This is a genomic window from Streptomyces fildesensis (assembly GCF_016107395.1).
Taxonomy (GTDB): domain Bacteria; phylum Actinomycetota; class Actinomycetes; order Streptomycetales; family Streptomycetaceae; genus Actinacidiphila; species Actinacidiphila fildesensis.
Genome location: NZ_JAAIKO010000005.1, coordinates 1 through 111140 on the forward strand (window position 1 = coordinate 1; position 111140 = coordinate 111140).

Annotated in this window: 106 protein-coding genes (1 of these 106 running past the window's edge); 48 read left to right on the forward strand and 58 right to left on the reverse strand. The window is 71.9% G+C overall.

Going from position 1 to position 111140, the window contains the following annotated elements:
- Positions 1-120 precede the first annotated feature (120 nt).
- Positions 121-1032: a M56 family metallopeptidase gene (locus C6N31_RS09945; protein WP_198357411.1), complete on the reverse strand. Its 912-nt coding sequence runs from the start codon at positions 1030-1032 to the stop codon at positions 121-123.
- Positions 1029-1397 (reverse strand): BlaI/MecI/CopY family transcriptional regulator, encoded by a 369-nt coding sequence (locus C6N31_RS09950; protein WP_198357412.1) that lies wholly within the window; start codon positions 1395-1397, stop codon positions 1029-1031. Before C6N31_RS09950 ends, C6N31_RS09945 begins: the two co-directional genes overlap by 4 nt.
- Before the next feature lie 327 nt (positions 1398-1724).
- Between C6N31_RS09950 and C6N31_RS45890 the strand changes: the two genes are divergently transcribed.
- The 6 genes from C6N31_RS45890 (at position 1725) to C6N31_RS09975 (ending at position 8980) form a co-directional block, all read left to right on the forward strand.
- A complete protein-coding gene (locus C6N31_RS45890; RefSeq protein ID WP_269289139.1) occupies positions 1725-2057 on the forward strand; it encodes a DUF6153 family protein in 333 nt (110 codons plus the stop codon).
- A gap of 85 nt (positions 2058-2142) precedes the next feature.
- Positions 2143-2775, forward strand: a complete 633-nt coding sequence (locus C6N31_RS09955; RefSeq protein ID WP_198357413.1) for a DUF305 domain-containing protein — start codon at positions 2143-2145, stop codon at positions 2773-2775.
- Positions 2776-3739: 964 nt separating this feature from the next.
- Positions 3740-4879, forward strand: a complete 1140-nt coding sequence (locus tag C6N31_RS09960) for a PLP-dependent cysteine synthase family protein (protein WP_198357414.1) — start codon at positions 3740-3742, stop codon at positions 4877-4879.
- Positions 4876-6141, forward strand: a complete 1266-nt coding sequence (locus tag C6N31_RS09965) for an MFS transporter (RefSeq protein WP_198357415.1) — start codon at positions 4876-4878, stop codon at positions 6139-6141. The genes C6N31_RS09960 and C6N31_RS09965 overlap by 4 nt, the downstream gene beginning before the upstream one ends.
- 263 nt (positions 6142-6404) lie before the next feature.
- The gene (locus tag C6N31_RS09970; RefSeq protein ID WP_232485039.1) at positions 6405-8408 is read left to right on the forward strand and encodes a copper resistance CopC/CopD family protein; all 2004 of its coding nucleotides are present in this window, start codon (positions 6405-6407) and stop codon (positions 8406-8408) included.
- Positions 8405-8980, forward strand: a complete 576-nt coding sequence (locus tag C6N31_RS09975; RefSeq protein ID WP_198357416.1) for a TlpA family protein disulfide reductase — start codon at positions 8405-8407, stop codon at positions 8978-8980. The genes C6N31_RS09970 and C6N31_RS09975 overlap by 4 nt, the downstream gene beginning before the upstream one ends.
- Positions 8981-9013: 33 nt before the next feature.
- On the opposite strand, the gene C6N31_RS09980 is transcribed toward C6N31_RS09975, so the two are convergent.
- On the reverse strand, positions 9014-9814 hold the full coding sequence (locus C6N31_RS09980) for a cytochrome c biogenesis CcdA family protein (protein WP_198357417.1): 801 nt from the start codon (positions 9812-9814) through the stop codon (positions 9014-9016).
- Positions 9815-10072: 258 nt separating this feature from the next.
- On the opposite strand from C6N31_RS09980, the gene C6N31_RS09985 reads away from it, so the two are divergent.
- Positions 10073-10723 (forward strand): class I SAM-dependent methyltransferase, encoded by a 651-nt coding sequence (locus C6N31_RS09985; RefSeq protein WP_307811318.1) that lies wholly within the window; start codon positions 10073-10075, stop codon positions 10721-10723.
- The gene (locus tag C6N31_RS09990) at positions 10720-11157 is read left to right on the forward strand and encodes a DUF2752 domain-containing protein (protein WP_307811319.1); all 438 of its coding nucleotides are present in this window, start codon (positions 10720-10722) and stop codon (positions 11155-11157) included. The genes C6N31_RS09985 and C6N31_RS09990 overlap by 4 nt, the downstream gene beginning before the upstream one ends.
- A 62-nt stretch (positions 11158-11219) precedes the next feature.
- Here C6N31_RS09990 and C6N31_RS09995 read toward each other — a convergent pair whose 3' ends face one another.
- Entirely contained in the window at positions 11220-11963 is a 744-nt protein-coding gene (locus C6N31_RS09995; RefSeq protein WP_198357419.1) for a hypothetical protein, read from the reverse strand.
- A 344-nt stretch (positions 11964-12307) separates the two neighbouring features.
- On the opposite strand from C6N31_RS09995, the gene yajC reads away from it, so the two are divergent.
- The 7 genes from yajC (at position 12308) to C6N31_RS10030 (ending at position 17061) form a co-directional block, all read left to right on the forward strand.
- On the forward strand, positions 12308-12529 hold the full coding sequence (yajC, locus tag C6N31_RS10000) for a preprotein translocase subunit YajC (protein ID WP_198357420.1): 222 nt from the start codon (positions 12308-12310) through the stop codon (positions 12527-12529).
- A 789-nt stretch (positions 12530-13318) separates the two neighbouring features.
- Positions 13319-13690 (forward strand): BlaI/MecI/CopY family transcriptional regulator, encoded by a 372-nt coding sequence (locus C6N31_RS10005; protein WP_198357421.1) that lies wholly within the window; start codon positions 13319-13321, stop codon positions 13688-13690.
- Positions 13687-14661, forward strand: a complete 975-nt coding sequence (locus tag C6N31_RS10010; RefSeq protein WP_198357422.1) for a M56 family metallopeptidase — start codon at positions 13687-13689, stop codon at positions 14659-14661. Before C6N31_RS10005 ends, C6N31_RS10010 begins: the two co-directional genes overlap by 4 nt.
- 206 nt (positions 14662-14867) lie before the next feature.
- Entirely contained in the window at positions 14868-15848 is a 981-nt protein-coding gene (locus C6N31_RS10015) for a cytochrome c biogenesis CcdA family protein (RefSeq protein WP_198357423.1), read from the forward strand.
- Positions 15841-16527: a peroxiredoxin family protein gene (locus tag C6N31_RS10020; protein ID WP_198357424.1), complete on the forward strand. Its 687-nt coding sequence runs from the start codon at positions 15841-15843 to the stop codon at positions 16525-16527. Before C6N31_RS10015 ends, C6N31_RS10020 begins: the two co-directional genes overlap by 8 nt.
- 2 nt (positions 16528-16529) lie before the next feature.
- A complete protein-coding gene (locus tag C6N31_RS10025) occupies positions 16530-16802 on the forward strand; it encodes a glutaredoxin family protein (protein ID WP_198357425.1) in 273 nt (90 codons plus the stop codon).
- A 13-nt stretch (positions 16803-16815) separates the two neighbouring features.
- Complete coding sequence (locus C6N31_RS10030) at positions 16816-17061, forward strand: hypothetical protein (protein WP_198357426.1); 246 nt, start codon at positions 16816-16818, stop codon at positions 17059-17061.
- A gap of 330 nt (positions 17062-17391) precedes the next feature.
- Here the strand turns inward: C6N31_RS10030 and C6N31_RS10035 are convergent, their stop codons facing one another.
- Together C6N31_RS10035 and C6N31_RS10040 are read right to left on the reverse strand one after the other, a co-directional pair.
- The gene (locus C6N31_RS10035) at positions 17392-17790 is read right to left on the reverse strand and encodes a nuclear transport factor 2 family protein (RefSeq protein WP_198357427.1); all 399 of its coding nucleotides are present in this window, start codon (positions 17788-17790) and stop codon (positions 17392-17394) included.
- 668 nt (positions 17791-18458) lie between these two features.
- Positions 18459-19562, reverse strand: coding sequence for a hypothetical protein (locus C6N31_RS10040; RefSeq protein WP_269289135.1), 1104 nt, complete (start codon positions 19560-19562; stop codon positions 18459-18461).
- 1402 nt (positions 19563-20964) lie between these two features.
- Between C6N31_RS10040 and C6N31_RS10045 the strand changes: the two genes are divergently transcribed.
- The gene (locus C6N31_RS10045; RefSeq protein ID WP_138356009.1) at positions 20965-22344 is read left to right on the forward strand and encodes an MFS transporter; all 1380 of its coding nucleotides are present in this window, start codon (positions 20965-20967) and stop codon (positions 22342-22344) included.
- 56 nt (positions 22345-22400) lie between these two features.
- Here C6N31_RS10045 and C6N31_RS10050 read toward each other — a convergent pair whose 3' ends face one another.
- The 3 genes from C6N31_RS10050 to C6N31_RS10060 all read right to left on the reverse strand — a co-directional run bounded on the left by C6N31_RS10050 (position 22401) and on the right by C6N31_RS10060 (position 25727).
- Positions 22401-24311, reverse strand: a complete 1911-nt coding sequence (locus C6N31_RS10050; protein WP_232485040.1) for a helix-turn-helix domain-containing protein — start codon at positions 24309-24311, stop codon at positions 22401-22403.
- A 44-nt stretch (positions 24312-24355) separates the two neighbouring features.
- Positions 24356-25138 (reverse strand): 3-hydroxybutyrate dehydrogenase, encoded by a 783-nt coding sequence (locus tag C6N31_RS10055; protein ID WP_138356007.1) that lies wholly within the window; start codon positions 25136-25138, stop codon positions 24356-24358.
- Positions 25139-25229: 91 nt separating this feature from the next.
- Complete coding sequence (locus C6N31_RS10060; RefSeq protein WP_138356006.1) at positions 25230-25727, reverse strand: NUDIX hydrolase; 498 nt, start codon at positions 25725-25727, stop codon at positions 25230-25232.
- Between the two features lie 221 nt (positions 25728-25948).
- On the opposite strand from C6N31_RS10060, the gene C6N31_RS10065 reads away from it, so the two are divergent.
- Entirely contained in the window at positions 25949-26965 is a 1017-nt protein-coding gene (locus tag C6N31_RS10065) for an O-antigen ligase family protein (protein ID WP_232485041.1), read from the forward strand.
- A gap of 201 nt (positions 26966-27166) precedes the next feature.
- On the opposite strand, the gene C6N31_RS10070 is transcribed toward C6N31_RS10065, so the two are convergent.
- Together C6N31_RS10070 and C6N31_RS10075 are read right to left on the reverse strand one after the other, a co-directional pair.
- Positions 27167-27730, reverse strand: coding sequence for a hypothetical protein (locus tag C6N31_RS10070; protein ID WP_138356004.1), 564 nt, complete (start codon positions 27728-27730; stop codon positions 27167-27169).
- Positions 27731-27819: 89 nt separating this feature from the next.
- Positions 27820-28617: a glutamate racemase gene (locus C6N31_RS10075; RefSeq protein WP_138356003.1), complete on the reverse strand. Its 798-nt coding sequence runs from the start codon at positions 28615-28617 to the stop codon at positions 27820-27822.
- A 98-nt stretch (positions 28618-28715) separates the two neighbouring features.
- Between C6N31_RS10075 and C6N31_RS10080 the strand changes: the two genes are divergently transcribed.
- Entirely contained in the window at positions 28716-29900 is a 1185-nt protein-coding gene (locus C6N31_RS10080) for a glycosyltransferase (protein WP_244809078.1), read from the forward strand.
- Here C6N31_RS10080 and C6N31_RS10085 read toward each other — a convergent pair.
- The gene (locus tag C6N31_RS10085; RefSeq protein WP_138356001.1) at positions 29873-31021 is read right to left on the reverse strand and encodes a glycosyltransferase; all 1149 of its coding nucleotides are present in this window, start codon (positions 31019-31021) and stop codon (positions 29873-29875) included. The genes C6N31_RS10080 and C6N31_RS10085 overlap by 28 nt on opposite strands.
- 118 nt (positions 31022-31139) lie before the next feature.
- The gene (locus C6N31_RS10090) at positions 31140-32501 is read right to left on the reverse strand and encodes a TerD family protein (RefSeq protein WP_198357484.1); all 1362 of its coding nucleotides are present in this window, start codon (positions 32499-32501) and stop codon (positions 31140-31142) included.
- Positions 32502-32759: 258 nt separating this feature from the next.
- Between C6N31_RS10090 and C6N31_RS10095 the strand changes: the two genes are divergently transcribed.
- The 4 genes from C6N31_RS10095 to C6N31_RS10110 all read left to right on the forward strand — a co-directional run bounded on the left by C6N31_RS10095 (position 32760) and on the right by C6N31_RS10110 (position 37432).
- Entirely contained in the window at positions 32760-33359 is a 600-nt protein-coding gene (locus C6N31_RS10095; protein ID WP_138353820.1) for a DUF6643 family protein, read from the forward strand.
- A gap of 55 nt (positions 33360-33414) precedes the next feature.
- The gene (locus C6N31_RS10100; protein ID WP_138353821.1) at positions 33415-34242 is read left to right on the forward strand and encodes an MOSC domain-containing protein; all 828 of its coding nucleotides are present in this window, start codon (positions 33415-33417) and stop codon (positions 34240-34242) included.
- Between the two features lie 106 nt (positions 34243-34348).
- Positions 34349-34951 carry an Rv1733c family protein gene (locus tag C6N31_RS10105; RefSeq protein WP_138353822.1) on the forward strand — a complete coding sequence of 201 codons (603 nt, stop codon included), beginning with the start codon at positions 34349-34351 and terminating at the stop codon, positions 34949-34951.
- A gap of 87 nt (positions 34952-35038) precedes the next feature.
- Entirely contained in the window at positions 35039-37432 is a 2394-nt protein-coding gene (locus C6N31_RS10110; RefSeq protein ID WP_138353823.1) for a right-handed parallel beta-helix repeat-containing protein, read from the forward strand.
- Here the strand turns inward: C6N31_RS10110 and C6N31_RS10115 are convergent.
- A complete protein-coding gene (locus C6N31_RS10115; protein ID WP_138353824.1) occupies positions 37402-39795 on the reverse strand; it encodes a hypothetical protein in 2394 nt (797 codons plus the stop codon). The genes C6N31_RS10110 and C6N31_RS10115 overlap by 31 nt on opposite strands.
- Before the next feature lie 207 nt (positions 39796-40002).
- Between C6N31_RS10115 and C6N31_RS10120 the strand changes: the two genes are divergently transcribed.
- On the forward strand, positions 40003-40839 hold the full coding sequence (locus C6N31_RS10120) for a DeoR/GlpR family DNA-binding transcription regulator (protein ID WP_138353825.1): 837 nt from the start codon (positions 40003-40005) through the stop codon (positions 40837-40839).
- Between the two features lie 24 nt (positions 40840-40863).
- Positions 40864-41352 (forward strand): SRPBCC family protein, encoded by a 489-nt coding sequence (locus C6N31_RS10125; RefSeq protein WP_138353826.1) that lies wholly within the window; start codon positions 40864-40866, stop codon positions 41350-41352.
- Positions 41353-41375: 23 nt separating this feature from the next.
- Here C6N31_RS10125 and C6N31_RS10130 read toward each other — a convergent pair whose 3' ends face one another.
- Positions 41376-41843: a MarR family winged helix-turn-helix transcriptional regulator gene (locus C6N31_RS10130; RefSeq protein ID WP_138353827.1), complete on the reverse strand. Its 468-nt coding sequence runs from the start codon at positions 41841-41843 to the stop codon at positions 41376-41378.
- Between the two features lie 105 nt (positions 41844-41948).
- Between C6N31_RS10130 and C6N31_RS10135 the strand changes: the two genes are divergently transcribed.
- Positions 41949-42506, forward strand: a complete 558-nt coding sequence (locus C6N31_RS10135; RefSeq protein ID WP_138353828.1) for a DoxX family protein — start codon at positions 41949-41951, stop codon at positions 42504-42506.
- Between the two features lie 157 nt (positions 42507-42663).
- On the opposite strand, the gene C6N31_RS10140 is transcribed toward C6N31_RS10135, so the two are convergent.
- From C6N31_RS10140 to C6N31_RS10165, 6 genes are read right to left on the reverse strand one after another with little or no spacing between them, the layout of a single operon-like run.
- Positions 42664-45738, reverse strand: a complete 3075-nt coding sequence (locus C6N31_RS10140) for an alpha-mannosidase (protein WP_198357429.1) — start codon at positions 45736-45738, stop codon at positions 42664-42666.
- Between the two features lie 14 nt (positions 45739-45752).
- Positions 45753-47867, reverse strand: coding sequence for an endo-beta-N-acetylglucosaminidase (locus C6N31_RS10145; protein ID WP_138353830.1), 2115 nt, complete (start codon positions 47865-47867; stop codon positions 45753-45755).
- Between the two features lie 11 nt (positions 47868-47878).
- Positions 47879-49132: a glycoside hydrolase 5 family protein gene (locus C6N31_RS10150; RefSeq protein ID WP_138353831.1), complete on the reverse strand. Its 1254-nt coding sequence runs from the start codon at positions 49130-49132 to the stop codon at positions 47879-47881.
- A 42-nt stretch (positions 49133-49174) separates the two neighbouring features.
- On the reverse strand, positions 49175-50008 hold the full coding sequence (locus tag C6N31_RS10155; protein WP_138353832.1) for a carbohydrate ABC transporter permease: 834 nt from the start codon (positions 50006-50008) through the stop codon (positions 49175-49177).
- A 1-nt stretch (position 50009) separates the two neighbouring features.
- The gene (locus C6N31_RS10160; protein ID WP_138353833.1) at positions 50010-50885 is read right to left on the reverse strand and encodes a carbohydrate ABC transporter permease; all 876 of its coding nucleotides are present in this window, start codon (positions 50883-50885) and stop codon (positions 50010-50012) included.
- A 15-nt stretch (positions 50886-50900) separates the two neighbouring features.
- A complete protein-coding gene (locus C6N31_RS10165) occupies positions 50901-52241 on the reverse strand; it encodes an ABC transporter substrate-binding protein (RefSeq protein WP_138353834.1) in 1341 nt (446 codons plus the stop codon).
- Positions 52242-52462: 221 nt separating this feature from the next.
- Between C6N31_RS10165 and C6N31_RS10170 the strand changes: the two genes are divergently transcribed.
- Positions 52463-53518 (forward strand): LacI family DNA-binding transcriptional regulator, encoded by a 1056-nt coding sequence (locus C6N31_RS10170; protein ID WP_138353835.1) that lies wholly within the window; start codon positions 52463-52465, stop codon positions 53516-53518.
- A 187-nt stretch (positions 53519-53705) separates the two neighbouring features.
- Here C6N31_RS10170 and C6N31_RS10175 read toward each other — a convergent pair whose 3' ends face one another.
- The 4 genes from C6N31_RS10175 to C6N31_RS10190 form a co-directional block, all read right to left on the reverse strand.
- Positions 53706-55136: a hypothetical protein gene (locus tag C6N31_RS10175; protein WP_138353836.1), complete on the reverse strand. Its 1431-nt coding sequence runs from the start codon at positions 55134-55136 to the stop codon at positions 53706-53708.
- Between the two features lie 177 nt (positions 55137-55313).
- Entirely contained in the window at positions 55314-55967 is a 654-nt protein-coding gene (locus C6N31_RS10180; RefSeq protein WP_138353837.1) for a cytochrome b/b6 domain-containing protein, read from the reverse strand.
- Positions 55951-56709, reverse strand: coding sequence for a molybdopterin-dependent oxidoreductase (locus C6N31_RS10185; RefSeq protein ID WP_138353838.1), 759 nt, complete (start codon positions 56707-56709; stop codon positions 55951-55953). Before C6N31_RS10185 ends, C6N31_RS10180 begins: the two co-directional genes overlap by 17 nt.
- A gap of 52 nt (positions 56710-56761) precedes the next feature.
- Positions 56762-57571, reverse strand: coding sequence for an alpha/beta fold hydrolase (locus C6N31_RS10190; protein WP_138353839.1), 810 nt, complete (start codon positions 57569-57571; stop codon positions 56762-56764).
- A 166-nt stretch (positions 57572-57737) separates the two neighbouring features.
- On the opposite strand from C6N31_RS10190, the gene C6N31_RS10195 reads away from it, so the two are divergent.
- The gene (locus C6N31_RS10195; RefSeq protein WP_138353840.1) at positions 57738-59075 is read left to right on the forward strand and encodes an aminotransferase-like domain-containing protein; all 1338 of its coding nucleotides are present in this window, start codon (positions 57738-57740) and stop codon (positions 59073-59075) included.
- 52 nt (positions 59076-59127) lie between these two features.
- On the opposite strand, the gene C6N31_RS10200 is transcribed toward C6N31_RS10195, so the two are convergent.
- Positions 59128-60261, reverse strand: a complete 1134-nt coding sequence (locus tag C6N31_RS10200; RefSeq protein ID WP_307811321.1) for a PLP-dependent cysteine synthase family protein — start codon at positions 60259-60261, stop codon at positions 59128-59130.
- Positions 60262-60672: 411 nt separating this feature from the next.
- Here C6N31_RS10200 and C6N31_RS10205 point away from each other — a divergent pair, with 411 nt between their 5' ends.
- Complete coding sequence (locus C6N31_RS10205) at positions 60673-61128, forward strand: ATP-binding protein (protein WP_203673227.1); 456 nt, start codon at positions 60673-60675, stop codon at positions 61126-61128.
- A 162-nt stretch (positions 61129-61290) separates the two neighbouring features.
- Here the strand turns inward: C6N31_RS10205 and C6N31_RS10210 are convergent, their stop codons facing one another.
- The 4 genes from C6N31_RS10210 to C6N31_RS10225 form a co-directional block, all read right to left on the reverse strand.
- A complete protein-coding gene (locus tag C6N31_RS10210) occupies positions 61291-63855 on the reverse strand; it encodes an ABC transporter permease (protein WP_138353843.1) in 2565 nt (854 codons plus the stop codon).
- Positions 63852-64634, reverse strand: a complete 783-nt coding sequence (locus C6N31_RS10215; protein ID WP_138353844.1) for an ABC transporter ATP-binding protein — start codon at positions 64632-64634, stop codon at positions 63852-63854. The genes C6N31_RS10210 and C6N31_RS10215 overlap by 4 nt, the downstream gene beginning before the upstream one ends.
- Positions 64631-64963 (reverse strand): SHOCT domain-containing protein, encoded by a 333-nt coding sequence (locus tag C6N31_RS10220; protein WP_138353845.1) that lies wholly within the window; start codon positions 64961-64963, stop codon positions 64631-64633. Before C6N31_RS10220 ends, C6N31_RS10215 begins: the two co-directional genes overlap by 4 nt.
- A gap of 152 nt (positions 64964-65115) precedes the next feature.
- Positions 65116-65496 carry a PPOX class F420-dependent oxidoreductase gene (locus C6N31_RS10225; RefSeq protein ID WP_138353846.1) on the reverse strand — a complete coding sequence of 127 codons (381 nt, stop codon included), beginning with the start codon at positions 65494-65496 and terminating at the stop codon, positions 65116-65118.
- Between the two features lie 59 nt (positions 65497-65555).
- On the opposite strand from C6N31_RS10225, the gene C6N31_RS10230 reads away from it, so the two are divergent.
- Entirely contained in the window at positions 65556-66455 is a 900-nt protein-coding gene (locus tag C6N31_RS10230; RefSeq protein WP_269288347.1) for a DUF2797 domain-containing protein, read from the forward strand.
- Positions 66456-66504: 49 nt separating this feature from the next.
- Here C6N31_RS10230 and C6N31_RS10235 read toward each other — a convergent pair whose 3' ends face one another.
- Complete coding sequence (locus tag C6N31_RS10235; protein WP_198357431.1) at positions 66505-68142, reverse strand: DUF2142 domain-containing protein; 1638 nt, start codon at positions 68140-68142, stop codon at positions 66505-66507.
- A gap of 434 nt (positions 68143-68576) precedes the next feature.
- Complete coding sequence (locus C6N31_RS10240; protein ID WP_138353848.1) at positions 68577-69800, reverse strand: ROK family protein; 1224 nt, start codon at positions 69798-69800, stop codon at positions 68577-68579.
- Positions 69801-69817: 17 nt separating this feature from the next.
- On the opposite strand from C6N31_RS10240, the gene C6N31_RS10245 reads away from it, so the two are divergent.
- Entirely contained in the window at positions 69818-71071 is a 1254-nt protein-coding gene (locus tag C6N31_RS10245; RefSeq protein ID WP_381588079.1) for an MFS transporter, read from the forward strand.
- Between the two features lie 161 nt (positions 71072-71232).
- Positions 71233-71976, forward strand: coding sequence for a maleylpyruvate isomerase family mycothiol-dependent enzyme (locus C6N31_RS10250; RefSeq protein WP_198357433.1), 744 nt, complete (start codon positions 71233-71235; stop codon positions 71974-71976).
- A gap of 28 nt (positions 71977-72004) precedes the next feature.
- Here C6N31_RS10250 and C6N31_RS10255 read toward each other — a convergent pair whose 3' ends face one another.
- Together C6N31_RS10255 and C6N31_RS10260 are read right to left on the reverse strand one after the other, a co-directional pair.
- A complete protein-coding gene (locus tag C6N31_RS10255; protein WP_138353850.1) occupies positions 72005-73375 on the reverse strand; it encodes a cryptochrome/photolyase family protein in 1371 nt (456 codons plus the stop codon).
- A gap of 100 nt (positions 73376-73475) precedes the next feature.
- Positions 73476-73871: a MarR family winged helix-turn-helix transcriptional regulator gene (locus C6N31_RS10260; RefSeq protein ID WP_138353851.1), complete on the reverse strand. Its 396-nt coding sequence runs from the start codon at positions 73869-73871 to the stop codon at positions 73476-73478.
- Positions 73872-73957: 86 nt separating this feature from the next.
- Between C6N31_RS10260 and C6N31_RS10265 the strand changes: the two genes are divergently transcribed.
- Positions 73958-75475 (forward strand): MFS transporter, encoded by a 1518-nt coding sequence (locus C6N31_RS10265; RefSeq protein WP_138353852.1) that lies wholly within the window; start codon positions 73958-73960, stop codon positions 75473-75475.
- Between the two features lie 147 nt (positions 75476-75622).
- Positions 75623-75901 carry a DUF6332 family protein gene (locus tag C6N31_RS10270; RefSeq protein ID WP_138353853.1) on the forward strand — a complete coding sequence of 93 codons (279 nt, stop codon included), beginning with the start codon at positions 75623-75625 and terminating at the stop codon, positions 75899-75901.
- A gap of 41 nt (positions 75902-75942) precedes the next feature.
- On the opposite strand, the gene C6N31_RS10275 is transcribed toward C6N31_RS10270, so the two are convergent.
- Genes C6N31_RS10275 through C6N31_RS10285 form a run of 3 tightly spaced genes read right to left on the reverse strand, consistent with a single transcriptional unit; the run spans position 75943 to position 78600 of the window.
- Positions 75943-76608 (reverse strand): response regulator transcription factor, encoded by a 666-nt coding sequence (locus tag C6N31_RS10275; RefSeq protein ID WP_198357434.1) that lies wholly within the window; start codon positions 76606-76608, stop codon positions 75943-75945.
- Positions 76605-77822: a sensor histidine kinase gene (locus C6N31_RS10280; protein ID WP_138353855.1), complete on the reverse strand. Its 1218-nt coding sequence runs from the start codon at positions 77820-77822 to the stop codon at positions 76605-76607. Before C6N31_RS10280 ends, C6N31_RS10275 begins: the two co-directional genes overlap by 4 nt.
- 58 nt (positions 77823-77880) lie before the next feature.
- Positions 77881-78600 carry a TetR/AcrR family transcriptional regulator gene (locus C6N31_RS10285; protein ID WP_138353856.1) on the reverse strand — a complete coding sequence of 240 codons (720 nt, stop codon included), beginning with the start codon at positions 78598-78600 and terminating at the stop codon, positions 77881-77883.
- Between the two features lie 132 nt (positions 78601-78732).
- On the opposite strand from C6N31_RS10285, the gene C6N31_RS10290 reads away from it, so the two are divergent.
- Complete coding sequence (locus tag C6N31_RS10290) at positions 78733-79188, forward strand: nitroreductase family deazaflavin-dependent oxidoreductase (protein WP_138353857.1); 456 nt, start codon at positions 78733-78735, stop codon at positions 79186-79188.
- Between the two features lie 81 nt (positions 79189-79269).
- Here C6N31_RS10290 and C6N31_RS10295 read toward each other — a convergent pair whose 3' ends face one another.
- Together C6N31_RS10295 and C6N31_RS10300 are read right to left on the reverse strand one after the other, a co-directional pair.
- The gene (locus tag C6N31_RS10295) at positions 79270-79926 is read right to left on the reverse strand and encodes a DUF4230 domain-containing protein (protein WP_138353858.1); all 657 of its coding nucleotides are present in this window, start codon (positions 79924-79926) and stop codon (positions 79270-79272) included.
- Between the two features lie 58 nt (positions 79927-79984).
- Positions 79985-81214, reverse strand: coding sequence for a geranylgeranyl reductase family protein (locus C6N31_RS10300; RefSeq protein ID WP_138353859.1), 1230 nt, complete (start codon positions 81212-81214; stop codon positions 79985-79987).
- Between the two features lie 149 nt (positions 81215-81363).
- On the opposite strand from C6N31_RS10300, the gene C6N31_RS10305 reads away from it, so the two are divergent.
- On the forward strand, positions 81364-82725 hold the full coding sequence (locus C6N31_RS10305; protein WP_198357435.1) for a dipeptidase: 1362 nt from the start codon (positions 81364-81366) through the stop codon (positions 82723-82725).
- A gap of 46 nt (positions 82726-82771) precedes the next feature.
- On the opposite strand, the gene C6N31_RS10310 is transcribed toward C6N31_RS10305, so the two are convergent.
- On the reverse strand, positions 82772-83866 hold the full coding sequence (locus C6N31_RS10310) for an NUDIX hydrolase (RefSeq protein ID WP_138353861.1): 1095 nt from the start codon (positions 83864-83866) through the stop codon (positions 82772-82774).
- A gap of 308 nt (positions 83867-84174) precedes the next feature.
- Between C6N31_RS10310 and C6N31_RS10315 the strand changes: the two genes are divergently transcribed.
- On the forward strand, positions 84175-84627 hold the full coding sequence (locus tag C6N31_RS10315; RefSeq protein ID WP_138353862.1) for a DUF6069 family protein: 453 nt from the start codon (positions 84175-84177) through the stop codon (positions 84625-84627).
- Between the two features lie 20 nt (positions 84628-84647).
- Here C6N31_RS10315 and C6N31_RS10320 read toward each other — a convergent pair whose 3' ends face one another.
- The 4 genes from C6N31_RS10320 to C6N31_RS10335 all read right to left on the reverse strand — a co-directional run bounded on the left by C6N31_RS10320 (position 84648) and on the right by C6N31_RS10335 (position 89074).
- Complete coding sequence (locus C6N31_RS10320; protein WP_138353863.1) at positions 84648-85577, reverse strand: carbohydrate ABC transporter permease; 930 nt, start codon at positions 85575-85577, stop codon at positions 84648-84650.
- Complete coding sequence (locus C6N31_RS10325; RefSeq protein ID WP_198357436.1) at positions 85574-86488, reverse strand: carbohydrate ABC transporter permease; 915 nt, start codon at positions 86486-86488, stop codon at positions 85574-85576. Before C6N31_RS10325 ends, C6N31_RS10320 begins: the two co-directional genes overlap by 4 nt.
- An 11-nt stretch (positions 86489-86499) precedes the next feature.
- On the reverse strand, positions 86500-87828 hold the full coding sequence (locus C6N31_RS10330) for an ABC transporter substrate-binding protein (RefSeq protein ID WP_232485042.1): 1329 nt from the start codon (positions 87826-87828) through the stop codon (positions 86500-86502).
- A gap of 262 nt (positions 87829-88090) precedes the next feature.
- The gene (locus C6N31_RS10335; protein ID WP_198357437.1) at positions 88091-89074 is read right to left on the reverse strand and encodes an ROK family protein; all 984 of its coding nucleotides are present in this window, start codon (positions 89072-89074) and stop codon (positions 88091-88093) included.
- Positions 89075-89225: 151 nt separating this feature from the next.
- Here C6N31_RS10335 and C6N31_RS10340 point away from each other — a divergent pair, with 151 nt between their 5' ends.
- The gene (locus tag C6N31_RS10340) at positions 89226-90212 is read left to right on the forward strand and encodes a LacI family DNA-binding transcriptional regulator (RefSeq protein ID WP_138353866.1); all 987 of its coding nucleotides are present in this window, start codon (positions 89226-89228) and stop codon (positions 90210-90212) included.
- Positions 90213-90289: 77 nt separating this feature from the next.
- On the opposite strand, the gene C6N31_RS10345 is transcribed toward C6N31_RS10340, so the two are convergent.
- The 5 genes from C6N31_RS10345 to C6N31_RS10365 form a co-directional block, all read right to left on the reverse strand.
- Positions 90290-91558, reverse strand: a complete 1269-nt coding sequence (locus tag C6N31_RS10345; protein WP_138353867.1) for a DUF6986 family protein — start codon at positions 91556-91558, stop codon at positions 90290-90292.
- A 197-nt stretch (positions 91559-91755) separates the two neighbouring features.
- Positions 91756-92718: an electron transfer flavoprotein subunit alpha/FixB family protein gene (locus C6N31_RS10350; protein WP_138353868.1), complete on the reverse strand. Its 963-nt coding sequence runs from the start codon at positions 92716-92718 to the stop codon at positions 91756-91758.
- A gap of 81 nt (positions 92719-92799) precedes the next feature.
- Positions 92800-93585: an electron transfer flavoprotein subunit beta/FixA family protein gene (locus C6N31_RS10355; RefSeq protein ID WP_138353869.1), complete on the reverse strand. Its 786-nt coding sequence runs from the start codon at positions 93583-93585 to the stop codon at positions 92800-92802.
- Positions 93586-93771: 186 nt separating this feature from the next.
- Positions 93772-94290, reverse strand: a complete 519-nt coding sequence (locus C6N31_RS10360) for a flavin reductase family protein (protein ID WP_138353870.1) — start codon at positions 94288-94290, stop codon at positions 93772-93774.
- Between the two features lie 240 nt (positions 94291-94530).
- A complete protein-coding gene (locus C6N31_RS10365; protein ID WP_138353871.1) occupies positions 94531-94944 on the reverse strand; it encodes a thioredoxin family protein in 414 nt (137 codons plus the stop codon).
- Between the two features lie 87 nt (positions 94945-95031).
- Here C6N31_RS10365 and C6N31_RS10370 point away from each other — a divergent pair, with 87 nt between their 5' ends.
- Together C6N31_RS10370 and C6N31_RS10375 are read left to right on the forward strand one after the other, a co-directional pair.
- Entirely contained in the window at positions 95032-95475 is a 444-nt protein-coding gene (locus C6N31_RS10370; protein WP_232485043.1) for a DUF4395 domain-containing protein, read from the forward strand.
- Between the two features lie 141 nt (positions 95476-95616).
- Positions 95617-96372 carry a lysophospholipid acyltransferase family protein gene (locus C6N31_RS10375; RefSeq protein ID WP_138353872.1) on the forward strand — a complete coding sequence of 252 codons (756 nt, stop codon included), beginning with the start codon at positions 95617-95619 and terminating at the stop codon, positions 96370-96372.
- Between the two features lie 28 nt (positions 96373-96400).
- On the opposite strand, the gene C6N31_RS10380 is transcribed toward C6N31_RS10375, so the two are convergent.
- From C6N31_RS10380 to C6N31_RS10405, 6 genes are all read right to left on the reverse strand, one after another.
- On the reverse strand, positions 96401-97114 hold the full coding sequence (locus C6N31_RS10380; RefSeq protein ID WP_198357438.1) for a B3/B4 domain-containing protein: 714 nt from the start codon (positions 97112-97114) through the stop codon (positions 96401-96403).
- Positions 97115-97146: 32 nt separating this feature from the next.
- Positions 97147-97746 carry a transglutaminase-like domain-containing protein gene (locus C6N31_RS10385; RefSeq protein WP_198357439.1) on the reverse strand — a complete coding sequence of 200 codons (600 nt, stop codon included), beginning with the start codon at positions 97744-97746 and terminating at the stop codon, positions 97147-97149.
- A gap of 74 nt (positions 97747-97820) precedes the next feature.
- Positions 97821-98216 (reverse strand): STAS domain-containing protein, encoded by a 396-nt coding sequence (locus C6N31_RS10390; RefSeq protein ID WP_138353875.1) that lies wholly within the window; start codon positions 98214-98216, stop codon positions 97821-97823.
- A gap of 151 nt (positions 98217-98367) precedes the next feature.
- Positions 98368-99462: a threonine aldolase family protein gene (locus C6N31_RS10395; protein WP_138353876.1), complete on the reverse strand. Its 1095-nt coding sequence runs from the start codon at positions 99460-99462 to the stop codon at positions 98368-98370.
- On the reverse strand, positions 99441-100202 hold the full coding sequence (locus tag C6N31_RS10400; protein ID WP_138353928.1) for an SDR family NAD(P)-dependent oxidoreductase: 762 nt from the start codon (positions 100200-100202) through the stop codon (positions 99441-99443). Before C6N31_RS10400 ends, C6N31_RS10395 begins: the two co-directional genes overlap by 22 nt.
- Before the next feature lie 23 nt (positions 100203-100225).
- Positions 100226-101623 (reverse strand): DUF6421 family protein, encoded by a 1398-nt coding sequence (locus C6N31_RS10405; protein WP_138353877.1) that lies wholly within the window; start codon positions 101621-101623, stop codon positions 100226-100228.
- A 364-nt stretch (positions 101624-101987) separates the two neighbouring features.
- Here C6N31_RS10405 and C6N31_RS45105 point away from each other — a divergent pair, with 364 nt between their 5' ends.
- From C6N31_RS45105 to C6N31_RS10425, 5 genes are all read left to right on the forward strand, one after another.
- Positions 101988-102113, forward strand: coding sequence for a hypothetical protein (locus C6N31_RS45105; protein ID WP_269287308.1), 126 nt, complete (start codon positions 101988-101990; stop codon positions 102111-102113).
- Positions 102114-102123: 10 nt separating this feature from the next.
- Positions 102124-102819, forward strand: a complete 696-nt coding sequence (locus C6N31_RS10410; protein WP_138353878.1) for a glycerophosphodiester phosphodiesterase — start codon at positions 102124-102126, stop codon at positions 102817-102819.
- A gap of 114 nt (positions 102820-102933) precedes the next feature.
- Positions 102934-103827, forward strand: coding sequence for an ABC transporter substrate-binding protein (locus C6N31_RS10415; protein ID WP_138353879.1), 894 nt, complete (start codon positions 102934-102936; stop codon positions 103825-103827).
- Positions 103824-104696, forward strand: a complete 873-nt coding sequence (locus C6N31_RS10420; RefSeq protein WP_244809080.1) for an amino acid ABC transporter permease — start codon at positions 103824-103826, stop codon at positions 104694-104696. Before C6N31_RS10415 ends, C6N31_RS10420 begins: the two co-directional genes overlap by 4 nt.
- Positions 104693-105457, forward strand: a complete 765-nt coding sequence (locus C6N31_RS10425) for an amino acid ABC transporter ATP-binding protein (RefSeq protein ID WP_138353881.1) — start codon at positions 104693-104695, stop codon at positions 105455-105457. The genes C6N31_RS10420 and C6N31_RS10425 overlap by 4 nt, the downstream gene beginning before the upstream one ends.
- A 4-nt stretch (positions 105458-105461) precedes the next feature.
- On the opposite strand, the gene C6N31_RS10430 is transcribed toward C6N31_RS10425, so the two are convergent.
- Positions 105462-106031 (reverse strand): GNAT family N-acetyltransferase, encoded by a 570-nt coding sequence (locus C6N31_RS10430; protein WP_138353882.1) that lies wholly within the window; start codon positions 106029-106031, stop codon positions 105462-105464.
- A gap of 57 nt (positions 106032-106088) precedes the next feature.
- Between C6N31_RS10430 and C6N31_RS10435 the strand changes: the two genes are divergently transcribed.
- Entirely contained in the window at positions 106089-106475 is a 387-nt protein-coding gene (locus tag C6N31_RS10435; protein WP_138353883.1) for a VOC family protein, read from the forward strand.
- Here the strand turns inward: C6N31_RS10435 and C6N31_RS10440 are convergent.
- Positions 106459-107892, reverse strand: coding sequence for an aminotransferase-like domain-containing protein (locus tag C6N31_RS10440; protein WP_138353884.1), 1434 nt, complete (start codon positions 107890-107892; stop codon positions 106459-106461). The two genes, C6N31_RS10435 and C6N31_RS10440, sit on opposite strands and share 17 nt — an antisense overlap.
- On the opposite strand from C6N31_RS10440, the gene C6N31_RS10445 reads away from it, so the two are divergent.
- Both C6N31_RS10445 and C6N31_RS10450 read left to right on the forward strand, forming a co-directional pair.
- Complete coding sequence (locus tag C6N31_RS10445) at positions 107891-108784, forward strand: DMT family transporter (protein WP_138353885.1); 894 nt, start codon at positions 107891-107893, stop codon at positions 108782-108784. The two genes, C6N31_RS10440 and C6N31_RS10445, sit on opposite strands and share 2 nt — an antisense overlap.
- A 153-nt stretch (positions 108785-108937) precedes the next feature.
- On the forward strand, positions 108938-109465 hold the full coding sequence (locus C6N31_RS10450) for a DUF5134 domain-containing protein (RefSeq protein WP_138353886.1): 528 nt from the start codon (positions 108938-108940) through the stop codon (positions 109463-109465).
- Positions 109466-109493: 28 nt separating this feature from the next.
- On the opposite strand, the gene C6N31_RS10455 is transcribed toward C6N31_RS10450, so the two are convergent.
- Positions 109494-110615 (reverse strand): glycoside hydrolase family protein, encoded by a 1122-nt coding sequence (locus tag C6N31_RS10455; RefSeq protein ID WP_138353887.1) that lies wholly within the window; start codon positions 110613-110615, stop codon positions 109494-109496.
- Between the two features lie 293 nt (positions 110616-110908).
- Here C6N31_RS10455 and C6N31_RS10460 point away from each other — a divergent pair, with 293 nt between their 5' ends.
- Positions 110909-111140, forward strand: partial view of a M56 family metallopeptidase gene (locus C6N31_RS10460; RefSeq protein ID WP_138353888.1) — the 5' portion only. It continues 707 nt past the right edge of the window; 232 of the gene's 939 nt are visible here — the first part of the coding sequence; the start codon lies at positions 110909-110911; the stop codon falls past the right edge of the window.

The following is a 111140-nucleotide window of genomic DNA, read 5'->3' on the forward strand; positions in this document are numbered from 1 at the left end:
TCGCCGCGGGCACTCCTTCGAGGGACCGGCGGGCAGAATCCGTCCGTGACGCAACCCTGCCCGCTACACTCCCACCGCTCGACGTTTCCCCAGGTCAAGCCACAAAGTACTGCTGGAGTACTAGCCGATGACGGGCGAGCAGGCGACCAGGAAGGGAATCAGCGGCACAGTCACGGCCACGGCGGCCAGCGACCCCCACAGGGCAGGGTGAGGTGTGGCCTGTGGCGTCAGGACACGCCGAAGTCGCAGAAGGGCGCTGGCGCCGCCGGCCGCGAAGGCGCCCTCAGGTGCTTTTCCAGCTGCCATCTCATACATGGCCGTGGCGAGCACCTCCGGTGCGTGGCGGCGCAGAGCACGGTCGTCCGCGATCATCTCCAGAAGGAGAGTCGTCTGCTCCTTGGCGTGCCGGGCCAAAGGAAGCCGACGGAAGACCTTGAAGAATGCCTCTGCGGCGGCCATTGCCACGTGGTGGCGCCCCGCGATGTGGGCGCGCTCATGCTCCAGCACCGCGTCGAGCTGTTGCGCGGACAGCAGGTCCAGCGCCCCTTGACTGACTACCACGCGAGGACAGCGCCCCGGAAGACAATAGGCGGCAGGCAGAGAGTGTTCCACCACCGTGGCGCGCAATCGCTCCGAGCGCCGGCCCACGATGTCCAACACTCGCCGGTGCTTCGAGCGAGCCCCGCGCGCGCGGCCCAACTCGAACGTGAATGCTCCGAGGAGCAATACCAGGAGTCCAAGGGGCGCGGCCAGGCTAAGTCCATCGGTGGAGTCCAGGCTGCTGGAGTCCGTCGTCGAGGCGAGGCCGCAGGAGTGCAGGAGGCCGACGAGTCCCGCGTGAAAATGCTCGTCAGGCGCGACAAGGTGGTAGATGGCCAGTGCGACAGAAAGTGCAAACGACACGGTCAACGCATGCCATGCGGCAACGGCAAGAGCAGGGGCCCGGTGCGGCCACGAACTGCGCACCAGGACCTGGGGGACGAGAAATCCCGTGAGGGCCCCGTAGCCGATGAGCACGACGGCAGGGTTCACGCGTTGGTCCGCCGCCCGGCGGCCCGCAGCGCCTTGCGCAACGCACTGACCTCATCGGTGGACATGTGCTCGACGAAGTGCGCCAGGGCGGCAGGCCGATCCTCGCTGGTCCCCAATGCGTCCTCCATCAGGGCGGCGGAGTACGCCTCGCGGCTGCGGACCGGCGCGTAGGTCCACGCCCGACCCTGCTTCTCGCGAAGCAGCCAACCCTTGCTGTAGAGGATGTTCGCCACCGTCATCACCGTGGTGTATGCGACGTCCCGCTGGAGGTTGATGTCATCGACGATCTCGCGGACCGTCGCGGAACGCTTCCATGTCCACAAGCGGTCCATGATCTCCGCCTCGAGGTCCCCCAGCCGCCGCATACCCGCGCTCCTTCCAACGTAGTACTTAGGAACATAGTAGACGGCGGCGCCATCAGCAGGGCCACATCCGCCGAAGCGGGAACTATCGCCCGCTCAGCCGCTCTCGTGGCACGGGTGTATGTCCCGCAGGGCTCGGGCCCATCCGGGCCATTCACCGCAGTGGCTGGCGTCCGCAGGCCCGCCGGTCGGCCATCGTGCGCCCGTCCCATCCGCAGGGCTTCCCGTCCGCGGCGGACGGCGTATGCCTACTATGGGCCGGTGATCGGTCAGGCGAGGAGCGTACGACCCCAGCTGAGGCTGCGGCTGCCCGTGCTGCTCTTTTTTGCAGTGATCACTGGCTTGCTGGGGATGCATGCCCTGGGGGCGTCAGGCGCGCAGATGCCCGGACATCGGATGGCCGCCGTTACGGCACACACCGTCGCTGCGCCCCCCATGGGCGACTGCCCTGACGGCAGTCACGGGTGTGACGGTCCAGTGCACCACGCTGATGTGACCTGCGCGTCCGGTGCCGTGGGCGACGCCTTGGCACTAGCCGATCCCGGCCTGGCCCTGGCATGCCTGACCTTTGCGTCGCAGGCCGCTGTTCCCTGGTTGTACGGGACAGCCGAGGGCGGGCGCGCGCCACCGACATTGGCCGAATTGCAGCTCCTGAGGATTTAGAGCAAGCCCCACGACGCCGGCTGCGCCCGCAGACCCCGCGTCCAAGACGGCATGCCCTGCTACCTCACTCCCAGGAGTACACCTCATGACCGCACGTCGTTCCCTGATCCGTCGTACCGTCCTTGTCGCAGGTACGGCAGCAGCCGCATTGGCGTTGGCCGCCTGCGGCGGCAGCGGCCACGACATGGGATCCATGGATTCCAGCTCGTCGCCGTCCACGACAGCTCCTACCTCGGCCCCCGCTTCCGCCGATGAGCACAACGCCGCTGACGTCGACTTCGCGAAGCAAATGATCCCGCACCACCGACAGGCGGTGGAAATGGCCGACCTGGCCGCCACCCGCGCCGCCTCCGCCGACGTCAAGGCCCTGGCCACGAAGATCAAGGGCGCGCAGGACCCCGAGATCATGACCATGTCCACATGGCTCACCTCATGGGGTGAGCAGGTCCCCGCGACGATGCAGGGGATGGACATGTCCGCCGGGATGCCCGGAATGATGAGCATGGACGACATGGACAAGCTCAAGAAGGCGTCCGGGCCGGAGTTCGACACCATGTTCCTGCAGATGATGGTCAACCATCACGAGGGCGCGATCACCATGGCCAACGCCGAGAAGGCAAAGGGCCAATACGCTCCGACCAAGGAACTCGCCAGCGCGGTCGTCTCCGCGCAGACGTCCGAGATCACGCAGATGAACAAGCTGATCGGCAAGAGCTGACCGCACGAATCACAGAGCGGGAGCCGGCTCACACAGTCGGCCCCCGCCCCGGTCGAAGACAGCGGTGCGCGGGCAGTACTCACACCCGCTGCGGATATCCGGCACAGGCGCTGCTGGAGCCCAACTCTCGGCGTCGGGGGCGTGTCATCTGCGCTTGGGCAGAGGTGGACTGGGCGCGGTGGATTGCAGCGCCGTCAGGGCCTGCTGGTACTGCTGCTCGCCGATGTCGCCGCGGGCGAACCGCTCGGCAAGCAGTTGTTTCGGTGACAGCGCTGAGGCGGTGTGGTGGCCGGGTCGAAGAGGATGCTGCTCACCGCCGTCACCGCGGCGTCTGCATACGCCACACGCCGCCTAGACCTTATGAGAACTTTAAGTGACTGATCGCTTACACTCAGCGATATGCAGGCTCTTCGGGCACGCGGCTGCCCGTCATGGATCGCGGCGGTACTCGTCGTGGTGCTGACGGGGATGCTGCACGTGCTCGGCTGCGCACACGGGCCGGAGGCCACAGCGCAGGGACGCATGGATTCGCGGCCGGTTGTTTCCGCAGTGTCGGCAGCCGTACCCGTCGTCGGATTCACGTCGGGCCGCGATTCGTCCCCGCGTGAGTCTGGGCATTGCCAGGGAGCGGATGCCCCCGTCGTGACGCAGCAGGGACCGATTGCCCCTGCACAGCCGGGAACACAGGGCTCCGTCCAAAGTGTCGCGGCAGTGCAGCTGGTCCCTGGCGGAACCGGACCGCCGGCGGCTGCCGCATCCAGGCCAGGGGCGGGCGGTCTCGCTCACGGGCAGGTGCGGGCGGCGTTGGGGGTATGGCGGACCTGATCTGGACGGACCGTCCGGCTCAGCGGGTGCGGCAGTATCGCGCCCGTGCGGCCGAGGCGGGCTTCCCCGCGTCCTGATCGACCGTCACGAACACAGCGGCCCAGTCCATCCGAGGGGCCGGCCGCGGGAGAGGTGCGCGATGCGCCCCCTTGGATCGACTTCCCTTGCCTTCTCGCCGGCGCAGCCCTTGATCAGGGCCGCCCTTCCCGTGCTGTCCCCGGCCGGCTTGGTTGGCGACACTCCGCTGCTGTGGGTCGGTGAGCCGTTCACGGCCGCCGACCGCGGGTTCTGGGCCAAGCTGGAGGGCCACAATCCCGGCGGGATCAAAGACCGTACGGCGCTCTACATGGTCCGGGCCGCCCGCGAACGCGGCGAGCTCCTTCCTGGGGCGCGGATCGTGGAGTCCACCTCCGGAACCCTGGGTCTGGGGCTGGCGCTGGCCGGAGTCACCTTCGGCCATCCGGTCACGGTGGTCACCGATCCGGGCATGGAGCCCCTCATGACCGGATTGCTCACCGCCTACGGCGCCGACGTGCAGGTGGTGCAGCGCCCGCATCCGGAGGGTGGTTGGCAGCAGGCCCGCCGGCAGAGGGTGGAGGAACTCCTCACGGTCCATCCGGATTCCTGGTGCCCGGACCAGTACCACAACCCGGACAACGCGGCGGCCTACCAGCCGCTGGCGCACGAGCTGGTCGCCCAACTCGGCCGGATCGACGCCCTGGTGGTGAGCGTGGGCACCGGCGGACACTCGGCCGGTATCGGCTCCGTGCTGCGCGGCCTCTTCCCCGCCCTCCGCGTGGTGGGGGTGGACACCACCGGATCGACGATCTTCGGGCAGCCCGCGGCGCCACGCCTGATGCGCGGGCTTGGCAGCAGCATCTACCCCCGCAACGTCGACTACGGCCTGTTCGACGAGATCCACTGGGTCGCGGCACCCGAAGCGGTCTGGGCTGCTCGCTCGCTGGCCCGCAGCCGGTACGCCACCGGCGGATGGAGCGTGGGCGCAGTCGCCCTGGTCGCCCGCCACCTCGCCAGCACGCTCCCGGCTGAGGCCCGGATCGTCGCGGTCTTCCCCGACGGCCCGCAACGCTACGTCGGTACCGTCTTCGACGACGCCTACTGCCGTGAACACCGTCTGCTGGGACACATCCCCGCAGACGCTCCCGACGAGATCACCCATCCGTCGCAGCACACCGTTACCCGATGGACCCGGTGCACCACGGTCCTCGACCCGCTGGCCGGCATCGGCGTGCTTGGACTGGCGGGGGCCGCCCGATGACATCACTCTGGCGCCAGAGCCGCTCCTTCCCGCCCGTCGTACAACTGCTGATGGCCAACCAGTTCGCCATCAACCTCGCCTTCTACATGCTCATGCCCTACCTGGCCGCGCACCTGGCCGGCGACCTCGGCCTGGCCGCCTGGGCGGTCGGCCTCGTGCTGGGGGTGCGCAACCTGTCCCAGCAGGGCATGTTCCTCATCGGCGGCACCATCGCCGACCGCTACGGGTACAAAGCCCCGATCCTGGCCGGCTGTCTTCTGCGTACCGCAGGGTTCGCACTGTTGGGGTGGGTCGACGCGCTCCCCGCATTGATCCTCGCGTCGGCGGCCACCGGCTTCGCCGGAGCGCTGTTCAATCCGGCCGTACGCGCTTACCTGGCCGCCGAAGCAGGGGACCGGCGGGTGGACGCCTTCGCCACGTTCAACGTGTACTACCAGGCCGGGATGCTGATGGGCCCGCTGGTCGGGCTGGGACTTCTTGTCGCGGACTTCCGTCTGGTGTGCACTGTCGCAGCAGGAATCTTCGCGGCCCTGACCGTGCTGCAGTGGCGGGCACTGCCCGACCGCGGCGGCCGGTACCCGGCCGGTGAACAGCGCACCGGGGTGCTGACCCAGTGGCGGCAGGTAGCTACCAACCGGCCGTTCCTGCTCTTCTCGGTCGCGATGATCGGCTCCTACGTACTCGCCTTCCAGGTCTACCTCGCGCTCCCCCTGGCCGCAGGTCAAGCCCTTGGGCCAGTTGGAACCGAGGCGACCAGCGGCTTGTTCGTACTTTCGGCGTTGGTCGCCGTCGCCGGCCAACTGCGACTGACCAGATGGGCCAAGGCCCGCTGGACTTCCTCCCAAGCACTGGTCCGTGGCCTGTCCACCATGGGAACAGCCTTTCTGCCCCTGGCCTTGGCCTCCGCTTCCGGCGGATCCGGCCGGGTTACAACGCTGGGAATGCTGGCCGCCCTGGCCTCGGCCGTCATCCTGTTGGCCGCAGGAAGCGCCGTGGTCTACCCGTTCGAGATGGACACGATCGTCTCCCTGTCAGGCGACCGACTGGTCGCCACGCACTACGGCCTGTACAACACCATCTCCGGCCTCGGCATTACCCTCGGCAACCTCGCCACCGGCTCGCTGTGGGACCTCGCCCAACAGCACCACGCCCTATGGCTGGTCTGGCTCGCCCTGACCGCCACCGGCCTGGCCTGCGCCGGAGCCGTCCTCACGCTCTCCCACACCGGACGACTCGCCGCACTTACGCCCCAACCCGTGTAGCGCTGCGAATGGGTGGCGCAGCCTCGCAGCTGATCGAGAAACCCGCTTCTGAATATGCTCGATACGTGGACCTTGGGCTCCGGCGCGCAAGACGACTGACGCTTTGCGCCGACTGACGAAAACTTCGACGCATTTCGAACTTCCGGACAGTCCCGCACCCTGGCCCGCGGCCGACCGTCACCCCGCGGCATCGCCCTGACCTGATGCGCCTATGCTGCTTAGGAGCTTTGGGACGGGGTTGGTGCCGCCCGCGTGGCACGGTGATGCTGGAGGGCGTTCTGAACGGCGAGGTGCGTGGTCGGTGGCAGGTCGCTGGGCGTCTGCGGCAGCGGGTGGGCCTGGTGTTGTCGGGGGTGGCGGCGCTGCTGGCGCTGGGGGTGGGGTGGGCGCCTGCCGCTTCGGCGCATGCGTCGCTGCTTTTCACAACGCCCACGGTGGGCAGCAGTGTCGCGGAGTCTCCGACGTCCCTGATGTTGATCTTTGATCAGCGGGTTACGCCGTCGGGCCGTGCGGTACGGGTGGCCGGGTCGGACGGGGCGGAACAGCAGGTCGATTCCGCGGTCCTCGGTAGCGGTGGGAGCGTGATGACCGCTGCGGTGCGGGGTGCGCTTCGGTCCGGGGTGTACACGGTGACCTGGCAGGTCATTGCCCAGGATGGCGACGCGGTGACTGGGAGCTATCAGTTCGCGGTCGGGCCCTCTGCCCAAGGCGCGCTTTCCCAGGGTGGTCTGGGATCTGCGGCCACGTCCGGCCAGGTCGTGACGACGGCGTTGCGGTGGATCCTGTTCGCCGCGCTGGCGATGGTCATCGGAGAGGCGGTCGCGGTCCGGTGGGGGCGTCGCCATCGGCCCGACGCGGGTCGGCTGCCCCGCCAGTGGACACTGCCTGCGGTTTTGGCCGGGCTTGTGGCTGCCCTGGGCTTGGTGGCGGTCATCGTCGGGGACGGCAGCGTGCTCTCGGCAGTGACGGATCCGGCGTTGGGCCAGCTGGACAGTCGGCCCGGGGTCCTGGCGCTGGTCGAGGCGGGGGTGTTCGCCGCAGCCGGGGTGGTCGGGTGGCGTTTGCCGCGCTGGGATTGGGTGCCGGTTTCGGGCGTGGTGGTCGCCGAGGGGTTGCGGGCGCATCCGCAGGCGTTTCTCGCGGGTTGGGGCGCGCTGACGACCGTGGCGCATCTGGGTGCGGCGATGGTGTGGGTGGGCGGTTTGGTGTACGTCGTGCGGTGTGCGGTGCGGTGGCGATCGGCACCGGCTGCGAGCTGGGCGGTGCTGGGTTCGTACGCGCGGCTGGCGGCCTGGCTGTTCGCCGTAGTGGTGGCCACCGGGGTGGTGTCGGCGCTGGTGGTCGTTCCGCTGTCGGCGGTGACGTCGACCGGGTACGGGCGTTGGCTGCTGGTGAAACTCGGCTTGGTGGTGGCGGTATCAGGGTGCGCGCTGGCAGCGCGGTGGCGTCTGCGGAGGCGGCAGAACTCGGTGCCGGTGCGCCTGCTGCGAGCCGAGGCCGGGGTGCTGGTGGCGGTGTTGGGCGTGACCGCGGTCCTGGGCGCGTCGGCGCCGCCCCGGCAGGGCGGGGGCGCGTTGCGGTTAGCGCCGCCAGCGACCGGGCCGGTGGTTCAAGTCGGTGCGCGTACGGGGGAGATCGGCGTGAGCGTGACGGCGAGCGACGGCCAGGTGGTGCTGCAGCTGACCGCTCCGGGTTCCGACGCACCGGGGGCCGACGCCGGGTACCGGCTCTCGGCGGCCCTGGCCGATCCGGCCGGTGCCACACGCACCCTGCGGGTGCGCGGGTGTGGAGTGGGGTGTTTCGTGGCGCCGATTGCCTGGGAGAAGGGCGCAAGCCACCTGACGGTGCGGGTGGCGGCGGACGGCTGGCAGGGGGGTACGGCGTCGGTGGCGGTGCCCTGGCCGGCCCATCCCGATCCCGGCGCGCTGGAACGCGTCGCGAGCGTCCTGCGCGGCACCGGGGCGTTCACCGTCTACGAGCGGGTCACCAGCGACACCACTCGCGGCCTGGGCACTCCTCACTCCCTCACGCCGACAGGACAGCGGTTCCTGACCAGCGAGCCCTACAGCGGCGGCCGCGCGGCCAACGTGAACACCGTGCCCGGCCCGGACGGGACCACCACTCTGCTCCTCGGTTACCCGGCCGAGAAGACCCAGATCGAACTCATTGTGGACGCCGACGGTCGCCCTCAGCGCGAGACGCTGACCGCTCCCAACCATCTGGTGACCCGTACTTTCATCTATCCGGAGAGCGACGAGAAGTCATGACGCGCCCGCGTATCCGCACGCTGGTAGTCCTGCTGGTGGCCGCCGCGGCGGCGGTGCTCGGGGTGTTCGCGCTCCAGGGCCTGCGGACCGCCGAGGCAGGCAGCACGACAGTGAGCCAGACCCGCACGGTCCTTCCGGCGGCCGAGCGCCCTGCGGCGCCCGTCCTGGACGGCACCACTTTGACCGGGGAGCACCTGTCCACGGCGGACTGGCGCGGCAGTGTCATCGTGGTCAACTTCTGGGGCTCATGGTGCACTCCGTGCCGCAAGGAGGCCCCGGGGCTGCGCCGCGTGGCCGACGAGACCTCCCGGCAGGGGGTGCGGTTCGTCGGTGTGGACGTCCGTGACACCCCCGTCGCGGGACTGGGTTTCGAGCACGATTTCGGGATCACCTATCCCAGCTTCAACGACCCCGCCACGAAGCTGTCGCTGCGGTTCGGTTCGCTCGCCCCGCAGGCCACGCCGTCCACCTACGTTTTTGACCGGAAGGGCCGGATCGCGGCGGTGTTCTTCGGCGCCACCACCTATGACGAGCTGTACTCCGCCGTGGAGTTGGTCGTCGAGAAGGGCTGACCGGGCGGTACGGCGGGCGCGCCCGGTCCGGTGCTACAGCGGCAGTTGGAAGCCGGTGATCCAGCCCCGCATGTCACTGATGAGCCACGCCCACACGCCGGTGATCTGGGCCAGGCCGACCAGGATGAGCAGCGCCCCGCCGACGCGCATCACCGCGCGGGCGTTGCGGCAGGCGAACCCGAAGGCCCGCAGCGCGCGGCGGAAGGCCAGGGAAGCCAGCAGGAACGGGATGCCGAGTCCGAGGCTGTAGACGAAGGCGAGCAGCGCGCCGCGTCCGGCGCTGCCGGTGGTGACCGACAGACTGAGCACGGCGGCGAGCGTGGGGCCGATGCACGGTGTCCAGCCGAGCCCGAACATCACACCCAGCAACGGCGCCCCGGCCAGGCCCAGACGCGGACGGTACGTCAGTTTGAAGGTCTTCCCCGCGAGGGGCAGGTGCTCGAACGCGCCGAGGAACATCAATCCTAGGAGCACTGTCAGGGCGCCGAGGATCTGGGCCAGGCCACGCTGATGGGCCAGCAGCAACGTGCCGACGGCGCCCAGTGCGGCGCCGTAGCTGGCGAACAACGCGGAGAAGCCCAGCACGAACAGCAGCGTCCCGGTCACCATCCGGCCCCGGCCGGTCCGCTCCGCCCCCGCTCCCGGGTACGTGCCCTCGGCCGTGGACGCGGCGTGCACGTCGTCGGCGGACATGCCGGTCGCGTACGACAGATAGCCGGGCACCAGAGGCAGGCAGCAGGGCGAGAAGAACGACACCGCACCGGCGGCGAGCGCCAGTGGCGCCGCCAGGAGGAGCGGCCCGCTCGCGACGAGTTCGGAAATGCCCTGACTCATGCACAGCCTCCAGGTCGGATCGATGGGTGAATGGTGAATGCCGCGCGGACGGCCGGTCGCCTTGCCGCACCCCGAGCCACCTCCTAATCTACTTAGGTGGATGTACGTGTTGGGCGGCGGGGTCCACTGCCACCGCGCAGCGCCCATTGCGCGCCTGCGGCGGGAGATGGGTCCGGGCCGTGCCAGTTGGCCGAGTGGTGCAGGAGATCGATGACGGTGGCGGGTGGGCCTACCTTCCCGACGCCGCAAGGAGGAAGCGTGCCGACCGAGGTGTCCCATCCGCTGTTCGCGCGGATCTATCCGAGAATCAACGCCTTCACCGAGGCCCATGGCGCGGTCGAGCACCGCCAGGAGCTGCTCGTCGGCATCCGGGGCCGGGTGCTGGAGATCGGCGCCGGGACCGGTGCGAACTTCCGGCACTACCCGCCTGAGGTGGAGCACGTCGTCGCGGTCGAGCCCGAACCCCGGCTGCGCGCGCAGGCCGAACGGGCCGCCGCCGAGGCTTCCGTGCCCATCGAGGTCCGCGCCGGCCTGGCCGAGGACCTGCCGGCCCCCGACAGCTCGGTGGACGTGGTCGTGGCCTCGCTGGTGCTGTGCACGGTCGGCGACGTCCCCCGGGTGCTCGCCGAGGCCGCGCGGGTGCTGCGCCCGGCCGGGGAACTGCGGTTCTACGAGCACGTCAAGGCCGACCGGACCCGCCGGGCACGGCTGCAGAGGATGCTGGACCCGCTGTGGACCCGGGTGGGAGGCGGCTGCCATCTCACCCGCGACACCGAACGCGCCATCACCGACGCCGGATTCGCCGTAGCGCATGTGCGGCGCTTCGACTTCCTCGTCAACGGCCGCACCGCGCCGTCCTCACCCACCATCATCGGCGTCGCACACAAGCGGCTGCCAGACACCCGGTGAGCCGCATCGCGGAGCGCCCCCTGCTCTCGACGCGGTGGGAGTCGCGCGACCGTCACCGCTACCTCACGATCCCGGCCGTGAGCGGAATGGCGATCGCGGCGGCGCTGGCCGTCTTCGGGCTGCCGCCCCTGGACCTGCACGGCCCCCTCCACTTCCTGGGGGTGATGGATCCCGCCTGCGGGATGACCCGCGGTGTACGTCTGGTCCTGCGCGGGGATCTCGTCGCCGCGTTCCGCTACAACCCGGCCAGCCCGCTGGTGGTGGCCGTCATGTCCCTCGCCGTGCTGCGGGCCGCCTACGGCCGGCTCACCGGGCGGTGGCTGACAGTGCGGCTGCGCTGGAGCCCGGGACTGCTGACGGCGCTCGCGATCGCGGTGATCGCCCTGGAGGTGAATCAGCAGCTGCACGCGAGTCTGCTGCTGGCCCGGCATTGACTGCCGCGATGACCGCACGGGCAGTCATCGCGGCAGGGCGGTCATCGGCCGCCGCAGACCGGCTACTCGCCGTTCGGGAAGTCGTATGAGGACGGCACCTTCACCGAAGCGTTGGCGGCCCCGTAGACGAGGGTGATCTCCCGGTGCGCGGTCAGCTCGATCGACGCGGGGTCACCGGCCACCTTCTTGCCGTCCACATACGCCGTCAGCTCCTTGCCCGCACCGGCCTTCAGACCGCCGACCTGCTGCGCGTCCAAGTGCACCGCCCACTCATTGAACAGCTGGCCGAGAATGTAGCGGCGGTGTGCTGGCGCCTCGATGTGCAGCACCCCGGACGCGTCGTGGGTGTGCAGCTCCGACATCGCCTGCGCGGCCTGGTCGATCCCCAGATTCGCCGGGACCGGAACCGGCTTGCCGTCGACGATCACGTCCAGGTGGGCGTGGAAGTGGTTCACAGTGCCTTCCATGGCCGACACCTTCATCCCCGCCGCCTTCGCGCCCGCCGAAGCATCCGCCGGAGCCGCCCATGGCGGCAGCGCCGTCGCACTCCCGAACGCCACCGGAGCCGGCAGCGGCCCGCTCGCCTTTCCGCCGCTCCCGCCGGAGCCGCCGTTCGCCACCACGGCCCAAGCCACGCCTCCGATCAGGGCGGCACCGATCACGCCCACGGTGGATATGAACGCCACCCGGCGCCGCCGCTCCTTGCGAGCCTCGACGGCACGCGCGGCAGCCACCCGCTCCCGGGCACTCTGCTTCGCGGACTTCCCGCCGCTGCCGGCTTTGGGCCTCGGGTTCTTGCCGGCCATGGCACCTCTCCTCGTCCGTGGTGTTCCGGATCTTCGCTACGCCGATCTTACTAAGGATATTAGGCGAGTGGCGAGGGGTGGCTACCTTTCGCTCATTGGGCGGTCCCACATCGGGCCGGTCCGCCCCGCAGCATGTCAACGCGCCTCGATGGGGCGCGGCGGCCAGGGGCTGAAGTGCGGCGGCCACGCCGTCCTTCCGCCTTCCCCCCTTCCGTCATCCGCAGGCGAAGCGCCGAGCGGATAGACCTCGCGCAACACTCCCCAGTGGCCTAAGTTACTTAGTACATATGGAAACCTTATTTGCACGGCCGGGCCTTCGCGCCGGCCGCGAGGGAGGAGTCCAGATGTCTCAGCTGCTCTACGCCTTGCCGCTGCTGGCCTGCCCCGTCGGCATGGGCGCAATGATGTGGTTCATGATGCGCGGCGGGAAGAAGCCCGCGTCAGAACAGCCCAGTGACCAGGCTGCCACTTTGACCCGGCTCCAGGCAGAGATCGACCAACTGCGTGCCACCCAGCGCGATGCCGACGCCCAGGAGGCGCGGCCATCAGAGCCCAAGCACCTCTGACCGGGGCGCGACCCGCGCGGGAACGAGCCCGCGGACATGACCTTCCCGCGGCGGCTTGTCGCCGTGCGGCCCGGCGTGCGCTCGCGCTCGTCATCACCTCGGGCTCGCCCTGGCGGCGTGTACCAGCGCCAGCCGGTCCAGGCGGAATCCGGCGGGCGGCCGCCCGCTACGGCCGCCGCCCACCGTTCCCCTATGCCGTCGCTTGGGCGCCCCTGGGGCAGCAGTCGTCGTGCCCCGGAGCGGAGGGCGAATCGTTCGGCGTCCGGGCGCCGGAGTCCTGCGTGCAGCAGTCGCAGCACTCCCCGCCATCGCAGCAGTCCGCGCCCGGAAGGCAGCACGGGCAGGGGGCCGCGTCGCAGCAGGTACACGCCTGGTCCCGGACACTGACGGCCATGCCCGCCATCGGCATGCCCGGCATGCTAACTGTGGGTGCGGAAGCGGTGGGCGACGACGAGGTTGTTGTCGTTGCGGCCGCCCCGGGCATGGTGGCGGCATGCGCCTGGCCCAGACCGAGGAAGCCTGCGGCAGCAGCCACAGCCGTCGCGGCGACCACGCCACCGCGGGCGATCAATGCAGAGTTCATGCGGGAGATCCTTCCCTGTCCGCACGTCGCGACAGACGTCACGGAGTGCTCTTTCGCGATCACCCTAAGTGTCTCCTTAGGAGATTAGGGAATGCCGCGCGATGATCGCCCAGACGTGTGAACGCCGTCCGGGGAGCGCCTTCGGGCCCGCCGGCTCCTAGACGGCTTAGGATGGGTGCGGGCGTTCACGCGATACGGGAGGTGCCATGCCGCATTTCGGCGATCTGGAGGCCGCGATCATGGACGCGGTCTGGAGCACCGGCGAACCGGTCTGCGTGCGCGACGTCCTCGAACGGCTCGACCGCGAGCCCGAACCCGCCTACACCACGGTCCAGACGGTGATGGACATCCTCTACCGCAAGGGCTGGATGACCCGCGTCAAGCGCGGCAGGGTCAACGTCTACGAGGCCGCCGCCAGTCGCGAGGATTACGTGGCCGGGCTGATGAACGAAGCACTGGCGGTCGCCGACGACCGCGCGGCGATGCTGGTGAAGTTCGTCGAAGGCATGGAACCCGGCGAGAGTGCGGCGCTGCGCGAGCTGCTCAACGCCGCCAAGACCCAGGGGTCCGCACGGTGAGCGCGGCGCTCATCCTTCTCGCATACGCCGCGTTGCTCGCCTTCGCGGCCCCCAGGCTGCTCGCCCGCGGCGGCTGGACCGCACGCGCTCCCCGGCTGGGCATCATCGCCTGGCAGGCGGCAGCCGTCTCCCTGCTGGTGTCCGCCGTCTTGGCCGGGCTCGCCCTGGTCGTACCCACGGTGCAAGTCAGCGCGGACCTCGCGAATCTGTTCCGCGCCTGCGTGATGGCGCTGCGCGATCAGTACGCCACCCCCGGCGGGGCTGCCGCAGCCGCGGTTGGAGCCGTGCTGGCGCTGGCCGTCCTTGCCCGCGCGGCCTGGTGCGTGGCCGCCTCCCTGGCCGGGGCGCTACGTAGCCGCGCCCGCCACCACGGTGTGCTGACCATGGTCGGCACCCCCTCCGTCCACCTGGGCGCGGTGGTTGTCGACTCCGACGAACCCGCCGTGTACTGCCTGCCCGGCCGGCGCCGCCGGATCGTGGTCACCACCGCCGCCCTGCGACTGCTCGACGACCAGCAGCTCGCGGCGGCCCTCGCCCATGAGCGCGCCCACCTTGACCAGCGGCACGACCTGGTGCTCGCCTGGTCCGGTGGCCTGGCCCGTGCCTTCCCGCGCATTCGGCTCTTCACCCGCGCCCACGCCGAGACCCTCCGGCTCGTAGAGCTGCTCGCCGACGACGTCGCGGCCCGCAGCGCCGACCGCATCACGCTGGCCGAAGCACTGCTCAACCTGGCCGGGGCCCGCACACCCGCCGCCGCGCTCGGCGCGGGAGGCAGCACTGCCGCCGAACGCGTACGACGTCTGATCGTCCCGCACCACCCGCTCGGACGCCTGCGCACCGCGCTCACCTTCACTGGCGTCGCCGCCCTGCTGGCCCTCCCCATCATCGGCCTGGCCACACCGATCGCCACCGCCGCTCACCTGCACTACTGCCCCCCGAGCGCCGTGAGCGCGGCAGCCGCCACGCGCTGACCGGGCATACCCCCGAACGCGCCTGACCTGTCCCCTCGTTGCCTTTTCCGCAGGCGAGTTGCACAAGCCTCCCCCCGAGCCACATCGGTAGATGACCGTCGCGGACTCGCATGTGCGGTCCCGCCAGCATTCTTCTCCTATACTCCTTAGGTGATTGGTATTAGAGTGACGTTCTGACGTCGCCGATTCCGGAGCCTGGAGAGCACATGCAAGGACTGCTGTTCGGCACGACGCTGCTCGCGTCGTTCCTCGGCGGCATCGTGGCGTTGCTGGCACCGTGCTGCGTGTCGGTGATGCTGCCCGCCTATCTGGCCACCGGGTTCCACCGCAGACGCGGCATCCTCGCCGCCACACTGATCTTCGCCGCCGGAGTGGCCACCGTCATCATCCCGATCGGGCTCGGCGCCACCGCCATCACCGCGCTGGTCTCCGGGCACCACTTCGCGGTCTTCTCCATCGGCGGCCTGGCCATGGCCGCCGGCGGCATCGCCGTACTGGCCGGCTGGAAGCCGCGCCTGCCCATGCCGACGGGTGGCACGCCGGGCACCGGAACGGGCATCGGATCCGTCTACGGGCTCGGGCTCTTCTCCGGCGCGGCCAGCTCCTGCTGCGCCCCAGTGCTCGCCGGCGTCGCCGTCCTGTCCGGGGCAACCGCCTCCTTCCCTGCCGCCCTCGTGGTCTCCGCGACCTACGTGGCCGGGATGGTCGCCCCTCTGGCGGCGCTCGCTCTGGTGTGGGACCGCCGCGACTGGGGCTCCTCCCGCCTGCTGCAGGGCCGCGAAATCACCCTCACCCTCGGGCCGCTCAAGCGCCGCATATCTCCGGGCACGCTGGCCTCCGGGCTGCTGCTGATCGGCATGGGCGCGCTCACCGTCGTCATCGCCTTCACCGGGCCCGGCATGGGAGACGGCGGGTGGCGCCTGCGCCTGGCCGCCGACCTCCAGCACTGGGCAGCGCAGGCGACCGGGTGGCTGTCATGGCTCCCGGGCTGGGCCTTCGCGCTCCTGCTCGCCTCGGCCGCCGTCCTCCTCGTCCGACAGGCCCGCCGGCACCGCAGCGAAGCCCCGCCGCCCCATGACAAGACCGCGCCCGCAGGTTCCGCCACGCCGTCCGACGCGGAGCACCCCGCCTGCTGCGCGACCCCCGTCCCCACACTTGAGACCACCGGGATCACCGCCGATGACTAACACCCGCCACCCGTCCAAAGCCGCCGCCCGCACGGCCAAAGCGGCCGCCACCCAAGCCGAAGCGCAGCGCGCGGAAAACCGCCGCCGCCTCACCTTCTGGACCGTCGGCATCGTGCTCGCCGCCGTGCTCACCGGCGCGCTGTACGCGGTCTTCACCCGCTCCACGTCCGCCTCCGGAGGGCCGGGCGGGTACGAGATCGGCAAGCCCGGCCCGGGCACGGCCGCCCCCGCCTTCACCCTCGACGCCAGCACCGGCAAGAAGATCAGCCTCGCCGACTACCAGGGCAAGACCGTCCTGCTGTACTTCCAGGAGGGCCTGACCTGCCAGCCGTGCTGGGACCAGATGAAAGACCTGGAGAAGCAGGCAGCCAAGGTCAAGGCCGCCGGCATCGACCAGGTGCTGTCCATCACCACCGACCCCGCCGACCTGATCACCCGCAAGACCCGCGACATGAAGCTGTCCACGCCGGTGCTCGCCGACCCGGACCTGGCCGTGTCCAAGACCTTCGACGCCAACTCCTACGGGATGATGGGCAGTTCCCGCGACGGCCACACCTTCGTCCTGGTTGGACCTGACGGAACCATCAAGTGGCGCGGCGACTACGGCGGTGCCCCGAAGTACACGATGTACGTCGCCCCCGACAAACTACTGGCCGACCTTCAGGGGAAGGCGAAATAGTCATGCCCGACGCCACCGCCCGCACCGCCGTACAGGTGACCCTGCTCACCCAGGCCGACTGCGCCCTGTGCGACCACGCCAAACAGGTCCTCGCCCGCATCGGCGCCGACCACCTTCTGCACATCACCGAGATCGGCCTCGCCACCGACGAGGGCCGCCGACTCGCCCTCGACATGGGCGTGCTGTTCGCCCCCGGCATCCTCCTCGACGGCAAACCCTTCGCCCACGGACGCCTGTCCGAACGCAAACTCCGCCGCACCCTCACCACCCGCTAAGGAGACGAAAACCATGCAGCAAATCCTCTACATCCTCCCCGCCCTGATGTGCCCGCTCGGCATGGGCGTCATGATGTGGTTCCTGATGCGCCCCAGCAACAAACAACAGGCCGGCCACGGCACCAGCGCCGTACAGGAACGCGAACTCGCCGCACTGCGCGCCGAGATAGACGCGCTGCGCGCCGCGCAGCAGGCTCCCATCGGCGACCCGACGGACACTCCGGTCTCGTTCGGCAAGCCTGCAGGCGCGTCCCGATGACCAGCTGGCTGCTCCCCATCGGAGCGACCGCATTGGCGGCCGTGGTCACCTACTGGTGCTGCGTGCGCCCCATGCGCAAAGACCATCACGGCACCGCACCGCTGGCCGCCCGCGGCTGCTGCCCGCCCTCGCAAGCGGCAGAAGACCTCGGCGAACAGATCAAGCAGACCACGGCAGAGCGCGACCGGCTCCGCGCCGAGTCCCCGTCCCAGGGGGAGCCGGGTCAACGCTCAACCACAGAAGGGACTGGCGCGGTTGGGCGCTGAGATCCTGGCCAACGACCCGCAGCGGCGCGGGTTGCACGGACGCCTTGCGGTGACTTCCCGCGCGTTATCCCCTCGTAGGTGCCGGGACGTCAGCGACGGCCAGCGCCAGGGCGCGCTGCGGGTAGCCGCGGATGTCGGTGACCGGTCCACCCGAGAGACGGAAGACCTGGAAGATCTGGTTCGGGCGCTCGCCGTCGGGGCCGCGTTCGGGTCCCGCCAGGTCAAAGCCCAGCACCACCGCCTCGTCACGCACGATGGTCTCGGTGATCCGGGAGCGCACCCCTTCGGCGCTCAGTCGGCCATACCAAACCAGCACATCGGAGCACGAGTGGCAGGTCTGAGGGGTGTCCTCCTTGCCGCCCCACCGAACGCCCGGATCCAACAGCGTTCCCAGCTGCGCCAGGTCCCCGGCTTCGAACGCCTCCTGCAGCCGGGCGGCGATGGTTTGTGCGGTCTCGCCCATCTGTCGGTCTTCTCTCTTCGCTGAATAGAGGGATGCGCCCAGGCCAGGTGGTCGCGAGCGGCGATGTACGCCGCTTCCCGCGCTATCCGCGATGGGGCGAATCCGCCGGCATGGCGAGGATTTCACCGCACAGGGTGACGCAGTCGGGGCATACACAAAGAAAAAAGACACTCCCACGGGTGGCTGTACCGAGGACGACAGTGGCCGTCGGAACAAGGACTCCTGCAATACCGGCGCCAGCTTCACCAACCCGGGCATCGTCTATCTACCCAGGCACACCCAAGCCGGCGAATGTGTTCCCCGAGACCTTCGACGCCGGCGTGGTGTTCCGCTTCCTCGACCGCCTCGCGGGCCACTTAACCCACAAGCTCCATGTCGTCCCATACGGCCACTCCGCGCACGACCGGATCCAACTGCGCTACCTGCCGTCGTATCTCACCGGAATTGAACCCCGACGAACTGGTCAACGCCGACCTCAAACGCAGCCTGCCCATACCCAGCCAGGCCCGCGACCAGGCCCAATGCCCGGCCGAAACCCGCAGGTTCTTCCACCGCTGCCAACACCAGCCACACATAATCCGCGGATACTTCGGCGGTCCCTACATCCGCTACACCCTCGAATAGAACCAATTGAGTTTCGGATCCATATTGGTGGACCGGCCTGTGCTTCACCGCCCGCCCCGACGTTCTGGTCCGTAGGGACTCCACCCCTTCAGGTATGACTTGAGCTCCTCTGGCGTTGGCTCCCCAGGAGCCGGCATCTCTGGAAGCCGGGTCAAGGGGTCGATCGACCTGGCGAATTCACGTGCCCACTTCAACCAGCGTCTGGCCGATTCCGGAGCTAGCTCGTCCACGCCGCTGCCCGGTTCGGCAAGACGGCGTTCCAGAGCATCGCAGTACGCACCGAGGACGGCGGCCTCCTGCCAGCGTCTTGCCTCTTCGCGCAGTACCTCAGCGAGTTGATCGCGAACGGCCCGACTCCTCGCCTCTTCCATGGCCGCCCGCCAGCGGATCTCGCGCTCCGCCCCAGCCCGCTCTTCGCACTCTCTGCGCTGAGCGGCCTCCAGCGCTCGCGCCTCGATCTCCCCAAGGATCACCCCCAAGGCGTCCTCAAGCACCCTGCTCTTGCGATCTCGCCAGCGCCCCGGCCGACCGGACCGGCCATGGTCAAGCTCGACGACAAGCCGCGCGGAGCGCTCTGGATTCGTCGACTGCGGAAACTCCTGCCTCACGGCGACGGCGCACGCGAAGCCGTCGACCACCACGTCCATTCCGCCCTCGCGCTGTGAACGGTACGACTGGCTCTGCCTGACCTCGTACCCTCGCCGCACCGCCTCGGCAGCCAGCGACTGCAGCATCAGGAGTGACCGGCGACGAAGCACATCGCGAATGACCAGTTGTCCGTCATCGTCCTTGAGTGCGGCCACAGCCGGATGGAGAGAACTCAGTCGTGTGGGGACCGGCACCACCGAAGCATCGGCCTTCGGCCGCTGACTCCGCGAGTTGGGGTGAGGGCCCTCGGCGAGCCGCATCACCAGCCCGTGTGCGCCGAAGCGCGCCTTCTCGATGCGTCTGCCCTGCGGTTCCAGGCCATGCCGCTTGGCGTAATCGACTACTCGCCGCCACTCCGCAACCTCGTCGTCATCGGGATCGGCGAGACAGACACGCCCCTCTGCGACTAGACGCTCGATCAACTCCAGTGCCTTCGCGCGTCGAGCGCGCGCGATGGGCCGCTCACCATACGGCGCCGGAATACGCTTTCGACTGGTCACTTCGCGCCATGCTCCGTCGTTCGTCGACGCCAAGGGTCCGACGGACCCTACCTGAACACCGTCGTCCGTAGACGCCGGATCGCCGTGATGACGACCATGCCGCCGTTAGAACGGCTGGCCTCATTGACCTCCGCGCGGGCATGGCCACACTCTTGCTGACCGGCAGCCTCGATCTCTGCGCAGAGCCGTAAGAATGGCCACCACCCCTGGGATCCCCCTGGGACTTTTCTGGGACTTCCGGCCGCATCAACGGGCATGACCGCGAAACAGCCGAAAGACCATCTTCGCTGTTCAGCGCCCCGCCGCCGACTATCCCGGCAGGTCACGGACCCGCCCGGTCCCTTCCGCGACATCTGATCAGCCGGAACCAGCGGCTCTGCGCTCAGCGTGACCCGCCTTCGGGCCCCTAAACACTCGCCACCTCAACAGGGCTCGATCTGCCCAACAGGAAGCCTGCCGCCCCATCAGAACGAGCGTCGGGCGAGCACTACGAGCGTCATTTCAGCGTCAAGCTATCGTCCGTAACGCCCACACCACACATAATGCGCACGTGCAAAGACGCAGTTCAGGAGCCCCTTGTGACCGGCTCAAGGATGGCCACGCGCTCCACAAGGTGCGTCATCGGTAAGTGGTCGAGATGCCCCATGGCACCCCGATGAGGCGATGTGGCGGCGAGCCAGCACGCGCCCAAGAGCTGCACCCGCAAGCCATACAGATAGAGCGTCGACTTCCCAACGATGCGGCTGGGCATGCCGAGCGCCGGAAGGGCCCCGCAGCCCCCAAGAGAACAAAAGCCGTCAGCGGACCAAAATCCGGACCATACGCGGACCAACATCCCTCAGCTCAAACCCACTGCGGCCGCTATAGCGGTCAGGAAGGGCGCGATCCGAGTACCACCAGTAGACGAAGAACTTGCATTTGCGCATCCCCCAACGCGCCAGGGCCAGGGCAAACCGAATGCAGCTGACAGACAGGCGAGGAGTCTGCCTTGGGCAGTCGCGCTCGGTACACGGAGGGCCGGACCAAAACCGGAGGCGCAGCGAAAATCAACTGTGCCCGACTGCAGCACCCACTCGGACCGGACTCACGGCTTCAACGCTCCGTAGTCAGCACCAAACCAGCACGGGAGAGGTGATCAGGGGTGCTGACAGGGGATTTTAGTCAGCACCGAACCAGCACGGGAGCCAGCACCGCACGTCGAAGTGTGCCAAAAGCCGCATCCCCGCAGCGGGGCGTATGGCGCCACCGGAGGGCGCCGGCCTGGCTTCCGATGCCGCGCATAGCTGCCGCGCGGACACCCGACCCCGAAAGTGTGGTGTCCCACCACATGTGCGCCTGACCAGTGGCTTCCTACGGTGTGGCGACATCGAATCGTCCCCGTCCCCGCTCGGAAGTGGTGACCATGGCTGCCTCGGCATCCGCTCCACCCGCACCTTCGTCCCTCAAGCGCATCGTCGCCGCGAGCCTGATCGGCACCACCATCGAGTGGTACGACTTCTTCCTCTACGGCTCCGCCGCCGCCCTGGTGTTCAACAAGCTGTTCTTCCCGGGCTCCGATCCGCTGGTCGGCACGTTGCTGTCGTTCCTGACCTACGCGATCGGCTTCGCCGCCCGGCCGGTCGGCGCCCTGGTGTTCGGGCACTTCGGTGACCGGCTCGGGCGTAAGAAGCTGCTGGTCATCAGCCTGTTGATGATGGGCGGCGCGACGTTCTGCATCGGTCTGCTGCCGACCCACGCCACGGTCGGCTCGGCCGCGCCGGTGCTGCTGACCGTGCTGCGGCTGGTGCAGGGCTTCGCGCTCGGGGGTGAGTGGGGCGGGGCCGTGCTGCTGGTGTCGGAGCACGGGGACGCCAAGCGCCGCGGGTTCTGGGCGTCGTGGCCGCAGACCGGGGCGCCCGCCGGGCAGTTGCTGGCGACGGGGGTGCTCTCCGCGCTGACCGCGCTCATGTCGGACTCGGCGTTCCTCGCCTGGGGCTGGCGGATACCGTTCCTGCTCTCCGGTCTGCTGGTGATGGTGGGCCTGTGGGTGCGGCTGTCGGTCGACGAGTCGCCGGTCTTCAAGGCGGCGCTGGCCAAGGCCGCGGCGCGGACGTCCGAGGATCCCGTCGAACGCATGCCGCTGGTGGCCGTGTTCCGGGACCACTGGCGCGATGTGCTGGTCGCGATGGGCGCCCGGATGGCCGAGAACATCAGCTACTACGTCATCACCGCGTTCGTCCTGGTCTACGCGACCACCCACGCGGGGCTCGGCAAACAGACCGCGCTCAACGCCGTACTCATCGGCTCCGCCGTGCACTTCGCGGTGATCCCGGCCTGGGGCGCGCTGTCCGACCGGATCGGCCGCAAACCCGTGTACCTGCTGGGCGCGGCCGGGGTGGGGCTGTGGGCGTTCCCGTTCTTCATGCTCATCGACCGCGAGAACTTCGGCTCGCTGGTGCTCGCGATCACCGTCGGACTGATCTTCCACGGCGCGATGTACGCGCCGCAGGCGGCCTTCTTCTCGGAGATGTTCTCGACCCGCATGCGGTACTCCGGAGCCTCGATCGGCGCCCAGTTCGCCTCGGTCGCGGCCGGCGCGCCCGCACCGCTCATCGCGACCGCGCTGCTGAAGGACTACGGGACGTCCACCCCGATCTCCCTGTACGTGGTCCTCGCCGCCGTCATCACCCTGGTCGCCGTCGCGGTCGCCAAGGAGACCCGTGGCCGGGACCTCACCGCGGTGGAACCGGAACGGGCCGCGGACCCGGCGCCCGCGGCTACCGCCGCGACCGCGCCGCGCTGACCGCGGAAGGATCAGCCGGTCCGCGACCAGGAGGGTGGTCGCGGACCGGCGGCGGTTCAGCCCGTGCCGCCCAGCCGGTGCAGGCGCAGGGCCAGTTGGAGTTCGAGGGCGCGTTCCGGTTGCTGCCAGTCGGGGCCGAGCAGCTGGGCGACGCGCTCCAGGCGCTGGGCGACGGTGTTGACGTGGACGTGCAGCGCGTCCTTGGTGCGGGCCGGGCTCATCCCGCTCGCGAAGTACGCGTCGAGGGTACGGACGAGGTCGGTGCCGCGCCGGGTGTCGTAGTCGGTGACCGCGCCGATGGTCCGCCGGACGAAGCCCCCGACATCGCGGGAGTCGGCCAGCAGCAGGCCCAGGAAGCCGAAGTCCTCGGCCGCGGCACCCTCTCCGCCCCGGCCGAGCACCCGCAGCGCGTCGACGCAGCGCTGCGCCTCGGCGTATCCCGCGGCGACCGCCTCGGGGTGCGCGGCCGGGGCGGGGACGCGGGTGGACGCGCCCACGGTGACTTCGGCGTGGACGGCCGCGCCCAGTTGCGCGGCCAGCCGGCGGGCGGTCGTCGACGCGTTGACGCCGTCCTCCAGGGGCAGCAGCAGTACGGTGCCGCCGTCCCGGGCGGCGGCCAGGCCGTGCCGGGTGGCGGCGACGTGCGAGGCGGCGGACCACAGGCGCTGGCGGTCGGCGGTGGCGCCGTCGGCCGGCCGGGCTGCGAGCACGACATGCGGTACGTCGAGGTCGGCGCGGAGCCGGCCGGCCCGTTCGCGCAGCAGCCGGGGATCGCGGTGCGGCGCGTCGAGCAGGTCGTCGAGCAGCTCGCCCCGGAAGCGCTGCTCGGCCTCGCCCGCGGTGCGCCGGGCGAGCAGCAGCAGCGCGGTGACCATGGCGGCGCGTTCCAGGGTGCGCTGGTCGACGGGGTCGAGTCCGGGGTGGCCGCGCAGCACGAGGGCGCCGAGGAGCTCGCCGCCCGCGGTGACGGCGGCGGTCCAGGTGTCGCCCTCGCGCACCGCGTGGCCGTCGGCCCGGGAGCGGGCGACGGCGGCCGCGAGGGCGGCGGGCACCGGCTCGCCGCCGGTACCGGTTCCGGTGACCTGGACCGTGCCGGAGAGCACTTCGGCGACGGCGGCGGCCACGTCGTCGACCCCGCCGCCGCGCAGCACCAGCTCGGTGAGCCGGTCGTGGACCTCGGAGGCCCGTTCCAGGACGGCGCTGTGCGTGCGGATGGTGTCGTTGGCGGCGCCGAGGCCGTCGAGCGCCGAGCGGGTCTCCTCCAGCAGGTTGGCGGTGTCGATGGCGACGGCCGCGAGGGAGGCGAGCGAGGCGAGCAGGGCGATCTGCTCGCGTTCGAAGACCCTGATCCGCCGGTCGGCGGCGAAGAGCACGCCGATGACCCCGCTGCCCAGGGCGAGCGGCACGCCGAGGATGGCGACCAGGCCCTCGTCGCGGACCCCGGAGTCGATGGTGTGGGTGTGCCGGAACCGCTCGTCGTCGAAGTAGCTCTCGGTGACGTACGGCATGGCGGTCTGCGCGACGAGCCCGCCGAGCCCGGCGCCCATCGCGAGCCGCAGGCTCTGGAAGCGGGCGGACACCGAGCCCTCGGTGACCCGCATGTAGGTGTCCCCGGCGCGGGGGTCGTTGAGGGTGAGGTAGGCGACGTCGGTGCCCAGCAGCGAGCGGGCCCGCTGCACGATGGCCTGCAGTACGGCGTCCAGATCACGCAGCCCCGCCAGATCGCCCGCGGTCGCGAAGAGCGCCGACAGCTCCGCCTCGCGCCGCCGCCGCCCCTCCAGCTCGTCCCGGACCCTTAGGGCCAGCCGCTTGGCGCGTTCGAGCTCCGCGAGCCGGGTGACGGGCGCGCCGTCGGCGCGGGCCCGCAGCACCGGGCGCTCGTACTCCTCGGCCGGTGCGCCCCGAGCGAGGAGCCGCAGGTAGGGGGCCTCGGCCGGTTCGTCGGCTGCCGGGTGATCGTCATTCATGGGCACAGGCATACCGGCCCGCCCGGCCCCGGCGCCAGCGGCGTTCAGTGGGCGGTCCATCCACCGTCCATCGTGAGGGAGGCGCCGGTGATGAAGGAGGCCTGTTCCGTGCAGAGATACGCGGCCAGTTCCGCGACCTCGGCCGGCTCCACCAGCCGTTTGACGGCCGAGTCCGCCAGCAGGATCTCGGTCACGACGCGCTCGGGCGCGATGCCGTGCGCGGCGGCCTGGTCGGCGATCTGCCGCTCCACGAGCGGGGTGCGGACATAGCCGGGGCACAGGCAGTTGGAGGTCACCCCGTGCCGGGCGCCTTCCAGGGCGGCGGTCTTGGAGAGCCCTTCGAGACCGTGCTTGGCGGAGACGTACGCGGACTTGTACGGGGAGGCCCGCAGCCCGTGCACGGAGGAGATGTTGACGATGCGGCCCCAGCCCTGCCCGTACATGTGCGGCAGCGCCCCGCGGATCAGCCGGAAGGGCGCCTCCAGCATGACGCGCAGAACGGTGGAGAAGACATCGGGCGGGAAGTCCTCAATGGGGCGGACGAGTTGCAGCCCGGCGTTGTTGACCAGGATGTCGGTACCGGCCGCGGCCTGCTCGGCGGCGTCGAGATCGGTGAGGTCCAGCAGCAGGGTCTCCACGGAGCCGGGCCGGCCCGCGGCCTCCTCGTGCAGCGCGGCGAGCCCGTCGGCGTCACGGTCGACGGCCCGCACCTTGGCCCCGGCGGCGGCCAGCCGCAGGGCGCAGGCGCGGCCGATGCCCCCGGCGGCCCCGGTGACGAGTGCGGTGCGGCCGCCGAGGTCCACGGCGGAAGGCGAGATCAGCGTCATGCTGGGCAGGTTAGGCAGCGATCGCCCGCCGACCGATGGCGGCCGCACCCACACTTCGGCGCCACCGGGTGTGGCGTGCCGCCATGGGTGCTCAGCGCTCGTGGAGCCCGGGGTCCGGGGCCGGGACGAACCAGGCCGCCGGTTCGTTCTTGAGGGCGAGCGCGATGCGCTCGCGGTGCAGTGGCGCGAGTTCCGGCAGCGCGTCGGGGGCGAACCAGCCGACGTCGAGCGACTCGTCGTCGTTGACCTTCGCCGTGCCACCGACGGCGCGGCACAGCAGCACCACGTCCATGTACTGCGCGAGGTGCCCGTTGGGGTACTCGATCACCTGGTTGGTGAAGACACCGAGGATCCGCTCGACGACGGCGACCACCGCGGTCTCCTCCTGGATCTCCCGCACCGCGGCCGCGGCGGGCTGCTCCCCCGGCTCGGGGATACCGGCGATCAGCGCCCAGTTCCCGGTGTCGGAGCGGCGGTTCAGCAGCACTCTGCCGCGGTCGTCGAAGACCACCATGACGACGCCGGGCATGAACAGCAGCGTGTTGCCCGCCTTGGCACGGATAGCGCGGATGAACTCGGGAATCGGCATCCTCCGAGCCTAGCGAGAGCCCCTGATCGTCACACCAGCACCAGGGCCACCAAGTGGTGGATCGTTCCTGCACTACATATCCACAACTCACCACCTGAGCCGTTACGGTGACCGGGACAGCGCCTACGCGGGGACCGGACGGCGACGGCACCCCGTCGCGTCCAGGTGGCGTCAGGGGGTACCGGGGGATGAGAACGGCGACCGGCGGGGCGTCAGGAGCGATGCGTGCGGACGGCCGGGACGGCCCGGAGGAACGAGTTCAGGGCAGCAGGACCGACGCGCTCGGCGTCGCCGTGCTCGTCTGCTGGGCCACCTGGTCGCTGATCGCCGCGGCGGGCCGTCCGGCCCGCCCCGAGGGTCTGCTGCTGGCACTTCTCGCGGTGACCGCCGGATACGCGACGGGCCGGATCGCGGGCGCCCTGCTGCCCGTCGCGGCCCCGGCGGGCATGGCGCTCGCGATCGTCGTCGCGACCCTGGTGATGCCCGGCCGGCTCTCCGGCGCCGCCGATACGCCGCCGCTGGGCTACCCGAACGCCGACGCCGCGCTGCTGGTCCTGGCCACCGGCGCCGCCTGCTGCGCCGCCTGGAGCGCGCCCTCCCCGCCCCTGCGGCTGGTGCTGCGCACACTCGGAGCCGGCGCCGGGGCGCTGGCGCTGGCCCTCGGCTCCACGGCCGGGTTCGCCGCGTCCGTCGGAGTGCTGCTGTGCTCCCTGGCCGCCTCGCACATGCGCCGTCGGCTGCTGGCCCTGGTGGGGTTCGCGCTGGCGACCGCGATAGCGGTCGGCGGAACGTACGCGGTGGCCACCGACACCCTGCCGTCCGGCCTCTCCGCCTCCCTCGCCGGACAGCTGACCGCGCCCCGGGTCGAGCTGTGGCGCGACGCGGTGGGAATGGCCGAGGACCACCCGGTGCGCGGCGTCGGCCCCGACCGCTTCCGCGTGGAGAGCGCCGGCGCACTGGCGGCCACCGAAGGACCGCCCACTCCCCAGTCCGCCGTCTTCCAGGTCGCCGCGGAACAGGGCTTTCCCGGCCTCGCCCTCCTCGGGGCGGCGTTCGCCTGGGTCCTGTGCACGCTGTGGCGCTCCCCGCGCTCCACCCCGGTCGTCCTGACCGCCGGAGCCGCCCTGACGGGGCTCTCCATGCTCGCCACCGTCGACCACGTGCTCAGCTACGCCGTGGTGACCGCCGCGGCAGGCATCCTGGCGGGCCTGGCGGCGGCGCGTCCGTTGCCGGACTAGGGCGTGTTGCGAAAGTCCCGCCTGGCCCACGACGCCTGGCACGCGCCCTAGCCGAGGGCCGGGCCGGATCAGGGACGAACGTGAGGGGGACGGGGCCGGAGGGGGAGGGGTCCGAAATGCTGCCGTGGATTTGTGGGCCGCCAGGCCCGTAAATATGCGATTTCGGACCCCTCCCCCGGAGGGCCCGGCCCACGACCCGTGTCAGGAAACCGGCGGCAGGCCGTTGCGCGGCCGCAGGCCGACCCACTGCCGGATCGCCGCCACGGCACCCTCGGCGTCGTCCACCGTCACTGTGAAGACATGCCCGCTGCCCAGCACCAGCACCACACCCGGCCCGCGGCGTACGACGACCGCGGTCCCCATCTCGGGCCGCCAGCGATAGCCCCAGCCGCCCCACGTGCGCGGGCTGACGAGGGGGGCGAGGTCCGCGGAGCTGACCTGGTCCAGGGGGATGCGGCGGCGCGGTACGCCGATGTGGCCGCAGCGCACGTAGAGGCCTTCGCGGTCCACCGTCACCCGCACATGGGTGAACGCGACCGTGCCGAAGAGCACCAGCAGCCCGACGGCCACACAGCCCACCACCGACATGACCAGCGGCGCCAGACCCGAGGTGTAGGGGCCTTCCACGGCCAGCTCGATCCCGAGCGCCATACAGGCGGCGCCGGCGGCCGCGGGCAGCCACTGCATGCGGTTGTGGGCGCGTCCTGTCCAGACCGGGGGCCAGATCTGGGGCGCGGGCGCGTCTCCCTGAGGAGCTTCCGTCATGGTCCGCAGCCTACTCAGCTACCGGCGAGTCGGCAGCCTCATGAAGCGGGCGGATGAACGCCGGCCGGACGGACCCGGGCGGGACGGGTTCAAGCCGACGGGCTGAGGCGGATGCGGCCCGCTCCGAGCGCCGCGCCCTCCGGGTAGGCCAGCGCGGACGCGGGAAGCTCGGACCGGCGGCCGCTGAGGATCACCGTCAGGCTGCCGGACGGCTCCGCCGCCGGCTCGGGAAGCGCGCCGAGCCTGCGCAGCGCCTGGGCGGCGACCGCCTCCGCCGACCCGAGCGGGGTGACGGCAGGACCGCCGGCCCGCTGGACGGCGGCGCGGATCCGCTCGGTCACCAGCTCGTAGTGCGTACAGCCCAGGACCACGGCGCGCACATCGTGCGGCGTACGGGCCGCCGCGACGGCGATGGCCGCGTCGATCGCCGCGTCGTCGGCGTGCTGGACGGCGTCCGCAAGCCCCGGGCACGCCACTTCCGTCACGGCCGCCCCGTTGCCGAACTCGTCGATCAGCCGGCGCTGGTAGGCGCTGCCGGTCGTCGCGGGCGTGGCCCAGATGGCCACCGCCCCGCCGCCCGCGGCGGCGGGCTTGATCGCGGGCACCGTACCGATCACCGGCACGGCCGGTTCCAGCTCCGCCCGCAGCGCGGCCAGCGCGTGCACGGAGGCGGTGTTGCACGCGACGATCAGCGCGTCGGGGCGGGTTTCCGCGGCCGCCCGCGCGCAGTCCAGCGCATGCGCCGTGACGTCCTCGGCGGTGCGCGGGCCCCACGGCATCCCGTCGGGATCCGAGGACAGTACGAGGTCGGCGTCGGGCCGCAGCCGGTGCAGTGCGGCGGCCGCCGCCAGGAGGCCGATTCCGGAGTCCAGCAGCGCGATCTTCACCCGGTCACCTTATGCGACGACCGCCCGCGGCCCTCAGGGCACGGGGGGTCCGGGCGCGTCCGGACCCGCCGTGGCGCGGTTGCGGCAGACTGCGGCAGGTGACGGTGCTGACGTGGGTCGCTGGGGTGTCGCTGCTGGCGTGGGTGTGGCTGCTGCTGGCACAGGGGTTCTTCTGGCGGACGGATGTCCGGCTGCCGGGACCGGAGGAGGGACCGGGCGGTGGGGCCGACGCGTGGCCGACGGTGGCCGTCGTCGTGCCCGCCCGGGACGAGGCGGCCGTGCTGCCGCTGAGCCTGCCCTCGCTGCTGGCGCAGGACTATCCGGGCCGGGCCGAGGTCTTCCTCATCGACGACGGAAGCACGGACGGGACCGGCGAGACCGCCCGGTCGCTCGGCGCGCTGCACGGCGGGCTGCCGCTGACGGTGGACTCGCCCGGTGAGCTCCCGGCGGGCTGGACCGGGAAACTGTGGGGCGTACGGCACGGCATCGCGCTGGCCACCGAGCGCACCGGCGCGGAGTACCTGCTGCTCACGGACGCGGACATCGCGCACGAACCGGATTCGCTGCGTGCGCTGGTGGCGGCGGCGCGGGCGGCGGACCTCGACATGGTGTCGCTGATGGCCCGGCTGCGCGTGGAGACGGTCTGGGAACGGCTGATCGTCCCGGCGTTCGTCTACTTCTTCGCCCAGCTGTACCCGTTCCGCTGGATCAACCGTCCGGGCGGCAGGACGGCCGCCGCGGCCGGCGGCTGTGTGCTGATCCGCCGCTCGGCCGTCGAGGCGGCCCGGGTGCCGGAGTCGATCCGGCACGCGGTGATCGACGATGTCGCGCTGGCCCGCGCGGTCAAGGGCGGCGGCGGCCGGATCTGGCTGGGGCTCGCGGACCGGGTGGACAGCGTGCGCCCGTACCCGGACCTGGGCGAGCTGTGGCGGATGGTCTCGCGCAGCGCCTACGCGCAGCTGCGGCACAATCCGGCGGTCCTGGCGGCGACCGTCGCCGGGCTCGTCCTCGTCTATCTGGTGCCACCGCTGGCGGCGCTGGGCGGTGCGGCGGCGGGGGCCTGGCCGCTGTGCGCTCTGGGCGCGGCCGCGTGGGCGGTGATGGCGGGGACCTATCTGCCGATGCTGCGCTACTACCGGCAGCCGCTGTGGCCGGCGCCGCTGCTCCCCTTCACCGCGGCGCTGTATCTGCTGATGACCGTCGATTCCGCGGTGCAGCACTACCGCGGCCGGGGCGCGGCGTGGAAGGGCAGGACCTACGCGCGTCCCGACGCCTCGGTGTAGACGGCGGCCAGCCGCGCGCCGACGGCGTCCGGCCCGAAGTGCCGCCGGGTCCGGTCCGCGAGCGCCGCGGGCTGTCGCCGCGTCAGTTCCGCGGCGGCCTCGACCAGCGCGAGGGCCAGGGCGTGCGGATCGGCGGGCGGTACGAGGATGCCGCCGTCGCCACCGACGAGTTCGGGCAACGCGCCGGTGCGGCTGCCGACGACCGGGGTGCCGCAGCACAGCGCGTCGAGTGCCGTGGTGCCGAAGCCGCTGACGTGCCGCGGGTCCACGAAGAGGTCGGCGTGCGCGAGGGCGTGCAGGGTCTCCTTCCGGCCGAGGTCACCGGTGAGGACGGCGGCGCCGCCGGTCCCGGCGCGCCGGAGGTGTTCCCGGACGGCGCCGAGCCCGGGCCCGTCACCGATGATCCGCAGCCGTAACCGCGCATCCTTGCCGAGCGCTTCGGCGAAGGCGTCGGCCAGTACGTCCCAGCCCTCGTTCCCGACGAGCGGGCCGGCGGCCACGATGCGCACCGGGTCCTGGCGGATCCGCGCCCGGGCGGGAACGTCCAGCAGCGCCTCGGTGTCCACGGGGTGCGGCACCAGCAGATGGCGGCCGGGGAGCCCGAGTTCACCGAGCCGGGCGAGCAGTAGGTCGCTGACGGGCAGGATCGCGGCCGCCTCCCGGTACAGCCGGGCCGCGCGCCGCCGGTCGAGCAGTCCGGGGAGCGGCCGCGTCGGGTGGCCGAGCCAGCGGCGGTCGTGCTCGGACAGGACGTACGGGATACCGGTGACCTTGGACAGCCACGGCAGCTGGCCTGCCGCACCCGGGGCATGGCCGTGCAGGACGTCGATCGCGCCGCACTCCGAGGTCTCGACCCGGAGGACCGCCTCCATGCGGCCCGCGGTGACCCGCTGCCCGACGGCAGCGGTGGCCGGACGGTTCCGTCCCCCGTGCGCGGCCTCGATCTCGTAGCGGTGCGGGCTCCGCTCGTCGCGCCCGGCGAACGGCAGTCCCGGCAGCGGCGGAGTGCTCAACGAGCCGACGGTGACCAGCTCGACGACATCGGCGACCGTGGCCGCGGCCCGGTGCCAGGCGTCCGGCCGTCGTGGCCCGTCCGGTCCGGACAGCATGGCGACCCGCACGGCCTCACCCCTTGTGACTCCTCACGGAGCGCGGCGGAAACCTCCCGGAATCCACCGCTCCGGGGCGCCACTGTGGCACAGCGGCGCCTCCGTCAGGGCCGGTTCCGCGCGCTCCGGGTCACTTACGGCCGGGCGTCCAGTTCATGCCCCATCCGTAGGCGTAGTCGACCGTGCGCTGCGGGCTCACCCCGCGCTGCGGCACCAGGTAGCGCGCCTCGCGCTGCACCACCAGGTCACCGCCCTGGTTGGTGATGAGCGCGAGGGCGCAGACGTTCGACGGCACGGTGCACTCGTCGAGCGAGAAGTCGATCGGGGCGCCGTTCAGCGGCTGGAGGGTGACGGTCGCGTGCAGTCCGGCGAAACTGCGCGCGCCTTCGTAGATCGTCACGAAGATGAGGATCCTGCGGAACGCCTGCTTGTGGTCCAGGTTGATGGTGAGGTTCTCACCGGACTCGGAGCCGCCGGTCCTGTCGTCACCGTCCAGGTGCAGGTACGGGGGCTGGTGGAGGGATCCGAACGCGTTGCCGAGCGCCTGGATCACGCCCTTGCTGCCGTCGGCGAGTTCGAACAGCGCGCACAGGTCGAGGTCGAGGTCGGAGTGGAACGCCGACGGCTTCCCGCTCTTGCGCCCCCAGCCCTTGAACTGCTTGTGCATCTGCCAGCTCAGGTTCACCCGCATCGCGCCGGAGACGCCGCCTTGCTTGGTGAGGGAGACCGACGGCGCCTCCTTGGTCAGCGTCACCTTCGTGAGCCGCACGGGCTGCGGCGCGGCCGGCGGAGCGGGCGGTGGCTGCACCGGCGGGGGCGGTGCCTGGTACTGCTGCGGCGGGGGCGGCGGCGCCTGGTACTGCTGCGGCGGCGGGGGCGGCGGCTGGTACGCCGGGTGCGGCTGCGGCGGGGCCTGGTAGGTCTGCGGCGCCGGCGCCACCGGAGCGGGAGCGGTCACCGGCGCGGGCGCGGCGGGCTCGTCGACCGAGATCCCGAAGTCCGTGGCGAGCCCGCCGAGTCCGCTGTCATAGCCCTGGCCCACCGCGCGGAACTTCCAGGCGCCCTGGCGGCGGTAGAGCTCGCCGAGCACGAACGCCGTCTCCACGGACGCGTCGGTGCTGTCGAAGCGGGCCAGTTCCGCGCCGTTGGCCGGGTCGCTGAGGCGGATGTGCAGACCGGGGACCCGCCCGAAGGTCCCGCCGTCGCTGGAGGCGGCGAGCACGATGGTCTCGATGGCCGGTTCCACACCGCTGAGATCGACCGACAGGGTGTCCGTCACCGCGTCCCCCGCGGTGCGCTTGCCCTCGTGCCGTACGGCACCGGACGCGTGCGCGGGCTGGTTGTAGAAGACGAAGTCGGCGTCGGACCTGACCTTGCCGCCCACCAGCAGCAGAGCGGAGGCGTCCACGTCCGGGACACCGGGACCGGTACGCCATCCCAGCTCCACGCGGACCGCCGGCACGGACACCGGCACATTCGTGCCCTTGCGCATCGTCATGCTCTCCCCTTTTGCACGGTGCCGTCCACCGTAGCCCGGACCCATGGCCGTCGGACATATGCTGCCGCTCCGCGGTCGGGGGCGACCGCCGGTAACGCCCCGCGGACACGGCTTTTACGCGATCTCAACGCCTAATGGTGACCGATTTTCGTTGATTCGCTCGTATTGGGGATCGACCGTCACTCACAGCACACAAAACAACCTACTAATCGGTCTCCCCAACCAGCACATCGTGGGCTTAACTTAAGTGCCATGAGCTCCCCCCGCGGCACCTATGGTGGCGGCTACTACGCAGCGCCGTCCTTCCCGGACACGCCGATCTACGACAGCCTCGTCGCTGAGCGTGGCACCCCCCAGATCGCCCCGATCAGAGTTCCGTCGGAGTACTCGTACCCGTCGTACGAGACCGGCAGGAACCTCCCGGCACTGCCGGCCGCCCTCCCCGCGCTGCCGTCCGGTTCGTCGCAGTACGCCCAGTACCCGGCCGCCCAGGGCGGGTACAACGGCTACCCGTCGAACGGCTACCAGCCGCAGCCCGCGCCGGTGCAGCACACTCCCGCGCCGTACATCCCGCAGCAGGCCGGCGGGGGGCGCGCGAGCGGCTCGTACAACGGCTTCAACGGTGCGAACGGCTTCACCGGGGCCAATGGGTACAACCCGGGCTCCACCGGCAGCTATCCGGTGCAGCAGCCGCAGCCGCAGGCCCCCGCGCAGGGTCTGGGCCACGACTCCGCGCGCCAGGCGCCGCAGCGCCCGGTGCAGCCCCGTCAGGTGCCTAACGGCTATGTCGAGGACCCGTATCAGCAGCGGCGTCCGCTCGGCCAGGGGAACCAGGGCTACTACCAGGGCTGAGCAGCGTGCGGCATACAGCCGGGCGGGCCGCGGCCGGTCCTGGCAGGATGCCGGTATGCCGACGCACGCCCTGCTCAGCGCCCTGTACATCTACCCGGTCAAATCGCTTCGCGGCCTTGCCCGCGAAGCGGCGGACGTGGAGCCGTGGGGGCTCGCCGGAGACCGCAGGTGGATGCTGGTGGACGCTGACGGGCGCGTCATCACGCAACGGCAGCAGGCGAGTACGGCGCTGGTGACCGCGCAGCCGTCGGGGGGCGGCTCGCTGCGGTTCACCGCGCCCGGCCAGGAGGCACTGGAGGTGGCCCCGCCGGAACAGGGAACGCCGGAACCGGTGCTGATCTTCCACGACAAGGTCGACGCCGTCGCGGCGGGTGACGCGGCCGACACCTGGTTCAGCGACTACCTCGGGGTGCCGGCACGCCTGGTGCACATGACCGACCCGGCGGTCTGCCGCCCCGTCCATCCGGAGTTCTCCCGCCCCGGCGACACGGTGTCGTTCGCCGACGGCTTCCCGCTGCTCCTCACCGCCACCGCCTCGCTCGACACCCTCAACGCCCATATCGCACGCGGCGCCCACGCGTCCGAGGGACCGCTGCCCATGAACCGCTTCCGGCCCAACGCGGTCGTGGACGGCACCGAGGGGTGGGCCGAGGACGACTGGCGGCGGATCAGGATCGGCGAGGTCACCTTCCGGGTCGCCAAGCGCTGCGCGCGCTGCGTCGTACCGACCACGAACCAGGAGACGGCAGAACGCGGCCGGGAACCGATGCGCAGCCTGGCGAAGCACCACCGGATCGACGGCGCGACGATCTTCGGCCAGAATCTGATCCCCGAACACCCCGGAACCCTGCGGGTCGGCGACCCGTTGACCATCCTGGAGTGACGCGTCGAGGCATCGCTCCTGCGACCACCGCGCGGACGGCTCCGCTCACCCCGCGCGGTCGCCGCGCCGTTTGAGGTATTCGAACGGTCGAAGGGGGTGCTGCTCCTTGGGCTCCAAGGTGCGTTGGTGGCGGTGGCGGCGCAATCCGCTGCGCCGCGCGTCGGATCTCGCCGAGGCGTGGATCGGCCTGGTCACCGTGGTCCTCGTGCTCTGTGCCGTGCCCGCGGCCGGCTGGTTCACCGGCCAGGCCGCCAACCGCGCCCTGCAGCGCACCGTGCGCCACCAACTGGCGGAGCGCGCGCTGGTACCCGCCGCCCTGGTCACCGCCGCGCCCCGGTCGGCGGCGGGGACGGACGCCGAGGCCGGCCAGGCGCGGCAGACCCGGCGGCCGGCCGTACTGACGTGGGCGGCACCGGACGGCTCGGCGCGCAGCGGTACCGTCCGCGTCGAGAACCAGGAACAGGTGGACGGCCGGCTGCACATCTGGACCGATCGCGGCGGCCGGCCGGTCGATCCGCCGCTGGACCGCGCCACCGCCAGGGCCCACGCGGCCCTGGCAGGGCTCGGCGGGGCGGCCCTGGCGGGCGCGTTGCTGCTGGGCATACGGCAGTTGCTGCTGTGGCGGCTGATGCGCCGCCGGCTGCTCGAATGGGAGCGCGAATGGACCCGCGCGGGCCAGGATTGGGGACGGGCGGGCGCCGGCGGCTGACCGCGACTCGTCATGGAGGGCGTCCCACTCACGCTACGGTGGATCCCCCGGTCGGCTATACGCAAGAGGTGGGGGCAGGGCAGCCCGATGGCACATGGCGTGGTGCAGGTGACCAGCACGAGCAGCTCGCGGTGGCGCCGCCGTTCGGGAGAGTACGAGACCCTGGCCGCCGCCCTGGAAGCGGCCGGTGACGGCGACGTCCTGTCGATCGCCCCGGGCACCTACCGGGAGAACCTCGTCGTTACCCGGGCCGTCACCCTGCGTGCCGCGGAGGGCCTGGGCTCGGTGCGGATCGCGCCCGCCGGCGGCGTGGCGCTGACGTTGCGCGCGGCGGCCCTCGTACAGGACCTGACCGTCGAGGGGCAGGACACCTCGGCGGCCGCGCTGCTCATCGAGGGCTGCGCCCCGGAGCTGACCGGCCTGCGGGTCGCGACCAGGTCGGCCGTCGGGATAGAGGTGCGCGACAGCGCCCGTCCCACCGTCCGGCAGTGCACCGTGGACAATCCGGCGGGCCTGGGGATCAGCGTCCTGGAGTCGGCCGGCGGGCTGTTCGAGGACTGCGAGGTGGTCTGCGCGGGCCAGACGGGCGTCTCGGTGCGCGGCGGCGCCTCGCCCCGGCTGGAGCGCTGCCGCATCCACCACACCAACGGCGCGGGCCTGTCCGTCACCGGTGAGGGCACCTCCGCCGAGGCCGTCGGCTGCGAGGTCTACGAGATCAAGGGCACCGGTGTGCAGGTCGCCTCGCGCGCCACCGGGCACTTCACGGACTGCCAGGTGCACCGCACCACGGGCGACGGGATCACCCTCGACACCGACGCGGTGCTCACCCTGTCCGACTGCGACATCCACGACATCCCCGAGAACGCGATCGACCTGCGGGCCCGTTCGGTCCTCACCCTCACCCGGTCCGCCGTCCGCCGCTTCGGCCGCAACGGCCTGTCGGTGTGGGACCCGGGCACCCGGGTGGACGCCAACCGGTGCGAGATCCACGACAGTACGGGCGACTACCCGGCGGTCTGGGTGAGCGACGGGGCCGCGGCCGTGCTGGACTCCTGCCGGGTGCACGACGTGCCCGACGCCCTGTTCGTCCTCGACCGGGGCTCCCGGGCCGAGGTCGTGGACAGCGACTTCTCCCAGGTGCGCAACACGGCGGTGTCGGTGAGCGACGGCGCGACCGTCCAGCTCGACGACTGCCGGATCCGCGAGGCCGCCACCGGCGCCTGGTTCCGCGACCACGGCAGCGGCGGCACGCTGGCGCAGGTCACCATCGACGACACGGCGACCGGAGTCATCGTCACCAAGGGCGCCGACCCGGTGCTGGACCGCTGCACGGTCACCAACCCGGCGGAGGCCGGCTTCTACGTGTCGGCCGAGGGCCGCGGCACCTTCACCGGCTGCCGGGTCACCGGCAGCCGCGGCTACGGCTTCCACGTCATCGACGGCTGCCGCAGCACCCTGACCCGCTGCCGCACCGAGCGCTGCGAGCGCGGTGGCTACGAGTTCGCCGAGCCGGGCCCGGTCACCGAGGACTGCACCAGCGACCGGGCGGCCGAGCAGACCCCGGACGCCGGGCAGCCGGTGACCGCGGTGGCCGCCGTCCAGTCGTTCGGGCTGCTCGGCGGCGTGCCCCAGCAGGGTTCCGCCGAGCCGGCGGCACCGGAGCCCGTGATCCGGGCCTCGGACGACGTACTCGGCGAACTCGACGCGCTGGTCGGTCTGGACAGCGTCAAGCGCGAGGTGCGCACCCTCATCGATCTGATCGCCGTCGGCCGCCGCCGCCAGGAGGCCGGCCTCAAGGCGCCGTCGCTGCGCAGGCATCTGGTCTTCACCGGCTCCCCCGGCACCGGCAAGACCACGGTGGCGCGGCTGTACGGCGAGATCCTGGCCGCGCTGGGTGTGCTGCAGCGCGGGCATCTGGTCGAGGTGGCCCGGGTGGACCTGGTCGGCGAGCACATCGGCTCGACCGCCATCCGCACCCAGGAGGCGTTCGACCGGGCGCGCGGCGGTGTGCTGTTCATCGACGAGGCGTACGCGCTGTCGCCGGAGGACTCCGGGCGGGACTTCGGCCGCGAGGCCATCGACACCCTGGTGAAGCTCATGGAGGACCACCGCGACGCGGTGGTGGTCATCGTCGCCGGGTACACCGCCGAGATGGAGCGCTTCCTCGCCTCCAACCCCGGTGTGGCGTCCCGGTTCTCCCGCACCATCACCTTCGGCGACTACACCGCCGACGAACTGCTGCGGATCGTCCAGGCACAGGCGATCGAGCACGAGTACCAGCTCGGCGACGACGCGGGCGACGCGATCCTCAAGTACTTCAACGCCCTGCCCCGGGGACCGGGTTTCGGCAACGGCCGCACCGCGCGGCAGACCTTCGAGGCGATGGTCGAGCGGCATGCGGGACGCCTCGCGCACGTCACCGAACCGAGCCATGACGAGCTGCAGCTGCTCTACCCGGAGGACCTGCCGGAACTGCCCTGAACGGGAAGGCCGGGCGGCTCCGGATCGGGCGGCTCCGGTGTTCCCGCGGCGGGCAACCGGCGCAGCAGCGCGGCCCGTTCGGCGGCGAAGACCGGATCGCACGGGAAGCCGGAGTGGCCCAGCACCGGTTCCGGCAGCGGATGCTGCGGTGTACGGCCGTACGCCACCGGGTCCTTGAGCGGTCCGCGGTCCACCACCGTGCCCTCCCCGACCCGCACCGGGCCGCCGATCGGGTCCGTACGCCGCCACAGGTTGCGCCACGCGCTCAGCTCCCGGTGCAGCGAACACAGCTGCGGCGGGCCGAAGTACGCGGGGAACCACCGGCCGTAGAGCCGCTCCAGCGGGCAGCCGTAGGTGAGCAGGGCGACCCGGCGCCGGGTCGCCGGGTCCAGCTGCCAGACGGCCGCCGCCGCGAGCACGCTGCCCTGCGAGTGGCCCGACAGGATGATTCGGCCGCCGGTGCGGGCGGTCCAGGTCGCCATCCGCCAGGTCAGGTCGGGCACGGCCCGTTCGGCGTAGCAGGGCGGCGCGAACGGGTGGGCGGCGCGCGGCCAGAACGTGCCCACGTCCCAGAGGATGCCGATCGTGCGGCGCGCGGACGCGTCCCGGTAGGCGCGGCGCCCGAGCGCCAGCAGGGCGACGACGCCCGCGCCGACCAGCCAGGAGCCCAGCGACTGGGCGGCCCGCGCCACGTCCGGCAGCGGTCCGGGAGCGCCCTCCGCCGCCTCTCCGGGACCGGCCCCGCCGGTCCACGCCCCGACGACGGCGCCCGCGCCGAGCAGGAACGAGACCCCGCAGACCAGCGCGACCAGCGACGCGACGGAGTCGGTCAGCCCGGCGCGGGCGATCGCCCCGGCGATCTGCCGGGTCCTGGCCGGCTGCCGGGCCTCCCCCGGATAGAGCCCGGCCATCTCCTCGCCGACGGCCAGCCGCTCCCGCCACAGCCGCCATGCTGCACCGGCCACCACGCCCACCAGCACGACCAGCAGAACCGGGATGATCGACGCCTGCCACGTCAGCAGCGCCGGCGGTCCCCACAGCGGACCGCCGTCCTGACCCGGCGTCGCGCCCCGGTCCAACCAGTCCGCTATCCGCTGGGACACCCCGCCCGTGAGCACACCGCCCAGGGCGCACGCGAGCATCGCCACCGCGGGCCCGCCGAGGCCGTGCAGCACCGCCTGCCCGGCGTGGCCGCCGAAGTGCGGCGCCTCCACGGCGGGCTCCGATACCTGCGGCGGGATCCTGGGCGACGGATCGTCGGCCTCATGGTGCATCAGGGCTGCCGTCACGGCCAGCGCGGCGATCAGGGCGCCCTGGACGAGGGTGAGGGCGGTGAAGGTGACATCGGCCGGTAACCGCCCGGCGGAGGCCCAGCCGGGACGGTGCCAGCCGGCGTGGACGGCGACGGCGGCCAGGACAGCCGGGCCGCCGCACAGCAGCAGCCGGGCGGTGCGGTGGTCCGTGCCGTCGTCCGGTTCCGTCTCGCTGCGCCCCGCACGGCAGGTCTCGGTGACCGCCGCGGCGGCGAGGACGGCGATCAGCCCGCCGAGTGCCCAGCCGGTGGCGCCGAGCGCGCCGTGGTCGCGACGGAGCGCCGGCACCAGCAGCGCCGTCGCGACCGTGAGGGCGCCGGCGGCGGTGTGCGCGGAGCGCAGCCGGGCGACCAGCCGGCGGCCGTACCAGAAGCCGGGCAGCGCCAGCGCGGGCCCGCCCGCGCCGGGGCGGCTGTCGGTGGCCGGACGCTGGGACTCGTACGCGTACCAGGTCCGGTGCGAGAGCCACCACAGCAGCGCGGTGAGCCCGCCGGGCACCAGGGCCGCGAGGGCCAGCCGCCGACCGGGCTCGGACCACCAGCCGCCCCGGTGCGCGGCGGCGAAGCCGAGCCAGTACTTGCCGCGGACACACGAGGCACTGCCCGCGCACTGCCAGCCGACCAGGTCCATGGAGACCTCGCAGACGGCGGCGACCAGCAGCAGCGTCAAGGTGAGCGCGATGAGCCGCACCAGCACGTCATAGGCCCGGTTCAGGCCGTCCCTGGCGGTCGGCGGGCGCATCCAGTGGGCGAGGTTGGCGACCATGAACGGCAACAGCAGCAGCCACATGGCCCGGCTGCCGTTCCCCGAGGTCAGATTGCACCAGGTGTACGCCTCGGGCACCGGGGCGTCCCGGTCCGCGCCGGGGTGGAGTTCGGCGTCGGCGTCCACCGTCCGCCGGTACAGCCCGGCCGTGTCGTCGCCCGCCACCCGCACGGTGCGCGGATCACCGAGCATCCCCTGGGGTGTGGCGCCGCCGACGCCGTGGACGAGCAGTTCGAGTGCCGGTTCCCACGCCTCCGCGGTACCGGGTCCAGGATGCCGGCTCACGTGTCCCCCGTCCTGTCGTGCAGTCCCAGGATCGGCGCCCCCGCGGGCGGGCGCAGCACTCCGTACGGAATGTGACCCGAAATCGTGACAAGGACGCGCCGCGGAGCCCCGATCACCCCCCGCACGCCCTGATGCCTCCCGCATGGAAGGATGACCGTGGTTCGATGGCGGTCGACGGGACGCATGAGACGAGAGACAGGGCCACGGGTGAGCGACAACCAGAATCTCCTCGCCGAGCAGCGGCGTGCCCTCATCCTCGACGAGGTCAGGCGGCGTGGCGGGGTACGGGTCAACGAACTCACCCGCAAGCTCAACGTCTCGGACATGACCGTCCGCCGGGATCTGGACGCGCTGGCCCGGCAGGGTGTCGTGGAGAAGGTGCACGGCGGCGCGGTGCCGGTGGTCGAGGCGAGCAGCCACGAACCGGGCTTCGAGGCGAAGTCGGGCCTGGAGCTCGGCGCGAAGGAAGCCATCGCGCGGGCCGCCGCCAAGCTCGTGACACCGGGCAGCGCGATCGCCCTGTCGGGCGGCACGACGACCTACTCCCTGGCCCACCACCTGCTGGACGTACCCGACCTGACCGTGGTGACGAACTCGGTGCGGGTCGCCGACGTCTTCCACACCGCCCAGCGCCGGCCGGGAGCACAGAGCCGGGACGGCGCCGCGACGGTGGTGCTCACCGGCGGAGTACGGACCCCGTCGGACTCCCTGGTGGGCCCGGTCGCGGACCGGGCGATCGGCTCGCTCCACTTCGACATGCTGTTCCTGGGCGTGCACGGGATCTCGGTCGAGGCCGGCCTGTCCACGCCGAACCTGGCGGAGGCGGAGACCAACCGGCAGTTCGTGCGCTCGGCACGCCGGGTCGTGGTGATCGCCGACCACACCAAGTGGGGGACGGTGGGCCTCAGTTCCTTCGCCTCCCTCGAGGACGTCGACACCCTCGTCACGGACGCCGGCATCCCCGAGGTGCTGCGCGCGGAGATCGCCGAGTACCTCTCGGACCTGGTCGTCGCGGGTGAGACGGACACCGACGCAGACAGCTGACGGCTCGTCACGTAAGGTGCGCCCATGGCCCGCCGATCGCGCTCACCGCGCCCCCTGCGCCGCGTCGAACTGGACTTCCTCGACACCGCGCCCGTACGTCTGGTCTTCACCCTCGCCATCACGTCGTCCCCGGAGGCGGTCTACCGCGCCATCGCCGTGGACACCGAGAGCACCCCGGAGTGGTTCACCGCGGTGAAATCCGCGCGGCGCACCGAGGTGGGCCGCGATGTTGCCCTGGCCGGCGGCGTCCGCTTCGAGGAGACGGTACTGGTCGACGAGGCGCCGAAGCGCTACGTCTACCGGGCGGACACGTGCAACGCCCCAGGACTGCGGGCCCTGTTGGAGGAGTGGCGGGTGGAGCCGGTCGGACCCGGCAGCCTGGTGCAGTGGACCTTCGCGATGGACGGCCCGGCGCCACTGCGCCTTTTGATGCGGGTGCTGCGGCCGGGGCTGGGTCGGGCGTTCCGTGGCGCGGTGCTGGCGCTGGACCGGCGGCTTGCGGGGGCGGAGTAGGTGGGGGTGCGGGGCTACCGGACTCAGCGGACGGTGGACGCGCGCAACCGGCGGCTGACCTCGCCCAGGCCCTCCGCGATGGCGGTGAGCTGCTCGCGGGTGAGGACGTCGATCAGTAGCTCGCGGACCAGGGCGACGTGTCCTGGGGCGGTCTCGCGGACCTTGGCCCAGCCCTCGTCCGTGAGGCAGGCGACAACGCCGCGCACATCACCGGGGAAGGACCGCCGGCGGACCATGCCGCTCTTCTCCAGCTGGGTGACCTGGTAGGTCAGCCCGCTCTTGGAGGTGAGGAGGGCGTCGGCGAGCTCGGTCATGCGCAGCTCGCCGCAGGGGGCCGCGGAGAGCCGGGTGAGGATCTCGTACTGGGGATGCGAGAGGTCGGCGTCGTCCTTCAGTTGCTGTTCCACCCGGCGGCCCAGCAGGTTGCTCGCCGCCAGGAAGCCCGTCCAGGCCGCCATCTCCTGCTCGTCGAGCCACCTCGTGTTGTCCATGGGGCCATCGTAGCGCTGTTGTTCAAATTCGAATTAGCCGATACGGTCGGACCAGTGGTTCGAATTTGAACCACGCCACGTCCCCCACCCCAGGAGAACCGCCCTATGCCCTCCCCCACCACCCAGCTGACTCCGCCCGTCCTCCGTGCGCCCGCTCCGGCGACCGCGGCGGCCACCCCGCACGCCTATGACGCCGGGCTGCTCCTGCTCCGGCTCGCGGTCGGCCTCACCATGGCCGCGCACGGCGCCCAGAAGCTGTTCGGCTGGTTCGGCGGGGGCGGCCTCGACGGGACCGGCCAGTTCTTCACCATGAGCGGCTACCCGTCCGGCAAGGCGATGGCCGTCGTGGCGGGTCTCAGTGAGACCTTCGGCGGGCTCGGCCTCGCCGTCGGTCTGCTCACCCCGCTGGCGGGCGCCGCGGTGGTCGGCACCATGGTCAACGCGCTGGCCGTGAAGTGGGGCGGCGGCTTCTTCGCGCCCCAGGGCGTCGAGTACGAACTGCTGCTGACCGCGGCCGCCGCCGCCCTCGCCCTGACCGGCCCCGGCCGCCTGGCCGCCGACCGCTACCTCCCCATCCTCCGCTCCCACCGACTGGCCTACGGTGCATCGGCTGTGGTGTTGGGCGTCGCAGTGGCGGGCGTCATCCTCCTGCTGCGCAAGTAGGCCCACACCCCGCTCCGGCCGGCTGTGACGTGAGGGGGCCGGGGCCGCAGGTGGGGGGTTCGAAATGCTGCCGAGCTATTTGTGGGCCGCCAGGCCCTAAATAGTCGATTTCGAACCCCCCACCGGAGGACCCGGCCCCCGACCGCACCACCAACGGTCAGACGTCGCCCCGAGCCAGCCGCAGGGTACGAATCTCGAACGGCCGCAACGACAGCTCGACACCCGAACCACCGCCCACGACCCCACCCGTCGGACGTTCCAACAAGTCGCACACCGTGGCCGACGCCAGCTCGAACCCCGCCGTCAGTCGCGCCCTCGCCCGGCCGCCGGCCGACTCGTACAGCCGCACCACAACGTCACCGCTCCCGTCGTCCGCCAGCTTCACGGCCGTCACGACCACCGCGTCCTGGTCCACCGAGACCAGCGGCACCACCGCCGCGCTGCCCGGCACCCGCCGCTCGGGCAGGTTGATCCGGTATCCCTCGCGCACCGCGTCGCCGATCGCGGCGCCGGGGACCAGCGCGTACCGGAACCGGTGCGTGCCCTGGTCGGTGTGCGGGTCGGGGAAGCGCGGGGCGCGCAGCAGGGAGAGCCGGACGGTGGTCGTCGTGCCGCTGCTGAGTGCGGCCTCGGTACCGCCGGTGCGTGCGGTTTCGGCGTCCGGCCGTACGGTGCGGGTCACGTCGTAGCCGTACGTCGAGTCGTTGACGACGGCGACACCCCAGCCCGGCTCCTCCAGATGCACGAACCGGTGGGCGCACGCCTCGAACTTCGCGGCGTCCCAACTGGTGTTGGTGTGCGTGGCCCGGTAGAGGTGGCCGAACTGGGTCTCGGCCGCCGTGCGGTCGGCGTGCAGGTCGAGAGGGAAGGCCGCCTTGAGGAACTTCTCGGTCTCGTGCCAGTCCACCTCGGTGGCGATGTCGAGGCGGCGCTCCCCCGCGGTCAGCGTGAGCACCTCTTCCACCCGGGAGGAACCGAAGTTCCGGGTCACCCGGACCGCCGCCACTCCGCCGCCGACGGCGTCCAGTTCCAGGGTGTCGACGTCGGTGAGGTCGGTGACCGTGTTGCGGTAGAACGTGTCGACGTCCCAGGCGTCCCAGCGGTTGGGGAAGTCGGGGTGCAGTTGCAGCAGGTTGGCGGCGGCGCCCGGGGCGATCGTCTCGCGGCCGGCTTCGAGGTCGTAGACCGAGACGACGAGTCCGCGCGCGTCGACCGCCACCCTCAGCAGCCCGTTGGCCAGGACGAATCCGCCGCCCTCGCGCGGTACGGCGGTGACCGCCGCGCCGGTGTACGGCGCCGTGACGACGGCGCCGCCCGCGGGGGCGCCGGAGCGGGCGTGCGGCGCAGCGTTGAACAGCACGGAGGTTCCGTCGGCGGGGCTGCCCGCGAGGGCAGCCTGTGCGTCGGCGATGATCCGGTCCAGTTCGGCGCCGACGGCCGCGTACTTCGCCTCCGCCTCGCGGTGCACCCAGGCGATGGACGAGCCGGGGAGGATGTCGTGGAACTGCAGCAGCAGGACGGTCTTCCAGATCCGGTCGAGGTCCTCGTACGGGTAGGGGAAGCCGGCCCGTACGGCCGCGGTGGCGGCCCACAGTTCGGCCTCGCGCAGCAGGTGTTCGCTGCGGCGGTTGCCCTGCTTGGTGCGGGCCTGGCTGGTGAGCGTGGCCCGGTGCAGTTCGAGGTAGAGCTCCCCCACCCAGACCGGGGCGTCCGGGTATTCGGCGTGGGCCTTCTCGAAGAAGGCGGACGGCTTCTCGAAGACGACCTTCGCCGAGCCCTCCAGGTCCGCCAGCCGCTTGCCGTGCGCGAGCATCTCGCGGGTGGTGCCGCCTCCGCCGTCGCCCCAGCCGGTCGGGGCCAGCGACCGGGTCGCGGAGCCCTTCTCCTGGAAGTTGCGGACGGCGTGGGCGACCTCCTTGCCCGACAGCTGGGCGTTGTAGGTGTCGATCGGGGGAAAGTGGGTGAAGACCCGGGTGCCGTCCAGTCCCTCCCACCAGAAGGTGTGGTGCGGGAACTTGTTGGTCTCGCTCCAGGAGATCTTCTGGGTCAGGAACCACTTGGCGCCGGCCTGCTTGACGATCTGCGGGAGGGCGGCCGAGTAGCCGAACGTGTCCGGCAGCCACACCTCCTCGGTGTCGATGCCGAACTCCTCCAGGAAGAACCGCTTGCCGTGCACGAACTGCCGTGCCAGCGCCTCGGATCCCGGCATGTTGGTGTCGGACTCGACCCACATGCCGCCGACCGGCACGAACCGCCCGTCCGCGACGGCCTTCTTGACCCGTGCGTAGACCTCGGGCCGGTGCTCCTTGATCCAGGCGTACTGCTGCGCCTGCGACATGGCGTAGACGAACTCCGGGTTCTCCTCCAGCAGCGCCGTCATGTTGGAGGTGGTGCGCGCGACCTTGCGGACGGTCTCGCGCAGCGGCCACAGCCAGGCCGAGTCGATGTGGGCGTGGCCCACCGCGCTGATGCGGTGCGCGGAGCGGTGCGCGGGTGCGGCGAGCACCTCGGCCAGCTGCTCGCGGGCCGCGGCCGCCGAGCCGCCGACGTCCTGCAGGTCCACGGCGTCCAGGGAGCGTTCCACCGCGCGCAGGATCTCCCAGCGGCGGGGTGAGTCGGTGGACAGCTCCGCCATCAGCCCGCCGAGCACCTCCAGGTCCTGGACCAGTTCCCACACCGTCTCGTCGAAGACCGCGAGATCCATCCGGGCGAGCTTGTACTGCGGCTCGCTGCCGGCGGTCTCCTTGTCGCCGAGGTCGGTGGGCAGGAAGGGGTGGTAGTCGAGCAGCACCGGGTTGGACGAGGCCTCGATGTGCAGTTCCACCCGCTCGCCGCCGGTGACGGGCGCGCCGATCCGGATCCACTGGTTGCGCGGGTTGAGTCCCTTCACCGGCGAGCCGTCCGCCCGGTAGACCAGGCCCTCGCACTGGAAGCCGGGCATGTTCTCGTCGAAGCCGAGGTCCAGCAGCGCCTCGACGGTCCGGCCGGCCCATTCGTCGGGTACGACGCCCGTCACGGTGATCCAGCTGGTGCCCCACGGCGGGCCCCAGGGCTCACCGGTCTCGATCGGCGTACGAGGCGCCGCCAGGCCCTCGGCCACCGGGACGGGCTCGCCGGGGGCGTTCCAGATCCCGATGTCCAGCGGCACCGACTGCGGATAGACGGCGGGGCGGATGCGTTCGTCGAGGACCCGCTTGAGCCGGTCCTCGGTGACGGTTCGGTTGCTGTGCATGAGGGTGGGTTTCCTTAGATCCAGGTGAACGCGGCGGACGACGGGGCGGATGAGGTGAACAGCTCGCCGACGGCGCGGACTTCGAGCCGGGTGACGGCCTCACCGGCGGTACGCCGCAGGGCGGGCAGGTAGTAGGCGGTGCCGGGTGTCCCGCCGAGGAAGCGCCGGCCGCCCCCGGGCAGCACCTGGTGCACCTCGTAGTGCCGGACCGGACCGGCCGAGCGGCGCCAGCCGATGCGCAGGGCGGCCGAGATGCCATCCGCGGCGGTGGCCGAGGAGGTGACGGCCGGCAGGCCGGGCCGGGCGGGGGGTTTCGGAGCGGCATCGCGCACCGCGATGCCGCCGAGCCGCCAGCGGACCGCCGTGCCGCCGGATCCGGTGAGCCGGACGCCGAGGACGTGCAGGACGTTTCCGTGCGGCTGTCCCAGCCGTACGGTCGCCGTGGTCCAGCCGCGGCCGCCGGCGGGCAGGGACCCGGCGGGGACGTACCGGAAGCGCGGCGGCGTGCCGGGCGTGCCCGGGCCGTCGAGGGCGACGGCCACCTCCACCCGGACCGGGCCGGAACCGGGGTCGGTGCGGTGGGTCAGTTCCACCACCGCGCCACCCGTCAGCGGCAGTCGGGCGGCGTACAGCTCCAGCGTGGCCGGGGCGTCGAGCGCTCCGTCCACCAGCAGGCTGCTGCCGCCGCGCCAGGCGTCGGCGAAGTCGAAGGCCACCGCCGGCCGGGCGCCGGCGGTGTGCACCACCCAGCGGCGGCCGGGCAGCCGGTCCTGCAGACCGAGGTGGTTCCAGGCGGTGTCGGAGGACGCGGTGCCGTGCTCGTACCAGCGCAGGCCGTGCCCGGTGTTGAAGGTGGTCGCGAACGGCAGCGCGGTGAGCGTGGAGCGGTCGGCGACGGATTCGGCCGGCGCCCGCCAGCCTCCCGTGCCGCTGCGCGGTGCCGAGGGATCAAGTGAGGGGCCGGTCCAGAAGCGGTCGTCGCGGGCGTGGAAGTCGCCGGGCGCGCGCCGGTCCGCCGGCAGGCTCGTCCAGGTCCACTCGGGGCGGTAGAAGCCGTACGAGGTGACATGCCGCGCGTCGGCGGGGACGATCGCGTCCCAGTCGACCGGGGTGTCCCAGCCGCGGGACTCGACATCGATGCCGGCCCACAGCGCGTAGCGGCTGCGGTCCAGTTCCCCGGCGAGGGTGCCGGAGGCGGCGAGGCCGGACCTGCTCCAGTCGAAGTTGACGAACATCGTGTCGGCGGCGGTGAAGAACTCCTGGTTGCGCGGGTTGAGTTCGTTCTGCCAGTCGACGGCTCCGGTGTCGGTCATCGCGTCGTACCAGGTGACGCGCAGGCCGTGGCCGTGGGCGCGCAGGTACTGGACGAAGTCCCGCATGGCGGTGGCGAGCGCCGCGTCCCCGCCGCCGGTCTCGGCGTTGATGAACCAGCCGTCGAAGCCGTACGCCCGCGCGACCAGGATCAGCTGGTCCGCGATCGGGAACCGGCCGTCGGCACCGCGCTGGACGAGGTCGCGGGTCCACCGCAGATCGCCGCCGTAGGCGACCGGTGGCAGGAAGACGGTGCCCAGCACGGGCACGCCGTTGCGGTGCGCGGCGTCCACCACCGGCGCGTTGGGGGCGAGGATCAGGCCCTCGCCGGACGAGCCGCCCCAGAACACCAGCTCGTCCAGGTACGCCCAGTGCGTCAGCGCGTAGTAGTCGGCGGTGGCGGAGCCCTGGGAGGGGTTGCCCGCGGTGTGGTCGAACGCGGCCAGGCCGGAGATCCGCGCCTGGCCGGTGCGGGCCGTGGTGTTGGCGGGCGGCGGCGCGAAGCGGGCCGCGAGCGGGACGCTCGCGGTGTTGAACGCCAGGTCCGGGTCGGTCTCCGGCGTCCACGCCTTGAGGCTGCGCCACTGGATGCCGTCACCAGGTGTCCCGGCGGGGAGGCTGTCGGGAAACCAGTACGAGGCGTGGGGCTGCAGGTTCCGTGCGGTTCCTGCTGCCGCGCTGGCAGCCGGCAGGCCGGGCGCCAGGAGGAGGCCCGCGGTGCCGGCCCCGGCGATCAGGACCCGGCGGCGGGAGGGCCGGGACCGGTCCGCGGCGGGGAGGGCGGAGGCGGGGTCGGCAGAGCTGCGGTGCTCGGTCATCGGTGCGCTCCCTAGGGGTGTTCGACCTGATCGACGGTGAGGACCTCGGTGATGCCACGGGCCGCCAGATGACCGGCGTCGCCCGCGAGTTCGGCGAGTACGGCGGTGGGCCGGGCACCAGTGGCGGCCAGTCGCATCCACGCCTCGAAGAAGGCCCCGCCGGGCGCGCACACGGAGCGGGCGGGCGCGCTCACCCGGTCGCCCGCGTCGACCACCAGCGCGGTGGTGCGCGGCGCCGGGCGGTGCTCGCGCCCGCGCCACTGTTCGACGGCGCGGGCGACGGCCGCGCCCGCCGGCTTGACCGTGCGGTCGGTGGTGAGCAGTCCCAGGCTGTACTCCAGCTCGGGGAAGTCCGCGAGCGCGCGGTCCACGTCGTGCGAGCACCACCAGGTGACGCCCCACACGTCCGGGCAGTCCAGCGCCGCGGCGATGGTGGCCTCGGTGAACTCGGCGGCGTGCCCGGCCGGGATGTGCGGGGCGGGCGCGCCCACCTCCTGCAGCCACACCGGCCGGTGCGGGTCGGTGGCCCAGGCCTTCGACAGTTCGATCAGATAGGCGGCGTGCTGCTCGGTGGCGGTGCCGGTACGGCCGTGGCGCTGCGCGGTGCCGTTGAACACCCAGGAGTGGACGGCGGTCGCGGCACCCAGCTGGGCGGAGTGGCCGGGGGTGAAGGGGTGGTCGTCCTGGTACCAGGCCGCGTCGTAGGACGCGTGCAGATGGAACTTGCCGGGCGCGCCCTCCTCGCATGCGGCCAACACCCGCCGCAGCCAGGACTCGGCCTGGGCGGGGGTGATCCGGTCGGGGTCGGGGTGCGGTCCTGAGGAGAACTGGTTGATCTCGTTGCCGATGGTCATGCCCAGGAAGCCGGGCCGGCCGGCGAGCGCCGCCGCGAGCGTGCGCAGATAGCTGACCTCGCCGTCGATGACGTCGGGGTCGGTGAAGAGGTTGCGGCGGTGCCAGGTGGTGGTCCAGGAGGGGATGAAGTCGAAGCTGGACAAGTGGCCCTGCAGCCCGTCGACCGCGGTGTCGAGGCCGCGCTCGGCGGCCGCGTCGACCAGCTGGACGAGCTGTTCGACGGCGCGCGGCCTGATCAGAGTGCGGTTCGGCTGGAAGACCGGCCAGAGCGGGAAGACCCGGATGTGGTCGAGGCCGAGGGCGGCGATGGAGTCCAGGTCGGCGCGGACTTCGTCGAGGTCGAAGTCGAGCCAGTGGTGGAACCAGCCGCGCGTGGGCGTGTAGTTGACGCCGAAGCGCATTGCGTTCATCCGGTGCGGTGTCCTCAGTGCGGGGAGAAGGGGAGCGGAGGCTCAGCCCTTGACGGCGCCTTCGCCCACGCCGCGGAAGAAGTACCGCTGCAGGCAGGCGAACATGACGATGAGCGGGGCTACAGCGATGATGGTCCCGGCGGCGACGAGCCTGGGGTTGTTGGCGAACGTGCCGTGCAGGAAGTTCAGCCCGACGGTCAGCGTGTACTTGTCCGGGTCGGACAGCACGATCAGCGGCCAGAGGAAGTCGTCCCAGGCGCCCATGAACGAGAAGATCGCCACGACCGCCAGCGTGCCCTTGACCGAGGGCAGCGCGATCCGTACGAAGCGCTGCCAGACGTTGGCGCCGTCGATGACGGCGGCCTCCTCGATCTCGTACGGGAGGTGGCTGAACGCGTTCCGCATCAGCAGCACGTTCATCGCGCCGATGCAGCCGGGCAGCACGACGGCGATGAGGGTGTTGTTCAGCTGCAGATCGCGCATGGTGGTGAACTGCGCGATGAAGATGGACTCGAACGGCACCAGCAGCGCCATGACGAAGGCGGTGGTCGCGAGCTTGCGGCCGCGGAAGCGCAGCCGGGCGAGCGCGTAACCGGCCAGGGCGGAGCCCACGCAGTTGGTGACGACGCTGGCCGCCGCGACCTTGAGCGAGTTCAGGGCGTACTCCCAGACCGGGATGATGTCCGCGACGCCCGAGTAGTTGTCCAGCGTCGGATGCTCGGGGAGCAGCTTCGGCGGGTAGCTGTACATGTCCTCGGTCGGGCCCTTGAGCGAGGTGCTCAGCTGCCACAGGAACGGGCCGATGGTGACGGCCAGGACGGCGAGCAGCAGGACGTAGCGGAGGACGAGCTGCCAGCGGGGCATACGGCCGCCCATGTCACTCACCGTCCTTGCGGTCGGCACGCAGCACCAGCAGCATCAGGACCAGCGTGACCACGAAGATCACCACGGAGAGCGCGGAGGCGTATCCGGTGCGCCCCGACAGTCCGGTGCCGACGCGCTGGACGAGCATGACGATGGTGGTGTCCTCGCCGGCCGGCCCGCCGGTCGGGCCCGCCATCAGATAGACCTCGGTGAAGACCTTGAAGGCCGCCACCGACGACAGCGCGCCGACCAGCACCATGGTGGAGCGGACCGCCGGGACGGTGATGCTGATGAAGCGGCGGACCGCTCCGGCACCGTCCACGGCGGCCGCCTCGTGCAGTTCCTTCGGCACGTTGGCCAGCGCCGCCAAGTAAATGATCATGTAGTAGCCGAGGCCTTTCCACACCGTCAGCGCCATCGCGCTGAACAGCAGCAGCCACTGGTCGCTGAGGAACTCCACCGGGCCGGTCCCGAAGTACCCGAGGATCCCGTTGACCAGCCCGCGGTCGTCCAGCATCCACACCCAGATGAGCGCGACCACGACGACCGACGCGACGACCGGGGTGTAGAAGGAGGAGCGGAAGAAAGCGATGCCGGGGACCTGCTTCTGGACGAGCAGGGCCAGCAGGAGCGGCAGCAGCACGGTGCACGGCACCACGAGCAGCACGTACAGCGTGCTGTTGCGCAGCCCGGTCCAGAACTGCTCGTCGTCCAGCATGTCCTGGAAGTTCCGCAGCCCCACCCAGTGGCCCGGGGTCAGGGTGCGGGCGTCGGTGAAGGCCGTGCCGACGGTGCTGATGAACGGGTAGAGGCTGAACGCGGCGATGATCACCAGGCCGGGCAGCAGGAACAGCCAGGGGCTGGCGGCCCGGTGGGTCCGTGCACTCATGTCGGGTCCGCCCGCTCAGCTCTGCTTGAGCAGCTTGTCGCTCTGGCTGACCGCGTCGTCCAGAGCCTGCTGCGGCGACTTCTTGCCCTGCAGCGCCTTCGCCACCTCGTTCTTGAGGATGGTCTTCATCTCGTCGGTCATCACGACCGGCGTGTAGTTCACCGCGCCCTTGAGCAGCCGCGCGGAGGCGACCCGGATGCGGCCCTCGTCGGTGCCGTCGTCCTGGGTCCAGTACGGCTGGTCCAGCGAGCCGGCGGTGCTCGGGAAGATCGCGACCTTGTGCGCGAACGACTCCTGGTTCTGCTTGTCGGTGATGAAGTGCGCGAAGGCGATGGCCGCGGCCTTGTGCTTGCTCTTGCTGTTCACCGCCATGCCCATCACGTACATGTTGGGGTGGCCGGTGTTGTTGGGCGCGTCGGTGATGCCGAGGTTCTTGTACAGGTCGGGCGCGTTCTGCTTGAAGGTGCCCAGGTCGTGCGCGCTGCCCGGGTTCATCGCGACCTTCTGCTGCAGGAACTTCTGGCCGACGGCGTCCGGGCCGCTGGTCAGTGCCTGGGAATCGAGGCCGCCGTTCTTGAACAGCTCCAGGTACTTGGTGAGCAGCTCGGTGCCCTTGGCGTCGTTGTACGTGAACTTGGTCGCGTCGGCGTTCATCAGCGGGACGCCGTAGCGGCCGAAGTCCTCGATGGACGGGGTGCCCGCGAGGGTGGCGGTCTTCCCGCCGGACTTCACCGCGATGGTGTTGGCGTCCGCGAAGAGCTCGTCGTAGGTCTTCGGCGGCTTGGCCGGGTCGAGGCCGGCCTTCTGGAACAGCGTCTTGTTGTAGAAGAGCGGGCCGGTGTTGAGGTACCAGGGGAAGGCGTACGAGCCCTCCAGACCCGGCAGTTCATTGCCCTTCCACGCCTCGGGCGTGTAGTCGCCCTTGAACTTGGCAGCGGCGGGCTCCTTGTCCAGGCTCATGATCACGCCGGCCTTGGCCAGCGGGTACGACAGGTCGGGCGAGACGTTGACGACGTCGGGGAGCGTGCCGCCTGCCGCGTCCGCGCTGAGCTTGTCCGCGTAGTTCTCGGCGGGCTGGTCGAGCCACTTCACATGGACGCCGGGGTTCTGCTTCTCGAAGTCCTTGGCCAGGCCCTCGAAGTAGTCCTTGTAGTTCGCCCGCAGGTTCCAGGTCTGGAAGCTGATGTCGCCCTCGATCTTGCCGTCGGCACTGCTGCCGGCATCGTCCCCGCCGGATCCGCAGGCGGTCAGCGTCAGCGCCGACAGCAGCAGGGGGACGACGACAACGGCTGTTCTACGGGTGGCGCCGCGGCTGCTGCCGCGCTCTCCACGGGTTCTTCCACTGGATACGGACATGGCTGACAAGCTCCTTCGCTCGGGCCAGGAGGGGGGCGACGTAAGGCTGCACCCGCGTTGCGAGCAACGTCAACGGTTAACCGGAGATGAATTCGCGCCATCTCACATATGTGCAGGTGAGAGCAGTTCAGGCCACAAAACTAATGCGCTTTAGTAGTCATTAGCTCAAGCGCATTAGTAGCCGGTCGCACTCCGGCCCCGGAGTAGGACATAATCCAGCCATGGATCCCGTGCGCCGCACTCCGGCCCGCCGACCGACGATGAAGGACATCGCGCAGCGCGCGGGTGTCTCCGAGAGCGCCGTGTCCTTCGCGCTCAACGACCGGCCCGGCGTCTCCCCCGCCACCCGCGACCGGGTCCGCCGGGTCGCGGAACAGCTGGGCTGGCGCCCCAGCACCGCGGCGCGGGCGCTGTCCGGGGAGGGCGCCGCCACCGTCGGCCTGGTCCTGGCCCGGCCGGCGCACACGCTCGGCGTCGAGTCGTTCTTCCTGCAACTCGTCTCGGGCATCCAGGAGGTGCTGGCGCGGCGTCATCTCGGGCTGCTCTTCCAGGTCGTCGAGGATCTCGGCGAGGAGTGCGCGATCTACCGCCGCTGGTGGGCCGAACGCCGGGTCGACGGGCTGCTCGTCGTCGACCCCCGGCTCGACGACCCGCGGCCGGCGCTGCTCGACGAACTCGGCCTGCCCGCCGTCGTGATCGGCGCGCTCGCCCCGGGCACACCCGCGCACTCCGGCATCTCCACCGTGTGGGCCGACGACGCGGGCGCCATGGCCTCGATCGTCGACCATCTGTACGGGCTGGGGCACCGCAGGATCCTGCACATCGCCGGCCTGCCGCACCTCGCGCACACCCAGCGCCGGATCCGGTCGCTGCACGCCGAGGCCGCCCGCCGCGGGCTGCCCGACGTCCACTCCATCAGCACCGACTACTCGGACACCGAAGGCGCCGAGGCCACCCGCCGGGCCCTCGCCCGACCCCGGCCGCCGACCGCGATCGTCTACGACAACGACGTCCTGGCCATGGCCGGTCTCGCCGTCGCCAACGAGCGCGGCCTCGCGGTCCCCGGCGATCTGTCCCTCGTGGCCTGGGACGACTCCGTGCTCTGCCGCAGCGCGCACCCCGCGCTGACCGCGCTCGTCCGCGACACCAGCAGCTTCGGCCGCCATGCCGCCGAGCAGTTGCTCAGCCTCCTGGACGGGAACCCCGCCCGCGAGATCCAGGACGACCTGCCGCGCCTCATGGCCCGCGCGAGCACGGCGCCGCCGCCCGGTAGCTAGGGCGTGTTGCGCAAGTCCCGGCTGGCCCACGACGCCTGGCACGCACCCTCGCTGCGTTGTCGGGCTCGCCCACGTACGTCCAGTACGAGAACGACCCTCCGCCATGCGAGCGCACCCACCGGACGCCGTGGGCCACGCCCTCCGGGCGAACAGCGCTCCTTTCGACGCACGCCCTAGCTTCCGTTCGTCAGCGGTACTCGGCCAGCCGGGGGCGGATTCCCAGCAGGACGAGGACCGCCGCGGCGGCCAGCGCGCCGGCGGGGACCGCGGGCCAGCCGGCGAGGGCCGAGCGGGCGCGGCCGGTGTGCAGGTCGAAGTCGGACCGCTGGTGGTCCGCGAGCGCGTCCAGGGTGGTGGCGAAGTCCCAGAAGTCGAACGCGACCTGGCCGCGGCCGACTTCGGTGAGCACCGTGACCGCCTCGTCGAGCCGGCCGGCGGCGCGCAGGTCGCGCAGCTTCCGGTCGTCGGCGCGGAAGTGGCCGTAGCGGGTGAGGACCTCCTGGTAGGCGGGGCGCTCCGCGGCCGTGGCGTACGACTCGGGGGCGAGGAGCACGTCGAGCCGGCGGGTGAGCGTGTCGAACCGCTCGCGCTGGTAGCCGGCCGAGTCGGTGTCGTGGACCAGCCAGCGGCTCTGGGTGGCGGCGGCATCGGCGGCCACCGCGCGGGCCTCGGCCAGCCGGGACCAGGGACGCAGTCCCTCCCGGCCCGCGGCGCCGACCTCGGACGCCGCCGAGGCGAAGGAGAGCGCGCCCGCCAGGGTGACGACCAGCGCGGCGACGGTGGCGGCCACCAGCGCCGGGTTGAAGACCCGCCGGTAGCGGCGGGCGAGGTCCCGCTGCCACCACAGGAGGAAGCCGAGGGTGAGAACACCGAGCACCCCGACGAGGCCCGCCGACCATTTCGCGCTGTCCTGTGTCTCCGACTCCAGGTGCGCGGCCTGCTGGGCGTAGGTCTCCGACAGCGCCGCCGCGACGGGCAGCAGCTCGTTGCGCAGTACGTCGGCGGCCTCGGAGGACAGGGCGACGGCGGCGTGCGGCGGAGTTCCCGCCGGGCGGTTGGGCTGGGTCTCGTCCACGTAGGAGGAGCGGGCGCTGGCGTCGTCGTAGCGGCCGAGCGCGTCGAGCAGGGAGCGGACCCGGTCGCCCTGGGCGGTGTCGGCACCGAGCTGCCGCAGCAGTCCACTGACCTCGGTGCGGCGCTGCTGCGCGGTGATCAGTGCGAGCAGCCGGTTGCCGACCTCCACGTCCGGCTGGAGCGCCGAGTGGCCCGGCACCAGGGAGTTGGCCCGCTGGGCGTCGAGGTCGGCGAGCGCGAACCGCAGTTCGGCGGCGACGGCCGCCCGCTGGGAGACGGTCGTGCCCAGGTCGGAGGCGTTGCCCCGGACGTCGACCGCGCCGAGGACGGCGGCAGCGCAGAGCGCGGCGAGCGCGGCCAGGGCGATCACGGCCGACACGACGAGCCGTACGGGACCGGTGAGCGGCAGCCGCGGACGCGGCGCCCGGGAGCGCCGGGCGCGCGGCGGCGGGGTGGGCGGCGCGGCCGGTCCGCCGGCCGGCGCGGCCCGCGGCTCCTCGGTCGCGGACACCCGCTGGACCGGCGGCGCCTGAGAGGTCGTCATATCGCGACGCTAGGCGCGTGCCCGGAAAGGAGGATGTCCCACCGGCGGACTCCAGGTGACCGGCCCGTAACAGCTAGGAACGGAGGCCGCCCCTCCGCAGAGCCGGCCCGCGGCCGGCCCCGCCGCCCACCCCGTCAGTCCGTCAACTCCGTCAGGCCGTCAACTCTGTCAGCCCGCTCAGTCCTTGTCGTCCGGCTTCCACAGCGAGTGTTCGCGCCGCGCCCACCACGAGGCCACGCTTCCGGTCCGCATGCCCAGCCGCGCCTCCGGGTCCTTACTGGCCATCCAGACGTGTCCGGTGATGCCGGCGGCGAGCAGCAGTGCCAGCCAGTCGTGGACGAAGGTGGCGCCGGTCCGCCAGAGCACCGGGGCGAGGTGGGTGAACCACATCAGCAGCCCGGTGCCGATCATCACCAGCACCGCTCCCGCGATGAAGGCCGAGTAGAGCTTCTGGCCCGCGTTGAACTTGCCCGCGGGCACTCCCTCCTTGCTGCGCTTGCGCAGTACGGTGCGCAGCCAGTGCCAGTCGTGCCGGCCGAAGCGGTTGAGCCGGCTCAGGTCGGCTCGCAGCGCGCGGAAGAACATCCCCGCGATCAGCGGCGCCGGGAGCATCAGGCCGGACCACTCATGGACGGTCACCACCAGCCGCCGTCTGCCGACGAGTTCGGAGAGCGGGGGCAGATAGAGACAGGCGGCGGTGAAGACACAGATGCCCATCAGCCAGGCGGTGCCGCGGTGCACCCAGCGTTCGGCGCGGCTGAAGCGGCGCAGCCGCCGTGCCGGCTGCCGTGGGGCGGTCGGTGCGGCCGGGGCGTCAGGAAGTGGGGTCATCGGACCGTCCGTTCGACTTTCCGACCCAGGCGTCGACGTCGTAGCCGAGCTTCTCCCAGTAACCGGGTTCGACGCTCTTGGTGAGGGTGATCCCCGAGAGCCACTTCGCGGACTTGTAGAAGTACATGGGCGCCGCGTAGAGCCGGACCGGGCCGCCGTGGGCGTGGGTGACCGGCTTGTCCTGCATCGTGAGCGCCACCATGACGTCGCTGCGGCGGGCCTGCTGCAGCGTGAGGCTCTCGGTGTAGGCGCCGTCGAAGCAGTCGAACCGGATGGCGGTCGCCTCCGGCCGCACCCCTGAGGCGGCCAGCAGCGCGGAGAGCCGCACACCGGAGAAGGCGGTCTTCGGCACCCGCCAGCCGGTCACGCACTGGACGTCGTGCACCAGCCGCTGCTGCGGCATGGCCTGCAGGTCGGCGAGCCGGTAGGTCATGGGGCGGTCGACCAGCCCGCCGACCGTGAGCCGGTAGTTCTCGGCGTTGCGCTTGGGCACCGACGAGGTGACCGAGTAGTAGCGGAATCCCCCGCCGCCGGGCAGCAGTCCCGTCACCCCGGTGGGGTCCTTGGCGCTCACCTCGGCGAGCACCGCGTCGATACGGTCCTGCACATGGCTGCCCAGCGCGACCCCCGCGGCGCCCAGCCCCAGCATTCCCAGCACGACGCGCCGCCCGACCGGCGCACCGTGCCGTTCGTTCTCTTCCCCCGGGTCGTCGGGGGCATCGTCCACGCGGGGTTCTTCCATAGGTCGATTCGAGCACGTCGAACAGCCGCTGGCCAGGGGCGGCGCCCTGACGTCAGGCTTTCGTCATAACTCGGGTCAGGAAGCGGTCCAGCGCCGCGTTGAATTCGTCCGGGCGTTCGAGATTCGGCAGATGAGCGGCACCCTCGATGACGACCAGCTCGGATCCGGCGATCCGCCGGTGCATGGCCTCCGCGTCGGTGACCGGGGTGTACTCGTCGTCCCGGCCGACCACGACGAGGGCGGGCACGGCGATCCGGCCCAGCAGGTCCACGTAGTCGGGTCGTTCGGCGCGCCCCCGCAGGGCCGCCGCCGCCCCCTCGGGCGGAGCGCCGTACATCATCCCGCGCACATGGTCGGCGACGGCGGGCAGCGCCTCGATGTTGTGGGGCGCGACCATCTGGGACAGCACCTCGTCGGTGTACCCCTTCAGCCCCTCGCGCACCAGCCGTTCCGCCATGGCACGCCGTACCCGCTTGCCGTCCTCGGTCTCGGCCTCCGGGAAGGTGTCGGCGAGCAGCAGGCCGCGGACCCGGTCGGGGAAGAGCCGGCAGAACTCCATGACGATCTGGCCGCCCATCGACAGACCGCCGATGACGACCCGGTCCAGGCCGAGGTGGTCGAGCAGGGCCGCGATGTCCCGGGCGAAGGTCTCCAGCGGGGTCGTGCCGGGGACGACGGTGGTGGCGCCGTAGCCGCGGAGGTCGGGGGCGACGACCCGCCGTTCCCCGGCGAATGCACCGACCTGGGGTGCCCACATCGAGCGGTCGAAGGGATGGCCGTGGACCAGGACCAGCGGGTCGCCCGCACCCGCGTCCTCGTATCCGACGGTGATGCCGTTGACCTGTGCCGTTGCCGCCGTCATCGCGCTCTCCACCGGTACTTTCTCTTTCGTCCGGCCGCGTTGTCCGTCGCGGCCGGTCCCCGTACCGCCCTGGTGGCCGGTCCCCCGCCCGATGTTAGGACTGGCCATGAGGGAGTGCAATGTTTATCTTGTTCTCGGTGCAATGTGGAACGGGACGGAGCGCGTGATGGAGGACTACCGGGCGGTCGCCGACGCGGTCGCGGCGGACATCGGTGCCGGCCGGCTGCGGCCGGGCGACCGGCTCGCCACGCAGCGCGCGTTCGCCCGCCGGCACGGCATCGCGAACTCGACGGCGAACCGGGTCTACCGCGAACTGGCCCGGCGCGGTCTGGTGGTCGGCGAGGTCGGGCGCGGCACGTTCGTCCGGGCCGCCCCGCGGACGCCGGGGCCGGCACTGGCCGAGCCGGCCGCCGCGCCGGTCGACCTGGAGCTGAACTACCCGGTGGTGGCGGGGCAGACCGCCCTGCTGGGCGAGGGGCTCGGCCGGCTGCTGCGGACCGATGTACTGGCGGACGCCCTGCGGCCGGTGGGCCCGGCCGGCACTCCTCCGGCGCGCGAGGCGGCTGCCGCGCTGCTCACCGGGGCCGGCTGGGCACCGGATCCGGCGCGGGTGCTCTTCGCCGGCAACGGCCGGCAGGCGATCGCCGCCGCCGTCGCCGCACTGGTGCCCACCGGCGGCCGCCTCGGCGTGGAAGCGCTCACCTATCCGGTGGTGAAGGCCATCGCCGCCCGGCTCGGCGTCACCCTCGTCCCGCTCGCCCAGGACGAGAACGGACTGCTGCCCGACGCCCTGCTGGCCGCCCATCGCAGCGCCCCGCTGGCCGCCGTCTACCTCCAGCCGACCCTGCACAATCCGCTGGCGACGACGATGCCGGAGCGGCGCCGCGCCGAACTCGCCGACGTGCTGCGCCGTACCGGTGTGCACGCGGTGGAGGACACCATCTGGGCCTTCCTGTCCGACGGCCCGCCCCCGCTGGCCGCCTGGGCCCCCGAGCACACCGTGGTCGTCGACAGCCTGTCCAAACGGCTCGCCCCGGGCCTCACCGTCGGCTTCGCCGTGACGCCCCCTGGCCTCACCGACCGGATCGCGACCGCGCTGCGCTCCGGTGCCTGGACATCGGCCGGCTTCGCGCTCGACGCGGCGACCGGCTGGATGACGGACGGCACGGTGGCGGCCGTCGGGCGTGCCAAGCGCGAGGACGTGACGCTGCGCCAGGAGATCGCGGCCCGGCGGCTCGCAGGCTTCCGGGTACGCACCGCCCCGTCCTGCTACTTCGTCTGGTGGGACCTGCCCGAGCCCTGGCGGGCCGAGACGTTCGTCGCCGCGGCGGCCCGGCGCGGTATCGCGGTGACCCCGGCCGCGGCGTTCGCCGTGGCTCCGCACAGCGCACCGAACGCGGTCCGGGTCGCCCTCGCCTCGCCGCCGCCCGACACGCTCTCCACGGCGCTCGGCACCCTCGCGGCGATCGCCGCCGGCTCCCCGGACGACGCGATGGTCGGCTGAAGCACCCGCTCGGAGAGATCGCCTGGAGGGACCGCCCGGAGGGGACGGGAGCTCAGCTCGGCCAGGCGCCCGTGGCGAGGAAGTGCTCGATGGCGGACGTGTACGGGGCGATGTCCAGGTGCTGCTCGGCGACCCAGTCGTCGGAGTAGTACTTGTCGAGGTAGCGGTCGCCGGGGTCGCAGATCAGGGTGACGACGCTGCCGGTCTCCCCCGCCGCGACCATCTCCGCGATGATCTTGAAGGCGCTCCACAGCCCGGTCCCCGTCGAGCCGCCGGCCTTGCGGCCGATCGCGGCGTCCAGCGCCCGCACCGCCGCGACCGACGCCGCGTCCGGCACCTTCATCATCCGGTCGATGGCGCCCGGCACGAAGCTCGGCTCCATGCGCGGCCGTCCGATGCCCTCGATCCGGGAGGAGGCGTCGCTGGTCACGCCCTGGTCGCCGGTGACCCAGCCGTCGAAGAAGCAGGAGTTCTCCGGGTCGGGGACACAGATCCGGGTGTCGCGCTGGGTGTAGTGGACGTAGCGGGCGATGGTGGCGGAGGTGCCGCCGGTCCCCGCGGTGGCGACGATCCAGGCCGGCTCGGGATACCGCTCCAGCTTCAGCTGCTCGAACATGGACTCGGCGATGTTGTTGTTGCCGCGCCAGTCGGTGGCTCGCTCGGCGTAGGTGAACTGGTCCATGTAGTGGCCGCCGGAGTCGGCGGCGAGCCGGGCGGACACCGCGTAGACGGTGTGCGGATCGTCCACCAAGTGGCACTGCCCGCCGTGGAATTCGATCAGCCGCTGCTTCTCCTGGCTCATCGTCCGCGGGATCACCGCGATGAACGGGACCCCGATGAGCGTCGCGAAGTACGCCTCGGAGACCGCCGTCGAACCGCTGGACGCCTCGATCACCGGTTTGCCCGGCCGGATCCAGCCATTGCAGAGGCCGTACAGGAAGAGCGAACGGGCCAGCCGGTGCTTGAGGGAACCCGTCGGATGCGTCGACTCGTCCTTCAGATACAGGTCGATGCCCCATTCCAGGGGCAGCGGGAAGCGCAGCAGATGGGTGTCGGCCGAACGGTTGGAGTCCGCCTGGACCTTGCGGACGGCCTCCTTGAGCCACTCCCGGTACCCGTGGTCCGTCCGGTCCACGTCCACCGTGCGCGTACAGCCGCTGTCGTCCGCCCGCTCGATCGTGCCCACCGCGCCAGCCTCCGCTCGTGCCGGTCCCCGGCGGCACGCCGGGCCATTTCGGATCATAACGACCTGATCCGCCCCCTGTCGCGCACCAGGCAGCCGGTCGCCCCTCGCCGCCGGACCCGCTCGAAGGCACCCTGGCGCGCCCTTCGCGGGCGGAACGGAGCCGGCCTCCGCCGGGCCGCCGGAGCCGGAGTTCTGGCCGACGGACAGCGGGTCGGAGGGCCCCGCGGGAGGCGCGCGGCACCATGCGGGTTGCGGATCCCGCCACGGGGGGTGACTCTGAAGTCACATCACGGAGTACTGCAGCAGTCACTCTACGCATTTTCGCTCAGGTGTTCTCATTCCGAGCGGTTCAGGACACGGCTTCCGACACGGCGGCCGGCCCTCGCCGCGGAGGGAGTCGCAGCCGTGATCATGCAAGCCGACCGACAGTGCACGCTGGAACTCGAAGCACTGCCGTCCCGCATCCAGCAGATACGCCGAATCGTTGCAGCGCAGCTGCGTTACTGGCATCTCGACCCGCTGCTCGACACCGCCCTGCTGGGTATCACCGAACTGCTGGCGAACGTCTACCGGCACGCCGGATCCGACAAGCACTGTTCGGTCCAACTGACCCTGGTCTCGGGCCGGCTGACCGTATCCGTCCTGGACAGCGATCCCCAGCTGCCCCAGGTCAGCTCCCCCGAGCCGCTCGCCACCGGCGGCCGCGGGCTCGCCATGGTGGCGGCGCTCAGCGACAGTTGGGGAGCCGATCCGGTACCGGACGGCGGCAAGGTGGTCTGGTTCAGCCTGCATGTCGAGGCTCCGGCACCGGCGCCGCGCAGGCGCCCGGCAGCCCGGCGGGTTCCCGCCGTCGCCGCCGCGGCCTGACCTCCCGACGGCCCCGGCCGCCGTGTCCCCCTGTGCGGGACGCGGCGGCCGGGGCCGTGCCCGGTCCGGGACCATGCCCGGGCCGGGACCATGCCCGGGCCGGGCCCGTTCGGAGCCGACCTGTTTTCGTCGGATCCGTTCTCCCCCGGATGCCCTGACGGCTCATTCCGTGGCGATGGCCCGCAGGACGTCCAGCCGGGCCGCCCGGCGTGCCGGGCGCCATCCCGCGAGGACCCCCGCGACCAGGCCGACCAGCAGCACCACCGCGAGCTGGGCCGGCGGCACCGCGAAGGCGCTCGTCCCCGAGCTGTCGGTGGCCTTCACCAGCGCCCAGCCGAGGAAGGCGCCGAGGCCGAGACCGCCGACGGTGCCGAACGCGGCGACCAGCACCGACTCCCAGCGCACCATCGCCCGCAGCTGCGACCGGGTCTGGCCGACCGCGCGCAGCAGCCCCAGTTCCCGGGTGCGCTCGTGCACCGCCAGGGTGAGGGTGTTGGCGATGCCCAGCAGCGCGATGAGCACGGCGAGCGCCAGCAGTGCGTAGACCAGCGTCAGCATCATGTCGATGGCCGACGCGGAGGACTTGGCGTACTCGGCGCGGGTCTGCACCGTGGGACCGCCGTACTCTGCCGCCACCTTCTCGACCGCTCCCTTGCCGTCGCCCGTGGACACCCCGTCCTTGAAGGCGACCGCGACGAGGGTGTCGGAGTCCTGCACCCGGTGCGGGGCCCAGGCCTCGCGGGTGATGACGTAGTCGCCCGCCAGGTCCGCCCGCTCGTAGACCGCCGCCACGGTGAAGGGCAGCCGCTTCCCGTCGGTGAAGACCAGCGAGGCCGTACTGCCGGTCGTCCAGCCGTGCTTGTCCGCCTCGTCCCTGGCGACCGCGATGCCGTCGGCGCCGAGGCCGGTGAGCGAACCGTCGACCGTACCGAGGTCGAGGACGGTAGCGAGCGCCGCCGGATCCGTGACGGTCAGCGCGCGGCCGCCGCCGTCGACCTTCGCGACGCCCCTGCCGAGCCCGACCGCGGTCCGCACCTGTGGCAGCGCGGCCACGGCGGGGGCCAGTTTCGGGCTGAGTCCGCTGCCGCCCGCCCCGAACACCGGGGCGCTGATGGCGACATCACCCGCGAAGGACCGCGACACCGTCCGGTCCATCGTCGCCTTGAGCGAGGCGCCGAAGACCGTGAACAGGGAGACGACCGCCACCCCGATCATCAGCGCGGTCGCGGTGGCGGCCGTGCGCTTCGGGCTGCGCAGCGCGTTGCGCCGGGCCAGTCCGCCGGTCACCCCGCGCAGCCGGGCCAGCGGGGCGCCCAGCAGCCGTACCGCGTACGAGGACGCGACCGGTCCGAGGACCACGAACGCGGCCAGGGTGAGCACCGAGCCGCCGCCGGTGAGCCAGACGTCGGACGTGCCCGCCGCGCCCGTCACGGTCAGCGCGATGCCCGTCACCGCGGCGAGCGTGCCCAGCACGGCACGATTGCGCGAGGCACCGGAGGTGTCCACGGCGGTCTCCCGCAGTGCGGCCAGCGGCGCGGTGCGCCCGGCCCGTACGGCGGGCAGCAGCGCCGAGCCGGTGCACACCAGCAGCCCGACCAGGAACGGCAGGACCAGGGCGGTCACGCCGATCACCAGGTCACCGTCGGGGAACGGGAAGCCGACCACCGGGAACAGCGCCTGGAGTCCGGCCGCGACCCCGATGCCGCCGAGGAGTCCGGCGGTCGAGGCGACGACCGCGACGACCGCGGACTCGACGAGCGTCGAGCCGAGCACCTGGCGGCGGGACGCGCCCAGCGCCCGCAGCAGCGCGTTCTCCCGGGTCCGCTGGGCCACCACGATCGCGAAGGTGTTGTGGATGCTGAAGGTCGCCACCAGCAGGGCGATGCCCGCGAAGACCAGCAGCAGTGAGGTGAAGATCTTCAGGAATGTGCCGGAGATCATGGTGAGGCTCTCGTCCGTGGCCTGCTGCCCGGTGATCGCCTCGACGTTCGCGGGCAGCACGGGCGCGAGCCGCTCGGCGAGCTCCCGCTGGCCGACGCCGGGTCCCGCGCGCACCTGGATGGTCGACGCCAGGCCCGGCTTCGGGGTGAGGTAGCGCTCCGCGTCGGCCCGGGTGAGGCCGGTGAACGTGGTCTGCCCCATGCCGTCCTCGCCGCCGAAGGCGGCCACGCCGACGATCGTCACCCGGACCGGATCGGGCGTGCGCAGCACCGTCGTGTCACCGATCCGCAGCTTGCCGGACCTGGCCGCGCCGCGGTTGATCACGACCTCGCCGGGCACCTTCGGGGCCCGGCCCCCGGTGAGGGTGTACGGGTTGAGCTGCGCGTCCTCGATCCAGTTGCCGGCGAGGGTGGGCGGGCCCTTCCCGCCGACGGCCTTGCCGTCGGCCCCGACGAGCTGGCCGGCGCCCGTGATGTTCGGGGCGGCCGCGGCCACTCCCGGCACCGCCTCGATCCGCTGGACGAGCGCGGTGTCGACGGGCTCGCGGGTGCCCTGGCCGCCGCCGGGGACGGTGATGACGTCGGAGCTGCGGACGACCGCGTCCGTACCCCGGTTGGCGTCCGTGAACAGGGTGTCGAAGCTGGCCTTGAGGGTGTCGCCCATGACCATCGTGCCGGCCAGGAACGACACCCCGAGGAAGACCGCCAGGAACGTGCCGGCGAAGCGCCGCTTGTGGGCGCGCAGCGAGGCGAGGCTGATCCGCAGTGAGGTGCGTGCGCCGCTCATGACACCGTCCCCCGGCCCGCGCCCGCACCGGCGAGGCCGTCGAAGGCCTTCATCCGGTCGAGCACCTTCTCGGCGGTGGGGTCCGTCATCCGGTCCACCAGCCGGCCGTCGGCGAGGAAGACGACCTCGTCGGCGTGGGCGGCGGCGACCGGGTCGTGGGTGACCATGACGACGGTGCGGCCCATCTCGTGCACCGCGCGCCCCAGCAGGTTCAGCACCTCGGCGCCCGAGCGCGAGTCGAGGTTGCCGGTCGGCTCGTCGGCGAAGACCACGTCCGGGCGGCCGGCCAGCGCGCGGGCCACCGCCACCCGCTGCTGCTGGCCGCCGGACAGTTCCCTCGGGCGGTGCAGCAGCCGGTCGCCGAGGCCGACGACGTCGATGAGCGCGTCCACCCAGCCGGTGTCCGGCCGGGTGCCCGCCAGATCGAGGGGCAGGGTGATGTTCTCGGCGACGGTCAGCGTCCCCACCAGGTTGAACGACTGGAAGACGAAGCCGATCCGCTCGCGGCGCAGCAGCGTCAGATCCCGGTCCCCGAGCGTGCCCAGGTCCGTGCTGCCGATGAACGCGGAGCCGGAACTGAGCGTGTCCAGGCCTGCGGCGCAGTGCATCAGGGTGGATTTTCCGGAGCCGGACGGTCCCATGATCGCGGTGAAGCGCGCCGCCGGGAACCCGACGGTGACGCCGTCCAGCGCGCGGACCTCGGCGTCCCCCGCGCCGTAGACCTTGAAAGCGTCCACGACGCGGGCGGCGAAGGTGCCGACAGGGGTGAGGGTGGTCATCGGGGGCCGTCCTCGGTGCCGGACTTGTCGAACGTCCCGCGCGGTCCGTGCTCTTCGTACGGTCCGTGCTGCTCGTTCAGTACGGCGAGCCGGCTGCGGTACTCGTCCTCGTCGATCTCGCCCGACGCGTAGCGGCGGCCGAGCAGCGCCACCGGCGAGTGCTCGCCGCTCACCGCCCGCCACTGCCACGGTCCGCGGCCGCAGCCCCGGCCGCGCCACACGGTGCGGCGCAGCACCAGGACGATGCCGACCACGACGAGCGCCCAGACGAGCGGGAAGAACAGGATCCACGGGCCGGGCCCGCCGTCGTTCCATGCCATGACGTTCATCTGCATCGTCTCCTCGGTGATGGTGGGATGCGATGCATCCCGACACCACCGAGCCTGGTCCGGAACGGCCGCCGGGTCGTCGTACGGCCAGCGGCACTCCGCGTACCACGTGGGGAGTACGCACGCCGGCCGCGGCTACGTCCGGCGGCCGGTCAGAAGGTGACGGCGATCCCCACGTGCGGCCGCTTGCCACGCCGGAGCAGCGCGCCGCCCACGTCCAGGACCCTGAAGCGCAGGCCGTACTTGCCGGCCATGGCCTTGCGGACCCGGTCGAGCTGCGACGCGTCCAGCAGCCGCGCGGTCCCCTCGGCGGTCGGCGCTCCGGCCGCGATCCTGCCCCGGGCGTCGCACGGGGCGACGGTCACCCGGCCGCTGTTGCGAATCCGCTTGACCTTGCCGGTGTCGTCCTTGGTCCAGACGAGCAGCTCGTCCCCGTCGCGGACCGACCACACCGGGGTGGCCACCGCGTCGCCGCTGCGGCGGTAGGTGGTCAGGCTGACGTAGGGGCTGCGGGCGAGCTCGTCGGACACCATGGAACCGGAGGGTACTCCGCGGGAACGGGGACCACCACGCTCCGCCTACCATCGGGCTGGTGGAGACGTGGCGATGCACCGGACTGCGCTGGAAGGGCGGCCCGGGCTCCTGGGAGCCGTGCTGGCAGTGGTCGCACCCCCGGCACGGCGAGCGGAGCAGCCCGGTCCCAGTCGGCCGCCCGCTGGCCCTGGCCGTGGGCCCGGACGCGGTGCGGCGCTGTACCGGCGTACAGCGGCAAGGCCGTCACCTGGTGTGCCCGCGCGCGGCGGAGCTGGGCCCGACGGCCCGCCGGGACCTGTGCGACGACTGCGCGGCGCTCGACCGGCTCTCGTCCGTCGCCGCCGACACCATGGCCGACGACCCCCGGCCGTACTCGGTGTACCTGGCCTACTTCGGTCCCGGTCTGACCAAGGTCGGCATCACCGCGGCCGAGCGCGGCGAGACCCGGCTGGTGGAGCAGGCGGCGGTCTGTTTCAGCTTCCTCGGACGCGGTCCGCTGATGGCGGCCCGTCGTACAGAGGCCTCGCTCGGCGCCGCGCTGGGCATTCCCGACCGCGTGACGGCCGGTGCCAAGCGGGCGGCGCGGTGGGCGCTGCCGCCCGCCGCCGAGCGGGCCGCCGAACTCCGAGCCCTGTACGAGGCGGTGACCGGACTGCCGGAAACCCTGGACCGGCTGCCCTACGCCCTGGTCGACCACGCGGCGCTGTTCGGGCTGGAGCCGGAGCCGCCGCGGCCGGCGGCCCGGATCACCGCGCTGGCGCCGGGAACCTCGGTCACCGGCACGGTGCGGGCGGCGGCCGGGAGCGATCTGTACCTCGATACGCCGGACGGCGGGCTGCTGCTCGATTCCCGGCTGGTCTCCGGCTGGCCGCTCACCACGCCCGCCCCCGGACCGCGCTCGACGGCCCCCACCGCTCCCGTGCCCCGGCCGGAGGACGTTCCGGAGCCGCTCTTCTGAACTCCCGTTCCGAACTCCCGCGATCCCGGGGCCCGTCCGCCCGTCCGGGTCAGCCGCGGCTGGGTTCCTGCTCCCGGACGGCATGGTTCTCCGCCGACGGCCCGGCGGACGCGCGCGGCGCGGTCCCGGCCGGATCCGCGGCCATCGGCCGCCCCGCCCTGATCGCCAGCAGCACCAGCAGGAAGCCCGACAGCGCCGGCAGGACGAGCGCGGCGGACCAGCCCACGACGGGCGGCGACCACTGCAGCGGGCCGCCGGAGAACTGGTTCGCCCGGCCGAACGCGTAGCGCAGCGCGGCCCAGACGAACGCGCCGCCCTGTGCCAGCGCCCAGCAGCCGATCAGCAGCAGGGGCAGCCGGGTCCGCAGCCGTTCGGGAAGGTCGCTCCAGCGCCGGCCGGCGACCACCGCCGCCAGCACCGGGATCCCGACGGCGACGGCCAGCAGATAGCGGCCCTGCCAGATGAGTCCCAGGTGGGCGGCCTGCGGGGCCATCAGCACCAGCGGGCCGAAGGCGGTGCCCGCCATCAGCGCCGCCAGGACGAGGATCTCGCGCGCCCGTCCCGTCGCCAGGGCGAGCATCACGAGGCAGCCGGCCATCACCCACCACAGCACGTAGGTGAGTTCGGGGGCCGCGACGTTCAACGAACCGAAGATCGCCACCATTTGGTGCAGGTAGTTCGGGAGAAGGTCGAAGACCGCCTTGAGGGCGGAGGTCAGCGGTGTGTACTGCTCCAGGGTCTGGGTGGGCAGCGCGAGCGTGTCGGCCGTCATCGTCCAGGCGACAGCGGCCAGCCCCGCGGCGGCCGCCACCCCCAGGCACACCCACACCGGGCGCAGCCGCGCCAGCTGCCGCAGCCGTCCCGGGCGCGCCAGGACCAGGCCTCCGGCCAGCACCAGCGCGATCCACAGCGGGCCCAGCGCCCGCATCGAGGCGAGCAGGACGCAGGCGGCGCCGAGCCGCACCAGCCGTCGGCGCAGCAGCGGCAGACCGTCCTCGTCGGTCACCAGGCGGACGACGACCGCCCAGGCCAGGACGGCCGCCGTGACCTCAGGACCGTTGGGATTGACGACGCCGCCGAGGTAGACGGCCGTCGGAGTGGCGGCGGTCAGCACGCCGATCAGCGCGACCCGTCCGCTGTATCCCTTGGCCGCGCCCTCCAGAACCGTCACCACGGCGCTCGCCAGCAGCGCGGCGCACAGCAGCGCGCTCAGCAGCCGCATCGCGTACAGGCCCGCCTCACCGGTGAGCAGCAGACTCGGCCAGCCGACCAGCAGGTAGTAGCCGGGGCCGTAGGTGCCGGCGCTGGTGATGACCGTCGCGGTGTCGCCGGAGGGGGCGACGGTGCCCCGGCAGGAGACGGAGAGCTTGTCGTCGTTGCGGAAACACCGGTAGACGCCGTCGGTGACATCCAGGTCGCGGTATCCGGCGGGCACGCGGACCGCCGTGAATCCGACCTCGACGTCGACCCCGACGTGATGCGCTTCGATGACCCGCTGCTCGCCGCCGAACTCACCGCGGACGACGGCGGCGGCCTTGACCATGTGGGCTGCCTCGTCCGGAGGCGCGGTGATGGGTGTGGCCAGCGACCACGCGGTCATGAGCGTGAGGAACGTGGCGAAGGCCAGCGTCCAGACCGTACCGGCGGCGGCCCACGCCGACACCCGCTTCCGCAGCCAACCGGCCACCGTATGGCTCCACTTCTTCCGCCGCCGACACCGCCGGCACCGCGCGGGGCGCGCCGCTGACGGGCGCACCTCGCTGACGGCCGCGCCGTCGATTGAGGCGCACCATATACGCGCGACCTGACGGCAGGGTTCCGCTCGCCCGGCACCCCGGATGCCCCCGGACGCACCCCTCGGCGGCGCCCCTCAGCAGGGGATATTCCCTGGTCACACGGGTAGTTCGGCGGCTCCGTGCGGTGCCGCGGGCGTCCACCGGGCGGCCTGGCGGGACGGTCGCGGGGCCCGACCGGACGGTGGCGCGGCGTCGGGAATTCCCCCGCCCGCCCCGCACTGTTCAGCGCCGGGTCACCGTTTCGCGGGTTGCCGCTCATCGGCGGCGGACCCGCGGTCAGCACGGGCAACCGCGCGCCGGCCCCGGGTGTCCGGCCCGCCGTGGCTCAGCCGCCGAGCGCCGTCAACGGGTCGTCGAGCACCGGCTGCCAGGCGAGCTCCGCGGCGCCGACCAGACTGTTGTGGTCCAGGGCGCAGGCGAGCAGCGGAACGCTGCCGCTGCGCCCCCACAGGCTGCGGTCGGCGACGACCGCGCGCAGCCGCTCCGGGTCGGCGTCAAGGAGGTGGCGGTGCAGGCCACCGAGCAGGATGCGGTCGGGGTTGAGGACGTTGACGAGGCCGGCGAGCCCGAGGCCGAGCCGGTCGATGAGGGTGTGCGCGGCGGCGCGGACGGCGGGGTCCTCGTACTCGTCCCGGAGCAGGTCGCGGGCCTGTTCGAGGAGGGAGACCGCCGGTCCCGGCGGGCGTCCCGCCGCTTCGAGGAAGGCGAGCGGGTCGACCTCGACGTCGAGGCAGCCGCGGCTGCCGCAGTGGCAGGGCCGGCCCGCCGGATTGACGGTCAGATGGCCGACCTCGAGGGCCAGACCCGAACTCCCGGTGTGCAGCCGCCCGCCGAGCACCAGCGCTCCGCCGACGCCGCGGTGGCCGGTGGCGACGACCAGCAGCTGGCCGGCGCCGCGCCCGGCGCCGTGCCGGTGCTCGGCGAGGGCGGCGACGTTGACGTCGTTGCCCAGGAAGGAGGCCATCGGGGCGCCGCCGGGTCCGGTGATGCCGGCCCGGGCGATCTGCTCGGCGAAGACCTGGCGCACCGGGGAGCCCGCGGGCCAGGCGACGTGCAGCGGGTTCAGAGCGGTGCCCTCGGGCTCCGCGACGGCGGACGGTACGGCCAGCCCCGCGCCCAGGCAGGTGCGCCCGGAGGCCCGCAGCAGCTCCGCGCCGGCTTCGACGACCGCGCCCAGGACGTGCGCCGGATCGGCGGGCACGGTCATACAGCCGGGAGCGGTGGCGACGATCCGCCCGCCGAGCCCGACCAGTGCCGCGCGGAAGCCGTCGGAGTGCACCTGGGCGGCGAGGACCACCGGTCCCGCCGGATCGAGGTCCAGTCCGTGCGAGGGCCTGCCCTGCGCCCCGGAGGCACCGCCCGGCCGGGTGTCCACCCGGATGAACCCCAGTGCCTCCAGTTCCGCGGCGACCGCGCCCGCCGTGGCGCGGGTCACGCCGAGTTCCGAGGTGAGCAGGGCGCGGGTCGGCGCGCGGCCGGTGTGCACGAGTGCGAGCGCCGGGCCGAGTGCGCTCCGGCCTCGCTCGAGCCTTGTCCGAATCTGGGTCACGCCCCTATTCTGACTTTGTGCCGACGCTAAACAAAATAGGGATGGCCCTTACGGCCTCCCGCCGCCCCCCGACCGACCCCTCTCTCACCCGGCTCCGCGTCGCCCTCACCACGTTCTTCGCCCTCGACGGCTTCATCTTCGCGGGCTGGGTGGTCCGCATTCCGGCCATCAAAGCGCAAGTGGGCGCCTCCTCCAGTGAGCTGGGCCTCGCCCTGCTCGGTGTCTCGGCGGGAGCCGTGGCCACGATGGTGCTGACCGGCGGGCTCTGCCGCCGCTTCGGCAGCCGCCGGATCACGGTCGTGACCGGCGTGCTGATGGCCCTGAGCATCGCGCTTCCCCCGCTCACCCATTCGGCGCTCGCCCTCGGCCTGGTGCTGCTGGCCTTCGGCGCCGCCTACGGCGGGATGAACGTCGCCATCAACAGCGTCGCCGTCGACCTGGTGGCGGCGCTGCGCCGTCCGGTGATATCCGGATTCCATGCCGCGTACAGCCTTGGCGGGCTGCTCGGCGCCGCCCTCGGCGGACTGCTGGCCCCGCATCTGTCGCCCACCACCCATCTGCTGCTGCTCACCCCGGTCGGTCTGCTGGTCGCCGCCGTCGCCGGCCGGACGCTCCTCACCCAGCGGATCACCCCGCCGGCTGACGACCGGCAGGACCGCAGCGGATCCGCGGGCTCCCCCGCTGAAGGGACGGCCGGCGCCGCGCCGGCCGTGCACCGGACCGGCCTGCTGGTGGCCGTGTTCGGCCTGATCGCGCTTTGCACCGCCTACGGCGAGGGCGCTCTCGCGGAGTGGGGGCCGCTGCACATCCAGGAGGACCTCGGCGGCGGCCAGGGCATCGCCGCGGCCGGATACGCGGCCGTCGCGCTCGCGATGGCGCTCGGCCGGCTGTCCGGGACGGCGCTGCTGGAACGGCTCGGCCAGACCCGGGCGCTGGTACTCGGCGGGCTGACCGCCGCCGCGGGCATGCTGCTCGGCGCGCTCGCCCCGTCCATCTGGCTCGCGCTCGCCGGCTTCGCCGTGACCGGCCTCGGCCTGGCCAATCTGTTCCCGGTCGCCATCGCCCGCGCGGGCGAGCTCGCCGGACCCAGCGGTGTCGCGGCGGCCTCCACCCTCGGCTACGGCGGGATGCTCCTCGGCCCGCCCTCCATCGGCTTCCTGGCCGACGCCTTCGGGCTGCCGACCGCGCTGACCACGGTGGCGCTGCTGGCCGCGACCGCGTCCGCCATCGCCTACGCCGTACGGAACCTGGGCACCCGTCCGGGCCCCTGACGGCCCGGCGTCCCGGCCCGGGGCCGGACCCGGTGCCGGGTATACGATCCGCGCCGCGGTGGCACCGGTTCCGGCGCAGGTCAGCGCGGTACCGCCGGGCACCGCGAGGCCGGTGCCGTACGGGCGTACCACGCGCCGTGACGGGATGTCACAATCCCGCCATGGAGACGGTTGAGTTCATCGAGATCCTGCGCCACAACGGAACGCTGCTCGCCGATGCCGCCGAACAGGCCGGCCTGGACGCACCGGTGCCGCCCTGCCCCGACTGGCGGGTTCGCGACCTCGTACAGCACACCGGAATCGTCCACCGCTGGGCGACCGGATTCATCGTCGAAGGCCGGAAGGAACCCGCGCCGATAGAGGGCAAGGTGCCCGACGACGGCGCGCTGCTCGACTGGTACCGCGAGGCGCACGCCGACCTCGTGGCCGCGCTCACCGCCGCCCCGGCGGATCTGCGGTGCTGGCACTTCCTCACCGCCCCCTCGTCGCTGGAGTTCTGGGCGCGGCGCCAGGCGCACGAGACGGCCGTCCACCGGGTGGACGCCGAGGCCGCGCTCGGCGTTGCCCCTTCCCCCGTGACCACGGCCTTCGCCACCGACGGCGTGGACGAACTGCTGGCCGGATTCCACACCCGCCCCCGCAGCAGGGTGCGCAGCGAACTGCCGCGCACCCTGCGCGTCCGGGCGGTGGACGCGCCCGCCGGCACGGGCGACTGGCTGGTCCAGCTCTCCCAGGAGGCCCCGCGGGTCGAGCGCGGGGCGCCGGGCGCGCCCGACTGCACGGTGAGCGGACCCGCCGCCGACCTCTACCTCGCGCTGTGGAACCGCGGACCGTACGACGGGCTCGACGTCTCCGGGGACAGGACACTCGTGGAGCTGTGGCAGCAGGCCTCCCCCATCATGTGAGGCGCTCCGGTGCGCGGGGCCCGGTGGTTCAGTCGTCGAGCCCCCGGGCCCGGCGGAAGCGCGCGGCGGCGACGTCGAGGTCGACGATCGGTTCCGGATACTCCAGGGCGGCGCGTTCGGCCGCGGGCAGCCGCCAGGGCCGGTGGACCGCACCGCCGGGGATGCCCGCCAGCTCCGGAACGTAGCGGCGTACGTAGCTGCCGTCCGGGTCGAAGCGCTGGGCCTGGGTGAGCGGGTTCAGCACACGGTTGGGGCGGGTGTCGGTGCCGGTGCCCGCCGCCCACTGCCAGTTGAGCTGGTTGTTCGCCATATCCGCGTCGACCAGCAGCTCCTGGAAGTGGCGGGCGCCGGTCCGCCAGTCGGCGTAGAGCGTCTTGGTGAGGAAGCTCGCGGCCAGCAGCCGTGCCCGGTTGTGCATCCAGCCCTCCTGCCGGAGCTGGCGCATCGCGGCGTCGACGATGGGATAGCCGGTGCGGCCCGCACGCCAGGCTTCGATCTCGTCCGCGTCGGCGCGCCAGTGGTCGCCCCGGCTCCGGTAGTCGCGGTGCGCGGCGGCGGGACGGGCGGCCAGCACCTGGTGGTGGAAGTCCCGCCAGGCCAGCTGCCGTACGAAGGCGTCCGCGCCCGCGCCGCCGCGGGCCGTCGCCCGGTGCACCAGCTCGGCGGCCGACAGACAGCCGAAGTGCAGATAGGGCGAGAGCCGCGAGGTGAGGTCCCCCGGCAGGTCGTCGTGGCCGTCGGCGTACCCCTCCAGCGGCCCGTCCAGCCAGCGGCCGAGCCGCCGGCGGGCCGCCGTCTCCCCGCCCTCGGGCAGCGTGGGAGACGGTGTACCGCCGGCCAGCGACGAGGGGGACGGCAGCGATCCGTACCGGACCCGCGCGCCGGGAATCCGGCGCGGCGCGGGCAGCGGTTCGCGGACGCCCTGCTCCGCCCAGCGTCTGAAGTACGGGGTGAAGACGGCGTAGTGGTCCTTGCCCTGCGGTGTCACGGCGCCCGGGGCGACGGCGGTCACCACCGCCTCGTGCACCACCAGGAGGCGGCCGTCGAGTTCCAGGGCGCGGCGCAGCCGCTCCTCGCGGCGCTGAGCGTAGCCGCTGACGCCGGCCGCGAGGTGCACCTGCTCCGCGCCGGCCTCGGCGGCCACCGCGCGGACCTGTTCGGTGACGTCGCCGGTGCGCAGGGCCAGCCGGGCTCCGGTGCGGCGCAGCCGGGTGTCGAGATCGGCGAGGCAGCCGGCCAGGAAGGCGGCGCGGTTGGGGGAGGGAAAGCCGGCGTCGCGGATCGCGTGGTCCACGACGAAGAGCGGGACGACCTGGTCGGCCGAGCCCAACGCGCCGCGGAGCGAGGGGTTGTCGTGCAGCCGGAGGTCGCCGGTGAACAGCGCGATGGAGACGGACATACCGCCAACAGCTACCGACTCCGGCGGCCCGCGGCCGGGCGACACGCGGAGGGCACGGTCACGCCTACTCGAAGGAGCACGCGCTGCTCGAAGAAAGCGGTCACACCGTGCCGAGCATGCGCTCCAGTACGGCCCGCTGCCCTGGCCGGGCCACCTCGTACCGGGTGCGCCCCAGGTCGGTGATCCCGACCCGTACGCCGCGCCGGTCCTCGTCGCAGATCCCGCGGCTCACCAGGCCGTCCTTCTCCAGCCGGGCCACCAGCCGGGACAGCGCGCTCTGGCTCAGATGGACCCGGTCGGCCAGTTCCTGGACGCGGAAGGTGCAGCCGCCGTCCGCCGGATCCCCGCCGGCGAGTACGTCGAGGACCTCGAAATCGCTGGCCCCGAGACCGTGCTGATGCAGCTCACGGTCGAGTTCGCACGCCGTACGCGCGTGGACGGCGAGGATCGCCCGCCATTCCTCCACGAGCGCCCGCTCACCTTTGTCACCGGTCATCTCTGCACGGTAGCAGAAAAACGACGCTCCATGCGCAAGCATTAAATGCACTTGCATTGGATGCATGCGCATGTAGTCTGCTCCGCATGACCTCTCCGTCCTCCACCGTCCGCGCTACCGAAGCGAGTTGGAACGCCCGCCAGTGGGGCACCCTGCTGGTGCTCTGCGCGGCGCTGTTCCTCGACGCGCTCGATGTATCGATGGTGGGCGTAGCCCTCCCCTCGATCGCCCACGACCTCGACCTCACCACCGCCTCGCTCCAGTGGATCGTCAGCGGCTACATCCTCGGCTACGGCGGTCTGCTGCTGCTCGGCGGCCGCGCCGCCGACCTGCTCGGACGCCGCCGCGTCTTCCTGATCGCGCTCGGCGTCTTCGCCGCCGCCTCGCTGCTCGCCGGCGTCGTCGACTCCGGTGAGCTGCTCATCGCCACCCGCTTCATCAAGGGTCTGAGCGCCGCGTTCACCGCACCCGCCGGACTGTCGATCATCACCACCTCGTTCGCCGAGGGCCCGGTCCGCAACCGGGCGCTCACCATCTACGCCTCCTGCGGCGCGACCGGCTTCTCGATGGGCCTGGTGCTCTCCGGGCTGCTCACCGAGGTGGGCTGGCGCTGGACCATGCTGCTGCCCGCACCGGTCGCCCTGATCGCCCTCGTCGTCGGCCTCAAGCTCATCCCCAGGAGCCCCCGCGAGAGCGGCGCGGGACGCGGCTACGACCTGCCCGGCGCGCTGACCGGTACCGCCGCGATGCTGCTGCTCGTCTACACCGTCGTCGAAGCCGGACAGACCGGCTGGGGCTCGGCCCGCACCCTGGTGTCGTTCGGCGTCGTCGCCGTACTGCTGGCCGGCTTCATCGCCATCGAACGGCGCTCCGCGCACCCGCTGATCCGGCTCGGCATCCTGCGCTCCCCCAACCAGATCCGCGCCAACCTGGGCGGCGCCACCTTCATGGGGTCGTACATCGGCTTCCAGTTCCTCGTCACCCAGTACATGCAGTCCCTGCTCGGCTGGTCGGCACTGCACACCGCGCTCGCCTTCCTGCCGGCCGGCGCGCTGGTGGCCATCGCCTCGCCCCGGATGGGGCCGGTGGTCGACCGGTTCGGCACCCCGCGGGTGATCACGGCGGGCTTCGCCTCGCTCGTCCTCGGCTATGTGCTCTTCCTGCGGGTCGACCTGTCGCCCGCCTACGCCCTCGACATCCTGCCGTCGATGCTGCTGCTCGGCACCGCCTTCACCCTCGCCTACTCGTCGCTCAACATCCAGGCCACCAACGGCGTCAGCGACCATGAGCAGGGCATGGTCTCCGGCCTGCTCAACAGCTCGTTCCAGGTGGGCGGGGCGATCTTCCTGGCCATCGTGACCGCGGTGGTGACGTCGAGCGGCACCGGGTCGCCCAGCACGCCGCAGGCGGTCCTGGACACCTACCGGCCGGGGCTCGTGGTCGTCACCCTCATCGGGGTGGCGGGGCTGCTGATCACCGTCACCGGGCTGCGCAAGCGCCGTCCGGCCCACGAGATCGTCGTCGCGACCTCCGTACCGTCGGCCTCGTCCGCCGGTGTGGTGGCGGCGGAGGCCGAGGCGCAGCCGGTGGCGGTGCGCGACTGACCGACCGGTCCGCCGTACCACCCGGGAACCGACCGTCGTCCGGTCCCGCGCCACGAGGGAGGGCGCGGGGCCGGACGTCTCCCGTGGCGCGGGGCCGGGTGCCGGACCGGCGGATTGTGCCGCCGGTCCCAGGGGAAGGGTGTTCCTATGCGTGGGACTCGTACACAGGCCGAGCGGGACGCCACCACGGTCGAGATGATGTACGCGGCGGCGGCCGGAACGGTCTTCGCCGCGATCGCCTTCGCCCTGGTGGTGAGCCCGGTGCTAGCCGGGCGGGTGCACGGCGACGCCCGGCACAGCTGGGTGACGGCGGCCGTCGCCGTGGCGGTGGTGACCTTCTGCGGCACGGTGGCCGGCGTCCTGCAGCGCCATGAGAACCGGACGCGCGAAGCGCGGGACGTACCGGGCCGCAGAGAATCCCGCTGAGCCGGATCGATTCAACCCCGGTCGGGTGCCGGCCCCTTCGGTCAGCCGAGCCACCCAGGGCGTACCAGCCCGGACTCATAGGCCAGGACGACGAGTTGGGCCCGGTCGCGGGCACCGAGCTTGATCATGGCGCGGCTGACATGGGTCTTGGCGGTGAGCGGGCTGACAACGAGTCTGCGGGCGATCTCCTCGTTCGACAGGCCGATGCCCACCAGCGCCATCACCTCGCGCTCGCGGTCGGTGAGGTGCTCAAGGCCCGCGACGGTCGTCGGCTCCTTCGACCGGGCCGCGAACTCCGCGATCAGCCGGCGGGTCACCCCCGGCGAGAGGAGGGCGTCGCCCTCCACCACCGCCCGGACCGCCCGCAGCAGTTCCGCCGGCTCGGTGTCCTTGACCAGGAAGCCGGAGGCACCGGCGCGGATCGCCTCGAAGACGTACTCGTCCAGCTCGAACGTGGTCAGGATGACCACCTTGACGCCGGTCAGCGCCGGATCCGCGGTGATGTGCCGTGTGGCCACCAGACCGTCCATACGCGGCATGCGGATGTCCATCAGGACGGCGTCCGGGGTGAGTTCGCGCACCAGCCGCAGCGCCGCCTCCCCGTCGTCGGCCTCGCCGACCACCTCGATATCGCTCTGGACGTCGAGCAGCGCCCGGAAGCCGGCCCTCACCAGGACCTGGTCGTCGGCAAGCAGTACGCGGATCATCGGCCCTCTTCCTCGGTGGCGCCCGCCACGGTACCGGCCGCGCCGGACGGCAGCCGTGCCAGCACGCGGAAGCCGCCGCCGGGGCGCGGTCCTGCCTCGACCGTGCCGCCCAGCGCCGCGGCCCGTTCGCGCATACCGATCAGGCCGTTGCCGCCGCCCCCGTCGCCCTCCTGCCGCTGCGCCGAGGGTCCGTCGTCGTCCACGCTCAGCTCGACCCCCTCCGGCCCGTATCCGAGGCGGACGCGCGCGGTGCGGGAGCCGGAGTGCCGGACGATGTTGGTCAGCGCCTCCTGGATGATGCGGAACGCCGCGAGGTCCGCGCCGGGCGGCAGCGGGAAGCGCGCTCCGGCGGTGGTGATGTCCACCGTCAGACCGGCGCCGGCCGCCTGTTCGGCGAGTTCGGGCAGCCGGTCCAGGCCGGGGGCGGGCGACCGCGGCGCGTCACCCGGTGCCCGCAGGGTGCTGAGCACCTGTCGGACCTCGCCGAGCGCCTCCTTGCTGGCGGCTTTGATGGTGGTCAGCGCCGTACGGGCCTGCTCGGGGTGGTCGTCCATGAGCGCGAGGGCGACACCCGCCTGCACATTGATCACCGAGATGCTGTGCGCGAGGACGTCGTGCAGCTCCCGGGCGATCCGCAGCCGCTCCTCGTCGGCGCGCCGGTTCTCCGCCTCCTCGCGCTCGCGCCGCTCGCGCGCGATCCGCTCACGGCGGGCCCGGAACAGCTCGGCGCCGGCCAGGACCGCCAGCAGCCAGGCGGCGATGCCGGACGCGGCCATCCAGGACGAGGGGCCGTCGCCCTCCGGCGGCAGCCAGCGGTACAGCCACTGGCCGACCAGCAGCTCCCCTGCGTAGACCACCCCCGCGATGATCAGCACGGCGCGGCGGCGGCCCGCTCCGATGGCGGCGAAGAAGGCCACGACCACGCTGAGGAAGACCGGCCCGTACGGGTAGCCGAGCGCGAGATAGCCGCCGGCCACGGCGGCGGTGCCGGCGGCGACGAACACCGGCAGGCGGTGGCGCAGCGGCAGCATCGCCGGTCCTGCCAGCAGCAGTACGTAGGCCAGCGAGTCCAGGGGCACGCGGCCCGTCTGGTTGCGCGCCGCTCCGTTGGAGCCGACGAGCTGCGCGACCGCCACGGCGATCGAGGAGATCCAGGGGTAGCGGGTGGCGATGCCACGGAACCGGGGTGCCCGGGGCGACTCCTGGTCTGTCATGCCGCAACGCTAGACCGGCGGACCGATGGCCGTCGTCCGCTGCCGGTGGTCATCGTGACTACTCCGCTGGGAGTACGGCGGCGGGCGACAGCCCGACCTGGCCGGCCAGCGCGCCCACGGCCTGGTCGAAGAACGCACCGCGGGCCTCCACCACGCGGTTGAACTGGCCGAAGAGCTCGAAGCTCAGCAGTCCGAAGAGCTGGGCCCAGCTGCCGACCAGCGCGGCGACGACCGGGATGGGGAGCTCCGGGCCCAGCTCCGCCGCCAGCCGGGCGGCGTCCGCCCTGACCGGCGCGGCCAACGGCGATCCGGGGGGCGGGCCCAGGGTGCCGGCCGCATGCGCCTCCCGCACCACGGCGACCAGCGTGAGCGGTACGCGGGAGGCGGGGCCCACGGTGTCCATCGGCGCGATGTAGCCGGGCACCGGCGAGCCGTAGATGAGGGCGTACTCGTGCGGGCGTGCCAGGGCCCAGTCGCGCACCGAGCGGCAGACCGCCACCCAGCGCGCGTGCGGGGCGTCGCCGGCCGTGCGGGCGAGGGCGGCCTCGGCCTCCGCTCCCATGGCGTCGTACGCGTCGATGATGAGCGCGGTCAGCAGCTCGTCCCGGCTCGGGAAGTAGCGGTAGAGGGCCGAGGAGACCATGCCCAGCTCGCGCGCCACCGCACGCAGGGAGAGGCGGGACGCGCCCTCGGCGGCCAGCTGCCGTCTCGCTTCTTCCTTTATGGCGGCGGTTACTTCGATTCGGGCCCGTTCCCTGGCTCCGCGGATCACACTCATGTCGTCCAGTCTGCCATCTTCCGGAGCATCGGCCAACAATGAGAGCACCGCTCTTGTTTTTTCCGGACGACGGTGACAGGCTGAACTCAAGCGAGAGCACCGCTCTCCATTTCGCCTCAGGGAGCACCGATCATGGCCGACCGCGACCACGTCAAGAAGCCCGGCTGGTTCACCGTCAACGTCTTCAACCGCACGGTCGCGTGGCTGACCCGGCGCGGGCTGAGCATCTGGGGATCGCGGGTGCTGGCCGTGAAGGGCCGCAAGAGCGGCGAATGGCGGCGCACCCCGGTCAACCTGCTGACGGTCGGCGAGGAGCGCTACCTGGTGGCCCCGCGCGGGCACGTCCAGTGGACGCACAACATGCGGGCGGCCGGCGGCGGGCAGCTCATCCTCGGCCGGAGGACCGAGGAGTTCACCGCGACCGAGATCGCCGATGACGACAAGCCGGTGCTGCTGCGCGCCTACCTCAAACGCTGGAAGGCCGAGGTCGGCGTGTTCTTCGGCGGCGTCGGACCCGATTCGACCGACGAGGAGCTGCGCGCGATAGCGCACAAGCACCCCGTCTTCCTGGTCACCACCTCGGGCTGACGGCGAACCGCCCGCGAACGGCCTGCGGGCGGACCGCCAGGAACAGGGGCCGACGGGCCACGGGACCACGGAGCCGTCGGACTACGGGGCGAAGGTCACCTCGACCTTGGTGAACCCGAGCGAGGTGAGCAGCCGCTGCAGCATCGACTGGGTGTTGGCCTCCGCGCGCCGGCCCAGCTCGGTCGCCTTGGCCGCGTCCTGGATCTTCTGCGCGGCCAGTTCGTTCAGCTGCTTCTCGTTCCCGGGGTTGTTGCCCAGGAAGTCGCCGAGCCGGTCGAAGAAGCCCCGCTGCTGGGAGACCACATAGGAGTTCTTCGGGTCGAGGGCGGTGCGCTCCAGCTCCGCGTGGGGCAGCCGGATGGTCGCGGCGGTGCGGTCGGCGGAGACCGTGACCGCGTCCTTGCCGACCTTGCCCAGGTCCACATAGGAGTCGACGCTGCCCGCGCCGACGTACAGCGTCCGCTTGCCCTTCACGGAGTCGGGAAGGAAGGTCGCGTCCTTCTGCAGATCGACGACGACCTGGAAGTTCCCGCTCGCGCCCTGGAAGCGGCTCATGTCCTGGATCGACTTCAGCACCACGGGACCGCTGCGGTCCTTGGTCTTCTCGCCGAACGGATTGGGGATTCCGGGAAGCAGGTCTGCCTTGGCGAAGAGAAAGAAAAGCCCGGCCAGGACCACCACCGTGGCGGTCAGCCTGGCCCACCACGGCATTCGGCCCGCACTGTCGCGCAACACCATGTTGACGGCACCTCCTGGGAAGTCGCCTTCCCCTCAAGTGCCGTTCCATGGGCCGCCGTTACGAACGGTCCAGCGCCCACAGCGCCCGGCGGGCGAGCGGATGGTTACGGACCAGGTCCGCGAGGGTGCCCTTGCCGCGGGTGATCCCCGCGAAAGCGTTCCAGGCCGGCGGGAAGGTGGTGAGAACGGCGTGCAGCAGACCGGGGCGCTTCTCGAACAGGGCCAGCATCCGCCGCCCCACCCCCATCTCCACACCGAGCCCGGCCTTCACGGCGAAGGCGTAGTTCAGCGCCTGCCGGCGGGCGTCGACCGCGTCGTGCGCCTCGGAGATCCGGACCGCCCACTCCCCCGCCAGCCGTCCGGAGCGCAGCGCGAACGAGATGCCCTCACGGGTCCACGGCTCCAGCAGCCCCGCCGCGTCACCGCACACCAGGACCCGGCCACGGGACAGCGGGGAGTCGTCGGAGCGGCAGCGGGTGAGGTGCCCGGAGGAGATGCTCGGTTCGAAGCCGGCCAGCCCGAGGCGGGCGATGAAGTCCTCCAGGTAGCGCTTGGTCGCGCTGCCGTCACCGCGCGCGGAGATCACGCCGACGGTGAGCGAGTCGCCCTTGGGGAACACCCAGCCGTAACTGCCGGGCAGCGGGCCCCAGTCGATGAGGACGCGGCCGGCCCAGTCCTCGGCCACCGACACCGGTACCGGGATCTCGGCCTCCAGGCCGAGGTCGACCTGGTCCAGCTTGACCCCGACGTGAGCTCCTATCCGGCTGGCGCTGCCGTCGGCGCCGACCACGGCGCGGGCCAGGACGGTCGCCCCGTCGTTGAGCACGACGGCGACCGTCCGCCGGTCGGGCACGGCCGGGCCGTGCTGCTCCACGCGGGAGACGGTCACCCCGGTCCGCAGCACGGCCCCGGCCTCCTGCGCCGTCCGGACCAGGGCCTCGTCGAACTCGGGGCGGTTGATCAGGCCGAACAGCATGTGCCGCGAGCGCTTGGTGCGGGTCAGCTTGCCGTTGAGACTGAAGGTGACCGCGTGCACACGGTCCCGCAGCGGAAGCTCGAAGCCGGGCGGCAGCGAGTCGCGGGAGGGGCCGATGATGCCGCCGCCGCATGTCTTGTAGCGCGGGAGTTCGGATTTCTCCAGCAGCAGCACCCTGCGGCCGGCGGCGGCCGCCGCATGGGCTGCCGAGGCACCACCGGGGCCGGCACCGACCACCACGACATCCCAGACCGTGTCGTCCGCTCCGTCGTCCGCCGAACCGCTGCCCTGCGCCGCTTGCTCGCTGCTCACGTGTGATTCCGCTCCCGCTCGACCCGCCGACTCTCGTCGCCCCTGCTCAGCCGCATCCTATGGCGAGAACCCGGCTCCGACCGCTGTGGCACCATCGGCAACGTCCACTTGTGCGCACGAACACACCATCACACCCGCAAGGAGCGCCCATGCAGGCCGTCCCGCTCTCCGAAACCGTCGCCTCCCTCATGCCGCGCGCCCGCGCGGAACTCGCCGAGCTCGTGTCGTTCGCGTCGGTCGCCGACGAACGCCAGTTCCCGAGGAGCGGCTGCGAGAAGGCCGCCGGCTGGGTCGCCGACGCACTGCGGGCCGACGGCTTCCAGGACGTGGCACTGCTGGACACCCCGGACGGCACCCAGTCGGTCTACGGATACCTCCCAGGACCGCAGGGCGCGCCGACCGTGCTGCTGTACGCGCACTACGACGTGCAGCCGCCGCTGGACGAAGCCGCCTGGATCTCCCCGCCGTTCGAGCTGACCGAGCGGGACGGCCGCTGGTACGGGCGCGGCGCCGCCGACTGCAAGGGCGGCATCCTGATGCACCTCACGGCGCTGCGCGCGCTGCGCGAGCACGGCGGGTCCCCGGTGAGCATCAAGGTCATCGTCGAGGGTTCCGAGGAGCAGGGCACCGGCGGCCTGGAACGTTATGTCGAGGCGCACCCCGAGCTGCTGACGGCCGACGCGATCGTGATCGGTGACACGGGCAACTTCCGGGTCGGGCTGCCGACGGTCACCGCGACGCTGCGCGGCATGGCGATGGTCGAGGTGAAGGTCGAGACCCTCGGCGGCAATCTGCACTCGGGCCAGTTCGGCGGTGCGGCCCCGGACGCGCTCGCCGCGCTCATCCACATGCTCGGCACCCTGCGCGACGAGAACGGCGCCACCACCGTCGACGGGCTGGCCGCGGACGGCCGGTGGAACGGGCTGCAGTACCCGGAGGACGACTTCCGCAAGGACGCCAAGGTGCTGGACGGTGTCGGCCTCGTCGGCACCGGCACGGTCTCGGACCGGGTCTGGGCCCGGCCGTCGGTGACCGTGCTGGGCATCGACTGCCCGCCGATGGTGGGCGCGACCCCGTCCGTCCAGGCGAGCGCGGGAGCGTTGGTCAGCCTCCGGGTGCCGCCGGGCATGGACGCGCAGGAGGCCGCCGACGCGCTCATCGCGCATCTGCGGGCGGCCGCCCCCTGGGGTGCCCGGGTCGAGGTCACCCAGCGCGGCAGCGGCCAGCCGTTCCGCGCCGACACCACCAGCCCGGCGTACACCGCGATGGCCGACGCCATGCGCACCGCGTACGGCCAGGAGCTGGAGATCGCCGGTCAGGGCGGGTCGATCCCGCTGTGCAACACCCTGGCCACGCTGTACCCCGAGGCGGAGATCCTGCTGATCGGCCTGAGCGAGCCGGACGCCCAGATCCACGCGGTGAACGAGAGCGTCTCCCCGCAGGAGCTGGAACGCCTGTCGCTGGCCGAGGCGCTGTTCCTGGGCCAGTTCGCCGCGTCCAAGTCCGTATGAGCTGACGGGGTCCCGCCGCTGAGCGGCGGGACCCCGTCAGGCCGGTTCACTCGACGGGCCGGCCGGCCTCCAGGTTCAGCGGGACGCCGCGCTCGCGGGCCCGCAGCGCCCAGTGCAGCCGGTCCAGCCGTACCGGGGGCAGCAGCCCCGCGGCCTCGTCCTCGGTGACGAACCGCCAGCCGCGCAGTTCGGCGCCGGGGAGCAGCAGCCGTTCGGCGTCGGCCGCGGGTATGCGTCCGCCGTCGAAGAGCAGCCGCATTCCGCCGAAGCCGGGTGGCGCCGGCGGTTCCCAGTCGACGACCAGCAGCCTCGGCACCACGGCGAGTTCGATGCCCAGTTCCTCGGAGACCTCGCGCAGTCCCGCCTGCGCCGGTGCCTCGCCCCGCTCGACGACCCCGCCGGGGAACTCCCAGCCCGGTTTGTAGGTCGGATCGACGAGCAGTACCCGGTCGTGCTCGTCGAAGAGCAGCACCCCGGAGGCGACGGTCTCCGCCGTGGGTTCCGGGGTCTGCACGATGTCGCAGCGCCCCACACCCTGGCGCAGCGCCTCGGCGATCCGCTCCGCGGTCTGGCGGGGTGTCAGCTTCGCCGTCCTGATGACATACGCGTCGGTGCTGAGCCAGGACAGCGCGTCCAGGTACTCCGGAAGGTGGTTCCCGGACCAGCGGCGCGCCGGCGCGCCGGCTCCGGGCGGCAGCGGCAGCCCGCCGACCGGTCCGCCGTCCAGTCCCTCGCCGGGGTCCGCCCGCAGCTCCTCCTCCGCCTCCTCCCGGCGGGCGAGACGCTCCCGCAGGATCGTTTCCCCTGGGTCGAGCAGCACATGTCGCACCACGATTCCGCGCGAGGCCAGACCGCCGAACAACTCGTCGCGGTACTCCTGCCGCAGCAGAGTGGCCGGGACGACCAGCACTCCCCCGACCTCCTGGAGCAGCGCGGCGGCGGTGTCGACCACCAGCCGCCGCCAGATCTGCAGGTCCTGGAGGTCGGTCACCTCCTGGAGCCGCTTCTCGGACAACAGCTGGCCGAGTCCCGTACCGATGACCTCCGGATCGTAGAGAGTGCTGCCCGGCAGTAGGTCCAGCAGTTCGCGTGCGGCGCTGGTCTTGCCAGCGCCGACCGCCCCGTTCACCCAGACGATCACGGTGCCCCCTTCTCCGTAGCCCCCTACGAATTGCCCGGATCATCGCTATCGGCAAACGCGCAGTACCGGCCATCGGCTCGTACCGGCCCCCACCGACGGCCTCCCGACGGCCTCCCCACGCCCCTCTCGGCGCCCAGCCTGCACCCGCCCGTCACCCGGCCCGGAAGAAAGTTCTCCCGCCGTGTCGATCCGGGGCGACCCCGTTCGACGCATGAGTAGAAGCCGTGAGCAGAAGCACGGTCCGGCCGGCGCGCAGCGCCGGAGCACCCGGCCCGGACGCCGTCCCTCCCCACCTCAGGAGCAGCATCATGACCACGACCCACTCCGCGTCCCCGTCCGTGAACCGCCCCTCCGCGGCCCGCCAGCTGTCCGCCGCCGCATCGGGCCGGCGGCGGCGCGTCCGGGCCGCCGCCGTGGCCGGCGCCGTCGTGGCCACCTGCGCGGTCCGGGCCGTGGGCCACGCCGCGGGTGCGGACTTCGCGCTCGCCGACTCCATGGGCAGGACCGTCATCAGCCTGCCGGTCGTGGCCGTCTTCAGCCTGCTGTTCGCACTCCTCGGCTGGGGCGGCCTGGCGCTGCTGGAGCACTTCACCCGGCACGCCCGCACCGCGTGGACCACGCTCGCCACGGCGGTGCTGCTGCTGTCGCTGCTGCCGGTCCTCGCCGAGGAGGCCACGACGGCGACCAAGGTCGCGCTGTGCCTGGTGCACGCCGCCGTGGCCGCGGTCCTCGTCCCGGCGCTGCGCCGGACCACCCGCTGACCGCCGGGCACTCTCCCGCTTCACCCCTTGTTCGCGCCGAGGGTGAGGCCCGCGATGAACTGCCGCTGCAGGATCATGAAGACCAGGATCGTGGGCAGCGCGACCATGACCGACCCGGCCGCCAGCAGGTTGTAGTCGGTGAAGAACTGTCCGCGCAGGTTGTTCAGCGCCGAGGTGATCGGCAGTTTGTCGCCGGAGGACATGAAGACCAGCGCCCACAGGAAGTCGTTGTACATCCAGGTGAACTGCAGCGTGGCGAGCGCGGCGACAGCCGGCCGGCACAGCGGCAGCGTGATGCGCCAGTACTGGGTCCACACGCCCGCGCCGTCGACGATCGCCGCCTCGATGATCTCCATCGGCAGGGTGCGCATGAAATTGGCGAGAACGAATACGCAGAAGCCGGTCTGGAAGGCCACCTGGACGGCGATCACGGCCCAGTAGGAGTCGTACATCGTCATCGAGTCGGACATCCAGTACGGCAGCGGAATCCGGTTGAAGAGGGCGTACAGCGGGGTCACGATCACCTGCTGCGGCAGCAGGTTGCCCGCGGTGAACATGACCAGCAGGAAGACCCGGCCCCTGAGCTGGATCCGGGACACCGAGAAGGCGACGAAGGAGGCGAAGAACAGCGTGAGCAGCAGCGCGGGCACCGCGATGATCAGGGAGTTGACGAAGTACTTGCTCATCTCCCCCTCGGTGAACGCCTGCCGGTAGTAGTCGAACGACAGATGCCGCGGCAGGGAGAAGTACCCGTACTTCGCGGTCTCCTGGTAGGGCCGCAACGAGGCGTAGACCGCGAGCAGCAGCGGGGCGAGGAACGCCAGCGACACGGCCATCAGGAACGTGTGGAGTCCCAGACGCGCGGGCCGGACCCGGCGCCGGTCCCGCGAACCGCCGGTGGCGGCCTTCGCGTGCTGGTGGGAGGGCCGGGCGGCAACGGCGGATGTCATGGCTTCCTCTCCTCGCGCATCTCCTGGACCAGGTACGTCACGATGAATCCCAGCGAGATGGTGAGCAGCACCACCGCGATCGCCGATCCGAAACCGATCCGGCTCGCTTCGCCGATGATGTTGTCCGTGACGAGCACGCTGAGAAGTTCCAGACCGTTGCGCCCGTGGTTGACGGCGTAGACGATGTCGAACGCCCGGAGTGCCTCGATGACGGTGATCACCACGACGATGACGTTCACCGGCCGCAGCGCCGGCAGCACGACCCGGAAGAACGCCTGCACCTCGCTGGCCCCGTCGATCGCCGCGGCCTCCTCGAGGGCCGGGTCCACCGACTTCAGCCCGGCCAGGAAGAGGATCATCACGTAGCCGGTGTGCCGCCAGGCCGCGGCGAGCAGGATCGCCCAGATGTTCAGCGAGGGATCGCCCAGCCAGTCGGTCGGGTTGTCGGTGTTCGCCAGGACGGCGTTGAGGGCGCCCTGGTCACGGGAGAAGACCAGCTGCGTGATGAAGCCGACGACCGCCAGTGAGAGCACGACCGGCATGTACAGGGTGCTCTGGTAGAAGCGGCTGAAGCGGATGTTCTTGTCCAGGAGCACCGCGAGCAGCAGCCCGAAGGGGGTGGCGATCAGGCCCAGGAACCCCAGCCAGAGCAGGTTGTTGCGGGCCGCCCGCCAGAACGGCGGATAGTTCGTGAACAGGTCGTGGTAGTTGCGGGTGCCGACCCAGTGGATGCTGCCGACGCCGTCCCAGCTGGTGAACGACAGCCCGATGGAGGCGAACGTGGGGCCCCAGACGAGGCCGATCTCCAGCAGGACGGGTATCCCGAGCAGCACACCGAGGACGGCGAGGTCGCGGGGGGAGAACCTCCGCGGACCCCGCCGTCCGGCGCGCCGCGTGATGATCTGCGGCACAGCCTGTACTCCTAGTCCGCGGCGGCGAAGATGGACTTCTTCTGCCTCTCGATGCTGTTGACCAGCCCGTCGATGTCGTCCGGCTTGTTGATGAACGTCTGCAGCGCGGGGATCATGACGGTCGAGGCGAAGTCCGGACGGGTGTCGCGGTCCAGGTACTGGGATATGTGTTGGGCGCCGGCGACCAGTACCGCGGACTTCTTCTGCAGTTCGGTGTACTTGGCGGTGGAGGCACCGGAGTTGACACCGACGTTGTTCGGGTCGCTCGCGAGATAGGAGTCCTCGGCCGCCGGGGTGGCCAGGTACGTGAGGAAGTTCCGTGCCGCGTCCTTGTTCTTGGCCTTCTTCGACATCAGGAAGCCGTCGATGGGTGCTTCGACCGAGTCCTGCCCGTGCGCCGGATCGATCTCCGGGAAGGGGAAGAAGTCCAGGTCCGCGTGCTCGGCCTCGGGGAACTGGGTGCCGGGGTGCGGCAGTCCGAAGACCGCCATGCCGGTCTTGCGCTGCTGCAGGCTCTGCCCCGCCTCCTCCCAGGTCCGGCCGTTGGCGCCCTTCTGGTGGTAGGGCATCAGGCTGCGCCAGAGGTCGAAGACGTGCTTGACCTTGGGGTCGGTCCAGGACTCCTTGCCGGCCATGAGCGAGGCGTGGAAGTCGTAGCCGTTGGCCCGCAGGTTGATGTAGTCGAACGTGCCCATCGCGGGCCAGCCGTCCTTGTCGCCGAAGGCGATCGGCGTGAGCCCGTCCTTCTGCATCTGCCGGGCGAGCGCGGTGTACTGGTCGAACGTCTTCGGCGGCTGGTAACCGTGCTGCTGGAAGAGGCTTTTGCGGTGGAAGACGGCCCACGGGTAGTAGTAGTACGGCACGAAGTACTGCTTGCCGTCATGCCCGGTGGACTGCGCCTTGAGCGCGTCGGAGAAGCCCTTGAATCCCGACCACACATCGCTGATGTCGGACAGCAGGCCCTTTTCCGCGAAGAACTGCATCCGGTTGCCGGCGAACCACATGAAGACGTCGTCCGGGCTGCCCTGCAGATAGCGGTTGATGTTCTCCTGGAACGTGTTGTGGTCGACGGTGTTGACCTTCACCGTCCTGCCCGACTGCTGCTGATAGGCGTCAAAGGCCGACTGGAACGCCGTCTTCGGCACGGCGTCCGACGCGTTGGAACCGAGAGTGACCGTCTTGCCGTCCCCGGAGGGACCGCTGCCGCAGGCGGCGAGCAGCGAGGGAAGGGTGACCGCTCCCGCGCTGATCGCCGCGCCCCGTAACAGACTTCGGCGGGAGATCCGATGTCCGGACGCTTCCCCGACTGTGGGCCGACCACTGAACGATGACTGCGCCATGTCCCCCTCCTCGTGGGTGGAACTGAACACAACCGAACGCGAGCGGTGCGATCCCATCGCCAAGAGGAGGCGGTGTCAAGGTTTCTGACCGGATGACCGGCAACAGCTAGGGGATCTCGCCTCACCAATTTCCACCATTGTTCAACGCAAACAATCGCCATTTCCCGTGGAATGACGCTGCGTCACTCCGGGCGGAGCCGAATCCGGGACGATATGTCCCTACTCCGCAGGCGCCGCGTACCGCCAGTCATCGGAGCGCTGGTCACCCTTCCAGGGCGAACTCCGGTGAGAACTCGGCCAGTCCGAGCACCTGGGCGGCGGCCGCCGCGGCGCCGACCAGACCCGCGTCGGTGCCCAGCAGCGCCGGAACCACCTCGATCCCGGCGGCGAACGACAGAGTCGCGTAGCGCGCCAGATACGCGCGCAGCGGGCCGAAGAGCACGTCTCCCGCGCCGGCCACCCCGCCGCCGATCACCACGACCCGCACCTCGACGAGCGTCGCGGTGGCGGCGATCCCGGCCGCGAGCGCCTGCGCGGCCCGGTCGAAGGAGGCCAGCGCGACCGGGTCGCCGGCGCGCGCGGACTGCGCCACGGCGGCGGCCGTCGGCTCGGCGCCGCCGGCCGGCACCCAGCCGTTCTCCAGGGCCCGGCGGACGATGTTCGGTCCACTGGCCAGCCGCTCCACACAGCCGCGCGATCCGCACGGGCAGGAGTCGCCGTCGAGGTCGACGCTGATGTGGCCGATGTGGCCCGCGTTCCCCGTGGGGCCGGGCAGCAGGGCGCCGCCGAGCACCAGCCCGCCCCCGACGCCGGTGGAGACGACCATGCAGAGCGCGTTGTCGTAGCCGCGGGCGGCGCCCAGCCAGTGCTCGGCCGCAGTCATCGCGACGCCGTCGCCCGTCAGGACGACCGGAAGCGCGTCGGCCGCCCGCGCCACCCGCTCGACCAGCGGGAAGTCACGCCAGCCGGGGACGTTGACCGGGCTGACGGTGCCCCGCGAGGCGTCCACCGGGCCCGCGCTGCCGATGCCGACGGCCACCACCCGCCGCCATCCTCCGTCCAGGCGCAGCTCACCGAGGACCTCCCCGACGGCGCGCATCACCGTCTCCCCGTCCTGCTTGGCGGGGGTCGGCCGCAGCGCGCGCACGAGCAGCCGGCCGCTCGCGTCGACCAGAGCGCCGGCGATCTTCGTTCCGCCGATGTCCAGTGCGGCAATCAGCGAGCCTGCGGCGCGGTCGGAGTGCATCGGGTTCCGTTCTCCCTCTCATTGGCCGGATACCCGCACGTGACGCGGGGTTAGGAGTAGTGTTTCCTTTCGCTGACAACGTTGTCCATTCATTGCGGCAAGGAATATCGCGACAGTGACCCATACCCCGGGGCATACCCCCCGCCCCACCATGAAGGACGTCGCGGCGCGGGCCGGAGTCGGGCTCAAGACGGTCTCCCGGGTGGTCAACGAGGAACCGGGGGTCACCCCGGACACCATCCAGCGGGTACGGGAGGCGATCGACGCCCTCGGCTTCCGGCGTAACGACAGCGCACGGCTGCTCCGCACCGGACGCACGGCCAGCATAGGGCTGGTGCTGGAGGATCTCGCCGACCCCTTCTACTCGCCGCTGAGCCGGGCCGTCGAAGAGGTGGCCCGCGCGCACTCGACCCTGCTGTTCACCGGTTCCAGCGCCGAGAACGCCGAACGCGAGCAGGAACTGGTCCTCGCGTTCTGCGCCCGCCGGGTGGACGGGCTGGTCGTGGTGCCCGCCAGCGACGACCACCGCTATCTGGAACCGGAGATCGACGCCGGTGTCTCCACCGTCTTCGTGGACCGGCCGGCCGGCGGCATCGACGCCGATGTCGTCCTCAGCGACAGCGCGGGCGGCACCCGTGAGGGCGTCGCCCATCTGATCGCACACGGCCACCGCAGGATCGGCTTCATCGGCGACGAGCTGCGGATCCACACCGCGAACGAGCGGCTGCGCGGATACCGCGAGGCGATGGCCGCCGCGGGGCTGCCGGTGAGCGAGGAGTGGATCTCGATGGGCCCCACCGCGCCCGAGCGGGTACGCGCCGCGCTGACGGCGATGCTGGCCGCTCCGGAACCGGTCACCGCGCTGTTCGCCGGCAACAACCGGGTCACCGTCACCGCGGTGCGGGTGCTCCTCGGCGAGGTGCGTCCGGTCGCCCTGGTGGGGTTCGACGACTTCGAGCTCGCCGACCTGCTGCGCCCCGCGGTCACCGTGATCGCGCAGGACGCCGTCGGACTGGGACGGGCGGCGGCCAAGCTGCTCTTCCGCCGGCTGGACGGCGGATCGGACAAGCCGCGCCGGATCGAGCTGCCCACCCGGCTGATCGTGCGCGGCTCGGGCGAGATCCCGCCGGCGCCGTAGCCGGCGGCCCCGGTGCCCGGCCCGGCGCCGTCAGGGCGCGCCGGCCGGGCACGGTCGGTGGGAGGCTCCCCCGGGGCTCAGCGGCCGGCCAGGGCGTCCAGTTCCGCACGGCCGAGCCCGGTGCGGGCGGTGACCTCTTCGAGGTCGACGGCGCCGCAGTCCAGGCCGCGCAGCAGGTAGCCGCTGAGCGCCTTGGCGGTGGCGGGCTCGTCCATCACATCGCCGCCCGCCTTGGCCACGTACGCCGCAAGCCGGGCCGCGGCGGTGTCGAGGCCCTCGCGGTAGAAGGCGTAGACGGCGGCGTAGCGGGTGGGCAGGTGGCCGGGGTGCATGTCCCAGCCCTGGTAGTAGGCGCGGGCGAGCGAGCGGCGGACGAGGCCGTGGTGGAGCCGCCAGGCGTCGTGCACCTGGGCGGTCGGACCGACCGGCAACACGTTCGTGGAGCCGTCGGAGAGCCGGACGCCGGTGCCCGCCGCGGCGACCTGCATGACCGCCTTGGCGTAGTCGGCGACCGGGTGGTCCATCGACTGGTAGGCGGCGCTGACCCCGCAGGAGGCGCTGTAGTCGAAGGTGCCGTAGTGCAGTCCGGTGGCGCGGCCCTCGGCGGCGTCGATGAGGCGCGGCACGGTGGCGGTGCCGTCGGGGCCCAGGATCGACTGGGTCGTCTCGATCTGGATCTCGAAGCCGATGCGGCCGGGCGTCAGGCCGTGCGCCTTCTCGAACTCCTCGCAGAGCCGGACCATCGCGCTGACCTGCTGCGGGAAGGTCACCTTCGGCAGCGTCAGCACCAGCCCGTCCGGCAGGCCGCCGGACCGCATCAGGGTGCTGAGGAAGATGTCCAGGGTGCGGATCCCGCGGTCGCGGACCGCCGCCTCCATGCACTTCATCCGGATGCCGATGTACGGGGGCGCGGTCCCGTCCTCAACCGCGGCCGAGACGATCCGGGCGGCGGCCACGGCCGCGGCGTCCTCCTCGGCGTCCGGGCGCTGGCCGTAGCCGTCCTCGAAGTCGATCCGCAGGTCCTCGACGGGCTCGCGCTCCAGCTTGGCGCGCACCCGGTCGTGGACCGGCCCGGCGAGCTCGTCGCTCAGGCCCAGCACCCGAGCGAGGGCCGCCGCGTCCGGGGCGTGCTCGTCGAGCGCGGCCAGCGCCTGCCGGCCCCAGCTGCGGACGGTGTCGGCGGTGAAGGCGTCGGCGGGGACGTAGACGGTGTGCACCGGCTGCCGGGTGCCCGGGTCCCCGGGGTAGCGGCGGGCCAGCTCCGCGTCGGTCGCGGCGAGAGAGGCACCGATGCCCTCTCGTACCGCGTCCGCCAACGTCGTGCCGACCGTCTCACCCTGCGTCATGTGCCAGCCTCCCGAACTTCAACAAACCGTTGAAGGGAAGCTATCCGCGCCGCAGGACCGGGTCAACACCCGGACCGGCCCGATGTCGGGGTAAAACGCGATTTCCTATTCTTTCCCGGCCCTGCGGACCTGGCGGAACGCACGACGGCCCCCGCACGCGCCAGGCGTGCGGGGGCCGTCGGAGGCGTTCCTCGGGATCAGCCCTTACGGGCGGTGATCTCCTCGGTCAGCTGCGGGACGACCTGGAACAGGTCGCCGACCACGCCGTAGTCGACCAGGTCGAAGATCGGCGCCTCGGCGTCCTTGTTGACCGCCACGATCGTCTTCGAGGTCTGCATGCCGGCCCGGTGCTGGATGGCGCCGGAGATGCCGTTGGCGATGTAGAGCTGCGGCGAGACCGACTTGCCGGTCTGGCCCACCTGGTTGGTGTGCGGGTACCAGCCGGCGTCCACCGCGGCACGGGACGCGCCGACGGCCGCACCGAGCGAGTCGGCGAGCGCCTCGATGACGTGGAAGTTCTCGGCGCCGTTCACACCGCGTCCACCCGAGACCACGATCGCGGCCTCGGTCAGCTCCGGGCGGCCGGTGGACTCACGCGGGGTGCGCGTGAGGACCTTGGTGCCCGTGGCCAGCTCACCGAAGGAGACGGCGAGCTGCTCGACCGTGCCGGCGGCCGGGGCGGCCTCCGGCGCGGCGGAGTTCGGCTTGACGGTGATGACCGGCACGCCGGTGGTGATGCGCGACTTGGTGGTGAACGACGCGGCGAACACCGCCTGCGTGGCGACCGGGCCACCCTCGCCCGGCTCGACGTCGGTGGCGTCGGTGATGATGCCGGAGCCGAGGCGCAGCGCGAGGCGGGCCGCGATCTCCTTGCCCTCCGCGGAGGACGGCACCAGGACGGCCACCGGCTCCACGGCCTGGGCGGCGGCCTGCAGCGCGTCCACCTTCGGTACGACGAGGTAGTCGGCGAACTCGGCCGCGTCGGCGGCCAGCACCTTGACCGCGCCGTACTCGGCGAGCACGGGGGCGGCGGTGTCGACACCGGCGCCGAGGAAGACGGCGACGGGCTCGCCGATCCGGCGGGCCAGGGTCAGCAGTTCGAGAGTCGGCTTGCGGACGGCACCGTCCACGTGGTCGACGAGGACGAGGACTTCACCCATGGGTACGGTCTCCTGCGAAATCTGTAGGGGCGGGGGCGGATGGGTCGCGGATCAGATGAACTTCAGCCTCGCGAGGCTGCTCTAGATGAACTTCTGCTCCGCAAGGAAGGCGGCAAGCTGCTTGCCGCCCTCGCCCTCGTCCTTGACGATCGTGCCGGCGGTGCGCGCCGGGCGCTGCGTGGCCTCGTCCACCGTGGACCAGGAGCCGGAGAGGCCGACCGTGGCCTCGTCGATGTCCAGGTCGGACAGGTCCAGGGACTCCACCGGCTTCTTCTTGGCGGCCATGATGCCCTTGAACGACGGGTAGCGGGCCTCGCCCGACTGGTCGGTCACGGAGATCACGGCGGGGAGGGACGCCTCGAGCTGCTCGCTCGCCGCGTCGCCGTCACGGCGGCCGGTCACCTTGCCGTCGGCGACGGACACCTCGGACAGCTGGGTCACCTGCGGGACGCCGAGGCGCTCCGCGAGGATCGCCGGCAGCACGCCCATGGTGCCGTCGGTGGAGGCCATACCGCACACGACCAGGTCGAACCCGGCGTGCTCCACGGCCTTGGCGAGCACCAGCGAGGTACCGAACACGTCGGTGCCGTGCAGTGCGTCGTCCTCGACGTGGATGGCCTTGTGGGCGCCCATCGACAGCGCCTTGCGCAGCGCGTCCTTGGCGTCCTCGGGACCGACGGTCAGTACCGTGATCTCGGCATCGTCGGCGGCGTCGGCGATCTGCAGCGCCTGCTCGACCGCGTACTCGTCGAGCTCGGACAGCAGACCGTCAACGGCGTCGCGGTCAGTGGTCAGGTCCTCGGCGAAGTGACGGTCGCCCGTGGCGTCGGGCACGTACTTCACACAGACAACGATCCTCAAGCTCACGCCTGCTCTCCTACTGCTTAGTCTCGTCAACTGCCCTTGCAGGCAGCATAGGCGCCTTAGCGGGGTGGCCCCCCACCGGCACGCACCAGCGTTCCAACAGAAGGTTACTCGCCAGTACACCCAGCTCCTCACCCGTAAGCAAGGGTGATGAACTGTGACGTTGCCGACGCCACGGCCCGGAACGGGTCAGTGGCGCAGCCCGTTGAAGCCGCCCTGGTGGTAGAGGAGCGGGCTGCCGGGGCCCGTCGGGTCGCCCGCGACGGCCTGTGCCACCACGATCCGGTGATCGCCCGCCGGGATACGGGCCAGCACGCGGCAGACCAGCCAGGCCGAGACCTCGCCGAGCACCGGCACACCGTGCGGCCCCTCGCGCCAGTCGGTGGCCGGGCCGAACCGGTCGGCGCCGCTGCGCGCGAAGGTCGCGGCCAGCGCTTCCTGGTGGTCGCCGAGCACATGGACGCCGACGAACGGGACCTCGGACAGCGTGGGCCAGCTGGAGGAACCGGTACTGATGCCGAACGAGAGCAGCGGGGGTTCGGCCGATACGGAGGTGAGCGAGGTGGCCGTGAAACCCACCGGCCGGTCGCCGGCCGCGGTGATGACGGCGACCCCGGCCGCGTGGCGGCGGAACACCGAGCGGAAGACGGCCGGGTCGAAGCCGGCGGCGGTGCCGGGAAGGGTGCCGAGGTCGGTCAGGGCAGTCATGGAGTTGTCCTTCTGGAGCGGTCGGGCCGGAGGCGAATGGTCGTCTGGGGCGCTCAACAACTCGGACAGCGCGCACTCGAATGGCGACCGAGATCGACATCCGCGCGCGTGTGAAGAAGGGGGTCTCGCGACATAACGTCAGAGTGACGATGGCAGGCGGGCTCCGTCAAGAGCGGCCCGGGATTTGGGATCCCCATCACAAGATCACCGGTCCGGATGCGCCGGTCCGCGGGCCGGCCGTCACACCGCGGCGCCGAGCGCCGCGATCACGTCCACCTTGCGCGGCTGGCCCGCCGCCCGGCGCACCACCGCTCCGCTCGCGTCGAGCACGAGGACGGTCGGGGTCTTCAGGATCGCCAGCCTGCGGACGAGTTCCAGATGGGCCTCCGCGTCGATCTCGACGTGGGTCACCCCTTCCACCATGGTGGCGATCTCGTCGAGCGTCCGCCGGGTGGCCCGGCACGGGGCGCAGAAGGAGCTGGAGAACTGCACCAGCGTGGCGCGCGCACCGAGCGGCCCGCCGATCTCGGCAGCCGTCAGCCGCTCCTGGCCGTCCTTCGTCCGCACCCGAATCCTCCCGTTCCGGCGCTGGTGCACCAGGCCGAACGCGCTCGCCGCCGCAAGGACAGCGAGGCACACCACCAATCCCGTCATCTTTTCCTCCCGCAGCGGTGCAGCGTTCACGGGACCGCAATGATTCCCGTGGGGCCGGGTGCGCCCCGGTCCGGGATCATCGGCTCCATGAACGCGATGAATGCCGCGAACGCCGCCCCCGCCTCGAGCCTCGATGTCCGCGGGCCCCGCTTCGGCGCCGTCCTCACCACCGTCGTCCTGGCCGCCGTCCTGGTCACCGGGAGTGGCTGGCTGCTGGCCGTACAGGCGGTGGTCTTCGCGACCGGCGCCGCGGCCGGCGTGCGGCGCTCCCCCTACGGCTGGCTGTTCGCCACCGTCGTACGGCCCCGGCTCGGGCCGACGCAGGAGACCGAGGACCCCGCGCCGCCGCGCTTCGCGCAGGCCGTGGGGCTCGTCTTCGCGCTCATCGGTCTGGTCGGCTACTTCGCCGGACCGCTGTGGCTGGGTATGGCCGCGACCGGCTGCGCGCTGGCCGCGGCGTTTCTCAACGCTGCCTTCGGGTACTGCTTGGGGTGCGAGATGTATCTCTTGTTCCGGCGTGCGACGGGGTGACGTGACGAGAATCTCGCGGGATCGTGGGCACGCAAGGTGACACGGGGCACGTTGTCGGTGCACGATCCATCAGCGACCGGAACCTACGGGCGCGTAACTTCCGCCGGGAGAGCCGCCCCCGGAGAGAGCAGGTACCCGGACATGGCTGAACTCGTCTATCCCCCGGTCATCGGCGTTGCCCGCACCATGTTCCGTGTGCAGGGGCTGCGCTTCGACATCGGCGGCACGGAGAACGTACCGCGCAAGGGCGGAGCGCTGCTGGTCTCCAACCACATCGGCTACCTGGACTTCGTCTTCGCCGGTCTGACGGCGCTGCCGAACAAGCGGCTGGTCCGCTTCATGGCGAAGGACTCGGTCTTCCGGCACAAGGTGTCGGGTCCGCTGATGCGGGCGATGAAGCACATTCCGGTGGACCGCTCGGAAGGTATGCACGCGTACGCGCACGCGCTGGACGCGCTGCGGGCCGGCGAGATCATCGGGGTCTTCCCCGAGGCCACCATCTCGCAGTCGTTCACCCTGAAGTCGTTCAAGTCCGGCGCGGCGCGGCTCGCCGAGGAAGCCGGCGTACCGCTGCTCCCGATGGCCCTGTGGGGCACCCAGCGGCTGTGGACCAAGGGGCACCCGCGCCATCTCGGCCGCAACAAGTTCCCCATCACCATGCGGGTGGGCGAGCCGATGCGGGCGAACGAGGGCGAGAAGCCGGGCGCGCTCACCCGGCGGCTGCGGATGCGCGTCCAGGAGCTGCTGGAGGACGCGCAGCGCGCCTACCCGGGCAAGCCGAGCGGCCCCGACGACCGGTGGTGGCTGCCCAGCCACCTCGGCGGCACCGCGCCCACCCCGGAAGAGGCCGCCGAGCTGGACCGTGCGGACCGCGACGAGCGGGCGGCCAGGCGCTGACCCACCGCGCCACGGCGCCCGGCCGGGCTCAGTCCGCCTCGCGGACCGTCACCTCGGCCGCGGGGCTCAGCAGACGCAGTCCCTCGGCGAGCTCGCCCGCGGCGGTGTGCAGCTCGTCGAGCGGCATCGGCGTGAGGCGTTCGAGCAGGAAGACGGCGTTGACGGAGTCCTCCGTCAGCCGGGTGCGGACGCCCTGACGCCAGTTCCAGCGGCGGCAGGTGACCCCGGTGTCGTCCTGCCAGACGACCTCGCCGGGCTCGGGGTGCTCCACGACCGGCTCGCCACCGGCCGCGGTCTCGAACTTCTCGTCGCCGCCGGCCCGCACCAGCCGCATCCCGCCGAGGATGTGGTCGGTGTCCTCGCCGCCGACCGGCACCAGATGGGCCACGCTGACGGCGTTGTAGAGGTCGACGAGGAGATTGATCCTCGGCAGCCCGCCGTCGGCGAGTGCGCGTCTGGCCAGCGCCTCGGCGGAGTTGCGGGTGCGGGACGGCTTGGCGCCGAAGGCGGTGTACGCGTCGCGCCAGGCCGCGATGTGCGGGTCCTCGTGCGGGGCGCGGCCGGCCAGCCGCGCGGTGAGCCGGCGCACGGCGTCGTCGAGCAGCGCGGAGCTCCGCTCGTCGCTCGGCCCGTTGGTCAGGCCCCGGGCCTCGACGATGAGCGGGACGAATCCGGGTACGAGCTCGTGCACCTCGGGGGCCACGGTGATGTTCAGGGGCTGAGCGGGGTTCGTCGGGGGCATCGCAGACCTTGGTTCCTTGACGGGGACGGCGTTCACAGCGCGGTGGGCAGCAGCTGCCACAGGTGCGGCCGGTCGGTGGCGCGCTGAAGAGATTCCAGCACGGCCGGCGGCGGAGCCGCGTACAGCACCGGGTAGTCGGCCTCGCCGAACTCGGGGCGGACCCGCCAGGCGAGCTGTTCCCGCTCCGCCGAGAACTGCGCGTCCACACCCGGCTTGTTCCCCCGCGCGTCCTGCCGCGCCCACTGCGTCCGCCCGGGCAGCAGGACGGCGACGAGGCCGTGCACCAGCGGATTGCCACCGGCTTCGTCGGTGAGGCGCTGGTAACAGAGCCCGGTGGGAATCCCCTCGGCCCGCAGCAGCGCGGCGAGGGCGTGCGACTTGGCGTGGCAGATACCGGTGCGCAGCCGCAGGACGTCCGAGGCGCGCCAGGTCACCCGGGGGTCGTCGGCGTCGCCGGAGTGCGGAACGGTGTCGCGGACGAACTCGAAGGCCGCCCGGGCGTAGTCGTACGCGCCGTCACTACCCGCGCGCAGCCGTTCCGCGGTCTCGCGCACCAGCGGATGGTCATGGTCGATGACGTCGGCGGCGGCGAGATACGCCGCGGGACCGGGTACGTCCTGGAGGAGTTCCATATTCGGAACCCTAGGCAGGATCACACGTCCGATCAATCGAAATACGAATCAGTGCATACTTATTCAGGAGCGGGCTAGGCGATCGCACCGTTCGTGGCGCCCGGTCCGGCGTCGTCCGCGTGCCGGGCCAGCGCGGACGCCAGATCGGGATGGATCTCGAAGACCCGCCCCAGCCGGGTGAGCCGCAGCAGCCTCGTGAAGGACGGATCGGCGCTGACGATCCGGATGCGGCCCCCGTTCTCGAGGGCGTGCATCCGGAACCGGCAGAGCAGCGAAAGACCGCTGCAGTCGATGAACGTCACGGGCCGCAGATCGATGATGAAGTCCGAGTCGGCCACCCGGGCGAGTGCGTCGAGGAAAGGGGACAGCCCCGCCGCGGCGAGGACGTCCAGTTCTCCCCACAGCTCGACCACGGTGGTCCCGGCCACCGATCGCCGACTGGCGCCGAAGGCGGGCTGATCGTCGTACATGGCAGGCCCCCCACTCCTGGTGATGGGCGTGCGCCGATGCGCATGTGTACGTGTCATACCCGCCGGTCGGCGATGAAGTCAACGGTTGGGACAGCAGCGGAAGTTGGCTTGTTCCGGGCCGTGGCCGGGCCGTGGGACAGCGGTGGCGGGACTAGTGTCCGGCCAGTTCCGCGGCGATGGCAGCCGCGAACGAGTCGACGTCGTCCTCCGTGGTGTCGAAGGAGCACATCCAGCGGACCTCACCGGTGTTCTCGTTCCAGAAATAGAAGCGGTAGCGCTTCTGCAGCCGCTCACTGACCTCGCGCGGCAGGATCGCGAAGACGGCGTTGGACTGCACCGGACGGACGATCGTCACACCGTCGACCCCCCGGACGGCCGCTTCCAGCCGCTGCGCCATCGCGTTGGCGTGCCGCGCGCCGCGCAGCCAGAGGTCGCCGGCGAGCAGCGCCTCGAACTGCACCGACACGAAGCGCATCTTGGAGGCGAGCTGCATCGACAGCTTGCGCAGATGCTTCATGGCGCGCACCCGCTCGGGGGTGAGCACGACGATGCACTCCCCCATCAGCAGGCCGTTCTTGGTGCCGCCGAAGGAGAGGATGTCGACCCCGGCGTCGGTGGTGAACGCCGCGAGCGGCACACCGAGCGTGGCGGCGGCGTTGGAGATCCGCGCCCCGTCCAGATGGACGGCCATGCCGTGCTGGTGGGCGTGGTCGCAGATCGCCCGGATCTCGTCGGGGGTGTAGCAGGTGCCCAGTTCGGTGGTCTGGGTGATCGAGACGACCTGCGGCTGCGCCCGGTGCTCGTCCTCGAAGCCGAACGCCTGGAGGTCGATCAGCTCGGGGGTGAGCTTGCCGTCCGGCGTCGGGACGGTCAGCAGCTTGAGCCCGCCGACGCGCTCCGGAGCGCCGCACTCGTCCACGTTGATGTGCGCGGACTCCGCGCAGATCACCGCGCCCCAGCGCTCGGTGACAGACTGCAGCGCCGTGACGTTGGCGCCGGTGCCGTTGAAGACCGGGAAGACCTCCGCGCGCGGGCCGAAGTGGCCGCGGAAGATGTCCTGCAGATGGGCGGTGTAGTCGTCCTCGCCGTACGCGACCTGGTGGCCGCCGTTGGCGAGGGCGAGGGCGGTGAGCACCTCGGGGTGCACGCCGGCGTAGTTGTCGCTGGCGAAGCCCCGGACCTCGGGGTCGTGGCGCCGGACGGCGTCGGTGGCGAGCTGCTCGCTCACGGTTGGGGCGTCAGCCACAGTCGGGTTCCGTTCACTTCCTCGGCGGGCCGGTTCCAGATGTCCGTGACGGCCTCGGCGAGGTCCGTCACATCGGTGAAGCCGGCGAATTTGGCGTTCGGGCGCTGCGCCCGCATCTCATCGTGCACCAGCGCCTTGATGACGACGACGCTGGCCGCCGCGGTGAGCGGGTCGGTGCCCGCCAGCTTGCGGAACGAGTCCCCCATGGCGAGCGTCCAGGCCTCGGCGGCGGCCTTCGACGCGGCGTAGGCGGCGTTGCCGGCCGTCGGGCTGCTGGCACCGGCGGCGCTGATCAGCACATAGCGGCCGCGCGTGCTGCGCAGCAGCGGGTCGTGGAACGCCAGCGAGGTGTGCTGGACGGTGCGGATCAGCAGCTTGTGCAGGAAGTCCCAGTCGGCGAGGTCGGTCTCGGTGAACGACGCGGAGCCGCGCCAGCCGCCGACCAGATGGACCAGACCGTCGACCGGACCGTGGTCCTTCTCGATCCGCTCGGCCCATTCACGGGTCGCGTCGGGGTCGAGCAGGTCCACGATCTCACCGGTGATGTCCGCACCGCCGGCGTCGAAACGGGCCTGGTCGACGGCTTGCGCGAGCCGTTCGGGGTTCGCGTCTGCGGCGACCACATGAGCGCCCGCCTTGGCGAGCCGCTGGAGCATCGCGCGGCCGGCCGGACCGCCGGCTCCCGCCACCGCGATGACCGCTCCCTGGAGCGGTCCCTGGCTTTCGGTCCCGTTCGCCATCTTCGCCTCCTCGGCCGCGTCGCTCACGCCGCCGTCCGTACGACGCCGCTCGCGGTGATCCCCTTGGTCGAGGCGATCACGTCGCGCAGCTTCTTCGCGAGTGCCTCATAGAACATGCTCAGCGGGAACTCGTCGACGAGCACCTCGTCCACGAGCTTGCGCGGCGGCAGCGACAGGTCGAGGGCGTCCGGGCCCTTGGCCCACACCGATCCCGGGTGGGGCGAGAGGTACGTCGCGACCAGGTCGTACGCGGCGAACCAGTGCACGAGCTTCGGGCGGTCGATGCCGTCGCGGTACAGCTTCTCGATGTCGGCGCAGAGCTGGTTGGTGACCTTGGGAGCCAGCTCCCAGTCGATGTGCAGGGTGTTGTCCGTCCAGCGTACGGCGTCGTGCTTGTGCAGGTAGGAGAAGAGCAGCTGGCCGCCCAGGCCGTCGTAGTTGCGGACCCGCTCGCCGGTGACGGGGAAGCGGAAGAGGCGGTCGAAGAGGATCGCGTACTGCACGCCCAGGCCCATCGGGTGGCCCTCGGCCTGCAGCTTCACGGCCTCCTTGAAGGTCGTGAGGTCACAGCGCAGCTCTTCGAGGCCGTACATCCAGAACGGCGCCCGCTGCTTGATCATGAAGGGGTCGAACGGCAGGTCGCCGTGGCTGTGGGTGCGGTCGTGGATCATGTCCCACAGCACGAACGTCTGCTGGGAGAGCTCCTGGTCCTCGATGAGCCGCGCGGCCTCACCGGGCAGTTCCAGGCCGAGGGTGTCCACGGCGGCGGCGGTCACGGCCCGGAAGCGGGCGGCCTCGCGGTCGCAGAAGATGCCGCCCCAGGTCCAGCGCTCGGGCGCCTGGCGGACGGCCACGGTCTCCGGGAAGAGCACCGCGGAGTTGGTGTCGTAGCCGGGCGTGAAGTCCTGGAACGTGATCGGCACGAACAGCGGGTTGTCGTAGCGGGTCCGCTCCAGCTCGGCGAGCCAGTCGGGCCACACGACGCGCAGGGCGACGGCTTCCAGGTTGCGGTCCGGGTTGCCGTTCTGCGTGTACATCGGGAAGACGACCAGGTGCTGCAGGCCGTCGCGCCGGTCGGCGGCGGGCTGGAAGGCCAGCAGCGAGTCCAGGAAGTCCGGGACGCCGAAGCCGCCGTCGGCCCAGCGGCGCAGGTCGGTGACGAGCGCCTGGTGGTACGCCGTGTCGTGCGGCACCAGCGGGGAGAGCTGCTCGATCGCGTCGATGACGCGCTCCAAGGTGCGCTCCACATCGGCCAGCGACGGGACGACCTCGGCGGAGAAGTCGATCGAGCCGTCCTTCTGCTGCCAGGGCCTGATGGCTTCCACGGCTTGCTTCAGTACGGCCCACGCCGGATGCGAGGCGATGCCCTCGCCGGATATCCCGGCCCCGTCAGCCACTACAGCCGAAAGATTTTCACTCATGACCCCTCCTTCACAGAAGAAACGCGCTTGATCCGCCAAGGAAGCGTATCTATACGAGCTTCCTCCGTTCAAGGGGGGTCGGAGCAGATTATCCTGTGCGACCCCCCACAAGACCGGTCATTTTCCTGTCATGCGCCGTTCTCGCGATGAGTTCTGTTAGTTGCGTCATGATGGGGCGGCCGACCTTCGGAACATTGCTCCCTTATGACCGTAAAGCGACTTCGTTCCAGTCTCGCCCAGCTTCCCGGCGCGCGCGATCCCCGCGCCGGATCCCGGCGGCCCGGTGGCAGCCCGGCGGGCGGCACGCCCTCACACGAGTGACGGAACCGGCAGGCCGGGGTCCGGCGGCGGTAGGAGAGGGGTCATGAGTACCCGCGCTGTCCTCGTCGCCGCCCTGATCACCGGATTCGTCCTCGGCACGGCGGGTGTCCGCTCCTCGCACTCCGCGCCGTCACACCACGTTCCACCTGCCGTCACCGCCCGTCCCTAGGATGTCGGCCATGAACTTCCTCACCGTCGGTCACCGGGGTGTCATGGGCGTGGAGCCCGAGAACACCCTGCGTTCCTTCGCCCGCGCCGAGCGCGAGGGGCTGGACCAGATCGAGCTCGATCTGCACCTGAGCAAGGACGGCGCGCTCGTCGTCATGCATGACGCGGAGGTGGACCGCACCACGGACGGCACCGGCCGGATCGGCGACCTCACCCTCGACGAGCTGCGCGAGCTGGACGCGGGGCAGGGCGAACGGGTGCCCGTCCTCGAAGAGGTGCTGGACGCGGTCACCGGACCGATCCAGGCCGAGATCAAGGACGTGGCCGCCGCCCGGGTGCTCGCGAAGGTGCTGCGCGACCGCGACGAGGTGGGCCGGGTGAGCGTGCTGTCCTTCCACGACGAGGCGCTGCGCGAGATCCACGAACTGCTGCCGGAGTCGCACCGCGTGCTGGTCGCCAGCGAGCTCGGCCGGGACCTGGTGGCACGCGCGCGGGCCGTGGGTGCCCGGATGGTCAGTCTGGAACTGCCGCAGCTCAGCCTCGACGTGGTCCGCCGCTGCCGGGACGCCGGGCTCGCCGTGATCGCGTGGACGGTGAACACTCCGCAGGAGCTGGACCTGGCGCACGCACTCGGGCTGGACGGCATCGTGACCGACCTGCCGTCCATCGACGGTCGGGCGATGCCGCAGATCGCCGGACGGGCCTGACAGGTAGGCCTCCTGGCGAGGCGCGGGGCAACACCCCGGACACAAACGTCCGGCATTCGGACGTATGCTCCCGCGGCCTGGACAGATTCCCCCGGCCGATGTCAATGTCCGGCCATGCGTTCCGCGAACCTGCTGTCCCCGCGCCTCGCCGCCATCGCCGCGGCCGCCCTGCTCACCCTCGCCGCCACCGGCTGCGCGCCCCAGGAGGACGACTCCGCGGGCAGCACCGCCGCGCCCTCGGGAACGTCCGCCGCGAGCTGTGCCCCGGCCGGTCTGTCCACCCGCACCGCGGGCAAGCTGACCGTGGGCACGGACACGCCCGCGTACAACCCGTGGTTCACCGACGACAAGCCCGCCAACGGCAAGGGCTTCGAGTCGGCCGTCACCTACGCCGTCGCCAAGCAGCTCGGCTATGCCCAGGCCGATGTCGTCTGGCAGACCGTCGCCTTCAACAACGCCTTCGCGCCCGGCGCGAAGACCTTCGACTTCGACATCAACCAGGTCTCGATCAGCGACGACCGCAAGAAGGCCGTCGACTTCTCGTCCGGCTACTACGACGTGCGCCAGGCCGTCATCGCGCTCAAGACCTCGAAGATCGCGAACGCGAGGTCGATCGCCGACCTCAAGGGCGCCAAGCTCGGCGCCCAGGTCGGCACCACCAGCCTGGACGTGCTCAACGACGTCATCAAGCCGACCCAGGCACCCGCCGTCTACCAGAAGAACGACCTCGCCAAGAGCGCGCTGAAGAACGGTCAGGTGGACGGCATCGTCGTCGATCTGCCCACCGCGTTCTACATCACCGGCGCCGAGGTGCCGGAGGCCAAGGTCGTCGGGCAGTTCGAGACCGGCGGCGCCCAGAAGGAGCAGTTCGGCCTCGTCCTGGACAAGGGCAGCAAGCTCACGGCGTGCGTCAGCAAGGCTGTCGACGCGCTGCGCAAGGACGGCACGCTGGCCGGGCTGGAGAAGCAGTGGCTGTCCGAGGCCGTCGACGCGCCGGTGCTGAAGTGACGCTGGAGGACGTCCGGCCGGACACCTACCGGCCGTCCGAGCGGCGGATCGAACGGGAGCGCTTCCGGCGCGCCCGCACCCGCCGCGCGGTGATCATCGGTGCCGTCAGCACGCTCGCCACCGCCGGGTTGCTCATCGGGCTCGTCGTCAGCTCCCCCGGCTGGCAGCGCACCCGCGAGACCTTCTTCAACGCGCACGACGCGCGCGCGTCACTGCCGAAGATCCTCGACGGGCTCTGGCTCAACCTCCAGCTGATGGTGGTGTGCGGAGCTGTCGTCCTGGTCCTCGGGCTGCTGCTCGCCGTCACCCGCACCCTGCGCGGGCCGGTGTTCTTCCCGCTGCGGGCGCTCGCCACCGCCTATGTCGACTTCTTCCGCGGTCTGCCGCTGATCATCTGCCTGCTCGGCGTGGTCTTCGGCGTCCCCGCGCTGCGGCTGCAGGGCGTCACCACCGACCCGGTGGTGCTGGGCGGCACGGCCCTGGTCCTCACCTACTCGGCGTACGTCGCCGAGGTCTTCCGGGCCGGGATCGACACCGTCCACCCCAGCCAGCGCGCCGCCGCCCGCTCGCTGGGGCTGAGCAGCGCGCAGACCATGCGCCACGTGGTGCTGCCGCAGGCCGTCCGGCGGGTCGTGCCCCCGCTGCTGAACGACCTGGTCTCGCTGCAGAAGGACACCGGTCTGGTGTCGATCGCCGGCGCGGTCGACGCGGTGTACGCCGCGCAGATCTACGCGGGCAAGACCTTCAACTACACCTCGTACGTCGTCGCCGGCCTGATCTTCGTCGCGCTCACCATCCCGATGACGCGCTTCACCGACTGGATCACCGCCCGGATGAACCGCCGCCAGTCGCAGGGAGGAACCGTATGAGTGACGGCACGAGCACGACACCCGTGCTGCGGCTGGAGTCCGTACGCAAGACGTTCGGCTCCACGGTGGTGCTCCGCGACATCGATCTCAGCGTGCCCCCGCACACCGTCACCGCGCTGATCGGCGCCTCCGGCTCCGGCAAGTCGACGCTGCTGCGCTGCGCCAACCTGCTGGAGGACATCGACGACGGGGCGATCTTCCTGGACGGCGAGGACATCACCGACCCGCGGGTCGACCCGGACACGGTGCGCCGCCGGATCGGGGTCGTCTTCCAGGCGTACAACCTGTTCCCGCACATGACCGTGCTCGACAACATCACCCTCGCGCCGCGCCGGGTGCACAAGGTCGCGCGCGCCGAGGCGGCCGAGCGGGCCCGTGAACTGCTCGCCCGGCTCGGCCTCGGCGACAAGGCCGGCGAGTACCCGGACCGGCTCAGCGGCGGCCAGCAGCAGCGCGTCGCGATCGTCCGGGCGCTGGCCGGGCAGCCGCGGCTGCTGCTCCTCGACGAGATCACCGCGGCGCTCGACCCGGAGCTGGTCGGCGAGGTGCTGGGCGTCGTCCGCGATCTCAAGGACCAGGGCATGACGATGGTGATCGCCACGCACGAGATGGGCTTCGCCCGCGAGGTCGCCGACCAGGTCTGCTTCCTCGACGCCGGGGTGGTGCTGGAGCGCGGCACCCCGAAGCAGGTGTTCGGGGCACCGGAGCAGGAGCGCACTCAGCGCTTCCTGCGGCGCTTCGCGGAGGCCGGGCGGCTGTAACGGGTCAGCCGGTGGCCGCGGCCTTGAGGTCCTTGAGGTCCTTCACCAGCAGTTCGAACTCGAGGTCGTCACGCTGCGGCACCCCGAAGCGCTCGTCCCCGTAGGGGAAGGCGTGCGTCTCGCCGGTGCGGGTGTAGCCGCGGCGCTCGTACCAGGCGATGAGGTCGGCGCGCGCCGTGATCACCGTCATGTGCATCTGCGCCGCGTCCCACTCGGTCGCGGCGTAGCGCTCGGCCTCCGCGAGGACGGTCTTCCCGAGACCTCCGGCCTGGGCCGTGGGCCGGACCGCGAACATCCCGAAGTACGCGTTGTCCCCGCGGCGTTCGATGTGGCAGCACGCGATCAGCTCTCCCGCGCGCTCCACCAGGACGAGCCGGCTGCCCGCCTTCTCGATCACCTCGACGACACCCTCGGGGTCCGTCCGCTGTCCCTGCAGGATGTCCGCCTCGGTCGTCCACCCGACCCGGCTCGAGTCCCCCCGGTACGCCGACTCGACGAGAGTCACGACGGCGGGAACATCGGCCGGCGTGGCCGTGCGGAAGGTCGGCTGCGCGGTGCGCTCGCTGATGTCCATGGGGCCGAGGCTACCCGGGAGCACATCCGGGGCGCCGGGGCCGGGTAGCTTCACCGCATGGTGAATGTGGTGAGCAGCCGGATCCTGTTGCAGCCGACCGACCTGGAACGATCCCGGGCCTTCTACCGTGACGATCTCGGGCTGGCGATCTACCGGGAGTTCGGCAGCGGTCCTGAGCGCGGCACGGTGTTCTTTCTCGGCGGCGGCTATCTGGAGGTCTCCGGGCGCTCCGGGGCGCCGATGAGTGCGGCGCTGCGCATCTGGCTGCAGGTCCCGGACGTCACGGCGGCGCACGCCGAACTGGCCGGTCGCGGGGTGACCGTGCTGCGGCCGCCGGTGAAGGAGCCCTGGGGGCTGGTCGAGATGTGGATCGCGGATCCCGACGGGCTGGAGATCGTCGTGGTGGAGGTGCCGGCCGACCACCCGATCAGATACCGGCCCTGACCTCCGTGAAGGCGGCCGCGAGCCGCCGGATCCCCTCGTCGATCTCCTCCGTGCCGCTGGTGTCGGCGAAGCTGACGCGGATGTACGGCGCCGGGGCCTCGGCGGCGAAGTAGGCGCGCCCGGCCGCGACCGCGACCGAGGCGCGCAGGGCCGCAGTGCACAGCTCCGTCTCGTCGGTGCCGTCGGGCAGTCGCAGCCACAGCTGGTAGCCGCCGCTCGGGACCCGGTCGGGGACGAGGTCCGGCAGGTCGCGCCGCAGCGCCGCCAGCATCGCGTCGCGGCGCTCGCGCAGCCCCGTCGCGACGGCCCGCAGATGGCGCGGCCAGGCGGGTGCGCCGACCAGTTCCAGGGTCGCCTCCTGCAGGGGGCGGGGGACGAAGAAGCTGTCGACGACCTGGATGGCGCGCAGCCGTTCCACGACCGGGCCACGCGCGATGAGCGCGCCGACCCGCAGGCTGGGCGAGGTCGGCTTGGTCAGCGACGTGACATGGACGACGGTGCCGTGCGGGTCGTCGGCGACCAGCGGCGCGGGCAGCGGGCCGCCGTGGCCCAGCCGCCGGGCGAAGTCGTCCTCGATGACGAACGCCCCGGCCGCGCGGGCGATCCCGGTGATCTGCGCCCGCCGCGCCGGGGCGAGAACGGTGCCCGTCGGGTTCTGGAAGAGCGGCTGGCAGAAGAACACCCGTGCGCCCGTGGCGTCGAAGGCGTCGGCGAGCAGGTCCGGGCGTACGCCGTCGGCGTCGGTCGGCACCGGGACCGGCCGCAGTCCGGCCGCCCGGGCCACCGCGAGCACTCCGGGGTACGTCGGGGACTCGACGAGCAGCGCGGAGCCGGGCGGGGCGAGCGCGCGCAGCGCGGTGGTGAGCGCGGCCTGGCCGCCCGCCGTGATCAGCACCTGGGCGGGTCCGACGCCGGCCTCGCGCGCGAACCAGGTGCGCAGCGCCGTCAGCCCCTCCACCGGCGGCCGGTCCCACGCCCCGGGCCGGCGGGCCGCGCGGGCGAGCGCGGCGCCGAGGGCCTGCTGCGGCTGGAGATCCGGGTGCAGATAGCCGCCGTTGAGCGGGATCACACCGGGCGGCGGGGCGGCGAGCGTGGCGAGCACCCCGGAGGCGTCGACGACGCGGGGGGCGGGCTCGCCGTGCTGGTCCCCGGCGGTCAGGGCGACCTGCTGCCAGGAGGTGTCGACGGGGCCGGCGGGGTGCGCCGCCGGCTGCGACCGGTAGGTGCCCGAGCCGGGCCGGGTCTCCACCAGCCCCTCAGCGGCGAGCGCGGCCAGCGCCCGGGACACCGTCACGGGGCTGACGCCGAACCGGTCGACGAGGGAGCGGCTCGACGGCAGTTTCGCTCCGGGAGAGAAGCGCTTCAGCTCTCCTCGCAGCGAATCCGCCAGGGAATGCGAACTGCTACCGTCGTTCATGACAGCACATAATAGCGCTACCGCACTGCGGCCGATAGCGGTGAACGGCACCGCCCTCGCCGGGCTCGGCGTCGCGGTCTTCTCCTTCACCTTCCCCGCGACCCACTGGGCGCTCGGCGGCTTCGGGCCGTGGACCACCGTCGCCGTGCGCGGTGTGCTCGCCGCCGTCATCGCGGGTGTCTGCCTGGTCGCCGGGCGGGCGCCCCTTCCCGCCCGGGAGCACTGGCCGGGACTGCTGGTCGTCGGCCTCGGGGTGGTCGTGGGCTTCCCGCTGCTCACCACGCTGGCGCTGACGACCACCGACACGTCGCACGCCGCCGTCGTCATCGGCGCGCTGCCGCTGGCCACCGCCATCGTGGCCGCGGCCCGGGAGGGGAACCGTCCGTCGCGCACCTTCTGGGCCGCCGCGGTCGCGGGGGCCGGCGCCGTCACGGTGTTCACCCTCGCGCAGAGCGGCGGGGCGCCGACCACCGGCGACCTCTACCTCTTCGGCGCGCTCGCGGTGTGCGCGGCGGGCTACGCCGAGGGCGGCCGGCTGGCCAGGGTGATGCCGGGACTGCGGGTCATCTCGTGGGCGCTGATCGCGATGCTCCCGTTCACCCTGGCCGGCTCGCTCGTCGCGCTGGCCTTCGAGCCGGTGCACTTCGGCGGCCAGGCGCTGCTGGGGCTGGCGTATCTCGCGGCCGTCTCCCAGGTCCTCGGCCTCATGGTCTGGTACCGGGGCATGGCCGCCATCGGCGTCGCGCGCGCCAGCCAGCTCCAGCTCGCGCAGCCGCTGCTGACGCTGGTGTGGTCCGCGGCGCTGCTCGGCGAGCACCTTGACGCCGCCACCCCGCTCGCGGCGCTCGCCGTCCTGGTCTGCGTGGCGGTCACCCAGCGCGCCAGGGCCTGAGCTCCCGCTCCTCGAGTCCTTCATCGCGCCCCCCGAGTACGTCCGTGCGCGTGAGTGTGCGCCCTCGTGCCTGGGCAGCTCTCCAGCGGACCGCCGTCGCCCGGGGACGCGGGGCGGCCGGTGGGCGGGAACGCCGCGAACGGGAGGCCGGTCATGCACGGACCACCGCTGGTGGGGTGGCTGCTGGTCGTACTCAGCGCCGCGACGGGGCTCTCGTGCCTGCTGCGGCACGCCGCACGGCACGAGGCCCTGATGGGGGCCGGCATGGCGGTGATGGCCGTGCCCCTGTCCGTACTCGACCCCCGGCCCTGGGGGTCGCTGCTGCTCGCGCTGGTCTTCGCGGCGGCGGCGGTCCGGGCCCTGCTGCTCGCCCGGCGGCCTGGCCACCATCTGCACCACGCCCTGGGCGCCGCCGCGATGGTCTACATGGCGGCCGCCATGGGCACCGCCGCCCCGGCCGGCGGCCACGCCGGGCACGCCCCGGCGGGCGCTCCGCTGCTGACGGGGGCCCTGCTGGTGTACTTCGCCGGATACGTCCTGGCCGCCGGGGCCCGGCTGGTGACGGTGGCGGCCGTCGCCCCGGCCGGCGGTCCGCCGGCCGGGGTGGCGATCGCGCCGGAGCTGGCGGCCTGCCGGGTCTCCATGGCGCTGGGGATGTTCGCGATGCTGCTGACGCTGTGACCCGGGGTGCCGGCCGCCCCGGACGGCGTCAGCAGGCGAGGGCGAGCGGCGGCCGCCAGACCTGGCCGTCACCCGGGGTGCCGGAGGCCGGGCTGGAGTTGAGCGGCACGAACATCATCCGCGCGCCGGTCTGGTTCCGGTCGCCGGTCCACAGGTCGATGCCCTGCCAGGCCTGCCCGTCGACGACCGACACCGTGCGGGACTGTCCGCCACAGCTGTTGGCGGAGATGAGGCGGCGGCCGTTCGCGGGCTGGCCGAACCCGAGGTTGGGGGGCGCGACCCAGGTCCCGTACAGGTTCGTGGTGGTGGCGTAGCCGGTACCGGTGCCCGTGCAGTAACCGCAGCCCGGGTCCGAGTAGGTGAGGAAGTACTGCCCGCTGGCCCGGTCGTACCAGCCGCCCGGGCTCTCGATGTTCTTCAGTCCGGCGACGGTCACCCCGCCCGATCCGGAACCGCCGACGCCCGCGGCGTTGAGCTCCTCGATGGACAGGGACAGCGCACCGGGCATCGTGCACACCAGAGCGGGCGCGGCACCCGGCGTGACGGAGTCGATGAAGCCCATGTCCCCGTTACCGGTACAGAACTTCAGGCTGGGCTTGGTGTACGAGCCGTTCGGCGCACCGGCGGTGGGACCGCAGGGGCCGGCCGGGCCGTTGCAGCCCATCGCGTTGTAGGCGTTGGACCGGTCACGGTTGAAGTCCGCCGGGGAGTTGAACCACAGGATCCACGCCCCGTCGCCGGCGCCCCAGCCGCTGCGCTGGATCATCCGCGCGTTGAAACAGCCCGCGCCGGTGCCGCCGCACTCCACCTGCCAGGTCTGCCCGGTGTACGGATCGATGTCGTTCGGGCCGAACAGCAGCTGGGGAGTGGACCAGGGTCCCAGGAGCGACGGAGCGGTGGACACCTTGAAGCCGCACCAAGGGGTGTTGGCCACCTGCCAGTGGAACCCGCAGGCGTACGCGGTTCCGTACGCGTAGTAGGTGCCGTTGAACTTCTGGACGGTGCCGTCGTGCAGGTCGAGCGAGGCGGGCAGGCTGAACGCCACGGGCTGCCCCTCAGGAGCCGAATCGGCCTGAGCGGTGGACGCACCCCCGAGGAACGTGACGAAGGAAAGAGCGAGGACGGCGAGCAGGGCACCGATACGGCACACCACGCCTCCAGTTCGATGAGGTCGTCGCGGACAGGGTCGTGGGCAAATCGAGGGCGAGCCGTTCCGATGATCGGCCCGCATGACGCACCGTAGTCGTGCGTTTCCGGTGCGTCGGACGACGCGACCGGCTGCCGCCCCACGTCACCCATAGCGACGAAGGCTCGTACGCCCGGCCGAGTCCCGCGCCGGCCGGGCACCGGCCGGCGGGCGAGGGGGCGGGACGGGGTGAGGCGTGCATCACTTCGGACGGCGGACCGTACCCGGGGCTCCCGGGGCCTCCTAGGGTGAGCGGCATGACGGTCCCGTTCGTGCTGCTGGTGGTCGGCGCACTGGCGGCGGCGATGACGCCGCGCCTGCTGTCCCGTGCCGCCTGGCCGGAGCGCGAACCCGTGCTGGCCCTGTGGGTCTGGCAGTGCGTCGTCGCCGCCGTCCTGCTGTGCTGCGTCCTGGCGATGGCGCTCAGCGCCGCCGCCGCTTCGGCCGCGGTCCGCTGGCACCTGTTCGGTTTCGCCCCGCACGGTGTCG

Bases quoted from the DNA above. Each gene is read 5' to 3' on its own strand.
- C6N31_RS10220 (WP_138353845.1), bottom strand. From the start codon at position 64,963: ATGAACGTCATGGCATGGAACGACGGCGGGCCCGGCCCGTGGATCCTG.
- C6N31_RS10315 (WP_138353862.1), top strand. From the start codon at position 84,175: ATGACCACGACCCACTCCGCGTCCCCGTCCGTGAACCGCCCCTCCGCG.
- C6N31_RS09980 (WP_198357417.1), bottom strand. From the start codon at position 9,814: ATGAGTCAGGGCATTTCCGAACTCGTCGCGAGCGGGCCGCTCCTCCTG.
- C6N31_RS10205 (WP_203673227.1), top strand. From the start codon at position 60,673: ATGCAAGCCGACCGACAGTGCACGCTGGAACTCGAAGCACTGCCGTCC.
- C6N31_RS10295 (WP_138353858.1), bottom strand. From the start codon at position 79,926: ATGGTGTTGCGCGACAGTGCGGGCCGAATGCCGTGGTGGGCCAGGCTG.
- C6N31_RS10430 (WP_138353882.1), bottom strand. From the start codon at position 106,031: ATGGACATCAGCGAGCGCACCGCGCAGCCGACCTTCCGCACGGCCACG.
- C6N31_RS10035 (WP_198357427.1), bottom strand. From the start codon at position 17,790: ATGGGCGAGACCGCACAAACCATCGCCGCCCGGCTGCAGGAGGCGTTC.
- C6N31_RS10055 (WP_138356007.1), bottom strand. From the start codon at position 25,138: ATGACGCTGATCTCGCCTTCCGCCGTGGACCTCGGCGGCCGCACCGCA.
- C6N31_RS10020 (WP_198357424.1), top strand. From the start codon at position 15,841: ATGACTAACACCCGCCACCCGTCCAAAGCCGCCGCCCGCACGGCCAAA.
- C6N31_RS10290 (WP_138353857.1), top strand. From the start codon at position 78,733: ATGGCCGACCGCGACCACGTCAAGAAGCCCGGCTGGTTCACCGTCAAC.
- C6N31_RS10110 (WP_138353823.1), top strand. From the start codon at position 35,039: ATGGCACATGGCGTGGTGCAGGTGACCAGCACGAGCAGCTCGCGGTGG.
- C6N31_RS10320 (WP_138353863.1), bottom strand. From the start codon at position 85,577: ATGACATCCGCCGTTGCCGCCCGGCCCTCCCACCAGCACGCGAAGGCC.
- C6N31_RS09975 (WP_198357416.1), top strand. From the start codon at position 8,405: ATGACGCGCCCGCGTATCCGCACGCTGGTAGTCCTGCTGGTGGCCGCC.
- C6N31_RS10335 (WP_198357437.1), bottom strand. From the start codon at position 89,074: ATGCACTCCGACCGCGCCGCAGGCTCGCTGATTGCCGCACTGGACATC.
- C6N31_RS10275 (WP_198357434.1), bottom strand. From the start codon at position 76,608: ATGATCCGCGTACTGCTTGCCGACGACCAGGTCCTGGTGAGGGCCGGC.
- C6N31_RS10045 (WP_138356009.1), top strand. From the start codon at position 20,965: ATGGCTGCCTCGGCATCCGCTCCACCCGCACCTTCGTCCCTCAAGCGC.
- C6N31_RS10090 (WP_198357484.1), bottom strand. From the start codon at position 32,501: ATGCGCAAGGGCACGAATGTGCCGGTGTCCGTGCCGGCGGTCCGCGTG.
- C6N31_RS10060 (WP_138356006.1), bottom strand. From the start codon at position 25,727: ATGCCGATTCCCGAGTTCATCCGCGCTATCCGTGCCAAGGCGGGCAAC.
- C6N31_RS10260 (WP_138353851.1), bottom strand. From the start codon at position 73,871: ATGACCGGTGACAAAGGTGAGCGGGCGCTCGTGGAGGAATGGCGGGCG.
- C6N31_RS10160 (WP_138353833.1), bottom strand. From the start codon at position 50,885: ATGAGTGCACGGACCCACCGGGCCGCCAGCCCCTGGCTGTTCCTGCTG.
- C6N31_RS10280 (WP_138353855.1), bottom strand. From the start codon at position 77,822: ATGACAGACCAGGAGTCGCCCCGGGCACCCCGGTTCCGTGGCATCGCC.
- C6N31_RS10440 (WP_138353884.1), bottom strand. From the start codon at position 107,892: ATGAACGACGGTAGCAGTTCGCATTCCCTGGCGGATTCGCTGCGAGGA.
- C6N31_RS10100 (WP_138353821.1), top strand. From the start codon at position 33,415: ATGCCGACGCACGCCCTGCTCAGCGCCCTGTACATCTACCCGGTCAAA.
- C6N31_RS10380 (WP_198357438.1), bottom strand. From the start codon at position 97,114: ATGCCCCCGACGAACCCCGCTCAGCCCCTGAACATCACCGTGGCCCCC.
- C6N31_RS10270 (WP_138353853.1), top strand. From the start codon at position 75,623: ATGCGTGGGACTCGTACACAGGCCGAGCGGGACGCCACCACGGTCGAG.
- C6N31_RS10065 (WP_232485041.1), top strand. From the start codon at position 25,949: ATGCGTGCGGACGGCCGGGACGGCCCGGAGGAACGAGTTCAGGGCAGC.
- C6N31_RS10225 (WP_138353846.1), bottom strand. From the start codon at position 65,496: ATGGTGTCCGACGAGCTCGCCCGCAGCCCCTACGTCAGCCTGACCACC.
- C6N31_RS10005 (WP_198357421.1), top strand. From the start codon at position 13,319: ATGCCGCATTTCGGCGATCTGGAGGCCGCGATCATGGACGCGGTCTGG.
- C6N31_RS09970 (WP_232485039.1), top strand. From the start codon at position 6,405: ATGCTGGAGGGCGTTCTGAACGGCGAGGTGCGTGGTCGGTGGCAGGTC.
- C6N31_RS10425 (WP_138353881.1), top strand. From the start codon at position 104,693: ATGAGTGACGGCACGAGCACGACACCCGTGCTGCGGCTGGAGTCCGTA.
- C6N31_RS09995 (WP_198357419.1), bottom strand. From the start codon at position 11,963: ATGGCCGGCAAGAACCCGAGGCCCAAAGCCGGCAGCGGCGGGAAGTCC.
- C6N31_RS10180 (WP_138353837.1), bottom strand. From the start codon at position 55,967: ATGACCCCACTTCCTGACGCCCCGGCCGCACCGACCGCCCCACGGCAG.
- C6N31_RS09960 (WP_198357414.1), top strand. From the start codon at position 3,740: ATGCGCCCCCTTGGATCGACTTCCCTTGCCTTCTCGCCGGCGCAGCCC.
- C6N31_RS10305 (WP_198357435.1), top strand. From the start codon at position 81,364: ATGCAGGCCGTCCCGCTCTCCGAAACCGTCGCCTCCCTCATGCCGCGC.
- yajC (WP_198357420.1), top strand. From the start codon at position 12,308: ATGTCTCAGCTGCTCTACGCCTTGCCGCTGCTGGCCTGCCCCGTCGGC.
- C6N31_RS10150 (WP_138353831.1), bottom strand. From the start codon at position 49,132: ATGAACGCAATGCGCTTCGGCGTCAACTACACGCCCACGCGCGGCTGG.
- C6N31_RS09950 (WP_198357412.1), bottom strand. From the start codon at position 1,397: ATGCGGCGGCTGGGGGACCTCGAGGCGGAGATCATGGACCGCTTGTGG.
- C6N31_RS10450 (WP_138353886.1), top strand. From the start codon at position 108,938: ATGCACGGACCACCGCTGGTGGGGTGGCTGCTGGTCGTACTCAGCGCC.
- C6N31_RS09955 (WP_198357413.1), top strand. From the start codon at position 2,143: ATGACCGCACGTCGTTCCCTGATCCGTCGTACCGTCCTTGTCGCAGGT.
- C6N31_RS10195 (WP_138353840.1), top strand. From the start codon at position 57,738: ATGGAGGACTACCGGGCGGTCGCCGACGCGGTCGCGGCGGACATCGGT.
- C6N31_RS10130 (WP_138353827.1), bottom strand. From the start codon at position 41,843: ATGGACAACACGAGGTGGCTCGACGAGCAGGAGATGGCGGCCTGGACG.
- C6N31_RS10140 (WP_198357429.1), bottom strand. From the start codon at position 45,738: ATGCACAGCAACCGAACCGTCACCGAGGACCGGCTCAAGCGGGTCCTC.
- C6N31_RS10155 (WP_138353832.1), bottom strand. From the start codon at position 50,008: ATGGGCGGCCGTATGCCCCGCTGGCAGCTCGTCCTCCGCTACGTCCTG.
- C6N31_RS10330 (WP_232485042.1), bottom strand. From the start codon at position 87,828: ATGGCGCAGTCATCGTTCAGTGGTCGGCCCACAGTCGGGGAAGCGTCC.
- C6N31_RS10405 (WP_138353877.1), bottom strand. From the start codon at position 101,623: ATGAGTGAAAATCTTTCGGCTGTAGTGGCTGACGGGGCCGGGATATCC.
- C6N31_RS10340 (WP_138353866.1), top strand. From the start codon at position 89,226: ATGAAGGACGTCGCGGCGCGGGCCGGAGTCGGGCTCAAGACGGTCTCC.
- C6N31_RS10175 (WP_138353836.1), bottom strand. From the start codon at position 55,136: ATGACGACCTCTCAGGCGCCGCCGGTCCAGCGGGTGTCCGCGACCGAG.
- C6N31_RS10365 (WP_138353871.1), bottom strand. From the start codon at position 94,944: ATGACGGGATTGGTGGTGTGCCTCGCTGTCCTTGCGGCGGCGAGCGCG.
- C6N31_RS10255 (WP_138353850.1), bottom strand. From the start codon at position 73,375: ATGTCCGTCTCCATCGCGCTGTTCACCGGCGACCTCCGGCTGCACGAC.
- C6N31_RS10345 (WP_138353867.1), bottom strand. From the start codon at position 91,558: ATGACGCAGGGTGAGACGGTCGGCACGACGTTGGCGGACGCGGTACGA.
- C6N31_RS10375 (WP_138353872.1), top strand. From the start codon at position 95,617: ATGGCTGAACTCGTCTATCCCCCGGTCATCGGCGTTGCCCGCACCATG.
- C6N31_RS10435 (WP_138353883.1), top strand. From the start codon at position 106,089: ATGGTGAATGTGGTGAGCAGCCGGATCCTGTTGCAGCCGACCGACCTG.
- C6N31_RS10170 (WP_138353835.1), top strand. From the start codon at position 52,463: ATGGATCCCGTGCGCCGCACTCCGGCCCGCCGACCGACGATGAAGGAC.
- C6N31_RS10350 (WP_138353868.1), bottom strand. From the start codon at position 92,718: ATGGGTGAAGTCCTCGTCCTCGTCGACCACGTGGACGGTGCCGTCCGC.
- C6N31_RS10400 (WP_138353928.1), bottom strand. From the start codon at position 100,202: ATGGCGAACGGGACCGAAAGCCAGGGACCGCTCCAGGGAGCGGTCATC.
- C6N31_RS10390 (WP_138353875.1), bottom strand. From the start codon at position 98,216: ATGTACGACGATCAGCCCGCCTTCGGCGCCAGTCGGCGATCGGTGGCC.
- C6N31_RS10360 (WP_138353870.1), bottom strand. From the start codon at position 94,290: ATGACTGCCCTGACCGACCTCGGCACCCTTCCCGGCACCGCCGCCGGC.
- C6N31_RS10145 (WP_138353830.1), bottom strand. From the start codon at position 47,867: ATGACCGAGCACCGCAGCTCTGCCGACCCCGCCTCCGCCCTCCCCGCC.
- C6N31_RS10210 (WP_138353843.1), bottom strand. From the start codon at position 63,855: ATGAGCGGCGCACGCACCTCACTGCGGATCAGCCTCGCCTCGCTGCGC.
- C6N31_RS10410 (WP_138353878.1), top strand. From the start codon at position 102,124: ATGAACTTCCTCACCGTCGGTCACCGGGGTGTCATGGGCGTGGAGCCC.
- C6N31_RS45105 (WP_269287308.1), top strand. From the start codon at position 101,988: ATGAGTACCCGCGCTGTCCTCGTCGCCGCCCTGATCACCGGATTCGTC.
- C6N31_RS10125 (WP_138353826.1), top strand. From the start codon at position 40,864: ATGGCCCGCCGATCGCGCTCACCGCGCCCCCTGCGCCGCGTCGAACTG.
- C6N31_RS10250 (WP_198357433.1), top strand. From the start codon at position 71,233: ATGGAGACGGTTGAGTTCATCGAGATCCTGCGCCACAACGGAACGCTG.
- C6N31_RS10415 (WP_138353879.1), top strand. From the start codon at position 102,934: ATGCGTTCCGCGAACCTGCTGTCCCCGCGCCTCGCCGCCATCGCCGCG.
- C6N31_RS10095 (WP_138353820.1), top strand. From the start codon at position 32,760: ATGAGCTCCCCCCGCGGCACCTATGGTGGCGGCTACTACGCAGCGCCG.
- C6N31_RS10165 (WP_138353834.1), bottom strand. From the start codon at position 52,241: ATGTCCGTATCCAGTGGAAGAACCCGTGGAGAGCGCGGCAGCAGCCGC.
- C6N31_RS10370 (WP_232485043.1), top strand. From the start codon at position 95,032: ATGAACGCGATGAATGCCGCGAACGCCGCCCCCGCCTCGAGCCTCGAT.
- C6N31_RS10190 (WP_138353839.1), bottom strand. From the start codon at position 57,571: ATGACGGCGGCAACGGCACAGGTCAACGGCATCACCGTCGGATACGAG.
- C6N31_RS10050 (WP_232485040.1), bottom strand. From the start codon at position 24,311: ATGAATGACGATCACCCGGCAGCCGACGAACCGGCCGAGGCCCCCTAC.
- C6N31_RS10185 (WP_138353838.1), bottom strand. From the start codon at position 56,709: ATGGAAGAACCCCGCGTGGACGATGCCCCCGACGACCCGGGGGAAGAG.
- C6N31_RS10285 (WP_138353856.1), bottom strand. From the start codon at position 78,600: ATGAGTGTGATCCGCGGAGCCAGGGAACGGGCCCGAATCGAAGTAACC.
- C6N31_RS10070 (WP_138356004.1), bottom strand. From the start codon at position 27,730: ATGACGGAAGCTCCTCAGGGAGACGCGCCCGCGCCCCAGATCTGGCCC.
- C6N31_RS10385 (WP_198357439.1), bottom strand. From the start codon at position 97,746: ATGGAACTCCTCCAGGACGTACCCGGTCCCGCGGCGTATCTCGCCGCC.
- C6N31_RS10215 (WP_138353844.1), bottom strand. From the start codon at position 64,634: ATGACCACCCTCACCCCTGTCGGCACCTTCGCCGCCCGCGTCGTGGAC.
- C6N31_RS10265 (WP_138353852.1), top strand. From the start codon at position 73,958: ATGACCTCTCCGTCCTCCACCGTCCGCGCTACCGAAGCGAGTTGGAAC.
- C6N31_RS10015 (WP_198357423.1), top strand. From the start codon at position 14,868: ATGCAAGGACTGCTGTTCGGCACGACGCTGCTCGCGTCGTTCCTCGGC.
- C6N31_RS10030 (WP_198357426.1), top strand. From the start codon at position 16,816: ATGCAGCAAATCCTCTACATCCTCCCCGCCCTGATGTGCCCGCTCGGC.
- C6N31_RS10445 (WP_138353885.1), top strand. From the start codon at position 107,891: ATGACAGCACATAATAGCGCTACCGCACTGCGGCCGATAGCGGTGAAC.
- C6N31_RS09965 (WP_198357415.1), top strand. From the start codon at position 4,876: ATGACATCACTCTGGCGCCAGAGCCGCTCCTTCCCGCCCGTCGTACAA.
- C6N31_RS10025 (WP_198357425.1), top strand. From the start codon at position 16,530: ATGCCCGACGCCACCGCCCGCACCGCCGTACAGGTGACCCTGCTCACC.
- C6N31_RS10135 (WP_138353828.1), top strand. From the start codon at position 41,949: ATGCCCTCCCCCACCACCCAGCTGACTCCGCCCGTCCTCCGTGCGCCC.